This is a genomic window from Streptomyces sp. NPDC055287, assembly GCF_053646035.1.
The window spans coordinates 1-110,808 of record NZ_JBSHNE010000019.1; the positions used below are offsets into that span (position 1 = coordinate 1).

The 110,808-nt window shown below is 71.4% G+C and carries 84 protein-coding genes and 1 tRNA gene; 62 read left to right on the forward strand and 23 right to left on the reverse strand.

Translation table 11 applies throughout. The features are described 5' to 3' along the window. Nucleotides 1–286: 286 nt before the first annotated feature. Nucleotides 287–1,042, forward strand: a complete 756-nt coding sequence (locus tag ACWIHY_RS25810) for a helix-turn-helix domain-containing protein (protein WP_454378062.1) — start codon at nucleotides 287–289, stop codon at nucleotides 1,040–1,042. Nucleotides 1,043–1,511: 469 nt separating this feature from the next. Here the strand turns inward: ACWIHY_RS25810 and ACWIHY_RS25815 are convergent, their stop codons facing one another. Both ACWIHY_RS25815 and ACWIHY_RS25820 read right to left on the reverse strand, forming a co-directional pair. Then, complete coding sequence (locus tag ACWIHY_RS25815; RefSeq protein WP_454378063.1) at nucleotides 1,512–1,676, reverse strand: hypothetical protein; 165 nt, start codon at nucleotides 1,674–1,676, stop codon at nucleotides 1,512–1,514. Nucleotides 1,677–1,892: 216 nt separating this feature from the next. Next, nucleotides 1,893–4,877, reverse strand: coding sequence for an AfsR/SARP family transcriptional regulator (locus ACWIHY_RS25820; RefSeq protein WP_454378064.1), 2,985 nt, complete (start codon nucleotides 4,875–4,877; stop codon nucleotides 1,893–1,895). A gap of 171 nt (nucleotides 4,878–5,048) precedes the next feature. Between ACWIHY_RS25820 and ACWIHY_RS25825 the strand changes: the two genes are divergently transcribed. The 7 genes from ACWIHY_RS25825 to ACWIHY_RS25855 all read left to right on the forward strand — a co-directional run bounded on the left by ACWIHY_RS25825 (nucleotide 5,049) and on the right by ACWIHY_RS25855 (nucleotide 15,148). Beyond that, nucleotides 5,049–6,287 carry an amidohydrolase family protein gene (locus ACWIHY_RS25825; RefSeq protein WP_454378065.1) on the forward strand — a complete coding sequence of 413 codons (1,239 nt, stop codon included), beginning with the start codon at nucleotides 5,049–5,051 and terminating at the stop codon, nucleotides 6,285–6,287. A gap of 545 nt (nucleotides 6,288–6,832) precedes the next feature. Beyond that, nucleotides 6,833–7,780, forward strand: a complete 948-nt coding sequence (locus ACWIHY_RS25830; protein WP_454378066.1) for an LLM class F420-dependent oxidoreductase — start codon at nucleotides 6,833–6,835, stop codon at nucleotides 7,778–7,780. A gap of 39 nt (nucleotides 7,781–7,819) precedes the next feature. Beyond that, on the forward strand, nucleotides 7,820–8,605 hold the full coding sequence (locus ACWIHY_RS25835) for an SDR family NAD(P)-dependent oxidoreductase (RefSeq protein WP_454378067.1): 786 nt from the start codon (nucleotides 7,820–7,822) through the stop codon (nucleotides 8,603–8,605). Nucleotides 8,606–8,699: 94 nt separating this feature from the next. After that, nucleotides 8,700–9,830 carry an LLM class flavin-dependent oxidoreductase gene (locus ACWIHY_RS25840; protein WP_454378068.1) on the forward strand — a complete coding sequence of 377 codons (1,131 nt, stop codon included), beginning with the start codon at nucleotides 8,700–8,702 and terminating at the stop codon, nucleotides 9,828–9,830. A gap of 305 nt (nucleotides 9,831–10,135) precedes the next feature. Next, the gene (locus ACWIHY_RS25845; protein WP_454378069.1) at nucleotides 10,136–11,878 is read left to right on the forward strand and encodes an N-acyl-D-amino-acid deacylase family protein; all 1,743 of its coding nucleotides are present in this window, start codon (nucleotides 10,136–10,138) and stop codon (nucleotides 11,876–11,878) included. Continuing rightward, nucleotides 11,875–13,344 (forward strand): aldehyde dehydrogenase family protein, encoded by a 1,470-nt coding sequence (locus ACWIHY_RS25850; RefSeq protein ID WP_454378070.1) that lies wholly within the window; start codon nucleotides 11,875–11,877, stop codon nucleotides 13,342–13,344. Before ACWIHY_RS25845 ends, ACWIHY_RS25850 begins: the two co-directional genes overlap by 4 nt. Nucleotides 13,345–13,570: 226 nt before the next feature. Further along, the gene (locus ACWIHY_RS25855) at nucleotides 13,571–15,148 is read left to right on the forward strand and encodes an APC family permease (RefSeq protein WP_454378071.1); all 1,578 of its coding nucleotides are present in this window, start codon (nucleotides 13,571–13,573) and stop codon (nucleotides 15,146–15,148) included. A gap of 250 nt (nucleotides 15,149–15,398) precedes the next feature. Here the strand turns inward: ACWIHY_RS25855 and ACWIHY_RS25860 are convergent, their stop codons facing one another. Then, nucleotides 15,399–16,940, reverse strand: coding sequence for a CehA/McbA family metallohydrolase (locus tag ACWIHY_RS25860; RefSeq protein WP_454378142.1), 1,542 nt, complete (start codon nucleotides 16,938–16,940; stop codon nucleotides 15,399–15,401). Between the two features lie 267 nt (nucleotides 16,941–17,207). Here ACWIHY_RS25860 and ACWIHY_RS25865 point away from each other — a divergent pair, with 267 nt between their 5' ends. From ACWIHY_RS25865 to ACWIHY_RS25900, 8 genes are all read left to right on the forward strand, one after another. Then, entirely contained in the window at nucleotides 17,208–18,053 is an 846-nt protein-coding gene (locus ACWIHY_RS25865; RefSeq protein ID WP_454378072.1) for an LLM class F420-dependent oxidoreductase, read from the forward strand. A gap of 151 nt (nucleotides 18,054–18,204) precedes the next feature. After that, the gene (locus ACWIHY_RS25870; RefSeq protein WP_454378073.1) at nucleotides 18,205–18,381 is read left to right on the forward strand and encodes a hypothetical protein; all 177 of its coding nucleotides are present in this window, start codon (nucleotides 18,205–18,207) and stop codon (nucleotides 18,379–18,381) included. Between the two features lie 1,744 nt (nucleotides 18,382–20,125). Then, entirely contained in the window at nucleotides 20,126–20,917 is a 792-nt protein-coding gene (locus ACWIHY_RS25875) for an HAD family hydrolase (protein ID WP_454378074.1), read from the forward strand. Further along, entirely contained in the window at nucleotides 20,914–23,640 is a 2,727-nt protein-coding gene (locus ACWIHY_RS25880) for a bifunctional FO biosynthesis protein CofGH (protein WP_454378075.1), read from the forward strand. The genes ACWIHY_RS25875 and ACWIHY_RS25880 overlap by 4 nt, the downstream gene beginning before the upstream one ends. A gap of 688 nt (nucleotides 23,641–24,328) precedes the next feature. Continuing rightward, nucleotides 24,329–25,894, forward strand: coding sequence for a LamG-like jellyroll fold domain-containing protein (locus tag ACWIHY_RS25885; protein WP_454378143.1), 1,566 nt, complete (start codon nucleotides 24,329–24,331; stop codon nucleotides 25,892–25,894). 148 nt (nucleotides 25,895–26,042) lie between these two features. After that, nucleotides 26,043–26,552, forward strand: coding sequence for a hypothetical protein (locus ACWIHY_RS25890; protein WP_454378076.1), 510 nt, complete (start codon nucleotides 26,043–26,045; stop codon nucleotides 26,550–26,552). 157 nt (nucleotides 26,553–26,709) lie between these two features. Continuing rightward, on the forward strand, nucleotides 26,710–28,134 hold the full coding sequence (locus tag ACWIHY_RS25895) for a flotillin family protein (RefSeq protein WP_454378077.1): 1,425 nt from the start codon (nucleotides 26,710–26,712) through the stop codon (nucleotides 28,132–28,134). A gap of 195 nt (nucleotides 28,135–28,329) precedes the next feature. Beyond that, complete coding sequence (locus ACWIHY_RS25900) at nucleotides 28,330–29,445, forward strand: ADP-ribosylglycohydrolase family protein (protein WP_454378078.1); 1,116 nt, start codon at nucleotides 28,330–28,332, stop codon at nucleotides 29,443–29,445. 85 nt (nucleotides 29,446–29,530) lie between these two features. Here ACWIHY_RS25900 and ACWIHY_RS25905 read toward each other — a convergent pair whose 3' ends face one another. Then, nucleotides 29,531–31,123, reverse strand: a complete 1,593-nt coding sequence (locus tag ACWIHY_RS25905) for a sodium:solute symporter family protein (RefSeq protein ID WP_454378079.1) — start codon at nucleotides 31,121–31,123, stop codon at nucleotides 29,531–29,533. Between the two features lie 355 nt (nucleotides 31,124–31,478). Beyond that, on the reverse strand, nucleotides 31,479–32,261 hold the full coding sequence (locus ACWIHY_RS25910; protein WP_454378080.1) for an SDR family oxidoreductase: 783 nt from the start codon (nucleotides 32,259–32,261) through the stop codon (nucleotides 31,479–31,481). A gap of 100 nt (nucleotides 32,262–32,361) precedes the next feature. Here ACWIHY_RS25910 and ACWIHY_RS25915 point away from each other — a divergent pair, with 100 nt between their 5' ends. Further along, nucleotides 32,362–33,222: a hypothetical protein gene (locus tag ACWIHY_RS25915; RefSeq protein ID WP_454378081.1), complete on the forward strand. Its 861-nt coding sequence runs from the start codon at nucleotides 32,362–32,364 to the stop codon at nucleotides 33,220–33,222. Between the two features lie 172 nt (nucleotides 33,223–33,394). Here ACWIHY_RS25915 and ACWIHY_RS25920 read toward each other — a convergent pair whose 3' ends face one another. The 3 genes from ACWIHY_RS25920 to ACWIHY_RS25930 form a co-directional block, all read right to left on the reverse strand. Beyond that, a complete protein-coding gene (locus ACWIHY_RS25920) occupies nucleotides 33,395–33,604 on the reverse strand; it encodes a DUF397 domain-containing protein (protein ID WP_069928331.1) in 210 nt (69 codons plus the stop codon). A 187-nt stretch (nucleotides 33,605–33,791) separates the two neighbouring features. Further along, nucleotides 33,792–34,649: a helix-turn-helix domain-containing protein gene (locus ACWIHY_RS25925; protein WP_454378082.1), complete on the reverse strand. Its 858-nt coding sequence runs from the start codon at nucleotides 34,647–34,649 to the stop codon at nucleotides 33,792–33,794. A 253-nt stretch (nucleotides 34,650–34,902) separates the two neighbouring features. Beyond that, complete coding sequence (locus tag ACWIHY_RS25930; RefSeq protein WP_454378083.1) at nucleotides 34,903–35,646, reverse strand: GOLPH3/VPS74 family protein; 744 nt, start codon at nucleotides 35,644–35,646, stop codon at nucleotides 34,903–34,905. A gap of 207 nt (nucleotides 35,647–35,853) precedes the next feature. Between ACWIHY_RS25930 and ACWIHY_RS25935 the strand changes: the two genes are divergently transcribed. Then, nucleotides 35,854–38,655 carry a serine hydrolase gene (locus tag ACWIHY_RS25935; protein WP_454378084.1) on the forward strand — a complete coding sequence of 934 codons (2,802 nt, stop codon included), beginning with the start codon at nucleotides 35,854–35,856 and terminating at the stop codon, nucleotides 38,653–38,655. Nucleotides 38,656–38,813: 158 nt separating this feature from the next. Continuing rightward, on the forward strand, nucleotides 38,814–40,808 hold the full coding sequence (locus ACWIHY_RS25940; protein WP_454378085.1) for an MFS transporter: 1,995 nt from the start codon (nucleotides 38,814–38,816) through the stop codon (nucleotides 40,806–40,808). A gap of 33 nt (nucleotides 40,809–40,841) precedes the next feature. Here ACWIHY_RS25940 and ACWIHY_RS25945 read toward each other — a convergent pair whose 3' ends face one another. The 5 genes from ACWIHY_RS25945 to ACWIHY_RS25965 are packed head-to-tail and all read right to left on the reverse strand — an operon-like array spanning nucleotide 40,842 to nucleotide 48,829. After that, the gene (locus tag ACWIHY_RS25945; RefSeq protein WP_454378086.1) at nucleotides 40,842–42,149 is read right to left on the reverse strand and encodes an extracellular solute-binding protein; all 1,308 of its coding nucleotides are present in this window, start codon (nucleotides 42,147–42,149) and stop codon (nucleotides 40,842–40,844) included. Further along, nucleotides 42,146–43,183 (reverse strand): hypothetical protein, encoded by a 1,038-nt coding sequence (locus ACWIHY_RS25950; protein WP_454378087.1) that lies wholly within the window; start codon nucleotides 43,181–43,183, stop codon nucleotides 42,146–42,148. The genes ACWIHY_RS25945 and ACWIHY_RS25950 overlap by 4 nt, the downstream gene beginning before the upstream one ends. Further along, entirely contained in the window at nucleotides 43,180–44,547 is a 1,368-nt protein-coding gene (locus tag ACWIHY_RS25955; protein WP_454378088.1) for a VWA domain-containing protein, read from the reverse strand. The genes ACWIHY_RS25950 and ACWIHY_RS25955 overlap by 4 nt, the downstream gene beginning before the upstream one ends. Continuing rightward, complete coding sequence (locus tag ACWIHY_RS25960) at nucleotides 44,544–46,955, reverse strand: tetratricopeptide repeat protein (RefSeq protein WP_454378089.1); 2,412 nt, start codon at nucleotides 46,953–46,955, stop codon at nucleotides 44,544–44,546. Before ACWIHY_RS25960 ends, ACWIHY_RS25955 begins: the two co-directional genes overlap by 4 nt. Further along, nucleotides 46,952–48,829, reverse strand: coding sequence for a S1 family peptidase (locus ACWIHY_RS25965; protein WP_454378090.1), 1,878 nt, complete (start codon nucleotides 48,827–48,829; stop codon nucleotides 46,952–46,954). Before ACWIHY_RS25965 ends, ACWIHY_RS25960 begins: the two co-directional genes overlap by 4 nt. Before the next feature lie 57 nt (nucleotides 48,830–48,886). Between ACWIHY_RS25965 and ACWIHY_RS25970 the strand changes: the two genes are divergently transcribed. Both ACWIHY_RS25970 and ACWIHY_RS25975 read left to right on the forward strand, forming a co-directional pair. Continuing rightward, nucleotides 48,887–49,228 carry a trypco2 family protein gene (locus ACWIHY_RS25970; RefSeq protein WP_454378091.1) on the forward strand — a complete coding sequence of 114 codons (342 nt, stop codon included), beginning with the start codon at nucleotides 48,887–48,889 and terminating at the stop codon, nucleotides 49,226–49,228. Between the two features lie 169 nt (nucleotides 49,229–49,397). After that, nucleotides 49,398–50,312, forward strand: coding sequence for an adhesin (locus ACWIHY_RS25975; RefSeq protein WP_454378092.1), 915 nt, complete (start codon nucleotides 49,398–49,400; stop codon nucleotides 50,310–50,312). 6 nt (nucleotides 50,313–50,318) lie between these two features. Here ACWIHY_RS25975 and ACWIHY_RS25980 read toward each other — a convergent pair whose 3' ends face one another. Then, nucleotides 50,319–50,756, reverse strand: coding sequence for a VOC family protein (locus ACWIHY_RS25980; RefSeq protein ID WP_454378093.1), 438 nt, complete (start codon nucleotides 50,754–50,756; stop codon nucleotides 50,319–50,321). A gap of 2,484 nt (nucleotides 50,757–53,240) precedes the next feature. On the opposite strand from ACWIHY_RS25980, the gene ACWIHY_RS25985 reads away from it, so the two are divergent. Both ACWIHY_RS25985 and ACWIHY_RS25990 read left to right on the forward strand, forming a co-directional pair. After that, a complete protein-coding gene (locus ACWIHY_RS25985) occupies nucleotides 53,241–53,963 on the forward strand; it encodes a hypothetical protein (protein ID WP_454378094.1) in 723 nt (240 codons plus the stop codon). A gap of 616 nt (nucleotides 53,964–54,579) precedes the next feature. Further along, nucleotides 54,580–55,374, forward strand: a complete 795-nt coding sequence (locus ACWIHY_RS25990; RefSeq protein WP_454378095.1) for an NUDIX domain-containing protein — start codon at nucleotides 54,580–54,582, stop codon at nucleotides 55,372–55,374. On the opposite strand, the gene ACWIHY_RS25995 is transcribed toward ACWIHY_RS25990, so the two are convergent. Continuing rightward, entirely contained in the window at nucleotides 55,358–56,401 is a 1,044-nt protein-coding gene (locus ACWIHY_RS25995; RefSeq protein WP_454378144.1) for an XRE family transcriptional regulator, read from the reverse strand. The genes ACWIHY_RS25990 and ACWIHY_RS25995 overlap by 17 nt on opposite strands. 429 nt (nucleotides 56,402–56,830) lie before the next feature. Between ACWIHY_RS25995 and ACWIHY_RS26000 the strand changes: the two genes are divergently transcribed. The 13 genes from ACWIHY_RS26000 (at nucleotide 56,831) to ACWIHY_RS26060 (ending at nucleotide 63,677) form a co-directional block, all read left to right on the forward strand. After that, nucleotides 56,831–57,175, forward strand: a complete 345-nt coding sequence (locus ACWIHY_RS26000; RefSeq protein ID WP_454378096.1) for an SCO3933 family regulatory protein — start codon at nucleotides 56,831–56,833, stop codon at nucleotides 57,173–57,175. Nucleotides 57,176–57,177: 2 nt separating this feature from the next. Beyond that, nucleotides 57,178–58,533 carry an FtsK/SpoIIIE domain-containing protein gene (locus ACWIHY_RS26005; RefSeq protein ID WP_454378097.1) on the forward strand — a complete coding sequence of 452 codons (1,356 nt, stop codon included), beginning with the start codon at nucleotides 57,178–57,180 and terminating at the stop codon, nucleotides 58,531–58,533. Between the two features lie 85 nt (nucleotides 58,534–58,618). Then, a complete protein-coding gene (locus ACWIHY_RS26010) occupies nucleotides 58,619–58,804 on the forward strand; it encodes a hypothetical protein (RefSeq protein WP_454378098.1) in 186 nt (61 codons plus the stop codon). Nucleotides 58,805–58,874: 70 nt separating this feature from the next. Then, nucleotides 58,875–59,051, forward strand: coding sequence for a hypothetical protein (locus tag ACWIHY_RS26015; protein ID WP_454378099.1), 177 nt, complete (start codon nucleotides 58,875–58,877; stop codon nucleotides 59,049–59,051). A gap of 17 nt (nucleotides 59,052–59,068) precedes the next feature. Then, nucleotides 59,069–59,713 carry a DUF2637 domain-containing protein gene (locus ACWIHY_RS26020; protein WP_454378100.1) on the forward strand — a complete coding sequence of 215 codons (645 nt, stop codon included), beginning with the start codon at nucleotides 59,069–59,071 and terminating at the stop codon, nucleotides 59,711–59,713. A gap of 15 nt (nucleotides 59,714–59,728) precedes the next feature. Then, the gene (locus ACWIHY_RS26025; protein WP_454378101.1) at nucleotides 59,729–59,911 is read left to right on the forward strand and encodes a hypothetical protein; all 183 of its coding nucleotides are present in this window, start codon (nucleotides 59,729–59,731) and stop codon (nucleotides 59,909–59,911) included. A gap of 5 nt (nucleotides 59,912–59,916) precedes the next feature. Further along, the gene (locus ACWIHY_RS26030; RefSeq protein ID WP_454378102.1) at nucleotides 59,917–60,108 is read left to right on the forward strand and encodes a mobile element transfer protein; all 192 of its coding nucleotides are present in this window, start codon (nucleotides 59,917–59,919) and stop codon (nucleotides 60,106–60,108) included. Beyond that, nucleotides 60,108–60,263, forward strand: a complete 156-nt coding sequence (locus ACWIHY_RS26035) for a hypothetical protein (protein ID WP_454378103.1) — start codon at nucleotides 60,108–60,110, stop codon at nucleotides 60,261–60,263. Before ACWIHY_RS26030 ends, ACWIHY_RS26035 begins: the two co-directional genes overlap by 1 nt. Nucleotides 60,264–60,285: 22 nt before the next feature. Next, nucleotides 60,286–60,588 carry a SpdD protein gene (locus ACWIHY_RS26040; RefSeq protein WP_454378104.1) on the forward strand — a complete coding sequence of 101 codons (303 nt, stop codon included), beginning with the start codon at nucleotides 60,286–60,288 and terminating at the stop codon, nucleotides 60,586–60,588. A gap of 92 nt (nucleotides 60,589–60,680) precedes the next feature. After that, a complete protein-coding gene (locus ACWIHY_RS26045; RefSeq protein ID WP_454378105.1) occupies nucleotides 60,681–60,869 on the forward strand; it encodes a hypothetical protein in 189 nt (62 codons plus the stop codon). After that, complete coding sequence (locus ACWIHY_RS26050; RefSeq protein WP_454378106.1) at nucleotides 60,866–62,341, forward strand: replication initiator; 1,476 nt, start codon at nucleotides 60,866–60,868, stop codon at nucleotides 62,339–62,341. Before ACWIHY_RS26045 ends, ACWIHY_RS26050 begins: the two co-directional genes overlap by 4 nt. Beyond that, nucleotides 62,338–62,550, forward strand: coding sequence for an excisionase family DNA-binding protein (locus ACWIHY_RS26055; protein WP_454378107.1), 213 nt, complete (start codon nucleotides 62,338–62,340; stop codon nucleotides 62,548–62,550). Before ACWIHY_RS26050 ends, ACWIHY_RS26055 begins: the two co-directional genes overlap by 4 nt. Next, nucleotides 62,550–63,677, forward strand: coding sequence for a tyrosine-type recombinase/integrase (locus ACWIHY_RS26060; RefSeq protein WP_454378108.1), 1,128 nt, complete (start codon nucleotides 62,550–62,552; stop codon nucleotides 63,675–63,677). The genes ACWIHY_RS26055 and ACWIHY_RS26060 overlap by 1 nt, the downstream gene beginning before the upstream one ends. Nucleotides 63,678–63,767: 90 nt before the next feature. Here ACWIHY_RS26060 and ACWIHY_RS26065 read toward each other — a convergent pair. Then, nucleotides 63,768–63,840 (reverse strand) — tRNA-Arg (locus ACWIHY_RS26065). Between the two features lie 215 nt (nucleotides 63,841–64,055). On the opposite strand from ACWIHY_RS26065, the gene ACWIHY_RS26070 reads away from it, so the two are divergent. After that, on the forward strand, nucleotides 64,056–64,253 hold the full coding sequence (locus ACWIHY_RS26070; RefSeq protein WP_454378109.1) for an MbtH family protein: 198 nt from the start codon (nucleotides 64,056–64,058) through the stop codon (nucleotides 64,251–64,253). A 122-nt stretch (nucleotides 64,254–64,375) separates the two neighbouring features. Here the strand turns inward: ACWIHY_RS26070 and ACWIHY_RS26075 are convergent, their stop codons facing one another. Next, entirely contained in the window at nucleotides 64,376–65,371 is a 996-nt protein-coding gene (locus tag ACWIHY_RS26075) for a helix-turn-helix transcriptional regulator (RefSeq protein ID WP_454378110.1), read from the reverse strand. A 274-nt stretch (nucleotides 65,372–65,645) separates the two neighbouring features. Between ACWIHY_RS26075 and ACWIHY_RS26080 the strand changes: the two genes are divergently transcribed. Both ACWIHY_RS26080 and ACWIHY_RS26085 read left to right on the forward strand, forming a co-directional pair. Beyond that, nucleotides 65,646–65,822, forward strand: coding sequence for a hypothetical protein (locus tag ACWIHY_RS26080; protein WP_454378111.1), 177 nt, complete (start codon nucleotides 65,646–65,648; stop codon nucleotides 65,820–65,822). Between the two features lie 52 nt (nucleotides 65,823–65,874). After that, nucleotides 65,875–66,780: a LysR family transcriptional regulator gene (locus ACWIHY_RS26085; protein WP_454378112.1), complete on the forward strand. Its 906-nt coding sequence runs from the start codon at nucleotides 65,875–65,877 to the stop codon at nucleotides 66,778–66,780. Nucleotides 66,781–66,877: 97 nt separating this feature from the next. On the opposite strand, the gene ACWIHY_RS26090 is transcribed toward ACWIHY_RS26085, so the two are convergent. Next, nucleotides 66,878–67,921 carry an aspartate-semialdehyde dehydrogenase gene (locus ACWIHY_RS26090; RefSeq protein ID WP_454378113.1) on the reverse strand — a complete coding sequence of 348 codons (1,044 nt, stop codon included), beginning with the start codon at nucleotides 67,919–67,921 and terminating at the stop codon, nucleotides 66,878–66,880. Nucleotides 67,922–68,152: 231 nt separating this feature from the next. Between ACWIHY_RS26090 and ACWIHY_RS26095 the strand changes: the two genes are divergently transcribed. The 18 genes from ACWIHY_RS26095 (at nucleotide 68,153) to ACWIHY_RS26180 (ending at nucleotide 99,916) form a co-directional block, all read left to right on the forward strand. Next, nucleotides 68,153–68,812 (forward strand): NADPH-dependent FMN reductase, encoded by a 660-nt coding sequence (locus tag ACWIHY_RS26095; protein ID WP_454378114.1) that lies wholly within the window; start codon nucleotides 68,153–68,155, stop codon nucleotides 68,810–68,812. 2 nt (nucleotides 68,813–68,814) lie between these two features. Next, nucleotides 68,815–69,597, forward strand: a complete 783-nt coding sequence (locus ACWIHY_RS26100; protein WP_454378115.1) for a thioesterase II family protein — start codon at nucleotides 68,815–68,817, stop codon at nucleotides 69,595–69,597. Nucleotides 69,598–69,602: 5 nt separating this feature from the next. Next, nucleotides 69,603–71,306, forward strand: coding sequence for a condensation domain-containing protein (locus tag ACWIHY_RS26105; RefSeq protein WP_454378116.1), 1,704 nt, complete (start codon nucleotides 69,603–69,605; stop codon nucleotides 71,304–71,306). Between the two features lie 4 nt (nucleotides 71,307–71,310). Continuing rightward, entirely contained in the window at nucleotides 71,311–73,179 is a 1,869-nt protein-coding gene (locus tag ACWIHY_RS26110) for an amino acid adenylation domain-containing protein (RefSeq protein ID WP_454378117.1), read from the forward strand. After that, nucleotides 73,176–77,816 carry a type I polyketide synthase gene (locus tag ACWIHY_RS26115; RefSeq protein ID WP_454378118.1) on the forward strand — a complete coding sequence of 1,547 codons (4,641 nt, stop codon included), beginning with the start codon at nucleotides 73,176–73,178 and terminating at the stop codon, nucleotides 77,814–77,816. The genes ACWIHY_RS26110 and ACWIHY_RS26115 overlap by 4 nt, the downstream gene beginning before the upstream one ends. Next, a complete protein-coding gene (locus tag ACWIHY_RS26120; RefSeq protein WP_454378119.1) occupies nucleotides 77,809–79,089 on the forward strand; it encodes a MupA/Atu3671 family FMN-dependent luciferase-like monooxygenase in 1,281 nt (426 codons plus the stop codon). Before ACWIHY_RS26115 ends, ACWIHY_RS26120 begins: the two co-directional genes overlap by 8 nt. Next, entirely contained in the window at nucleotides 79,086–83,174 is a 4,089-nt protein-coding gene (locus ACWIHY_RS26125) for a non-ribosomal peptide synthetase (RefSeq protein ID WP_454378120.1), read from the forward strand. Before ACWIHY_RS26120 ends, ACWIHY_RS26125 begins: the two co-directional genes overlap by 4 nt. Further along, on the forward strand, nucleotides 83,167–84,423 hold the full coding sequence (locus tag ACWIHY_RS26130) for an MFS transporter (protein WP_454378121.1): 1,257 nt from the start codon (nucleotides 83,167–83,169) through the stop codon (nucleotides 84,421–84,423). Before ACWIHY_RS26125 ends, ACWIHY_RS26130 begins: the two co-directional genes overlap by 8 nt. Further along, a complete protein-coding gene (locus tag ACWIHY_RS26135; protein ID WP_454378122.1) occupies nucleotides 84,420–87,617 on the forward strand; it encodes a condensation domain-containing protein in 3,198 nt (1,065 codons plus the stop codon). The genes ACWIHY_RS26130 and ACWIHY_RS26135 overlap by 4 nt, the downstream gene beginning before the upstream one ends. Before the next feature lie 91 nt (nucleotides 87,618–87,708). Beyond that, entirely contained in the window at nucleotides 87,709–89,028 is a 1,320-nt protein-coding gene (locus tag ACWIHY_RS26140; RefSeq protein ID WP_454378123.1) for an enoyl-CoA hydratase/isomerase family protein, read from the forward strand. Next, nucleotides 89,007–90,617, forward strand: coding sequence for an amino acid adenylation domain-containing protein (locus ACWIHY_RS26145; protein ID WP_454378124.1), 1,611 nt, complete (start codon nucleotides 89,007–89,009; stop codon nucleotides 90,615–90,617). Before ACWIHY_RS26140 ends, ACWIHY_RS26145 begins: the two co-directional genes overlap by 22 nt. Next, entirely contained in the window at nucleotides 90,614–93,166 is a 2,553-nt protein-coding gene (locus ACWIHY_RS26150) for a non-ribosomal peptide synthetase (protein WP_454378125.1), read from the forward strand. The genes ACWIHY_RS26145 and ACWIHY_RS26150 overlap by 4 nt, the downstream gene beginning before the upstream one ends. Before the next feature lie 145 nt (nucleotides 93,167–93,311). Further along, the gene (locus ACWIHY_RS26155; RefSeq protein ID WP_454378126.1) at nucleotides 93,312–94,559 is read left to right on the forward strand and encodes an ATP-grasp domain-containing protein; all 1,248 of its coding nucleotides are present in this window, start codon (nucleotides 93,312–93,314) and stop codon (nucleotides 94,557–94,559) included. Continuing rightward, the gene (locus ACWIHY_RS26160) at nucleotides 94,552–95,253 is read left to right on the forward strand and encodes an HAD-IA family hydrolase (protein WP_454378127.1); all 702 of its coding nucleotides are present in this window, start codon (nucleotides 94,552–94,554) and stop codon (nucleotides 95,251–95,253) included. Before ACWIHY_RS26155 ends, ACWIHY_RS26160 begins: the two co-directional genes overlap by 8 nt. Next, nucleotides 95,250–96,383 (forward strand): hypothetical protein, encoded by a 1,134-nt coding sequence (locus ACWIHY_RS26165; RefSeq protein WP_454378128.1) that lies wholly within the window; start codon nucleotides 95,250–95,252, stop codon nucleotides 96,381–96,383. The genes ACWIHY_RS26160 and ACWIHY_RS26165 overlap by 4 nt, the downstream gene beginning before the upstream one ends. Continuing rightward, nucleotides 96,380–97,084 carry a 4'-phosphopantetheinyl transferase family protein gene (locus ACWIHY_RS26170; protein WP_454378129.1) on the forward strand — a complete coding sequence of 235 codons (705 nt, stop codon included), beginning with the start codon at nucleotides 96,380–96,382 and terminating at the stop codon, nucleotides 97,082–97,084. The genes ACWIHY_RS26165 and ACWIHY_RS26170 overlap by 4 nt, the downstream gene beginning before the upstream one ends. An 8-nt stretch (nucleotides 97,085–97,092) precedes the next feature. After that, entirely contained in the window at nucleotides 97,093–98,103 is a 1,011-nt protein-coding gene (locus ACWIHY_RS26175) for an NAD-dependent epimerase/dehydratase family protein (RefSeq protein WP_454378130.1), read from the forward strand. Nucleotides 98,104–98,230: 127 nt separating this feature from the next. After that, on the forward strand, nucleotides 98,231–99,916 hold the full coding sequence (locus ACWIHY_RS26180) for a class I adenylate-forming enzyme family protein (RefSeq protein ID WP_454378131.1): 1,686 nt from the start codon (nucleotides 98,231–98,233) through the stop codon (nucleotides 99,914–99,916). On the opposite strand, the gene ACWIHY_RS26185 is transcribed toward ACWIHY_RS26180, so the two are convergent. Further along, entirely contained in the window at nucleotides 99,903–101,210 is a 1,308-nt protein-coding gene (locus tag ACWIHY_RS26185) for a M6 family metalloprotease domain-containing protein (RefSeq protein ID WP_454378132.1), read from the reverse strand. The two genes, ACWIHY_RS26180 and ACWIHY_RS26185, sit on opposite strands and share 14 nt — an antisense overlap. Before the next feature lie 282 nt (nucleotides 101,211–101,492). Here ACWIHY_RS26185 and ACWIHY_RS26190 point away from each other — a divergent pair, with 282 nt between their 5' ends. Both ACWIHY_RS26190 and ACWIHY_RS26195 read left to right on the forward strand, forming a co-directional pair. Further along, nucleotides 101,493–102,149 carry a TetR/AcrR family transcriptional regulator gene (locus ACWIHY_RS26190; RefSeq protein WP_454378133.1) on the forward strand — a complete coding sequence of 219 codons (657 nt, stop codon included), beginning with the start codon at nucleotides 101,493–101,495 and terminating at the stop codon, nucleotides 102,147–102,149. Between the two features lie 81 nt (nucleotides 102,150–102,230). Then, on the forward strand, nucleotides 102,231–103,757 hold the full coding sequence (locus ACWIHY_RS26195) for an MFS transporter (RefSeq protein ID WP_454378134.1): 1,527 nt from the start codon (nucleotides 102,231–102,233) through the stop codon (nucleotides 103,755–103,757). An 81-nt stretch (nucleotides 103,758–103,838) separates the two neighbouring features. Here ACWIHY_RS26195 and ACWIHY_RS26200 read toward each other — a convergent pair whose 3' ends face one another. Further along, entirely contained in the window at nucleotides 103,839–104,330 is a 492-nt protein-coding gene (locus ACWIHY_RS26200; RefSeq protein ID WP_454378135.1) for a MarR family winged helix-turn-helix transcriptional regulator, read from the reverse strand. A gap of 92 nt (nucleotides 104,331–104,422) precedes the next feature. Here ACWIHY_RS26200 and ACWIHY_RS26205 point away from each other — a divergent pair, with 92 nt between their 5' ends. After that, a complete protein-coding gene (locus tag ACWIHY_RS26205) occupies nucleotides 104,423–105,193 on the forward strand; it encodes a dioxygenase family protein (RefSeq protein ID WP_454378136.1) in 771 nt (256 codons plus the stop codon). Between the two features lie 48 nt (nucleotides 105,194–105,241). Here the strand turns inward: ACWIHY_RS26205 and ACWIHY_RS26210 are convergent, their stop codons facing one another. Both ACWIHY_RS26210 and ACWIHY_RS26215 read right to left on the reverse strand, forming a co-directional pair. Continuing rightward, nucleotides 105,242–106,258 carry a questin oxidase family protein gene (locus tag ACWIHY_RS26210; RefSeq protein WP_454378137.1) on the reverse strand — a complete coding sequence of 339 codons (1,017 nt, stop codon included), beginning with the start codon at nucleotides 106,256–106,258 and terminating at the stop codon, nucleotides 105,242–105,244. Nucleotides 106,259–106,306: 48 nt separating this feature from the next. Beyond that, nucleotides 106,307–106,876 (reverse strand): N-acetyltransferase family protein, encoded by a 570-nt coding sequence (locus ACWIHY_RS26215; protein WP_454378138.1) that lies wholly within the window; start codon nucleotides 106,874–106,876, stop codon nucleotides 106,307–106,309. A 163-nt stretch (nucleotides 106,877–107,039) separates the two neighbouring features. Here ACWIHY_RS26215 and ACWIHY_RS26220 point away from each other — a divergent pair, with 163 nt between their 5' ends. Further along, entirely contained in the window at nucleotides 107,040–108,038 is a 999-nt protein-coding gene (locus tag ACWIHY_RS26220; protein WP_454378139.1) for a sigma-70 family RNA polymerase sigma factor, read from the forward strand. 109 nt (nucleotides 108,039–108,147) lie between these two features. Here ACWIHY_RS26220 and ACWIHY_RS26225 read toward each other — a convergent pair whose 3' ends face one another. Then, nucleotides 108,148–109,128, reverse strand: coding sequence for a helix-turn-helix transcriptional regulator (locus tag ACWIHY_RS26225; protein ID WP_454378140.1), 981 nt, complete (start codon nucleotides 109,126–109,128; stop codon nucleotides 108,148–108,150). 62 nt (nucleotides 109,129–109,190) lie between these two features. Between ACWIHY_RS26225 and ACWIHY_RS26230 the strand changes: the two genes are divergently transcribed. Then, complete coding sequence (locus tag ACWIHY_RS26230; RefSeq protein ID WP_454378141.1) at nucleotides 109,191–110,675, forward strand: MFS transporter; 1,485 nt, start codon at nucleotides 109,191–109,193, stop codon at nucleotides 110,673–110,675. Nucleotides 110,676–110,808: the final 133 nt, after the last annotated feature.

Genomic DNA, 110,808 nt, shown 5'->3' on the forward strand with positions numbered 1-110,808 from the left:
TGCACGCGCCCGGCGGGGATGTCGAGGACGGCGGAGATCGGGGCGGGGGTGTCGAACTTCTGCATCGTGTTCTCCTGCGACTCGTTGTTTCTGATGAAAGAAACGCTACGTTGCGTTCCCGTGTGCCGCAATGAGTTCGTTGCGCGGAATGCACATCACCGCAGGTGGAAGCCATAAGATCGTTGCAACGGTGTGGAGTTTAATGCAATGACAGACTCCTGTTTGTTGCAATGGATTGAAGGTGAACGCTATGCTGGAGGCACCAATGAGAACGAAGGAGGCCGCGATGCCGGGAGGCAGACTCACTCAGCAGGAACGCCGGCAGATCGCGCTGGGGCTGGCCGACAGCCTCGCCTACGCGGAGATCGCCAGACGTCTCGACCGCCCCACCTCGACGATCACCCGTGAGGTGATGCGGAACGGCGGCCCGACCGCCTACCGCGCCGACCTCGCCCACCGTGCCACCGAACGCCGCGCCCACCGGCGCAGGCAGGCCACGCCCCGGGGGACGGCGGCGCCGCCGCAGGCCCACGGACGCGACGCCGAGGCGGTGCGCGAGTACGAGGAGACGTTCACCACCGTCCTCATGGGTTCGGGCATGCCCACGATGATGTCCCGGGTGATGGCCTGCCTCACCCTCACCGACACCGGCAGCCTCACCGCGTCCGAACTGGTCCAGCGCCTTCAGGTCAGCCCGGCGTCCGTCTCCAAAGCGATCACGTTCCTCGAGAGTCAGGGCTTCGTCCGCCGGGAACGCGACGAACGCCGCCGCGAGCGCTACGTCGTCGACGACGACATCTGGTACCAGTCGATGATCGCCAGCGCCCGGTCCACCGCCCGGATCGTCGAGATCGCACGGCAGGGCGTCGGAGTCCTCGGCCCCGACACCCCGGCCGCCACGCGCCTGGAGAACGTCGCCCGCTTCCTCGACTTCGTCAGCGAGAGCATCTCCCGCGCCGCGGAGCAGGCCCGCGAGATCCTCCACACGAAGCCCGAAGCGGCCTCGGGCGGCATTGCCGAGCCACGCTCGGGTCGCGGGTAGACAGCCGTCCCGATGGCCACGGTCAGTGGTGCCGCGCCGGAACCTTCAACCCGAGCCGACCCCGTCACGCGCCCGCCGGGCGGCCTCGTTCGTGCAGGGGTCGGTGAGGCCGGCACGTTCTTCAGCGCAGTTCCGTGACTGATCGGGTGGCGGCATCCGCGGGGTACGGGAGCGGGGCACGGCCGGGGCCGCCCCCAGGTCGAGCCGGACTCCATGTCCAGACGGAAGGTGCCGCAGGGGTTCACGTTCGGCCATGAGAGTGCGGTCGGGCCACGCCGGTCCTCGGCCGTCAGCCGCGATGCCCACGCGGGCTCGGACGGGACCCTGCTGCAGCAGCGTGTTGACGTGCACGAGGCTGGACTGCAGGTGGTGCGGGCGTGCAGGGAGGTCTCGAGCCCGGGGCGGACATGCGGCGGCCGCGGTGGCTCCCCCTCCGCGCCACCGCGGCCGTTCCCCGTCGAATGCAGTCCTAGTTGACCGGCTCGCTCGACATGTGGTCGTCCAGCGGCTTCACGACGTCTTTCTCGGCCCCGGACATGTGGTCGTCCAGCGGCTTCACGATGTCCTTCTCGGTGCCGGACATGTGGTCGTCCAGCGGCTTGGGGCTGCCCGTCGGCTGCTTTGCGTCGCTCATCGTCGCTCCAAGGTGTGTCGGCGAAAACGGTGATGTGAGCCCGCCCGGCAACTCCCCCGAGGGTCGCCGGACGGGCTGGGGGCCGTTCAACTTATCCGTTCAACCTAGTTGTTCGGCCCTGCGCCGATCCGTCTGCCCCCCGACGCGACGGATCGATATGCATGAGAGTGGCGGGTCGCGATAAACGAACGATGAACGCCTGCCGCTGGGGCGCGGTCAGGCCGCGTTCACCGTGGTCAGGAGCGTGCGTACTTCGTCCGCTTCCGGGGACCCGAGCCCTTCGAAGATCGCCAGTGCTTCACCCCAGCAGGCCCGGCCCCGGTCCACCTGGCCCAGGCGGTCGAGCGCCTTGCCCAGTACGGTCAGCACCGTGCCACGGCGCCATTCGCCTCCGATGCCGCGCAGGGCGATCGCCTGCTCGGCGTGCGCCGCGGCCATGGTGGGGCGATGAGCCGCCAGGTGCAGCTCGGCGAGCCGGAAGTGGGTCACGCCCTCCCACAGGGGCTGACGGTTCTCGTGGAAAATGCCCAGCGCGTAGGTCAGTTGATCGAGCGCCTCGCCGAACTGCCCGGCCTGGGTGAGGGCGATGCCGAGCGCGTAGCGCCCGTTCGCCAGGCGCAGCGTGAGGCCCTGCTGGTCGTAGATCTCGACACCTTGCTTGGCCAGCGCGACCGCGCTGGTCGTGCGGCCCATGGCCAAGTGCGCTCGCGAGAGGTTGCAGAGGGCGCTGGCCTCACTCGGCCGGTTTCCGTCGGCCCGGAAATTCTCTATCGCCAGACCCAGGTACTTCTCCGCCTCGCTGTAACGCTTCTGGTAGATCGCGATGAATCCCCTGAGGTTGGGGGCGTAGCCGCTGGGAATCGGATCTCCGGCGGCCAGCGCCATCGCGCCCTCCGCCTCCGTCTCGGCCTCGTCGAATCGGCCCGCGATGTGGAACACGTTCGTCAGGACGGTGCGGGCGCGACCCTCCGCCCGATGGTTCTTCAAGCGCTGTGCCGCTCCGAGCACCGTGTGCGTCGCGTGCTCGTACCGCCGGAAGTTCGCCCCGGACTCCGACAGGTCCTTCGCGGCCAGCAGGAGGTCCACGGCCCGCTGGACCGAAGCGTGATCCGTGGACTGCTGGGCGCAGGCGAGAATGCATTCGGCCTCGGCGTGGAGCCAGTCGAGAGCTCGGTGGCGCTCGGTGAAGTGCACCCCCGCCCGACCCGTCGGCTCCAGGTGGTCCACCAGCCGGTCCCCGGGCCGCTCCAGCGCGTACACCGTCGCCGCCGTAGCCAGGTAGAAGTCCAGCAGGCGCGACAGCGCCAGTTCGCGCTCCACCGGGGGCTGTTCGTCGCGTTCGGCGCACGCACGCGCGTAGAGGCGGACCAGGTCGTGGTAGCGGTAGCGGCCGGGGGCCGCCGACTCCAGGAGGGACGTGTCGACCAGGGATTCCAGGAGGTCCTCCGTCTCCTGGAGAGGCTGGTCCAGTACGGCCGTCGCCGCGGCCAGGGAGATGTCCGGGCCGTCCGCCAGGCCCAGGAGGCGGAAGGCGCGGGCCTGCTGCGGCTCCAGCTGGCCGTAGCCGAGCTCGAAGGTGGCCTTCACGGCCAGGTCGCCGGCCTGGAGTTCGTCGAGGCGGCGGCGTTCGTCCGCCAGCTTCGCCGCCAGCACCGAGACCGTCCACGTCCGGCGGGCCGCCAGGCGCGAGGCCGCGATGCGGATGGCCAGGGGCAGGAAGCCGCACGCGCCCACGACGTCGAGCGCCGCCTCCCGCTCCGAGGCGACCCGCTCGGCTCCCACGATCCTCGTGAAGAGCTGCAACGCCTCCTCGGGGGACATGACGTCCAGGTCGACGAGGTGCGCCCCGGCCAGATCCAGCATCCGCGCCCGGCTCGTCACCAGCGCGGCGCAGCCCGTCGTGCCGGGGAGCAGGGGCCGGATCTGCGAGGCGTCGCGGGCGTTGTCCAGCAGGACCAGGATGCGCCGGCCGTCGAGGGTCGAGCGGTAGAGCGCCGCGCGTTCGTCCAGCGTGTCGGGGATGGCGGTGTCCGGGGTGCCCAGGGCGCGCAGGAACGAGCCCAGGACCGTCTCCGGCTCGGCCGCGCGCTGGCCGGCGCCCTGCAGGTCGACGTACAGCTGGCCGTCCGGGAAGTGGGAGCGGGCCGCGTGCGCCACGTGCACCGCGAGCGTCGTCTTGCCCACGCCGCCGATGCCCGCCAGCGCCGAGACCGCCATGACGCTCGTCTCGGCGGTGGCCAGGCGGTCCCCCAGCTCGCGTACGAACGACGCGCGCCCCGTGAAGTCGGGCACGGTCGCGGGGAGCTGGGCGGGGCGTACGACCGCCGGGGCCGCCGACGGCGCCGGTTCCACCGGCCGGGCCAGGTCCGCGTCGGCCTCCAGGATGCGCTGCTGGAGCTGGGCGAGCTCCGGGCGCGGGTCCACGCCCAGCTCGTCGGCGAGGAGGCGGCGCGTGTCGGCGTACACCGCGAGGGCTTCCGCCTGGCGCCCGCTGCGGTAGAGGGCGAGCATCAGAAGCTCGCGCAGGCGCTCGCGCAGCGGGTGCGCCGCCGTCAGCGCGGTCAGCTCCGAGATCGCCTCCGCGTGGCAGCCGACCTCCAGGTCCAGGTCGAGGCGGGTCTCGGTGAGCTGGAGCCGCCACTCCTCCAGGCGGGCCCGCTGGTTCTCGGCGTACGGTCCCGGGACCGACGCCAGCGGTTCGCCGTCCCACAGGCCGAGCGCCTTGTTGATCAGCGTGCGGGCCTGGCAGCGGTCGCCGGACGCGCGGGACTTCTCCGCGTCGGCGGCCAGCTCCTGCGCGACGGCCAGGTCGAGGGTGTCGGCGCCCGCCCTGATCGCGTACCCGCCCGACTCGCTGACCAGCGTCCCCGGGTCCAGCGCCTTGCGCAGCCGGGAGGCGTACGTCCGTACCGCCGCCAGGGCCTGCGACGGCGGATCCTCGCCCCAGATCGCGTCGATCAGCTCGGACGCGGTGGCGGTGCGGCCGTCGCGGAGCAGGAGCGCGGCGAGCAGGGCACGTTGCTGCGGCGAGCCGGTGTTGAGGGATTCGGCGCCCCGCCAGGCGCGGACGGGGCCGAGCACGCTGAAGCGCACCGCCTCGGGCTGCTGCCGCTGCTTCTCGTGCCGGGTGTCCCCGTCGGGCTGCGGACCCGGACCGGAAGCCGGAGCCCGCTGCTCCGGTACCCGAGGTACGCCGTCCATCGCACTCCCCCTACTGCCTCTGCTGCCGCCAGCGGTCTGCCCTACCGCTCAGTCGCAACAGTCAGTTTGCCTTGTCCATGGCGAATGCGTCAGCACCGGAAGGGGCCTACCCATTACCCACCCACCACCTACTAGCTGACGGATCGTCAGATCAGCGCTACCGTGGATCGCATGGAGACCTTCCCCAAGATCATCTCGGTGGACGACCACACGGTTGAGCCCCCCCACGTCTGGCGGGACCGGCTCCCGTCCAAATACCGGGACTCCGGTCCCCGCGTCGTCCGCGCCCCCCTGAGGGAAATGACCTTCCTGGGCGGCAAGTTCGCCCCCGTGATGGGCGCGAAGGGCGACGACGGTCCGGTCGGCGACTGGTGGGTGTACGAGGACCTGCACCGCCCACTGACCAGGCTGGACACGGCCGTCGGGTACGACAGGGACGAGATCAGGCTGGAAGTCATCACGTACGAGCAGATGCGCCCCGGGTCCTTCTCCGTCCCCGACCGACTCGCCGACATGGACGTCAACCACGTCCAGTCGGCCCTCTGCTTCCCCACCTTCCCGCGCTTCTGCGGTCAGACGTTCACCGAGGCCAAGGACCGCGAGCTGGGGCTGCTCGGCGTCCGGGCGTACAACGACTGGATGGTGGAGGAGTGGTGCGGCCCCGACGCCCGCGGCCGTCTCATACCCCTCACCCTCATCCCGCTCTGGGACGCCGAGCTCGCCGCCGCCGAGGTCCGCAGGAACGCGGCGCGCGGCGTCCGCGCCGTAGCGTTCTCCGAAATACCCCCGCACCTCGGCCTGCCGTCCGTCCACACCGACGCGTGGGACCCCTTCCTGCGCGCGTGCGACGAGACCGGAACGGTCGTCGCGATGCACATCGGATCGTCCAGCAGGATGCCGTCGACCTCGGCCGACGCCCCGCCGGCGGTCGGCTCGACGATCACCTTCGCCAACTGCTGCTTCTCGATGGTCGACTGGCTGATGAGCGGCAAGTTCGAGCGCTTCCCGAACCTGAAGGTGATGTACGCCGAGGGACAGATCGGCTGGATCCCGTACATCCTGGAGCGCGCCGATGTCGTCTGGGAAGAGAACCGGGGCTGGGGCGGCGTCGCCGACAAGGTGCTGCGCCCGCCCTCGGAGCTCTTCACCGAGCACGTCTACGGCTGCTTCTTCGACGACGCCTTCGGCCTGAGGAACCTCGACGCGATCGGAGTGGGGAACGTCCTGTACGAGACCGACTACCCGCACTCCGACTCCACCTGGCCCAAGTCCCGGGAGGTCGGCGAGCAGCAGATGGGCCACCTGGACCCGGACGTGGTGGACCGGATCGTACGGCGCAACGCGATCGACCTGCTGGGGCTGACGGAGGACGGGCTGTGGGCGGGCGCGGGCGCTCGCCCACAGCGCTGAGACGGCGGCCTGAATCTGTAGGCCCGCACCGTGTCCCGCAGCCGGGCCGCCTTGCCTCGTACGACCTCGGCGGGCAGCCCGTCCCCGGGCCGGTCGGGCGCGCGGGGCTCGCTCCGGCAGACGCGGCGCAGGTGGCCGGCCTCGGAGGGTCTGTTCAGGGCGGTCCCCACGGCCAACGAGGGTGGGCGGGTAGTTCCCCCCGGCCCATTCCCTGCAAAACAGACCCTCGTCCCCCGAAGCTCAAGTCACCGCCAGTGGGGAGGCAGAGCCCGCCGGGCACGGTTGATCGCGGCTTGCGCGTCGGAGCCGTACACGGCCGATTCGTGACGCGGCCTGCGCGTCGTGCGGGACCTCGGCGGGGAGATCACCTGGTTCCTCCGCCGGCACTGCGGCAAGACGGTCCGCGTGCGACTGGTGTCGCCTGACCGGCGCTGCCTCCGAAGCCGGGCGGGCCGCCCGTCCCGGCCTCTTGTCTGATGGGTCGTCAGGTATGACGATGGCCTTGCCGTCCGCCAGTGACGGGTCATCAGCTCCGAGGAGTCCTCATGGCGCGGGTCTTGCCCGAAGGGCGGCTGTCGTACGGGATGCAGCTCCCGGTTCAGTCGCAGAGCACCATTTACGCGGAGACGTGGGAGGCGGAGGCCGGGCCCGGGGAGCTCGTCGAGGTGGCCAGGGCCGCGGACAGGTCCGGCTTCGCCTACCTGGCGAGCTGCGACCACGTGGCGATCCCGCGGCGGCTTGCGGGGGCCATGAGCACCGTCTGGTACGACCCGGTGGCCACCCTCGCCTTCCTCGCCGCCGTCACCGAGCGCGTGCTGCTGCTGAGCCACGTGGCCGTCGTCGGGCTCCGGCATCCGCTGGCCACGGCCAAGCAGTACGCGACGCTCGACCACCTGAGCGGCGGCCGACTGGTCCTCGGGGTGGGAGCCGGGCATGTGCGGGAGGAGTTCGACGCGCTCGGGGCGGACTTCGCCGGGCGGGGCGGCGTGCTGGACGAGACGATCGACGCCCTGCGGGCGGCGCTGGGGGAGGAGGAGTACCCCGAGTTCGCCGGGGAGCGGTTCTCATTCAGCGGGCTGGGGCAGCGGCCCCGGCCCGCACAGCGGCAGGTGCCGCTGTGGGTCGGCGGGTCCTCGCCCGCGGCCGTGCGCCGGGCGGCGGTGAGGGGGGACGGGTGGCTGCCGCAGGGCGATCCGCGCGATCGTCTTCCGGCGCAGATCGCGAAGCTGAGGCGGACCAGGGCGGAAGCGGGTGTCGCCGACCCGATGGAGGTCGGTGCGATCACCGAGCCGTTGTACGTCGGCGACGCGTCCTGGGACGTCGGGCGGCGCACGCTGTCCGGGAAGCCGGCCCGCCTCGCCGAGTCGCTGCGTGCCTACCGGGCGATGGGCGTCGACCAGATCCAGGTGCGGTTCCGCAACAGGAGCCTGAGTGAACTGACCGATCAGATGGCGGCCTTCGGCGCCGAGGTCGCTCCACACCTCAACGACTGAAGCGGATGCCTGAGCAGCGGAGAAGGAGTGGGTGCTCCCATGGGAAAGCTGGACGGGCGCGTCGTCGTCATCACGGGCGCGGCGCGCGGGCAGGGCGAGCAGGAGGCGCGGCTCTTCGTGGCGGAGGGCGCGAAGGTGGTGCTCGCCGATGTGCTGGACGACCAGGGCGAGGCGCTCGCGAAGGAGCTGGGCGAGAGCGCCGCGACGTACGTCCATCTGGATGTGAGCCGGGAGGCGGACTGGATCGCTGCCGTGGCGGTCGCGAGAGAGACCTTCGGGAAGGTCGACGGCCTGGTCAACAACGCGGGGATCCTGCGCTTCAACGAGCTGGTGAACACCCCGCTGGAGGAGTTCCAGCAGGTGGTGCAGGTCAACCAGGTCGGCGCGTTCCTGGGGATCAGGACGGTGGCGCCGGAGATCGAGGCGGCGGGCGGCGGCACGATCGTCAACACGGCGTCGTACACGGCCCTGACGGGCATGGCCTTCGTCGGCGCGTACGCCGCCACCAAGCACGCCGTTCTCGGCCTGACGCGGGTCGCGGCCGTGGAGCTGGCGGCGAAGAAGATCCGGGTCAACGCCGTGTGCCCGGGAGCCGTGGACACCGCGATGACCAACCCGGCGGCGCTGGATCCGACGGCCGACCCGGTGGCGGCGAAGGCCGGCGTGGACGAGCTCTACAGGAAGCTCGTGCCGATGGGGCGGATCGGGCAGCCGGAGGAGGTGGCGGCGCTGGCGCTGTTCCTGACCGGGGACGACTCGTCGTACATCACGGGACAGCCGTTCGTCATCGACGGGGGATGGCTGGCAGGCGTCAGCCTTTTCTGACGATGTATCAGCTATTGACGGTCCGAAGGGGCAGTGGAACAGTCGTGCACATCCATAACTGACGGTGTGTCAGTTTCTCCGAAGGAGAAGTACCTTGGAATTCGGGCTCTTTGTACAGGGGTACGTGCCGGCCGCGCGTGCCAAGGCCGACCCCGAGGCGGAGCACAAGGCGCTGATCGAGGAGACCGAGTACGTCATCCAGGCGGACAAGTCCGGCTTCAAGTACGCCTGGGCCTCCGAGCACCACTTTCTGGAGGAGTACTCGCACCTCTCCGCGAACGACGTCTTCCTCGGATACCTCGCGCACGCCACGGACCGCATCCACCTCGGCTCGGGCATCTTCAACCCCCTGGCGCCGGTCAACCATCCGGTGAAGGTCGCGGAGAAGGTCGCGATGCTGGACCACCTCTCGGAGGGACGGTTCGAGTTCGGCTCGGGGCGCGGAGCCGGCAGCCACGAGATCCTCGGCTTCATGCCGGGCATCACCGACATGAACCACACCAAGGAGATCTGGGAAGAGACGATCTCCGAGTTCCCCAAGATGTGGCTCCAGGACGAGTACGTCGGCTTCCAGGGCAAGCACTGGTCGCTGCCCCCGCGGAAGATCCTTCCCAAGCCGTACGGGAAGTCCCACCCGGCGATGTGGTACGCCGCCGGGTCGCCCTCGTCGTACGCCATGGCGGGGAAGAAGGGGCTCGGCGTGCTGGGCTTCAGCGTCCAGAAGGTCTCCGACATGGAGTGGGTCGTCGAGTCGTACAAGAACGCGGTGAAGGAGGCGGAGCCGATCGGGGGCTTCGTCAACGACAACGTGATGGTGACATCGACGGCGATCTGCGCGGAGACGCACGAGAAGGCGGTCGAGATCGCGGTGAGCGGTGGGCTGAACTACCTGCAGTCGCTGCTCTTCCGCTACCACGACACGTTTCCGCGGCCGGAGGGGATTCCGGAGTGGCCGGAGCTGCTCCCGGAGTACTCGACGGAGATCATCGAGCTGCTCATCGCCGAGGAGCTGATGATCTGCGGGGACCCGGACGAGGTGTTCCGCCAGTGCAAGCGGTGGGAGCAGGCGGGGGCGGACCAGCTGTCGTTCGGGCTGCCGATCGGGGTGTCGCCCGAGGACACGAAGACGACGATCAAGCTGATCGGTGAGCACGTCATCCCGAAGATCGACACGGACCCGGTTCACCGCACGACCCGGTTCCGCGGGGCGGCGACGGCGTCCTGAACAACCGGTCCGGGGCGCCGCCTTGCACCCGGTCCTCGACCCGGTCGGACTGAAGTTGCCCGCTGAGCGGGCAAATGCAGCCCGACCGGCCTTTGAGGACACGCCCGCAGGGCGTCCGGGGCCTGAGGGATCACCGCAGTCCGGGAAGGGGCGGGCAGGGGAAGGCCGCCGCGCGGCGGACACACCCGCCGCCCACCCGCCCGTCACCCGTACCGCCCACCCGCCCGTCACCCGGACCGACCGGCCCCGCGCACGCGCCTCGCCGCGGACCGAATCACCCACTCCCCTCCCCCGAAGGGACCGCCATGCTCGACCACCTCATCCGCGGAGCCACCGTCGTGGACGGCACCGGCGCCCCCGCGTACGTCGCCGACGTTGGCATCCGCGAAGGCCGCATCGCCGTCGTCGCCGCGCCGGGCACCGTCGACGAGCCCGCCCGTACGTCCGAGAGCGCCGAAGGCTTCGTCCTCGCCCCCGGCTTCGTCGACCCCCACACCCACTACGACGCCCAGCTCTTCTGGGACCCGTACGCCACCCCGTCCCTCAACCACGGCGTCACGACCGTCGCCGGTGGCAACTGCGGCTTCACCCTCGCGCCCCTGCACCCCGACCGCCCCGAGGACGCCGACTACACGCGCCGCATGATGTCGAAGGTCGAGGGCATGTCCCTCGTCGCACTCGAAGAGGGCGCCCCCTGGAACTGGCACACCTTCGGCGAGTACCTCGACGCCCTCGAAGGCCGCATCGCCGTCAACGCCGGCTTCATGGTCGGCCACTGCGCGCTGCGCCGCCACGTCATGGGCGCCGAGGCCGTCAGCGGCGCGGCCCCGACCGAGGAGCAGCTGGCGCACATGATCCAGCTCCTCCACGACGCGATGGACGCCGGCGCGTGGGGGCTGTCCACCACCCAGTCGTCCACCCACTCCGACGGCGACGGCCGGCCCGTCGCCTCCCGCCACGCGGGCCCCGCCGAGCTCATCGCCCTCTCCCGCGCCGTCGGCGAGCACGAGGGCACGCAGCTGGAGGCGATCGTCGCCGGCTGCCTCGACCAGTTCACGGACGACGAGATCGACCTCTTCGTCGACATGACCACCGCCGCAGGCCGCCCCCTCAACTGGAACGTACTGACCATCGACGCGGCCGTCCCCGAACGCGTCCCGCGCCAGTTGCGCGCGAGCGAACGCGCCCGGCAGGCCGGTGGCCGGATCGTCGCGCTGACCATGCCGATTCTGACCCCCATGAACATGTCGCTCGGCACGTTCTGCGCCCTCAACCTGATACCCGGCTGGGGCGACATCCTCGGCCTCCCCGTGCCCGAGCGCATCGAGAAACTGCGCGACCCGGACGTACGGCGGGACATGCTCCGCCGAGCCGACAGCAAGGAGGCCGGGGTCTTCCGGCGGCTCGCCAACTTCGACCGGTACGTCATCGGCGACACCTACTCCGACGCCAACGAGGGCCTCGGCGGACGCGTCGTGGGCGACATCGCCGCCGAACGCGGCCAGGAACCCTTCCACTGCCTCGTGGAGATCTGCGCCAACGACCACCTGCGCACCGTCCTGTGGCCGATGCCCGCCGACAACGACCCCGCCAGCTGGGAACTGCGGCAGCGCACCTGGCGGAACGAGGACGTCCTGCTCGGGGGCTCCGACGCCGGGGCGCATCTGGACCGGATGTGCGGGGCGCCGTACACCACACGCTTCCTCGGCGACTGCCTGCGCGGGCGCAGGCTCGTGCCGCTTGAGCAGGCCGTGAAGATGCTGACGGACGACCCGGCCCAGCTCTTCGGGCTGCGTGAGCGCGGGCGTATAGAGGAGGGCTTCCACGCGGACCTCGTCCTCTTCGACCCGGAGCGGATCGCGGCGGGACCGGCCACGCTCGTGCACGACCTGCCCGGCGACAGCCCGCGGCTCGACTCGAAGGCGATCGGCGTCGTGTCCGTACGCGTCAACGGCGTCGAGGCGATACGGGACGATCAGGTCACGGGGGCGGTGCCGGGCACGGTGCTGCGCTCGGGCCGGGACACGAGGACGGTGGCGACGAAGTGAGGGACGGCGACCGGCCGCAGCGGCTGTTCATCGGCGGCGAGTGGACCGCGCCGGACGGCGGCCACTACGAGGTGATCAACCCGGCCACCGAGGAAGTGGTCGGGCTCGCCCCCGAGGCGAGCCGCGAGCAGGTGTACGCCGCCGCTTCCGCCGCCAGGGCCGCCTTCCCGGCCTGGTCCCGGACCGCCCCACAGGAGCGCGCCGCGATCCTCGACCGGGCGGCGGATCTGATCCAGCGCGACGCGGCGGCGCACGCCGACCTCGCCCGTGCCGAGTCCGGAGCCACGGCCGCGACCGCTCTCGGCATACAGGTCGGCGTCGCCGCCGCCCGTTTCCGGCGGTACGCGCGCGGGGCGCTGGAGCCCGTCGAGACGGGGCTGCCGCCGCAGGTGAATCCGGCGGGGGCGATGGGGAAGGCCGGGGTCTTCGGCGCGCTCGCCGTGCGCCAGCCGGTCGGCGTGGTCACGTGTGTCACCTCGTACAACAACCCCTGGGCCAACGCGGCCGGCAAGGTCGCGCCCGCGCTCGCCATGGGCAACACCGTCGTCGTGAAGCCCGCCCCGCAGGACCCCCTGTCCGTCTACCGCATGGCGGCGGCGCTGGCGGAGGCCGGAGTGCCGCCGGGCGTCGTGAACGTCGTCACCGGCTCTTCGCCCGCCGCCGGTGAGGCCGCCGTCGACTCGCCGGACGTCGACATGGTCAGTTTCACCGGGTCGACGGTTGTCGGGCAGCGCATCGCCGAGGTCTGCGGGCGCGGTATGAAGCGCCAGCTCATGGAGCTGGGCGGGAAGGGCGCGGCAGTCGTCTTCGACGACGCGGATCTCGACTCCGCCGTCATGGGCATCGGCACGACGTTCTCCTTCTACAGCGGGCAGATCTGTACGGCGCCGACGCGCGTGATCGCCCAGCGCGGGATCTACGACCGGCTCGTCGAGAAGCTGACCGGCTACCTCGGCTTCATGAGGGTCGGCGACCCGGCCGCCATGGACACGGTCGTCGGCCCGGTGATCTCCGCAGCCCATCGCGACCGTGTCGAGTCGTACATCGAGCTGGGCAGGAAGGAGGGCGCGAGGCTGGTCGCGGGTGGCGGCAGGCCCGCGTACGAGAAGGGCTTCTACGTGGCCCCGACGCTCTTCGCCGACTGTACGAACGACATGCGTGTCGTCCGCGAGGAGATCTTCGGGCCCGTCGTCGTGGTCGTGCCCTTCGAGGGGGACGAGGAGGAGGGCATCGCGCTCGCCAACGACAGCGACTACGGGCTCATCGACTACGTCTGGTCCGGCGATGTGGCCAGGGCGTTCCGGGTGGCGCGGCGCCTGCGCGCGGGCGGGGTCGGGGTGAACACCGTCGGGCGCAACATGGAGGCGCCGTTCGGCGGCTTCAAGAAGAGCGGTGTGGGGCGGGATGTCGGCTCGTACGCGCTGCACGCGTACAGCGAGACGCAGGCGATCGTCTGGACCGGATGAGCCCTCCCGAAAGACGTACGGGAAACTTTTGAAACGGGCATATCGGATGGTGTTGCGATTTCCGCACCTCGGAAGTATTGGTATGCCGCCTGGCAATGATCGCTCTCGATTCCGTGAGAACCTTCAATCCGCAACCAATTGGGTGCTCGGAACCGCCGAATTCAAGGATCTTTGAGCGGATCGTTTGCCTCCGGATGTGGAAAACGCACGGGCTAACGTCCCGCCTATGACTCAGGTGGATGCACGGCCCCAGGCCGGAGACACGGTAAGGGGCGTCGACGCCAAGGGCGGCGACGCCACAGGCGGCGTACGCAGGAAGGGCCTCGGAGGCAACTCCGTCGGCCTGACGGGCAGCGCCGTCATCGGCATCTCGACGGTCGCTCCCGTCTACTGCCTCACTTCGACCCTCGGCTCCACGGCGGGCGAGGTCGGCCTCCAGATGCCGGCCGTCTTCCTGGCCGGCTTCTTGCCGATGCTGCTGGTCGCCTTCGCGTACCGCGAGCTCAACAAGGTCATGCCGGACTGCGGCACCTCTTTCACCTGGACCGTGAAGGCGTTCGGCCCGCGCATCGGCTGGATGTGCGGCTGGGGCCTGGTGATCGCGACGATCATCGTCCTCTCCAACCTCGCGGGCGTCGCGACCTCGTACTTCTGGCTGCTCGCCGGTGAGGTCACGGGCAGCGAATCGGTGGCCGCCCTGGACGACGACAAGGCCGTCCACATCCTCACCTGTCTGACGCTGATCGCCGCCGCGACGGCGATCAGCTACCGCGGCATGACCGCCACCAAGGGCGTGCAGTACGCCCTGGTCGGCCTCCAGCTCCTGGTCCTCGCCATCTTCGTGGCGATGGCCTTCCAGAAGGCCGGCAGCGGCACCTTCGACACGGGCCTGGACTTCTCCTGGTCCTGGATGAACCCGTTCGCCGTCCAGTCCTTCGCGGCCTTCACGGCCGGCCTCTCCCTGTCGATCTTCATGTACTGGGGTTGGGACGCCTGCCTGACCGCGAACGAGGAGACCACCGGCAGCACGAAGACCCCCGGCCGCGCCGCCCTCGTCGCGATGGTCGTCCTGGTCGCGTCGTACCTGGCCACCGGCATCGCCGCCCAGATGGCCGTCGGCTCCGGCGACAAGGGCCTCGGCCTCGCCAACCCGGACACCTCCGACAACGTCTTCGCCGCCCTCGCGGGACCCGTCATGGGCCCGGCCCTCGGCATCCTGCTCTTCATCGCGGTCCTCGCCTCGGCGGCGGCCAGCCTGCAGACCACGTTCATCCCGGTCGCCCGCACGGTCCTGGCGATGTCCGCCTACGAGGCCCTGCCGGCGTCGTACGCCAAGGTCCACCAGCGCTTCAAGACTCCGGGCCGCGCCACGGTCGTCGCGGGCGTCGCGACCGGCGTCTTCTACACGGTGATGACCCTCGTCAGCGAGAACGTCCTGGTCGACACGATCTACGCCCTCGGTCTGATGATCTGCTTCTACTACTCGATCACGGCCTTCGCCTGCGCCTGGTACTTCCGCCGCGACCTGTTCCGCTCCGGCCGTGACTTCGTCTACAAGGGCCTGTGCCCGGTCCTCGGTGGCGTCCTGCTGACCGCGGTGTTCGGCAAGACGCTGTACGACATGTGGGACCCGGCGTACGGCAGCGGCTCCGCCGTCTTCGGTGTCGGCTCGGTCTTCGTCATCGGTGTCGGACTGCTGCTGCTCGGCGTGGTCCTGATGCTGATGATGCAGCGCCGCAGCCCGGCGTTCTTCCGCGGCGAGGTGCTGACGAAGGAGACCCCGGCGATGGTCGTCGAGGACTGAGCCGATGCATCGGTCCTGGCCGAGCCCGTCGGGTCCGCGAAGCCCGGACCGACCCATCTGAGTCGCAGGTCAGGGGGAGCCGAATCCGGCTCCCCCTGACCTCTTTGGGTGGTGCGTCGCGGGTTGCGGGGTGGCCGGGTGGCGGGGCAGCGGTCGCAGTTCCGGCGCCGGGCGGGCCGGCGCGCCGGTCCTGCGCCCCGTAGCCCTCCCGTGCCCCCCTACTGGCGCGGTCGGCAGAAACGGGAGCGAATCAGCGTACGGCTGCCCCCAGAAAGACGGGGTTGGTCAGCGCCGCCAGGGCTCCCGGCAGGCCGGGCACCTTCGGCGCGTGGCGGACTTCCGCGCGTACGTACGTCGCGTACTGCGGTGTCGTACGCCACTCCACAGCGCCCGCGCCTGACTCCGGCAGGGCGGCGGTGTGGAGCGTGCCCTGGTCGGTGACGAAGTGGGCCGTGCAACCGGGGGCGCCGGTGACCTCCAGGCGGACGGTGACGGGGGTGCCGGCGGTGACGTCCAGGCGGTCGCCGATGCCCGCGTGGCGGGCGCGGCCGCCCGAGGCGCCGAAGGTGAGCGACACGGCGGAGGACTCGGCGATGTACGAGTGGCCCGCGCGGATGCCGTCGAGAACGGCCTCGCGGGTCAGGTCGTCGGCCAGTACCACCGTCTGCGGCATGCCGACGAGCTGCGGCTCTCGGTGGGCGTCGCTGTTGCCCATGGCCGGAGTCCAGCCGCGGCCTCCGACGGCGGCGAGCGAGTTGTCCCAGGACGCGAGCGCGATTTCGTCGTCGGGGGTGTACGGGCCGTTCCAGACCTCCACCGCGTCGGCGTCCCCGAACCCGAACTTCCAGTTGCACCCGATGCAGGTGGCGTGCGGATGCGCCGGTACGACGAGCCCGCCCGCGCGGCGGATCTCGCGGGCGTAGTGCCCGAAGCGGTTGTCGCGGGCGCGGTAGCGCCAGTCGACGAAGGTGCCCGGGTCGGTGCCGACGGCGACGACGTGACCGTTGCGGGTGGTGACTTCCTCACCGGTGAGGATCAGCAGTTCGCCGTCGGGGTGGGGGCCCCACAGGCCGTCCCAGGCGGTGTGGGAGGAGTGGGTGTTGTGTTCGCTGGTGTTGATGAAGTCGAGCCCGGCGGCACGGGCGGCCGCGGCGATCTCGGCCGGGGTGCGCCTGCCGTCGGAGTGCACGGAGTGCAGATGGCAGTCGCCCCGGTACCAGGCGCGGCCCCGCCCCTTCGCGCGTTCGGGCGGGTGGACGGCGACGGGGGCGGTGCCCGGGGCGCCGTACCGGAGGGTGACGGTCACGGCGTACGGCAGCCCTTCGGGGGCGGTCGTGTACGGGCCCAGCGCGATGTTCCAGGTGCCCGCCCGGACGGGGCCGGGGATGTACCCGGGCGTCGCGGCGTCGGCGCGGACGAAGAACTCCGACCGCGCTCCGCCGGACCAGCCACGGAAGCCGCGGCCGCCCAGGTCGGTGCCACGCTCGTCGAAGATGCCGATGTCGAGGGCGTTGCCCTGGGTGCCGGGGGGCACGGGAGTCCTCTCGTACGTGTACGAGACGGCGATCTCCCGCACCCCGCGCGGGACTTCGACGGGAAGGTAGACGTAGTCGGGCGACCCGGGCGGGAGCGTGCCGCGTACGGTCCTGGTCTCCTCGCCGCCGGGGGGTGCGGCATTCGCGAAGCTCACGCCTCCCAAGGTAAGGGCGGCAGCGGCGCCGGTCGCGAACAGTCCGCGTCGCGTCGGTTTGGTGGTCGGTTTGGTGGTCGGTCCGGTCGTCGGACCCGTCATGTCGGTCATGCCGGCCTCTCCCAGGGGTGTATCCACGTGTACTGGGACCCTGGTATTGAGCCGTGAACTCCCCGGCAACGGAAGGGGCGCGGCAGCCGACGTCTCCGATGCCGTTTCGCCGTCCGGCCGGTGCGCGGACGGGCCGGCAGGACGTAGTTTGGCGCTCATCGGGGGATGTCGTTCGGCGCCCACCAGGGGACGCAGTCCGGCGCACACCAGTGGTCCTGGATCACCAGCACGACGACGATGACGACGAGGAGCTCCCGCATGCGCATCGCCACCACGATCTTTCTCACCGACGAGACGATCACGCCGGTACGGCTCGCCCGCGAGCTGGAGCAGCGCGGCTTCGCCGGCCTGTATCTGCCCGAGCACACCCACATCCCGGTGTCGCGCGAGTCGGCGTACCCGGCGGGCGGTGAACTCCCGCGCGAGTACGGCCGGACGCTCGACCCCTTCGTCGCCCTCGGCCAGGCCGCCGCAGTAACCGAACGGCTCGGTCTCGGCACCGGCATCACGCTGGTGGCCCAGCACGACCCGGTCGACCTGGCGAAGCAGGTCGCGACCCTGGACCATCTCTCCGGCGGCCGGTTCACGCTCGGTGTGGGCTACGGCTGGAACAAGGAGGAGGCGGCGGACCACGGCGTGGAGTGGACCACGCGTCGCGAGCGGACATGGGACCGCATGGCGCTGATGCGGGCGTTGTGGGCGGAGGAACCGACGGCGTACGAGGGGGAGTTCGGGTCGGTGCGGGCGTCGTACGCCCACCCGAAGCCGGCGCAGAAGCCGCGCGGCCCGGTGGCCGGGCCGCGCACGCTGGTGGGCGGGGCGGCGGGACCGAAACTGTTCGCGCACATCGCGGAGTACGCGGACGGGTGGCTGCCGATCGGTGGGCGGGGCCTGACGGAGGCGGTGCCGGTGCTGCGTACGGCGTGGGAGGAGGCGGGCCGGGACCCGGAGGCGCTGCAGGTGATTCCGTACGCGGTGAGGCCGAGTGCGGGCAAGATGGCGCACTACGCGGACCTGGGCATCACGGAGCTGGTGCTGCAACTACCGCCGGCGGGGGAGGCAGAGGTGCTTCGCGTACTTGATGAGTACGCGAGGTTTATCTGACGAGATCCGTCCGCCCCTCTGTGCCGGGCGCGCGGGCGCCGCTACCTTGGCCATCCGGCATGGTCAGCGCCCGGCCGCTGGGCCGGCACCTCGGGGGAGAGGAACGCACGTGCAGAAAAGTCCATTCAGTATCGTCGCGATCATTTTCGGCGTGGTAGCACTGTTTTTCTGTCCGCCGCTGTTCGGCATCCTGGGCCTGGTCTTCGGCGGGATCGCCAAGTCCAAGGACGAACCGCTCGCGGTCACGGGCCTGATCGTCGCGGGCGTCGGCCTGGCCCTCGGGATGGTGCTGGGATTCGTGGTCTTCAGCTCGATGTCGACACCGTGAGCGACTGACGAGGCCCGGCGGCCGGGCAGCCAACTGCTGGAGCTGGCTGCCCGGCTGCCGACTGCTGGCTGGCTGCGGGCTGCCGGGCGGGGTGGGGCTTGGCGGTGTCGGAACTACGCCGTGTCGGAAGTCGCGGTGTCGGATCGCTGCTGGGGGTTTCGGGCCGTCCCTGGGCGCTTGAGTGTCGGTGGGCCGGGGTGGCGCGTCAAGGGCGCTCCTGCGTCGCGTCGCTGCGCGATGGGCCTGCGGCCCACCCTTGACCCACCACCCCGGCCCACCGCTAACGCTTATACGGGGACGGCCCAAAGAAAAACGCCCTGCACGGCAGGTGGGGGAGCGGCTCGGGTGGGATTGGTGACTGTCGGGTGTGTGGGTGGGGCGCACTCTCCTTCGGGGGCGGCTCGGCCCCTGGCTCAGCGGGTGCGGGAACGGTTGTTGGTGCGGCATCCGCATTCCTCCGCACGCGCGCACCCTGGCCGGTGGGCGGCTGACTGGGCAGGCTGACCTGCGGACTCATGGCGATGCGGGTGGTGCGCGGCAGTTGCATGGGGGGACTCGTGCCGGTTCGGCGTCCGCCCCCGCCGGTGGCCGGTCGGGCCACAAGCACGTGGCCGGGCTTGGTGGGTGGAAGGGCGTCCGGGGGCTTTGTGGTCCTGCCGGTGGCTCGGACCGATGTGATCCGACCGGACGGCTTCCGGATGGTGGGGCTTTCGGCGGCCTCGGTGGGGCCGGTGGGGCCGGTGGGGTGGTTGGAGGTGCCCGGCCCCGGCGGATGCGACGAACCCGGCAGAAGACGAACAAGCACGCCCACTTTGCCCCTTTTTCGGCGCATCGGAAGGCTGCGAGGGCGCGTCACGTGCTGGGTTAGTCGCATAGCAACCACTCGGCGTGGGCTTGGGGTGAACCGGACCCGACATGTGATGCCTGCTGACACCACACCAGCCCCACCGGCCCCTCCGCGCTCGACAAGCTGGCGGGGAGGGCGAGTTGGTGGAGCTTGGCAGGGTCCACTTTCGGCGTTGGTGCGGTTCGGTCGCTCCCGCACCGGGCGCCGGAGGCCGGATTGCGATTAACCCGGCACTTGGTGATCGGTAACGTCTCTCCAGCCCCACCGGTCACAGCCGTGTCGCTTCCTGCCGTCACGGGAGTGTTTCCACCCACGGCGGCAGCGTGGCCCCTGTGCGGACGGTGCCTCACCACCCACCCACCCACCCACCCACCCACCCACTCACACCGGCAGCCAGCTTGCACTCAACCGATCACCGGTGGGGGTGGACGCCACACTCGCCCGAGTCGCCCCATTCAACTGTCGCGCCCCGCCCGCACACCCACTGGCCCGCAGGTCGTCCATCGCGATCGGCTGTCCACCGGCCCGGGTGCGCGTGTGCGGAGGAATGCGGGTGTCGCACCAACGACCGTTCCCGCACCCGCTGAGCCAGGGGCCGAGCGGCCCCCGAAACAGAGCGCGCCCCACTCACAGACCCGCCGTCCGGCAACGCACCACCAGCCACTTGCCGAGCTTGACCCGTGGGCTCCCCCGGGGCCGCCCCCCTTAAGCATTGCGGCGGAGGTTCGGCGGTCAAGGGTGGAGCGAAGCGCAATCGCCGCAGGCGACGCGACAAAGGAGCGCCCTTGAGGGCCGGGCCTCCGACGCCACCCTTAGCCAAGGCGGCCCCCACGCCAGAAGCAACCGCAGCCCCAGGGCGCGCCCGGCCCCCTTCCGTGACGCTGGCATGATCGTGATGTGACCGCCCCCACCGACCCCGCGACACCCACCTCAACCACCGTCTTCACGCCCACCTCGCTCTTCACGCCCACCTCGCCTACCGCTCCCACCCCTCCCGCTTCCCCCGCCACCCCCAACTGCACCAAGCGCTGCGTCCTCTTCGACGTCGACGGCACCGTGATCGACGCCCTCGACAACCAGCGCCGGGTGTGGGGCGACTGGGCCCGGCGGTACGGGGTGGACCCCGGCGAGGTGTATCGCGTCGCGCTGCGGACGCGGCCGATGGAGACCTTCGCTGTCGTCGCCCCCGCCGAGGACCCGCACGAGTGCCTGGCCGCATTGCACGCGCTGGAGGACGAGGACGTACGGTCCGGGGAGTACGCCGCGTACGACGGTGCCGCCGAGCTCCTGCGCGGGATGCCGGCCGGGGCCTGGGCTCTCGTGACCTCCAACTACGAGCACCGCGTGCGGGGGCGGTTCGCCCGTACCGGACTGCCCGTTCCCGAGGTCGTCGTGGACGCCGCCGGGGTCGCGGAGGGCAAACCGTCCCCCGCCCCCTACCTGCTGGCCGCAGCCCGTCTCGGCGCTCGGCCGGAGAACTGCCTCGTCGTCGAGGACGCCCCCTCCGGCGTACAGGCCGGGCTGCGGGCCGGCATGACCGTATGGGGAGTGAACACAGCCACCGCCGTGGACGGTGTGCACCGCCACTTCACGAGCCTCCGGGACGCGGCCCACGACATCGCCGCCTTTCTGTCGGCCCCTCCGCAAAGAGGACCATGCCGTTGTGCGCTCGTATGCTCGGACGCATGACGACGAGCGCGAGCGCACCGCAGGGGAACGCGAACGGGAACGCGAACGGGAACGGGAACGCGAACGAAAGCGGCAACGAGCGCGCGAACCGACGCGGCAACGAACGCGGCAGCGGAAGCGGCAGCGCCGCCCCCGCCCCTACCCCCGCACCCACCCCCAACAGCATGCGCCGCGCCCTCAAGCGGGCCCGGGACGGTGTCGCGCTCGATGCCGCCGAGGCCGCCGTGCTCCTCCAGGCGCGCGGTGACGACCTCCGGGACCTCGCCGGCTCCGCCGCGCGTGTGCGCGACGCCGGGCTGGACGCCGTGGGGCGGGCCGGCGTCATCACGTACTCGCGCAAGGTGTTCGTCCCGCTGACGCGCCTGTGCCGCGACAAGTGCCACTACTGCACCTTCGTCACCGTCCCCGGGAAGCTCCGCCGCGCCGGCCACGGCATGTTCCTCTCCCCGGACGAGGTCCTCGACATCGCCCGGCGCGGCGCCGGGATGGGCTGCAAGGAGGCCCTCTTCACGCTCGGCGACCGCCCCGAGGAACGCTGGCCCGAAGCGCGTGAGTGGCTGGAGGCCGAGGGGTACGACGACACCCTCGCGTACGTCCGCGCCATGGCCATCCGGGTCCTGGAGGAGACCGGGCTGCTGCCGCACCTCAACCCCGGCGTCATGTCCTGGACCGACCTCCAGCGGCTCAAGCCCGTCGCCCCCTCCATGGGCATGATGCTGGAGACGACCGCCACCCGCCTCTGGTCCGAGCCCGGCGGCCCGCACCACGGCTCCCCCGACAAGGAGCCCGCCGTACGGCTGCGGGTCCTTGAGGACGCCGGCCGTTCCAACGTGCCGTTCACCACCGGGCTCCTCATCGGCATCGGCGAGACGTACGAAGAGCGCGCCCACTCCCTCTTCGAGCTCCGCAAGACCGCCCGCGCCTACCACGGCATCCAGGAAGTCATCGTCCAGAACTTCCGCGCCAAGCCGGACACCGCCATGCGCGGCATGCCCGACGCCGAGCTGGAGGAGCTGGCCGCCGCCATCGCGGTGGCGCGCCACATCCTCGGGCCGAGCGCCCGCATTCAGGCGCCGCCCAACCTCGTCGATGAGGAGTACGCCCTCCTCATCGGCGCCGGCATCGACGACTGGGGCGGCGTCTCGCCCCTCACTCCCGACCACGTGAACCCCGAGCGTCCCTGGCCGCACATCGACGAGCTGGCAGCGAAGACCGCCGCCGCCGGCTTCGAGCTGCGCGAACGGCTCACTATCTACCCGGAGTTCATTCAGCGCGGCGAGCCCTGGCTGGACCCCCGGCTCGTCCCGCACGTACGGGCACTCGCCGATCCGGAGACCGGGCTGGCGCGGCAGGACGTACGGCCGACCGGGCTGCCCTGGCAGGAGCCCGACGAGGGCTTCAACCCGGCGGCGTCAGCGACCGGCACCGGCCGCACCGACCTCCACCGCACGATCGACACCACCGGCCGCACCGCCGACCGCCGTGACGACTTCGACGACGTGTACGGCGACTGGGACGCGCTGCGCGAGGCCGCCGTCCCCGGGATGGTGCCCCAGCGCATCGACACCGACGTACGCCAGGCCCTGAACCAGGCCGCAGACGACCCCACCGGGCTCACCGACGACGAGGCGCTCGCGCTCCTGCACGCGGACGGGCCCGCCCTGGACGCCCTCACCCGCATCGCCGACGAGCTGCGCCGTGACATGGTCGGCGACGACGTCACGTACATCGTCACGCGCAACATCAACTTCACCAACGTCTGCTACACCGGCTGCCGTTTCTGCGCCTTCGCCCAGCGGCGTACCGACGCCGACGCCTACACCCTCTCCCTCAGCCAGGTCGCCGACCGGGCCGAGCAGGCGTGGGAGGTCGGCGCGGTCGAGGTGTGCATGCAGGGCGGCATCCACCCCGATCTCCCCGGCACGGCGTACTTCGACATCGCGCGCGCCGTGAAGGAGCGCGTCCCTGGCATGCACGTCCACGCCTTCTCCCCGATGGAGGTCGTGAACGGCGCCACCCGCACGGGCATGTCGATCCGCGAGTGGCTGGCGGCGGCGAAGGAGGCCGGGCTGGACTCCATCCCCGGCACCGCCGCCGAGATCCTCGACGACGAAGTGCGCTGGGTCCTCACCAAGGGCAAGCTGCCGACCGCCACCTGGATCGAGGTCGTGAAGACCGCGCACGAGCTCGGCATCAGGTCCTCGTCGACCATGATGTACGGGCACGTCGACCAGCCGCGTCACTGGCTCGGCCACCTGCGCACCCTGGCCCGCATCCAGCAGGAGACCGGCGGCTTCACGGAGTTCGTCACCCTGCCCTTCATCCACACCAACGCGCCCGTCTACCTGGCCGGCATCGCACGCCCGGGCCCGACGGACCGCGACAACCGCGCCGTCACGGCCATGGCCCGCCTCCTTCTCCACCCGCACATCACCAACATCCAGACCAGCTGGGTCAAGCTGGGTGCGGAGGGCGCCGCCGAGATGCTGCGCTCCGGCGCGAACGACCTCGGAGGAACGCTGATGGAGGAGACCATCTCCCGAATGGCGGGCTCCAGTTACGGCTCGTACCGCTCCGTCCAGGACCTTGTCGCGATCGCGGACGCGGCGGGCCGCCCCTCGAAGCCGCGGACGACGCTCTACGGCGACGTACCGCAGGAGCGCCAACGGACGGCAGCCGCGTCGGACGGACACCTTCCGGAGCTGCTGCCGGTACTGGAGTGAACTCGACGGGCATGACGGCCGGTTGAGGGGGCCAATATTCGGACGTGTATGTCGGTTGTCGTTGCTACTCTCCTGCGACCCGCCAGACCAGCGGGCTCTACAGGAGAGGGAACCCTTGCCCAGACGCACCGGTCCGAGACTGTTCACGACGGGAGCGCTCGTCGTCGCTGCAGTCCTGACCGCCCCGGGGGCGGCGCTGGCGGCTGACAACCTGCCGCCGGCCACGCCGCTGACGAAGGACCTCCTCGTGGGTACGAAGCCGTGTGCGGCGGGTGCGGACCGCGCCTACGTCGCAGACGCGTCACCGACACTGAGCGCTGTGGTGCACGACCCGGCGGAGGACGACAGTCCCGGTGCGGCCAACCGCGTGCAGGCCGAGTTCGAGGCGTGGTGGACAGGGGAGGACGGTGCGGAGCAGCGCAGGTCCTTCACGTCGGCGACGACGCACCTGTCCGGTGCCACGGCCCGGTGGTGGCTCCCGTTCGACGTTCCGGCGAACACGGTGGTCTCCTGGCGGGTCCGCTCCGACGACGGCCAGGCGAAGTCGCCCTGGAGCTCTGACGGTGACGGCTCCGTCTGCGAGTTCGTGTACGACGACGCCAATCCGGAGAAGGCGACGGTCACCTCGTCCGAATACCCGGAGGAGGTGCTGTGGGTCGACGGCGTGGGCGTCTACGGCGGCTTCACCATGGACTCCGCGTCCGAGGACGTGGTGGCGTACCGGTACGGCTTCACCGGCGGCCCGTACGGGACGGTGAGGCCCGCTGACATGGGCGGGCCCGCCACAGTGCGCTACCTGCCACTCAACCCCGGGCCGAAGACCCTCGAGGTGCAGGCCGTCGACCGCGCCGGGCGCGCCAATGCCCCGACGCTCCACACCTTCTCCGTACGGGCGGGGCGCGCCCCCTCCGCGCACTGGAAGCTCACCGACGCCGCAGGCTCCAGGACGGCAGCGGCTGAGAGCGGCCCGGTGGCCCGGGCGGGCAGTGGCGTGACCTTCGGGGCGGCAGCCCCATCGGGCACGGGTCCGACCTCCACGGCCGAGCTCGACGGCACAGGGCACGGTTTCCTGACGCCCGGCACCCCGGTGGTGAACACCGCGAAGACCTTCGCGGTCGGCGCCTGGGTGCGCCCTGCCCGGCTCGACCGCGACATGACCACCGTGAGCCAGGACGGAAATGCCGGGCCGGCCTTCACGCTCGGTCTGAGCACCCAGGGCGGGGGCCCCGCCTGGTCCTTCGCCTTCGGAGGAGCCCGTGTACGCGGCGGAGCTCCGGAGGCCGGTGAATGGGCCCACGTGCTCGGCCTGTACGACGCCGAGACCGGAAAGACGACGCTGTACGTCAACGGCCGTGAGGCCGGAGAGTCCGAGAAGGCGGCCCCGGCGCAGTCCGCGGGCCATCTGCAGATCGGGCGGGCCCGAGGCAAGGCCGGCTACCGCGACCGCTGGCAGGGCGAGGTGGGCGACGTAAGGGTCCACGATCGGGTGGTGGTGCCGGGCGAGGCCGCCGAACTGGCCCGCCGCAAGCCGCAACTGAGTGGCCACTGGTCGCTGGAGACGGCAGGAGACGGCGCGAGCCCCGAACTGTACGGAGGCGAATCGCTGAAGCTGGGCGAAGGCGCCTCGGTCTACCGTCTGCCCGAAGACACCTGCGATCTCATCGACCCGGACTGTGCTCCTCCGTCCTACCCCCTCGTCGGTGACGGCCACTTGGAGCTGGACGGGCGAACGGGCTTCGCGGCCACGGACAAGCCGGTCGTGGACACGGACGACAGCTTCACGGTCGGTGTGGTGGTCCGGCTGGCGGACAGCGAGCCCGACCGTCCTATGACCGTGCTGTCCCAAGGAGGCGCGAACAGGGACGCCTTCAGAGTCCGCTACATGCCCGCGACGCACCGCTGGCAACTGGTGATGTCCCACGCGGACCAGCCGGGCGCCGCCGAGACGGTCGTGGCGCAGGTCGCGGCTGCCGACGGTGGGCAGGGGCAGGGGCAGCGTCTGGCGGTCGTGTACGACGACGCGACGGACCGGATCACGCTCTACCTCGACGGCAACATCGACGCCGAGGCGAGCGCCACCTTCAAGGACGCCTGGAAGAGCACCGGCGGGCTCCAGATCGGGCGTGCTCGTACCGCCGAGGGCTGGGGCGAGCATCTGCGAGGAGCCGTGGACGAGGTCCACGCGTTCTCCGGGGCACTCACCGAAGCGAACGTCGGGGGTCTCGGGTTCGGCACCGAACCCTGGCTCGGGTAAGCGGAGTCCGAGTTGCTGCCGGTGCTGGAGTGAAGCGGCATCAAGGGTGCGTAAAGATTGCCGGAACCCGGCAATGTTTTCTGTCAGTCCTGCATGAGACGATCCCTTTCGTTCAAGAGATCGGTGCACACGGGGGAGGGCGAGCGGGATGACTGTTTTTCTCGGTCTCGGCATTGCGGGGATCGTGCTGCTGGCGCTCTCCTTGATCTTCGACGGGATTCTGGAAGGGCTTTTCGGGGGAGTCCTCGACGGTCTTTTCGACGGGCTCCTCTCACTGCCCGTCATTGCCGGGTTCATATCGATGTTCGGCTTCGGCGGTGCCATCATGCTCGGCGCCACGGGGCTCGGAGCCGGAGCGGCCACGGGAGTCGGGGTGGCCGCGGGGGTTGTCGCGGGCTGGCTCGCGTGGCGGTTCAGCCGTGCGCTGATGCGTGACCAGACCGACGCGACCCCGCGCGGCACCGATCTCGTGGGCACCGCCGGGTCCGTCGTCACCGCGATCCCCGCCGACGGTTACGGCGAGGTGCTGCTGCGGCTCGGCGGCCAGCCGGTCAAGCTCGCGGCCAAGAGCGCCGTACCCGTCGCACGCGGTGCCGAGATCTGGGTGGAGGCGTCACTGTCGAGCACCTCGGTCGCAGTGCGCCCGGTCGAACGCTGACAGCGGGAACGCCGGCGTCTCGGACGCCAACACCGGCCGGAACCCTGGTCGCGTAAGACTCAGACTCGCATCAACTCGCATCAGCTCGCATCAAGTCGTATTCACTCGTACCACTCCAACTGCTGCCGTCCCCTGGGAAGGCAGGGGGGAACGCATCATGAGTCCAGTCATCGTCGCTGTCGTGGGAGTCGTCGTACTCCTCGTCCTGCTGGCGCTTGTCGTCATCACGCGCTACAAGGTCGCCGGGCCCAGCGAGGCCTTCATCATCACCGGCCGCCGCGGGAAGACGTCCGTCGACCCGGTCACCGGTCAGACGTCCACCGACAACAGCGGCCAGAAGGTCGTCGTCGGCGGCGGCGTCTTCGTCGTGCCGTTCGTCCAGCAGAAGTTCACCCTGGACCTCTCCAGCCGGCACATCCCGATCTCCGTCCGCGGCGCTGTCACCCTGCGCGGTGTGAAGGCCAACCTCGAAGGTGTCGCGATCGTCAAGGTCGGTGGCAGCGAGGACGCGATCAGGGCCGCGGCCCAGCGTTTCCTCCAGCAGCAGGACGGCATCGTCGGCTTCACCCAGGAAGTACTGTCCGGCGCGCTGCGCGCCATCGTCGGCCGGATGTCGGTCGAGGACATCATCCGTGACCGCGCCGCCTTCGCCGGGCAGGTCGCCGAGGAGGCCGAGGCGAGCCTGTCCGGGCAGGGCCTGATCCTCGACGCCTTCCAGATCCAGGACATCACCACCGAGGGCTCCTACCTGGAGGACCTGGGCCGCCCCGAGGCCGCCCGCGCCCGCCAGGAGGCCGACATCGCCGAGGCCATCGCCAAGCGGGCCTCGGAGCAGGCCCGGCTGAAGGCGGCCGAGGAGATCGCCATCGCCGAGCGGACCTTCTACCTCAAGCAGGCCGAGATCCGCGTCGAGACCGAGGCCGCGGCCGCCAAGGCCAACGCCGCCGGTCCGCTCGCCGACGCCGCCCGCCAGCAGGAAGTGCTCGCCGAGCAGGAGAAGGTCGCCGAGCGCCAGGCCGCGCTGACCGACCGCGAGCTCGACACGAAGGTCCGCAAGCCCGCCGACGCCGCCCGCTACCAGGCCGAGCAGGAGGCCGAGGCCCGTCGCATCGCGCAGGTCAAGGAGGCCGAGGCGGACGCCGAGCGCTCCCGCCTCACCGGTGAGGGCGAGAAGCTGCACCGCGCGGCGCTCGCCGAGGCCGTACGGATCGAGGGTGAGTCGGAAGCGGCCGCCATCGCCGCGAAGGGCTCCGCCGAGGCCGAGGCCATGCGCAAGAAGGCCGACGCGTTCGCGCAGTACGGCGACGCCGCCGTCCTCCAGATGCTCGTCGAGGTGCTGCCGCAGGTCGTCGCCAAGGCGGCCGAGCCGATGAGCGCGATCGACAAGATGACCGTGATCTCCACGGACGGCGCGAGCCAGCTCTCCCGCACGGTCACCGACAACGTCGCCCAGGGCATGGAACTCCTCAGCTCCACCACCGGTGTCGACCTGGCCGAGCTTCTCAAGGGCATCACGCAGCGCGGCGTGAAGCCGGCCCCGGAGCAGCCCGACGCCAACGGCAAGATCCAGATCACGGACTGAGCCGCGCCGGCCCGGCCCTCGGCCGGGCTCCCCGCCCTCGCCCCGCCCCCTCCCGCTCGATCCCGGGAAGGGGCGTGGCGGTGGCGGAGAAGCTTGCCGGAGCCCTCGCACACCCGTCCACTGAACGTCCCGTTCCCCTTCGATTACAGTGCTGCGCCAGACGTCGTACGCCGGCACACGCGAAGGGCAGAAGCGGTGAGCTCACCAGTCACACCCGTATGGGGCCGCGCGGAGCAGCAGGACTTCCGCAGCCGGGTCCGCGGCTGCCTGCTCGGCGGTGCGGTGGGTGACGCGCTCGGCGCCGGCGTGGCAGCCCTGAGCCTGGACGAGATACGAGCGGCCCACGGCATCGACGCCGTCACCGACCTCGTCCCCGCCTACGGCAGACGCGGCGCCGTCACAGCCGGCACCCAGCTGACGCTCTTCACCGTCGACGGGCTCATACGGGCCCAGGTACGCCGCGACACGGGCGCCTGGCACCCGCCCACCGACGTACACCGCGCCCACCTGAGGTGGGCCGTCACCCAGCGCGACTGGGGCCCCGACGAGCGCCGCAAGGACAACGGCTGGCTCGCGTGCGAGGAGTGGCTGTACGCTCGCCGCGACCCCTCCCGCGAATGCCTGACCGGCCTCGCCGACGACACCATGGGCACCCTCGACCGGCCCCGGAACCCCACCGCCCGTGACTCCGGCGCCGTCACCCGCTCCGCGCCCTTCGGGCTCCTCGTCGGCTGGGAGCCGCAGCTCGTCTTCCAGCTCGCCGTCGAATGCGCCGCCCAGACCCACGGCCACCCCACCGCCTACCTCTCGGCCGGGGCGTTCGCCGTGATCGTGCACGGCCTGGCGCGCGGCGAGACCGTCGACGCCTCCGTCCAGCGCGCCCTCGCCCAGCTCGCCGCCCGCCCCGGCCACCAGCCCGTCACCGACGCCCTCAAGGAGGCCCTCGGCGCCGTACGCCAGGGCATGCCGTCCCCGGCCCGGGTCGAGTCCCTCGGCGACGGCCGCACCGCAGAGGACGTGATCGCCGTCGCCGTCTACTGCGCCCTCGTGGGCGAGGACATCCGCCACGGCCTGCGCCTCGCCGTCAACCACGGCGGAGCCTCCGAGGCCACCGGCGCGCTCTGCGGCAGCCTGCTCGGCGCCCTGCACGGTGAGACCGCGCTGCCGCCGGGCTGGGTGGCGGAGCTCGAAGGGCGCGCCACGGTCCTCGAACTCGCCGACGACTTCGCGATGGAGATGACCCAGGGCCCCGCCCTCCACGGCCCCGCGATCAACGCCCCCGGCTGGCTGTCCCGCTACCCGAGAGCCTGACTCCGGGCCGGCTGACGACGGAGCGCCCGGCCATCGGGCCGCCCGGCCCGCGCACCCGCGGCGGCCCGCGTCACCCGGCCCGCGCTCAGTCCGCCACCCGTCCGCGCACCCCCGCACCGCCCGCCGCACCGCCCGCGCCGACGGGCGCCGGTACGGTCGCACCGGCCGCCGAGAGGCCGCCGTCGCCTTCGTCGTCCCCGTCACCGTCGGAGTTGATGCGCGCCAGCACCGCGTCGCGTTCCGGGGTGTCCTCCGGCTTGAGGAAGCCGATCAGGATGAACAGCACCAGCGAGACAGCCAGCGGCACCGACACCTGGTACTGCGTCGCGACGCCGTCCATCCCGTAGTTCACCACCCAGAAGGCGAACAGCCCGCTCGCCCACGACACCAGCGCGGCCGTCGGCCCGGACTTACGGAACCGGGGCAGCAGCCCGAGCATGAACGGGATCGCGATCGGTCCCATCAGACCGGCCACCCACTTGATGACGATCGTGATGATGTCCTTGAACGCCGGCGAGTTGACCTGGGTCGCGATCGCCATCGACAGCGCCAGGAACGCCACGGTCGACAGCCGCGCGGCCACCAGCCCGGCCCGCTGCGACCAGCCGCGCGCCTTCGCCGACAGGGCGGGCGCGATGTCTCGGGTGAAGACGGCTGCGATGGCGTTGGCGTCCGAGGAGCACATGGCCATGGTGTGCGAGAAGAAGCCCACGATGACCAGGCCCAGCAGGCCGTGCGGCAGGAGCTGTTCGGTCATCAGGGCGTACGAGTCCGAGGCGTCCGGCTTCTGCGCGTCGACCAGCAGCGGCGCGCACCACATCGGGAAGAAGAGCACCAGCGGCCACACCAGCCACAGGACCGCGGACAGCCGGGCCGAGCGCGTGGCCTCGCGGGCATTCGCCGTGGCCATGTAGCGCTGGGCCTGGTTCCACATGCCGCCGGAGTACTCGAAGGTCTTGATGAAGAGGTACGCCAACAGGAACATCATGGTGAAGTCGCCGGTCAGCGGGTCGTTGTGGCTCTCCGGGAGCTTGTCCCACACCGTCCACAGCGAGCTGAACCCGCCGAGCTCCCCCATCACGGCGATCAGCATCGCGAGACCGGCGAAGAGCTGGATGACGAACTGCCCCAGCTCCGTGAGGGCGTCGGCCCACAGGCCGCCGACCGTGCAGTAGATGCCGGTGATGACGCCGGTGATCAGGATGCCCTGGTTGAGCGAGATGCCGGTGAAGACGGTCAGCAACGTGGCGATCGCCGCCCACTTGGCCGCCACGTCCACGATCTTCAGCAGGACGCCTGACCAGGCGAGAGCCTGCTGGGTGGGCAGGTTGTAGCGGTTCTTGAGGTACTCCAGCGGCGAGGCGACATGGAGCTTGGACCTGAGCCGGTTGAGCCTCGGGGCGAACAGGCTCGACCCGATGGCGATGCCGATCGCGATGGGAAAGGACCACGTCACGAAGGAGGTGACGCCGTACTTGTACGCGATGCCCGCGTAGCCGGTGAACATGACCGCGCTGTAGCCGGACATGTGGTGGGAGATGCCGGAGAGCCACCACGGCATCTTTCCGCCGGCCGTGAAGAAGTCGCTGACGTTGTCCACGCGCTTGTGGGACCAGACGCCGATCGCGACCATGATTCCGAAGTAGCCGATGAGCACGGCCCAGTCGAGACTGTTCATGCCCCCTCCAGGGGTCCGCCTTGTGCTGCGTTCATCTGAATGAACCCGATCGCGCTTCGTCAGTACGTCCGGTTGGCGGCGCCCCCGTGCGGGAGCGGGGGACTTTGGGGATTGAACCGTCTGTCCGGGGGGCCGGTCAAGGCTTTCATAGGTCAAGGATGTGAACGCAGATCAGAAAGCAGAACCTCTTTGCCTGTTCTTGACCTGCCGGATCGTTGTCGTGAACGTGACGACGGCCACACGATGGGCGGGCACTTCGTCAGACGCCATACATGCCGTACACGCGAGAACGACCGCACGGGATGCGGGTCCCGTGCGGTCGGAAGCAGGAGGGAGGGGCAGAGGCCGTCCGTAACTAACGCATCAGCTCACCCGCGTTGACGAGCAGGGACTGGCCGGTGATCGCGCGGGCGCGGTCGGACGCCAGGAAGGTCACCGCCTCCGCCACGTCGCCGTCCGTGGCCAGTTCGGGCAGCGCCATGCGCGCGGTGAGCCGGCTCAGCACCTCCGGCTCCGGCACGCCCTCGGTGTGCGCGGTGAACCGCACGTACGCCTGGACCGGCGGGCCCCACATCCACCCCGGCAGCACGGTGTTGACCCTGATCCGGTGCGGCCCGAGTTCGCGCGCCATCGAGTACATCGCCGAGGTGAGCGCCCCCTTGGAGGCCGCGTACGCCGCCTGCTCCACCTGGGACGGCGCGGCGATCGCCGACTGCGTACCGATGATGACGACCGAGCCGCCCCGCTCCTTCAGTGCCGGCAGGCAGGCCCGGGTCATCCGCAGCGTGCCGAGCAGGTTGACGTCGAGCACGCTCTGCCAGGTCGCGAAGTCCGCGTTCTCGATGCCTCCGAAATAGCTGTCCCAGGCGGCGACATGGACGACCGCGTCGATCCGTCCGAAGCGCTCGACGGCGAGCGCGGCCAGTGCCTCGCACTGGTCCTCGTGCGTGATGTCCGTGGCGAGGTGGGCCGTGTGCCCCCCGCCCGGATCGATCTCGGCGACGCACTTGGCGAGATTCGCCTCCGTGCGGGCCCCGAGCGCCGCGTTGCCGCCGTCCCGCACGGCGGCCGCGGCGATCCGGTGGCCGAGCCCGGCACCGACGCCCGACACGACGACAGTCTTCCCCTGGAGCAGCATCCGGCCGCCTCCCGTTCCGGCTCCGACTCAACTCTGGCCATTTATCTGACGAAGCGTCAGAGTAGGTCCGTCCGGCGGCGGAAGGAAGGGATCGGCAGCCATGGGTGAGGACACGCGCAGTGAGGTGTACGCGGAACTGGCGGGCGTGGGGCCCTACGGGGTGCGGCCCGGGCACGCCCTGATCACCATGGTCGAGCCCCACCCGGGCCACGAGTACGCGTACAACCGCTGGTACGAGGACGACCACTACATCGCCGGTGCGATGGCCATGCCCTGGATGTACGCCGGGCGCCGCTGGGTCGCCACCCGCGACCTTCAGCTCCTGCGCTACCCGGAGAAGTCCGCCGTCGCGCAGCCCGTCACCGCCGGCTGCTACCTCTCGACGTACTGGGTGACGGAGGGGCGCTACGACGAGCACATGAAGTGGACCGTAGGCATTAACAAGCGGCTCAACCGTGACGGGCGCGTCCACCAGGACCGTACGCACGTCTTCACGGCCTTCCAGGATCACGAAGCGACCGTTTACCGCGACGGGGCGGCCGGGCCGCGCGACTTCCACGCGCTCGACCATCCGTACCGGGGGCTGGTGCTGGAGGTCGTCGACGCCGAGAGTCCCGAGGGGCGGGGGGAGCTGCTGGCGTGGCTGAGGAGCACGCATCTGCCGGAGCGGCTCGGCGCGGGGGCCGGTCCGGGTGCGGGCCCCTCGGCCGCGATCGTCACCCTCTTCCGGCCGACGCCGCTGCCGGGCGACCGGATGAGCTACGTGAAGCAGGTCGAGGGGGTCGACACCCGGCTGACCCTGCTCTGGTTCCTGGAGGCGGACCCGCGCGAGGCGTGGGAGGAGCGCTTCGGCGGGCTGGGCGAGGAGGTGGCGGCTTCGGGGCTCGGGCGGGTGGAGCTGGTGGCGCCGTTCGTCCCGACGGTGCCGGGGACGGACCGGTATGTCGACGAACTGCGCTGAGCGGGGGCCTGGTCGTCGGGTGGGGGCTTGGGGGTCGGGGCGGCCGTGCGGCGAACACGCCAGAGCCCCCTCGGCCAGGACGGCGGACCGGTCGAGAGGGCTCACTGCGGTGGTGCACTGGGGCGGGCTCGGCGCCTCGTGACTCAGCGCGTCGTGACTCGGCTCGGACCGGTCAGCCGAGGTCGAAAGTCCCCTGGCCGACCCCGCCCACGAATGCGCTCCAGGAACCGGGGGCGAAGGTGATCGAAGGACCCTCGGGCGCCTTCGAGTCCCGCACCGCGACAGCGTGCGTGACCGGGGACTTGACCTCTACACATGCGCCGTTGCCCCCGGAGTACGAGGATTTCGTCCAGGTGTCCGTAGCGCCCTGATGGATTGCCATGTTCGCTCCGATTTTGCTGGTCGTGGAGAGTGAGACGCCAACGTTCTTGCTGGCGTGAGCGACGCTACTCGCGAACTACCTCGCGTGAAGTGGTCGTTCACCCGACCGGATGGCATATTCCATGAGGGACTTCCGCTGCGGTGCGGCCACGGTGTACCGTTCCGGTTCCTTCGGCGGAAGCGCTGCTTCAGCGGGCGTATTCCTTCGCGATGTTCGCGATGAAGTGGCGCGAGGCCTCGACGTTCAACGCCTGGGCGCGCAGGTGTTCGTACATCACGCTGTACTTCTGTACGTCGTTCGCCTTCTCCAGATAGAGGTCGCTCGTGACGCCCTCGATGTAGACCACGCTGGAGTCGGCCGCGTCCGGGAACTCCAGGATCGCGTAGTGGCCGCTGATGCCGGGGTGGGCGCCCATGTCGAACGGAAGTATCTGGACCGTCACATGAGGCAGCTGGGACTGCTCCACCAGGTGCTCCAGCTGCTCCCGCATGAGCTGTCTGTCGCCGACCACACGGCGCAGCGAGGCCTCGTCGATGACGGCCCACAGACGCAACGGCTGATCGGCCGTGAGGATGCGTTCCTGCCGGCGCAGTCTGACGTTGACCCGTTTCTCGACGTCGGTGACCGCCGTCTCGGGCAGCGCGCCGGTGATGAGCGCCTCGGCGTACCGCGGGGTCTGGAGGAGCCCGGGGACGATCTGGGGGTCGTACACGCGCAGTGAGGCGGCGTCCGTCTCCAGGCCGATGTAGACGCTGTACGGGATGTCGCCGAAGGCGTGCCACCAGCCCTGCTGGCGGGAGTCCTTGGCCATCTGCATCAGCGAGTCGACGATACGGTGGTCCTCGACGTCGTACACGCCGCACAGGTCGCGCACGTCGCGCTGGCTGATGGAGCGGCGGCCGTTCTCGAGGCGGCTGATCTTCGACTGGGAGACCAGCAGGCGCTCCGCCACCTCCTCGGCCGTCATGCCCTTGAGCTCGCGCAGCCGGCGGAGCTCCTGGCCCAATCGGCGTCGCCTGACGGTGGGGTTGACGTTGGACGCCACGGGAACTGCACCTCCGGCTGACTGCGTTGTGCGTATGTACTGCAAGCACGCTCTACTGCTCAGCAGACTGCCACCAATGGTCATGTCCGCGCTGGGAAATGCCCACACACGGTGCTGACACGAGCGCGCGGGGTGGCGGCCCGGTCCGGTCCAGGGTGGCCTGGCCGACCGGTCCGCCACCCCGCGCGCTGCGGTGCGGCTCCCGAACCGGGTCTTGGGGGACGTCGGTGCGGCGTTGGTCGTACGGGTGTGCTCAGTGCGCTGCGACGCGCGCCATGCCGTCGCGGCGTGACTGTGATTGCTGGGATTGCGAATGCATCGGTACGGCCGACGGCGGCCGGCCACCGGATGCGGGTGCCCGGCGCGGCTGTGCGGCCACACCGTTCTGGACGTCCATCACGGCGTGTGCCACGAGTCCGCCCATGGGGTCGTGCCTGATCAGATCCCGTAGGCGGGAGCGTGATGAGCGCCCCTCGTTGCCGGGGTAGAGGTGCTTGCCGAGTCCCACTGCGTGAGCGAGCGCGGCGAGCGCCGCGGTCCGCGGGTCCGGCGGTACGCCGGTGCGGATCGCACTGTCCAGCCGGGACCTGATTTCCCGGCAGATCACCGATTCCGTCGCCTGGTAGCGAGTCGTCGGCAGCACTCCGCACATCTGACCCGCCACGGCATGCACCATGCCGCACCGTTCCAGATGCGAGAGATACGTCTGGCGGAGCCCCAGCCGGGGCCCGCCGATCCAGTGGACCGCCCGGACCGGGCTGCCGCGCCTGCGCAGCAGTTCCAGTGCGGAGTCCAATGTCGGATCTCCTGTCGGCCGTGCCATCACCACGGCGATACGATCCCCGTCTGGGGCTATCCGTCCTGCCAGAGCCAGCTCTACTAGCTGTGCCCCGGCCAGGCCGAGGTCGAGCGACTGCGGCTGCGCTGTGGTACCCGTTGTCGGGTCCAGAGCGAGCAGCAGAAGCTCCTCCGGAAGTGTTCTGCGGCTCCTGCCCATCCATGCCTCCCCGCGTGGATGAATGACAGGGTGACCCCTCTCACATTCATCTGTCGAGAGCGCCTGGGTGCTTCGTACGGGAACCGGCAGGTATGTCGTTCTCGTCTAGCGAGGAGGCCGGGGTCTCAGACAGGACACTGGTACATGGTTCGGACATCGGACTGCGGACAGCGGGCGTATGCGCGGGCGCGTATGAAGGAGGCATCGGTGGCGGGCGAGTCCCCCGACAGGTCGGAGCAGCGGAAGTCGTCGGGGGAGACGGCCCCGGGCGAACGCGATCCGCGGCTCGCCGTTTTCCGGGAGTCGGCCGCTACGGCCGAACCGGCCGCGCGGCGGCCGGAGCCGGAAAGCAGCGGCCGCGTCGTCGATCAGCCGACGGCGGTCTTCAAGCTGCCCCCGGAAGAGCCCCCCTCGGCCCCGGAGGCCGCTGAGGCCCCCGAGGCTGCCGAAGCCCCCGAGGGCGACGCGCGTCTGCGCGCGGCGGTGGCGGCGTGGGTCGCCACAGCCGACGACGCGGAGGCGTCGTCCGGCGAGGACGTGGATCCTGAGGCGCAGGGCGCCGGTGCGGGCCCTGGCGCCGCCCGGGCGGCCGCGGCGGCGGAGGCTGGGGCCGAGGTGGCCGGGACGGCCGGGAACGCCCCTGAGGCACCCACGGCGGCCCCCGGCGAGACCGGGACACCGGCTTCTGCGGTGACCGGGGCCGCGGACGCCGGCGCTGACGCGCCTGGTGAAGGCCGTGACGGTGGCCGGGCTGCCGCCGACGAGGCATCGGCGGACGAGGCTCCGGTGAAGCCGAAGGCTGGCGCAGACGGGTCCGACGGGTCCGACGGGTCCGACAATTCCGACGCGGGGACGGCGGCTGCCGTATCTGACGCGCCGGCCTCGGCCGAGCACACGGTGGACGTGTCCGGTACGGGCAAGGACGCCGGTGAGCCGTCGGCCGACAAAACCGCGGACGAGCCCGAGCCCGAGCCCGAGGGTGACGCTGACGCGTCCGACGGGGGCCGGGTGTCTGCTGTCGAGGCGGAGGAGCCTGCGTCCGTCGCGAATGCGAACGTCGAGGCACGCGGCGAGGCGGTCGCCGAGTCGCCGAGCGCCGGTCGGGACGACGTAGACGCGTCGGAGAAGCCGTCCGACGCGAGTGACCTTTCCGAGGCCGAGGCCGAGGTGCGGGCCGACGCGGACGGCCGCGTTGACGGTGACGAGGCTCGGCCCGACAGCGACAGCGACAGCGACAGCGACGCCGAGGATGAGGACGAGGACGACGCCGATCCGCGTTCCGGCTCCGACGGTTCCGGTGCGGGGTCTGCCAGTGGCTCCCGGGCCGGTAGCGACGGAGACGAGCCGGCCGCTGCTGCGGACGGGCCTGGGCCGGGGGCTCCGGCCGCCGGTCGCGGAGGTGAAGGCGCCGCCAGGGGCGGCGTCGACCAGGCCACCGCCGTGTTCAAGGCCGTGCGGCCGCGACAGGCCGTGGACCAGCCGACCACCGCGCTGAAGACCGTGGGCAAGCCGGAGTCCGCCGCAGAGCGCACCAGCAAATTCGTTCCGCTGAAGCGGGACGAGGTCAGGCCGCCGGCCGGCAAGCCGCGCAGCGCCCCTGCCGCGTCCGCCTCCGCACCTCCTGCTGCACCTCCTGCCGCACCCCCCGCCCCCGCACAGGCGTCCGCTCCCGCGGCCGACCCCGTGGCGGAGGCCGAGCGCACCCGGCAGCAGCCGCTGCCGCCCAGGCCGCCGCTCGACCTGCTCGCCGAGCTGACGAACACCCCGCCGCCGCCGGAGACCCCGGTCAGGACCGCCGTGCGGCGGGTGAAGATCTGGACGCCGCTGGTTCTGCTGTTGGTGATCGTCTTTGCGGTCGTACAGTTCGTGCGGCCTCTTCCCTCGCCCACGCTGGCGCTGACGGCGAAGCCGACGTACACCTTCGCCGGTGACGCGCTCAGCATGCCGTGGCCCGAGGAGGGCCAGTCGGCCGTCGAGGTGCAGGGCGTCGGCAGCATGGGCACGCACGGCGAGCAGAAGCCCTGGCCGATCGCCAGTGTCACCAAGGCGATGACGGCCTACGTGATCCTCAAGGAGCACCCGCTCAAGGGCGACGAGACGGGCCCGAAGATCACGGTCGACGCGCAGGCCGAGAAGGAGTCCAAGAACAAGGACGAGTCGACCGCCAGCATCAGGGAGGGGCAGCAGTTCACCGAGCGGCAGATGCTCCAGCTGCTGATGGTCCCGTCGGGCAACAACGCGGCGCGGCTGCTGGCGCGCTGGGACGCCAAGTCCGAGGAGGAGTTCGTCGGGAAGATGAACGACGCGGCCAAGGACCTCGGGATGAAGAACACGACGTACACCGACCCGAGCGGCCTCGAGGCCACCACGGTGAGCACCGCGACCGACCAGCTCAAGCTGGCGAAGGCGGTCATGGAGAACGACGTGTTCCGCGAGATCGTGAACCTGCCGGAGGTCGAGATCCCGGGCATCGACGGGAAGATCTACAACAACAACAAGATCCTGTTGAAGCCCGGCGTCAGTGGCATCAAGACCGGCTCGTCCACCCCCGCCGGCGGCAATCTGCTGTGGACGGCCAACACCGTCATCGACGGCAAGGAGCGCCGGATCGTCGGCGCGGTGATGGGCCAGGAGGACGCCACGACGCTCGACGGCAAGCTGCAGCTCGCGATCTCCAAGAGCCTCGAGCTGATCCAGGCCGCCCAGCGGGACGTCACGTCGGCGACCGTCGTGAAGAAGGGGCAGGTCGTCGGTTACGTCGACGACGGCCTCGGCGGGCAGACGCCGGTCGTGGCGACGAAGGACCTGAAGGCCGTCGGCTGGCCGGGTCTGAAGGTGGAGCTGGCGATCACCGACGCCGGGAAGCCGCTGCCGCACGCCGCGAAGGCGGGGGACGAGGTCGGTCAGGTGACCGTCGGCTCCGGACCCGGTCAGGTCAAGGCGCCGGTCGCGCTCCAGAAGGACCTGATCGAGCCGGGCTTCGGCGACAAGCTGACCCGCGTCGGCTGACGTTGGGCCGATGAGAGGAGGGCTGCCGCCGGGCGCGGGAACCGGCGGCAGCGCCCCGTGCACCGCGTGTTAGCGTCCGGGCAACTACGGGACGCGGGGACGGCGTCCTTGTGGACGCCGGGGGTTGTTGGTACCCGGGGGAGACGGGGAGAGCCGTAATGACCACCGCTGAGCCCATGCGCGCCGAGGGCGGGGACGGAAACGGGGACGGGAACGGGGACGGGGACGGCCGTAAGGGCCGTGACGGCCGGTCCGGTGTGCGGGGCGGTATACAGGACGGTATACGGCCCCGTGTGCAGCCCGGCTCCGCGCAGCGGGCGAAAGCCCCACGCATCCGCGTGAGCGTGCCCGCCGGCCTCGAGGCCGGAACCGACGCCGACCCAGACTCAGGACCCGACGCCGGAACCGACCCCGACCCCGCGCCCTCACCCTCCGCCCCGGACGACGTCGGCCCGCGCCGCGTCCTCCGGCACCCCGTGACGATCGCGTCGGCCGCCGCCGCGATCGTCCACGTCGTGTGGTTCTTCTGCTTCGCGAACAGTGGCGGTGACCTCGCCGCGCAGGACGCCTGGGCCGAGTTCGTCGGCCGTCACCCCGATTCGGCGTACAACCTCGCCTGGTACGGCGGGATGCACCCGGTGTCGTACAGCGTGGTCTCGCCGTACCTGATGTCCGTCCTCGGTGTCCGTACGACGATGATGATCGTCGGCACCGTCTCGGCCGCCCTGACCGCGCTGATCCTGGTCCGCGTCAAAGCGGTCCGCAACCCTCTGTGGTGCGCGCTGGCCGGCGTCTTCGCCTTCCTCTGCAACGCCCTGTCGGGCCGCGTCACCTTCGGCCTCGGCACGATGTTCGCGCTCGGCGCCGTCGCCGCGGTCTTCTGCTGGCCGCGCCGCTGGGCGGCCAACCGGTGGGCCAAGGCGGCCGTCGCCGCGCCGCTGGCCGGGCTCGCCACGGCGAGCAGCCCCGTCGCGGGCCTGTTCCTCGGTGTCGTCGCGGCCGCGCTGTTCCTCAACAAGCGCCGCCCCGGGGCCTACGCGCTGGGCGTCGCGCCGGTCCTCGTCGTAGCCCTGTCCTCCTGGCTGTTCCCCTTCTCCGGTACGCAGCCGATGTCGGTCGCGACGGCTTCGCTGCCCTTCCTGTTCGGCGTGCTCGTCCTCGTCCTCGTGCCGGGTGACTGGAAGACGGTCCGCACGGGAGCTGCCGTCTACTCCGTCGGGGTGCTGCTGACCTGGCTGATCGACTCCCAGATCGGCAGCAACGTCTCGCGGCTGGCGATGGTGTTCGCGGGCGTCACACTGCTGGCGGCACTGCCGTTCGTCGCGCCCCGGACCGTGAAGTGGTACGCCGTCGTGGTCGCCTTCGTCGGCCTCAACGTCTGGATCGGCTTCAAGGGCGTCGACGACGTCATCCGTACCGCGCCGACCGCGTCCTGGGCGCGTGAGCTGGCGCCGCTGGTGAACCAGTTGCAGCAGGTCGGCGCGGAGAAGGGCCGCGTCGAGGTGGTGCCGGCCAGCAGCCACCGGGAGGCGTCGGCGCTCGCCCCGTACGTCAATCTCGCGCGCGGCTGGAACCGGCAGGCCGACATGGAGCGCAACCCGGTCTTCTACGACGACACGCTGCACCCCGACACGTACCGCGAGTGGCTGGACCGCTGGGCCGTGCACTACGTCGTCCTGCCCACGGGCGCCCCCGACAAGAGCGGCGCCACGCAGGAGTACGACCTCGTACGCGACGGCCAGCCCTACCTGGAGCGCGTCTGGGCCGACGACAACTGGCAGCTCTTCCGCGTCGACGACCCCACGCCGCTCGCCGACCCGCCCGCGACGGTGGACCGCGCGGGCGCGGGCGAGCTGACGATCCGGGTGAAGAGCGCCGGCCGGGTGCTGATCCGTATCCCGTACTCGCCGTGGCTGGGCCTGGTCGACGCCGAGGGCGAGCGGGTCGAACCGCCCGCCGAGACACCGGAGTCGAAGCTGCGGGGCGGACCGACGCGGACGTTCACCAACCCGAACGGCTGCCTGATGAAGGCGGACGAGGACGCGGCCGGCGACGAGTGGACGCAGCTGCTCGCGCCGGCGCCCGGCGTGTACCGGCTGGCTGCGCCGTACGGCCTGACCCGCGGCACGGCCTGCCCGGAGGAACTGCGCTGAGCGCGTGACGGGCCTCGGCGGTGGAAGCGCGGCTCATGAGGGGGGTGCCCCGCCCGCCGGCGCTCCGCCCGGTGGCCCCCCGCCCGGTGGCGCCGCGCAGACCGACGGGACGCGGGGCGTGCCCAGTTCGTGGTGGCGTCGTGTCTCGTCGTCGAGCTGCTGGAGCAGACCGTCCAGCAGCTTCTCGTCCGCCGGAGCCGCGAGGAACTCCAGTACGGCGCGGTAGAAGGCGCCCCGCACCCCCGGCGGCATGACGTCCGACGCGTCCGCGCACAGCCGCTCGGCTCCCGTCAGCGTCTCGTTCACCGCCCGGTTCGACCAGGAGTCGCCGTACGCGCCGACGGAGACGGGGAAGAACGGCCGGTTGCGTTCCGGCACGGCCCGCGCCCAGGTGTCCCGCGCCTGGTCCCCGGTGAGGAACGTGATCAGCGCCCGCGCGCCGTCCGTGTCACTGAACAGCGCGGCCATGTCACCCGCCACCTCGTACGCGTCCCGGTTGTTGTCGAGCTCGGCGACGGCCTCCGTGGTCGGCACGTACGCGATGTCCTTGTCGTACAGCCGCCGGATGAAGCCTCCCTGGTGCTCGCGCCCGCACCCGCCGCCGGACCGTTTCAACAGCCCCTTGCCGTCGTTGCCGTCGAAGTCGTGGGTGAGGGCGGCGTTCGCCCGGGACCCCCTGCCGCCGCCGGGGGCGATCAGCCGGCCCCACGTCTCCCAGGCCTCGCGTACCTCGTCGCTGCTCCAGGGCAGTTCGCCGGTCGCCCATTGTTCGTACACCGCCGGGCCCGACTTCTGGAGCAGGATGTCCTCGATCCAGTCGCTGCCGGGCCACCCCGTCGTCGCGCCGGAACCCACGCCGACACACCAGTCGCCCCGCTGCGGCGAGCGGCCCGGATAGTGCCAGACCACGCTCTTGAGGTCGACCTTTATGGGCGTCCAGTACGTGTTCTTGCGGCCCCGGACGGTGAGTTCGGGCGCCCATGGTTCCGGGGAACGCTCGCGGACCTCCTCGGGAAGCGGTACGAGCACACCGTCGTGCGCGTACTCGGTGAGCTCACCGAGGCTGTTCAGTACGGCGATGTCGGGCGGCGATCCGGCCTGCACCTGGGCGAGCAGCGTCTCGCGCAACGACGTCGTGCCCTGGTAGTCGTACCTGATGCCGGACTTCTCCGTGAACTGGTCGAGCACCGTCTCGAAGCTCTCCTCCTCGTCACCGGTCCAGGGGCCGAGCACGCTCACGGCCGGACGGGGCTCCTCGGCGCACGCCGCCGAGGTCAGGGCGAGCCCGGCGAAGAGACAGAGGGCCAGCAGCGGACGCAGGGCCCGGCGGGGGCGGTTCACCGGTGGCCTCCCGTGCGGCGCCGGGGGACGGCGTACTCGACGAGGAGCGACTGGAGCGTCCACAGGATGACCCCCGCCATCAGTACGGTCGCGAGCGGAATGAACACGGTGCCCCGGACCCAGGCTTCGGTGTTGCCCTCCCGCACGGCCTCCTCCATGCCGGCTTCCGCGGTGGCGATGGCCCCTGCCTGAGTTCCGGGAGGGCCGGCCGGGGTCAGCAGGCCGGCCGCGTTCTGCATCAGCGTCTGGCTCGAATGCGCCTGCCACGTGCCGAACGCGAGTACGGGGACGGCCACCAGCAGCAGCGTCACCGCGGCCAGCGGAATGCTCATCCGCAGTCGGAAGCGCTGCCGCAGGAACACCTGGGTGCCCACCAGCCGCACGCCGAGCAGCACACAGGCCGTGACCGCCACCGGCCACGCCAGCAGCGGTGCGGCGCCCCAGTCCTCCTGGCGGTCCAGCGCGGCGCTCTGGCGGGCCTGGAGCGCGGCGATCCGGGCGAGGATGCCGGACTTGGCGGCGTACATCATCCGGTGTGCGTACGAGAGGTTGGCGCGGCTCAGCTGCGGCCGGTTCGACTGGGTCCACGCCCCGTCGATGCGCAGCGCGTAGCTGTCGACGAGCCCGGACGCGATGCGCAGGGTCTGCCGGTCCTCGCGGCTCAGGGCGCCCGTGGCGGCGGCCCGGGCGAGGCTGCTCTTCGCCTCGGCGATCTGGGTGCGGTACTCCTCGCCGCGCGCCAGGATGTCCGGCCACTTGTGGTTGCGGGCGCGGTACTCCAGGTGGTCCCCGGCGGTGACGTGGGCCCGCTCCAGGCCGGTGTGGGCCCTGGCCAGTTCGACGACGGCGGGGCCGGAGCGGTCCCGGATCGCCACGGAGTCGCGGTGGACCTCGTCGTACGCGCCGAACAGCGCCGCGCCGCCGACGGCGGTCAGCGCGAGCAGCCACACGAGCTGGCGGCGCAGATAGCCGACGGTGCCGACGCCGTCGGCTCCGGTGGCGGAACGCCAGAACTGGCGGGGCAGGCGCGTCATTCCCCGTCCTGCGGCTCTCGCTGCGGCTTCGCACTTCGCTGCGGCGGCAGCATCGTGCTGTGGGAGCGCAGCACCATCGCCGAGTTGATGTCGAGCGGCCGGATGTCCGGGCGGATCTCCACCTCACCGGCTGCCGCGTCGATGATCCGTACAACGTCGCCGAGGCGTTGCAGCATCGGCTCGTTGCCCATCGCGTGGGCGCGGCGCACGGCTTCTCCCCAGGCGGCGCGGGCCGCCGCCGCGTCGCCGGCGCGCTGGGCGGCGCGGCCCTCTTCGAGGCCGCGGACGAGGGCGTCGTGGTGGGCGTAGTGCGCCACCTTGGGGTCGTACGTGCTGTAGAGGTCACGATGACGTGTCCAGCGGACCAGCAGCGGCCGTGCCGGAGGAAGCTTCGGAGAGGGCGCTTCCTCGCCCTGCGGCTCCCTGACCACCTTCAGGTCGGCCAGCCACAGCGCCCGGTCGACGGGCTCGCGCGGCGTACGCGAGGCGGCGACGCACACCAGGTACTCGCGGGTCTCGTCGCCCCACGGCGGCGTACGGAACTCCAGGCACCGCTCCCCGGCGGTCACGCGCTCCGGCAGCAGGTCGCGGCGGGTGGGGTGGACCTGCTGGACGGTGAGCGGGGCGCTGCCCGGGCGGTGGGTGAGACGTAGCCGCAGGCCGGTGAGCCGGCGGCCCGCCGACTCGGTGGTGACGGCGCGGAACTCGCCGGGCAGCGCGTCGAGGTCCCGTACGGCGTCGGCCCTGCCGTCGAGGCTGTCGGTGACCAGCTGGAGCTCGTCGGGGTCCCAGTCCTCGCCGATGCCGATCGCGTCGCACGTGAACACACCTGCGCAGGAGGCGAGTTCAGAGCTCAGGGCTTCCGGTTGCTCGTGTTCGTTGCGGCCGTCGCTGAGCAGCAGCGCGTGCCGGACGGCGGCCTCGGGACGGCGTCCGAACAGCTCACGGGCGAGGGCGAGCCAGCTCCCGATGGCCGTGCCGCCGCTCGGCGCGAGGCGGCCGATGGCGTCCTGCGCCTCCTTGCGGGTGGTGGCGTCGGCCCGTACGAGCCCCGGCGCGGAAGGGGCGCTCCCGGTGGGATAGACCAGCTCCGCGGTGTGGCGTCCGGCGACGATGGCGAAGTAGGTGCCGTCGGGGAGTGCGCGTACCGCCTCGGCTGCCGCGTCCTGGGCGGCCCACAGCTTCTCGCGCGGGTAGCCCATGGAGGCGGAGCAGTCGAGGAGCAGCACCTCGGCCCTGACGGGTGAAGCCGAAGCCGCCCCTTCCCCGGCTGCTGCCAGGTCCGCGGTCACGGTCACCACGGCGCACATGCGCGTTCCGCCCTCGGCCCCGCGTTCCACCGAGACGTACGGCTGCTGGCTCACTTCGAGGGAGACGACTCCTGCGGCTGAGGCGTCTGGGCCGCCTTCCACGCTTCCCGTATCTTCCGCATCTGCTGTGCCGTCCTGAGCCATGCGTGCTCCTTGTGTGTCCAGCGCAGGGGCCGGATCCCGTTGGCCAGGTCGAGCAGCGCGTGCGCCCGCACGTCCCCGGCCTGCTGGGAGAGGCCCCGGTACGCCTCCTCCAGGCGTCTGCGCAGCCTGTTCTCGGTGAGGTCCTCGTCCTGGACGCGCTCGCGCAGCCGCGCCAGCCGCCCCGCCCTGCCGGCCTGCTCGCCCGGCGCCCCGCAGACCCAGTCGAGGACGACCTCCCTGATGTGCGTCTCCAGCCGCAGTACGGCGTGCCGGTCCGTCAGCCCCTCCTCCTCCCGCAACCGCGTGACCCGGGCGAGCGCGGTGACGAGGGACTCCAGGGGCGGCGGAGCGCCGTGCGGCGGCCGCCGGCCCGCGAGGATCCGTACGATCGCGGTCCGCGCGGCCGTACGGTGCCGTGAGTCCTTGGGTACGTGCTCCAGGATGTCCAGGGCCTTCTCCCGCTCCTCCCGGGCGAGGTGGATCCGCGCGAGACCGAAGGCCGCGCTGCCGAGGGAGTGGTTGCGGAGCCACACCGCCTCGTAGTAGTCCCTGGCGCGGTCCGGTTCGCCGAGCCGTTCGTGGCAGTAGCCCAGGGCGAGCTTCGGGGCGTACTCGCCGGGGAGCGAGTCGTAGACAAGGTCGAACTCCTCGCGGGCCTCGGCGATCCGGTCGTGACCGAGGTGCAGCAGTCCGGTGTGCCAGCGCAGTCGCCAGTCGTGGGGGGCCATGTCGCCCACCAGGGCCGCCGCCAGGCCGAGTTCGGCGAGGGCCTGCTCGTGGTGGTGGGCGCGCCGACGGGTGCGGCGGGCGGACCCCCGGCGGGCCAGGCCGAGATGAAGGCGGCAGCGCAGGAGGTGCAGTTCGGTGGACGGTGTCCAGTCCGCGAGCAGTTGCAGCAGGCCCGGCGCGTCGTACGAGATGCGGGCGAGGGAGGCCGCCTGCGGGTCGTCGGGGTCGGTCTTGGGCACGGGCAGGCCGGCCGCCACCTCGTCGGGGGAGGGCCGCGCGGCGTTCAGGGGGAGCTCGTGGATGCCGTACGCCCAGCGGTCGAGGGCGGGGGCCTCGCCGAGACCGCCGTCCAGCGCGGCCGACGCGGGTTCGAAGAGGCGGGAGGGCTCGAAGGTCTCCGTTCCGAGCCGTAGAGAACGCAGCTCGCGGATGACCCCGCGCAGCTGGAGCGACATCTCGGCGGCCGTGGCGAACCGATTGCGCGGCTCCTCTTCGGTGGCGCGGGCGAGCGCGCGGCGCAGGGACTCGGCGCCGAGTCCGGGGGCCGGGTGGTGCGCGGAGTCGGCGAGCTCCCGCAGGGTCACGCCGACGCTGTAGAGGTCGGACTGGGGGTGGGCCCGGCCGTCGTCCTCGACCTCGGGGCCCTTGTAGAGGTCGGTGTACGGACCGGGCGCGCCGAACTCCCTTACCCCGCCCACGTCGATGATCTTGATGCCGTCGCCGCAGTGCATGACGTTGTCCGGCTTCATGTCGCCGTACACCTTGCGCTCGTGCGTGTGCAGATATCCGAGCGCGTCGAGAATCCGGATGCCGTAGCTGACGATGAACTCGTGGACCCGCGGGCCGGCGAACGGCTCCTCGTCGCGCGCGATCCGCTCGGCGATCTGGTGCAGCGCCATGCCGCCCGCGAACTCCATCACGATGTAGTCGGTGCCGGTGGGGCGGTGCGTCGCGTAGTTGATGACGCGGATGATGTCCTTGTGGTTGAGGTCGGTGAGATGCCGCCGCTCGCGCAGCGCGACCTCGCGGGCCAGCGAACTGTGCGGGTTGCGCAGGCCCTTGAGGGCGACGGGCCGGTTGTAGAGCTGGGCGTCCTCGGCGAGGTAGACCCAGCCGAGCCCACCGTGGGCGATGGGCCCGACGACCTGGTACTGGTCGGCGAGTACGTCGTCGAGGGACAGCTGGGGCTGGAGGGCGTACGGCGTACCGCAACTGCACCGCCCCTCGGCCGTCACGACGCCGATGAGCTCCGTGCAGTCGGGGTTGCCGCAGCGCATGGCGTGGGAGGTGGGCTGGTCCTCGACGGGCTCGACGAGGAGGGCGGGGTCGGGGACCTCGACGAGCGGCAGGTCCATGAGGCGGTCGCCGGCGGGGGAGAGGACGAACTGGGAGACCGTCGACGAGTTCCCGGGAGCCGCTTTCGACGCCGCATCCTGTTGCGCGTTCCCCACCGTGCGCCCCCCGGCTTGCCCTGCCGGGTCACCCTCCGCGTTTCCCTCCGCCTCGCCGTCCACGGGCAGGCCGGTGAGATCGCAGAAGCCGGTTTCGGTGACCTGCCCGGTGCACCCCGAGTGCGGACACGCGCTCACTTCTCCCCCTCCTTCTCCGTGCGGTCCGCGAGCGCCTTGCGGGCTTCCTGTACGAACCGGTCGACCGCCGCCTCGGCCACCCGCAGCTCGCACGGTCCGCCGGTCAGCAGCCGGTGCGCCTCCTGGTGCGCGGAGGCCGCCGCCTCGGTGATGCCGTGGGCGGCGAGGCGCGCCTGATGGCCGTCGAGGAGGCCGCGCAGATCCTGGTGGCGGGCGAGCTGCCGGGCCAGCACCCGGTGGGCGGTCTCCGCCTCCAGCAGCGCGGTCTCCGCGGTCCTCTCGACGTACGACAGCTTGACGAGGAAGCCGGCCGTCCCCTGCCGCGGATCGGCTTCGAGGCGGGCCGCCTTGAGCTCCAGGTCCGGTGCGTACCGGGGCACGGACGGGAGGGGGGTCACGCAGGTCGCCGCGCGCCGGCGTAACTCCCGGGCGCCTTCTTCCGTACGGGCGAGAGCACCGATGCGGCGGCCGACGCGCTCCAGCCAGCGCCGGGGACGGTCCGGGCCCAGGAGGAGTTCGTACGTACGGTGCAGGGCGGGCGAGTCGAGCTGCCGGAACACGAGCAGGAGCCGGCCGCCGCGCCGCACCAGCGTGTGCAGCAGCTCGACGGTCTCCAGCGGCTGGAGGGCGTCGTCCACGCCACGGGCCACGGTGGTCAGCGGCAGGGCGTCGGCCGCGATGCGCGCCGGCAGGGACAGGGGGCCGGGGCCGTCGAGCGCCATGCCCTCGGCGATCTCCTCGGCGATCTGCGCGGGCGTCTTGCCGCCGACGTCGACGGCCAGGTCGAGGCTGCCGGCGCGGGGGCAGATGCCGGTGTGGTCGGGGCCGGCCGCGACGGAGGTGCGGGGGGACTGTTCGCGGTCGGCGAGGGCGAGGGTGGTGCGCAGGGCCAGGGCGGCGTCCTGGTCCTCGTCCCGGACGAATGTGATCTCGACGGCGGCCAGGTCGTCCTCGCCCCCGAGCCACCGGGTGAGCCAGCGGGCGAAGCCGCGGTCCGGGGTGGGACGGGGGGTTCCGTTGGCGGCGCTGGGGTGGGTGGGGACGGTGGTGACGGCGGTGGGGCTGATGGCTTCTGTGGGTTCGGTGGGACCGGTGGGACGGGCGGCCGGGGCGGCTGTCAGGCCGGCGGCTTCCGCGGCGAGGGTGGCAGCGTCCGCGGCGAGGGTGGCGGGGTTGGCGGTCAGGGTTGCGGGGACCGCGGGGCGGCCGCTCACGCAGCGCTCGCGCACGAGGTCGAGGTGCTTGACGATCGTGCCGGTCGGGATCATGTAACCGTGCCGGTAGTGCGCGCCCTCGCGCTCGGAGTCGAGCTTGCTGACGACGATGCCGATGACGCGGCCGGTGCGGTTGTCGACCACTCCGGCGCCGCTGAAGCGCCGCATGAGGGTGTCGGCCTCGGTGACCGGATCGATCTGCACCCACTCGTCGCCGGGGCCGCCCGGGCCCTTGATGAGCGCCTCGGCCCACTTGCCGCCGGTGATGCGGGAGGGGTAACCGGCGAAGTGGACACGGCGGTTCCAGATCGTCGGCAGCCGGTGGAGAGTGGCGTGCGAGGCGACGGGCGGCGGCCCCGCCAGCCGGAGAAGGGCGAGGTCGCCGCTGTGATCGTCGGCGCGGGGGACCCAGTGGCTCGGTACGACGGTGGCGCGAAGGCAGTGCGAATCGCCGCCGGAGCCGGGGAACTCGACGTTCACGGACGGCTGGTGATCGTCCGTACCGGCGATCCGGATGACATGGGCACAGGTCAGCACGAGCCCGTCACCGAGCAGCACACCGGCCCCGAGCACCTGGCCGCGCGGGCCGGCACTGCGCAGCCGTACCCGCCAAGTCTCTTGATCGGTACGGAAGTTCGTCTCACCGGTCGGCGCCCCCATGCTGTACCAGCATAGTCGCGGTAGGTGACAATGGGGCCTTCGCGGCAGTGGGGGGATGTGAGCACATTGAACGCTGGGGGCGAGATGCAGGGTGCCGAACTGGCGGATGTGATCAGCCAGGTACGGGCCGAGCTGGAGGAGGCCCAGCGCCGGGGCCGGGAGAGTGGCCTGCGTTTCCGGGTGGAGAAGGTGAGCCTGGAGTTCGCGGTGCAGGTCCGCCGCGAGACGGGCGGCAAGGGCGGCCTGCGCATCGGAGTGGTCACGGCGGACGTGGGCAGGACGACGGCGAACGACACGACTCACCGCATCCAGGTGGAACTCCAGCCGCGCGGCCGGGACGGCCGTGGCCCGGTGGATGTCGGCGGCGAGGCGGCCGACGCGCTGGAGGATGACGACTAGGAGGGGCGCCCAATCGTGCGCGGGCTCTGTTTCCCCGTCACGGCCTGATGCATAGTGGGGGCCCTTGGCTGCTGGCCAACTGGTCAGAATGGGTCACAGGCTCGGGTGCGAGAAGGTCCTCATGGTGTGCGAACGGTGCGGTGGCGGACGAAGGGGTTCACTGCCGGGCATGGCCTGCCCGGGCTGCGGAGCCGGTGCGGGCGACGGCCGGGTGGCGAGCGGGGCCTGGATCGCCCGCGAGACCGTGGCGGGCCGCGTGTCCACCCTGTCCCGCCCGCGAAAGGCGCTGCTGGCGACGGCGGTTGTCCTCGCCCTGGCCGTCCTCATCACGTCGGCCACCCTGCTGGCCGACGCTGACGACGACAGCGGCGGTACGGGCGGTCCCGTGGGCAACGCGGACGACCTGGCCCGTGGCGTACCGACCCGGATCGGCCCGACCGGACCGCCCGAGACTCCGGCCACCCCGTCGGCCGGCGCGAGCCGGACCCCCGCACCGAGCAGCCCCGCCGCCACTTCGCGGCCCCCGGCGGGCAAGCCGAAGCCCCCCAAGAAGCCGCCGGCGGCCCGCCACCCCTCGTTCACTGCGTGGGCGGGACCCGGCTGTTCCGCGGGCCACTACGAGGAGTTCGGCCGGTTCGAGAACGGCGACGCGGGCTGGTACACGGTCAATTCCGGTGGGCACGACGGGGATTCCTGCGACGGCCGCTTCACCGCCGTCCCGATGTCGGGAGCCCCGGACAAGGACCGAGGCAACACGGCGACCTGGTCCTGGCAGGTCGGCGACGGCTTCGACGAGTGCGCACTGGCCGTGTACGTACCGAAGAGCGACCGCGACCTCGACGTCGCCGGCGACCCCACCTTCTACCGGCTGCTCGCCGACCCCGACGACGAGGACTCGTCGTACGCCGCCTTCGCGGTCCGCCAGACCGTCCACCGGGGCAGCCTGGTGCCGGTCGGCAGCTACGAGGTCAAGGACGACAGCTTCGCGGTGCAGCTGATCGACCGGGGCCGCGACTGGGGCGACGAGGACCTGGTCGGCGCGCACCACGCGGCGGCGCAGATGAAAATCACCTGCCGCGTCTGACGGGAGCTACGCACTCCCGAAGTCGGGGACGGAGAGGGAGCCGTCCTCGGCGAGCCGGAATCCCGGATTGTGCGCGACTTCCCAGGCGTGGCCGTCGGGGTCGGTGAAGACGCCCGCGTATCCGCCGTAGAAGGTCGTCGCGGGTGCTTTGGTGACGGTCGCCCCCGCACGCTCGGCAGCCGCGACGAGGTCGTCGACCTCGGCGGCGGACCGCACGTTGTGCGCCAGGGCGATGCCGCCGAAGCCTTCACCCGTCTGCGGGTCCTCGATACCGCAGTCGAGCGCGAGCTTGTCGCGCCCCCAGAGGACCACGGCGAGACCTCCCGCCTGAAAGAAGACGGTCTCCTCGGCCTCCTGCCCCTGCCAGCCCAGGCGCTCGTAGAACGCCCGGGCCCGCTGCACGTCGGCGACACCGAGGGTGATGAGGCTGATGCGCTGTTCCATGGCCCGAAGCTATCCCGCGAGGCGGGCTGCCGCGCGCGATGCGGCACAACGGGAGGGTGTGGCGGGACGCCGGTCAGACCCCCTGCCGCACGCCGGGCCGCGCCTCCCCGGTCACGCTCTGAACGGCGTGACACCCAGCCGGTGAACATGGCATGCTCGCGACGAAGATCGTGGTCGACTCGGGGAAGCGGGCTGCTCCCCGAGGGCGACCGCCAACTGACCCCGGACCGTGATCGGTCCGGGGCCGTTCGGCTGCCGCTCCCCCGGCAGAATCCGTGGTGTCACTTGTGGTGCCTGCGTGCCTTCGCTTGGCGCTCCGCTTCCTTGCGCCTCGGGACGGTGTACGAGGACCAGTCGCCGCGGTGGAGATCGCACCTCGATGCGTCCACCATGGCCAGTCGCCGGCACCGGGTTCCCTTTTCCGTCAGCGCTCCACACTTGGACTGCGTACGAGCCACGATCCCCACCCCTGGTCTCGGCTGTCGTGCGGACCGTTCCAGCGTCGCGGGGCGCATGCCGTCGGCGGAAGGCGCACCGCTCAGCGAACGGGTGCACGGCGCCCCAAGGCGGTTGCTCGGGGGGCGCACGCTGGGCAGGGGGATCACCGGGGACGGATGACCGTTGAGGTCGAGTCCGGATGTCAAAGACCCCCAGCCATGATCGGCTGGGGGCCATTTCGCTGGTGCCCCCGGCAGGATTCGAACCTGCGACACCCGCTTTAGGAGCGAGGTGGGGCAACACGTGGGCTGAACTGCGAGAACGCTGCTACGGCTTGCTGCGACCTTCGTGGCTGCCAGGAACCCAGATTCCCCGTGGTTCCCCGCCCGTTCTGGCACGGCTGTGGCACGACCGACCCCCTCGATGCGAACTATGAGCAGGACGGCCACTGCGGTCTGCCGTGCTGGCTGATTGGCTCCTCAGGTGCGGTGAAGGGCGGCTACGGTCACCGTGGTTGCTGTACTTCGCTGCTGTACAGCAGCGACCACCCTTCGCCTTGGCATGCGGCCGGCGGCTGGGCCGGGCGAAAGCAGGTGCGCGGGCCGAGCTGTCGGGCCGCGCGCCACGGCGCGTGCGCGGCGGATGCGCCTTGATGAGGTACTTCGTCCAACCAAGCGTGGCGGCAGAGCCTCGACCCGCTTGAATCAGGTTCTGGTACCCGCGCCTCGGGGTACGGTCATCCTCTTCCAGGCTCGCTCCTCGTATTCGTCGCGCAGCATGACTTCAATGGTGGCACGCCCACCGTTAAGGCCCCTGGCACCGCGTCGGCGATTCCTTTTGATGGCCTCCTCGAACAATATCGCGCGCTGATGTGCACGCAATTTACCCCTTGCTCCTCTCGAGTTATTGGTATCATTCTTCAATTCTGCCAGTAGGCGCGTCGCCTGATCCTCTATCTCCTGCTCGCTCATTTCGGCGAGCCAGGTACGTAGCCGCTCGCGCGTTACGTCTCTTAGGGCCGACACCATAAAGAATGGAATGCGTCTGAGGATTCCCACAACCCACCCGCTGCCGGTAGTTGGCGGTGCGCCTTGGAAACGCGTAATTATATTGCCGCCCACTCCGCCAGCCGGAGCTGCTGCCATTGCCGGTAGCAGGGATACATAAAATACCTGCCACAAGGCAACGCTTAGCCCAGCAATAGCGACCAAATAAAGGCTGAGCCAAGTTGCCGTCGCCTTGACTCCCACCCAGTGGCCCCAGTACGTGGCGCGACGCCAAGGAACACTCAAGGCTGCGAGTGCTACTGCAACCACCACAGCAATGAATAGAGGCATTAGCGCCTCCTACGGTCGCCCTATAGTCAATATCATAGTAGAAATGAGGCATGTCGCAATTTGACGAGGTCGTGCGACGGTGGGCGGCCTCACAGCACAGCGGTCAGCCGGCAGACCTGAGCAGCCATGACTACTCTGTGATCCGACAGGGAGTGCTTGCGTTCCTGGCGACACGCGCCTCTGGCGCGTCCGCTTCGGAGCTCCAAGAGGTCGCGGATGAGGCAATCGCCCGCATGGCGCACGCCGTGGGCACGGGCCGCATCACCCTTCAGGGGTCACCGGCTGGCTACCTCCTCGTCACCGCGCGGCGTGCGCTCATCGACCGCCACCGTCAGTGGGCTAGAGCTTCGAACTCTCACTGGTCCGCCGCTAACGAGTCGGACGATGATGCGGTTGCCCAGATATTGGATCGACTAGCAACCGCGGACTTGGTCCGGGATGCACTTCGGTACACAGCGGAGCGCCGAGATTGGACAACAGTCAACGTCATTGCGGCTTGGCTGGACTCGGCCGCGCAAAGTGGGAGCAATCCGACGTCGCGTGAGGTCTCCGCTCAAGTGGGCGTCTCGAAGACCGCTGTCCGTGACTGCCTGGAACGTTTCCGTACTGATCTTGTTCGGGCGCGAGATCGGCGATGACGTTTGCTTGCCAGCAACTGCCTGGGCGCCGTACTTGAAGGTGTCAGAACTCTGGCTCACAGGAGGTCGCCATGATCGGACGCGCTGAACGACCCAACAAGGTCTCTAAGGAGATGATCGAGGATGCCTTGGACGCGCTCGGGGCAAGCATCCGGCCTGAGCTTGCCCGCCTGGGCGCGCTGCCCGACGGGTTGGCAGAAGCGGTTCTCCAGATGTTGCCTTTCGGAACTCGTACTGCGCTCGAGGTCCTGGGGCTTGTGGAGGCAGAGCCTAAGACGTCCCACGGCGTGCGTATTCTCCGGCTTCGCGCACTAGGTAAAGCTGTTCTGAAGCGCCTCGCGGCTGAGGAGTCGGATAGCGACCTTGCTTCGATTCCTATCAAAGACTTGCTAGAGGTGGAACCGGTGCAGTGGTCAGAAACATCTGAACAGGACTACCCTCCGGCAGGGGAATCGAGTGGCCTTATTCCGGTAAGCGTGCGTCTCGAAGGTTACGACGAGCAAGCGGAAAAGATGCCTAGTCCCGTCGTCGCGGCAGTCGAGGTGGGGCAAGGGGCCGCAACGGTGGCACACCTCGCCGTCGAGGTTGTTTCGTCAATGGTAAGAGTTTGGCAAACGTCGGGCCGCGTTGATGTTATCGATGCCCGGACTCGTCAGCCGCTACCACAAGAAGGAGAGCCACTCGAGATATCAGAAGTCGAAGAATCAGCTGATACGGCTGATGTGCTCGCCGCACGACTGGCCGTCGATTTGGGTGAAATTGTTGGATCGGGAGAGACGCCTGAACGTGTTTGAAAGCGAGCCGACTGAGATTATTCCGCACCTTCACCTGGGTGTAGCGTTTGGTTGCCAGCGATGCCCGTCGCGAACTTGTCGATGTAATCGGCGGCTTGCCGGGGCCGGAGGCGATAACCTCCGCCGACTTGGGCTGACTCCAGCCCGGACTCGTTCCTCGATTCACGACGTGCTCGGTATCGCGCGGTCGGTGGAGCGGCTTTGGGCTGGAGCTGCTTTGGGGCGAGTGATCATGGCCCCTTACGCTGGCCGCGATTCGGGCAGCACCCAGCCTGCCCGCAATAGCCCGAATCGGGGCCATGATCTTAGAGGCTCGCCCCAAAGTGGCTGCCTAAAGCCGTGGAGCCGACCGCCCCAGCCACAGAGGGTGTTTCTCCCACTCTGCCCGCTGCACGTAGCGCGCCGCCGGGCGCGGCCAGCCGGGGCGGAGACAGGAGGCAGGCCGCGCCGCAGAGGCGGCGCGCCCCGCGCCGTGCGCGGGGTCTTGATGAAGTAGGGAAACTCTTACCGCGTCCTTGGCGACCCGTGATGACAGCTGACCACCTACTGACTTTCGTAGGTGGTCGCTACGCTGGAGCCGACCAGCATCACAGAACGCAAGGAGTGTGCTCACCGGATGGGACCGAAGTCGGAGCGGGTCTACCTCACGATTCGCGAGTGGATCGAGACGGGCAAGTATCAGCCTGGCTCCAGGCTCCCCTCCGAGCGAACCCTGTCGGACGAGCTGAGCATCGGCCGCACGGCGCTTCGTCAGGTGCTGGCCAAGCTCATCGCCGAAGGCATCCTGGAAGTGCACGGCCGTAGCTCGTACCGGGTGCCGGACCGGTCCGTGAGTACAGAGACACCCACAGACGTGGAACCGTGGCAGATCCATGGTGAGCGAACGCTCTATGACAACCGCTGGGTGAAGCTTGGTCTGGTCGATGTTGAGCCGCCCGGCGTAGAACGTTTCGAGCATCACGTGGTGCGGCTTCACCACGTCGCGATCGCCGCAGTTCTCGACGACCAGGACCGCGTACTTATGCTGTGGCGATACCGCTTCGTGCCCGACTCCTTGGGTTGGGAGCTGCCCGGCGGGATCGTCGACGAGGGCGAAGACCCCGCACAGGCCGCGCTGAGGGAAGTCGAGGAAGAAACCGGTTGGCGCCCGGACGCGCTGGAGCACGTGGTCACCTATCAGCCCATGGTCGGCATGGTCGACTCACCGCACGAGATCTATGTAGGCCGTGGTGCCAGGTACGTCGGCGAACCTACGGATCTCGAGGAGGCCGGGCATGTTGCCTGGGTGCCGCTCGGGGACATCCCCGGGCTCATGGCGCGGGGTGACCTCATGGGCTCCGGAACGCTGGTTGCACTCCTTCACGTGCTCGCCTCCCGCGCTGCCGGGAAGTCACCTACAGCCGCTGCGTGAGTTGCTCGATACGACGACGCTGACGCACTGATCCGGTTCGGTTAGCCAACAGACGCGCCTGCCGAAGGTGATCGTGAGCCTGGTCGTACTCGCCGCGTGCAAGGTGGGCTTGCGCAAGGTCGCATCGGAGCCCTGCCGTAGCCCGGATAAATGTCGGGTCCACGCTGTCCAGTGCTGCGTACAGGCTGTCTACAGCCTCTTCTTCTCCGAGGAGAGCGAGCGCATTGCCGCGCCACCGGCTGAGATGCCCCTGGTTGAGGAAGATACTCAACATGTCGGGGTCCCGGACCTCCTCGCCGTCAGGCAGGTGCCGTACGGCGTTGTCGAGAGCCCGGCGGCAGTCGTCGGGCAGCCCGGCCCTGGCGCAGATCTCGGCTTCCGCCGCATACAGCCATGCTTGCAGCCGCGGGGACATCAGCCTCCCGCCGGCCCTTTGAGCATCACGCACTAGCTCGACCGCAATGGCGGGGCGTCCGGCGTCGCATAAAACGTATGCCTGCTCGGCCGTTGCGTGCGCGAGGTACATAGGCTCGTCGGCTTCGTTCGCCGCTCGCTTGCCTAACTCGTAGTGACGCCATGCCCGTTCGACAGCTCCTACATCAAGGGCCTGCCAAGCCGCCAAGGTCGCGGCTCCGGCCAGTGCGAGAGCGACAGGACGACGGGTCTCGGGGAGCACCGCGAAGGTCAGTGCGTCTTCCAACTTCGAGAGGTGGCCGGTCATCTGGTCGACAAGACTCGCTGCCCCCATCTGGCGATCGAAGGTCCGCAGAAGTTCGGTCTGCTCCATGAACGTCTTCACCATGGTCAGGCTGACGCTGCGCGACGCGTCTATCCGACTCACCAGTTCGTCATACCCGTCCGCTTCGGTCGTTGGTGCTGGGGCGGAGTGGTTGCCTTGAAGCTCGTCGTTAGTGACGCCGAGCAGTACCCGAAGGATCTTCGCGTAACGCTCGCTGATCGGGCGTCTACCGTTCTCCCACTCCGACACGTAGACGCGAAGGCTCGCCGTCGACGCGATGGTGAGCATGTGTTGCCGAGCGTGCTGTTCGATCTCGCGGATCAGCCGCTCTTGCGACCACTCGCGCGCGTTCCGTGCTGTTCGGAGTCCATTGGCCACGTGCACCGCCCCTGCATGTGAGTCCTCAGCTGTAACAGCAGCATGCCTCACATAGGCGCAGGTCGGCAGGGGTTAACCCACTTCGCGTTAACCCTTGTTGTCTACCGGGCTGTTGAGGCGTGCGGTTCTCTAGAAGCGTCGCAGGAAGGCGAGTTCAGAAGCCGGATCGCGATATCGCTTGACTTCTGGTGCGCACCAGATGCAACCTGTTGGTGCGCACCAGTTGAGAACTGGACGTCGGAAGGTGTCTTACCTCCCGACCAAACGCCAACGCACAGGAGCGGCGACCCACCGCCAAGCAAGTACGCCGCTCCCGCCCCTCTGAAAGGGAGTTCCATCATGCGTCAGATTCCTGTCGACACTTCCGCCGCCATGGTGATGGTGGCCCAGCCTCCGCAGCCCAAGGTCAAGGACCGTCGTACCGGTGAGCTCGCCCTGGACGTCGAGACCGGTGCCCAGTTGATGACGGTGGGCGTGCTGTTCGCCGCGAACGGTGAGGCTGAGGTCCTGGCCGTCACGGTTCCTCAGCCGGGCGTCACCGGTGAGTTGGTCATGGGTACCCCGGTTGCGCTGACCGGCCTGACCGCCCGCCCGTGGGAACGAGACGGTCGTCACGGGATTGCGTTCCGCGCAGTCGCCGTCACGTCGCTGGCCGAGGGCTCCTCGAAGCCGAAGGCCGCTTGATCATGTCGTGGCTGACCGCGTTACTGCTGCTGGTCGTCGTCGCTGCGGGTCTCCTGCGGTGGCAGCGCCCGGCCTGGTACTGGCTGACCTTCGGGGTCACCTTCGCCGCGCTGCGGGTCCTGGTCCGCTATGCCTCGGTCATGGACGCATGCGGGCTGACTGTCCCGCCCTCTCGCTGGCGTCTCCACCTGGCCCGGGCGGCCCACCGCCCGGCACCTGAATGTCGCCCGCCTCAGATCCTGCGGCTTCGGCCCACTCGCACGGGCCTGGTGCTGCGGATCAAGCTTCGCCCCGGGCAGGACGCGTTCGATGTGGCTGCGGCCACGGACCGGCTACGCCACTCGTTCGCCATGTACGGCGTCACCTCCCGCGAACTGCGCTCCAGCATCGTGGAGTTGCGGATGACCGGCTACGACGTCCTCAAGCGGGTGCAGATGCCCGTCAAGGTCGACCGTGCTCCGATGCGGGTCCCGGTGGCGCTGCGGGAGGACGGGGCCGTGCACTACCGCGACTACCGGCAGATGCCGCATGCCCTGACCCTGGGCGCGACCATGTCGGGCAAGTCGGTCTACCAACGCAACCTGGTCGCCGAACTCGCCGCGCAGGATGTGGCCCTGGTCGGCATCGACTGCAAGCAGGGTGTGGAGCTGTTCCCGCTGGCCCGCCGGTTCTCCGCGCTCGCCGACAACCCTGACACCGCCGCCGAACTCCTCGATGCTCTGGTGGCTCGCATGGAGAGCGTGTACCAGCTCATACGGGCCGAGCAGCGCATCACCTCGGACGTGCCGGATGCGGAGATCGCCGCCGGGATCTGGGACCTTCCCGACCACCTGCGCCCGACCCCGATCGTCGTTCTCGTTGATGAGGTCGCAGAGCTGGCTCTGTTCGCCTCCAAGGAGGAGGAGAAGCGCCGGGACCGGATTATCACCTCGCTCGTCCGCCTCGCCCAGCTCGGACGCGCTGCCGGCATCTATCTGGAGATCTGCGGACAGCGCTTCGGCTCCGAACTCGGCAAGGGCATCACCATGCTCCGCGCCCAGCTCACCGACCGCACCGCCCACCGCGTCAACGACGAGACCTCGGCCAACATGGCCTTCGGCGACATCTCCCCGGACGCCGTACTCGCCGCGATCCAGATCCCCACCGACGCACCCGGCCTCGCCGTCACCGGCGACTCCACCGGCGGATGGGCCCGCATCCGCGCACCGCACACCACGCTGCGCCAGGCCGTCAACGCCTGCAACCGGCACGCCGACCTCACCCCGGACGTGCCCGAACTCGCCGCCTTCCGGCCCGTGCTCCCGCACCTGGCCCCGGCCACCGCCCCGGCCATCGAGACAGCCCCGGCTACGGCCTGACCTTCCCCTGCTCCACCGGTCGGCGTGACCGCATCACGCCAGGTCCCTACCCCCGCCATGCCTCATCCCGGAAGGAGCACCACCCATGACCGCACGCAAGCCCGCCGCCGCCCGCAAGCGCCCGGCGAAGAAGTGCACGGACTGCAAGGGCACCGGCGAGATCACCGAAACCGTCCGCGTCGGCTCCGCCCGCAAGCACCGCGACACCGACGACCGACAGTCTGCCCTGTGCCTCGCCTGCTTCGGCACCGGCCACGCCACCACCAACTGATCACCGCCGGGACCGGGCGGCCGGACAACCCTTCCCCGCCCGGCCTCCGCCTCACGAAAGGTCACCCTCCATGCGAGCCGAGAGCGAAAGCACGGTCCGCGAAGTCCTCCAAGCCGTCAACGCAGGCGACCGCACCACGGCTCTCAGCGTCGCCCGCTCTGCCTACCAGGCGGCGGACGAAACGCAGCGCGCCGAACTGCTGCTCTACCTCGGCCCGCATGCCGCCAACGGCCCAGACGACCAGTGACCAGGAAGGAGGACTCGATGTTCCGTCCCTCGATTCGCCCCGACGCTGTCCTCGTACAAGCCGTGATCGCTGGGGCTCTGTCCTTCGCCCACTTGCACGACCTGGCCGCCGCCGCAGGGCAGACGGGCTGGAAGGCGTGGGCCTATCCGATCAGCGTGGACCTGCTCTTGGTCGCGGCCTGGCGCCGCCTTCGTGGTGGTGGCCGGTCCCGTCTGGCGTGGTGCTGGTTCCTGATCGCCCTGGTCGCCTCGCTCGGTGCGAACGTCGCCACCGCCGGATTCCTCGACCTGGCACACCCACCGGCCTGGCTGCGGTTCAGCGTCGCCGGATGGCCCGCCCTCGCCTTCCTCGGCGGCACCCTCCTCGCCCACACACCCACCCCAGCCCCGGCCGCGCCGGCCGAATCGGCAACGGCCGACGACCTCGGTCCCGAGCTGGTCGAACGCGATCAGCCTCCGGCCCCGGAACCGGCTCCGGCACTGCCCGCGCCCTTCGCACCGGCCCTGGTGCCTTCGGTGCCGCCCGCGCTGGTGGAGCACGCCCGCAAGGTCGCCGCCGACCACCGCACCCGCACCGGCTCCGAGATCGACCCCGACACCCTGCGCGCCCGCCTCGGTGTCCCCGCTCCGATGGCCGACGCCATCGCCGCCCAACTCGCCTGAAAGGACTGATCACCGATGCGTGGAAGCGACCCGACCCGAGACGAATACCTCGCCGCTGCCCGCGAGATGGCCGACACCGGCCACCCGACCCTGGCCCGCCTACTCGCTGAGGAAGCCGCCGACCGCACCGCCGACCCAGCAGAAGCGGCCCGCATCCTCAGCGACCACCCCGGCCCCAGCCTGCGAACGGAGAACTGATCCCCATGCCTGCCCGCGACTTCTTCCACTCCGTGATGCGGATCGGCCCCGTGCAGATCGGCACCCACCGCGACCGCCACGGCCGCACCAAACACGCCGCCGTCTGCACCTCGGACGACTGCGGCTGGTCCGCCGACTTCTCCAGCCAGTCCGCCGCCCAGCTCGCCGCCCGCACCCACCGCTGCCAGGTCCGCTGATGGACGTCCCGCTCTGGATCGCCCTGATCGCCGTCGGCTACCTCGGCATCAAACTCATCCGCCCACCCGCATGGCTCGTGATCGTGCTCCTGCTCGGCGGCTACCTCCTCTCCGACAGCCTGCTCGCCCCCGTCATCGACACCGCCATCAAGTAACCCGCCTGGAAGGAGCACCACCATGTTCAAGCCCAAGTACCCGGCCCCCGACACCTACACCGCGCCCCGTGCACCCGGCGCCCCGGCCTCGGCCCCGGTGCAGTACACGGTGCCCGCCCCGGCCCCGGCGCCCACCCGTCAGGCTCCGGCAGTACAGCTCACCCCCGGCGCGCTCGTCGCCCTCGTCGGCGGCGGCGTCACGGCCGTGCTCGTCGTCGGCGCGGTCCTGGTCTCCATGCTCCTCGCCGTCGCCGTCACCGGCGTCTCTGTCGCGGTGTGCGCCGTCGTCCTGCGCTCGCTCCTGAACTCCAACCTGTACCGCTGACCGGCCCCCGGGGCGGCCTCTACCGCCAAGTTTCGTCCGCCCCGGGAGCCGTGCCCCTACCCGAACCACTGATCCGGAAGGAACAACCCATCATGGCCCACCGCCCGACCACCACGGCCCGCATCTGCTCGGACTGCGACGGGTTCGCCTCCGCCGCCATCACCCTCGGCGGACGCGACCGCAACGGCCACCGGCGCACCCTCACCGCGCACTGCCCGGCGTGCCACGGCACCGGCACCCGGCCCGCCCGTACCGCCGCAACGGCCGGGAGCCGCGCATGACCGAGACCCTCACGGGTCTGGACCCGGCCACCCTGGGGGACATCCTCAAGGTGGCCGGGTCTTCGGACTTCGACCGCTGGCAAGACCAGATCCGCCGCACCGGCGGCTGCGCCAACCCCATCCACCTCACAGGCTGGACCCTCGCCAAGGACAAGACCACCGGCGAGACCCTCCGCCACTACACGACCGAGCACGAGCCCGGCGGACGGCTGCGGGTCGCCTGCGGCAACCGGCGCGCCTCACGCTGCCCGGCCTGCGCATGGACCTACGCCGGGGATACCTACCACCTGATCCGCGCCGGACTCGCCGGAGACGACACCAAGGACATTCCCGCGACCGTTCGGGAACACCCTCGGGTCTTCGCCACTCTCACCGCTCCCTCCTTCGGGCCCGTCCACAACCGGCCCTCCAACGGCCGCTGCCGCTGCGGCACCACCCACCCGGACGATGACCCGGCCCTTGGCACGGCCCTCGACCCGGCAACCTACGACTACGCGGGCACGGTGCTCTTCAACAACCACGCCGGGGAACTCTGGCAGCGCTTCACCACCCGGCTCCGACGTGAGATCGCCGCCCGCGCCGGACTCACCCAACGCGAGCTCACCGAAGCGGCTCGCGTCTCGTACGGCAAAGTCGCCGAATTCCAGAAGCGCGGAGCGATCCACTTTCATGCCGTGATCCGTCTCGACGGACCGGACGGACCCGAGAGTGCCCCGCCCTCGTGGGCTTCCGTGACCCTGCTGACCGACGCGATACGCGCTGCCGCCGCCCACGCGTACACCACGGTGAGCGTGCCCGCCGCCGATGGGCAGCCGCGCCGGCCGTTTCGCTGGGGCACCCAACTCGACGTTCGCCCGATCCGCGCCTTCGACGACGGAGCCGACATCACCGAGCAGGCCGTTGCCTCCTACGTCGCCAAGTACGCGACCAAGGCCGCTGAGAACACCGGGGCGACCGACACGGCCGTGCACTGCCGCAAATGCCGGGGAACTGGCCTCTCCGACCGCTACAACCGCCCCGGCTCCGCACTGAGCCGCTGCGCCCGCTGCCACGGCTCCGGCCTCGGCGAGGACCTCGCCCAGTTACCCATCACGGAGCACGCCCGCCGCCTCATGGGGGCCTGCGCCGCGTTGCAACCCCTCTACCCGGACCGCGCCCTCACCCGTTGGGCCCACATGCTCGGCTTTCGCGGCCACTTCTCGACCAAGTCCCGCCGCTACTCCACCACCCTCGGCGCCCTGCGCCAGATCCGCGCCGACTACCGCGCCGCCCAAGAACGCGAAGCACTCGGACTCGACGACCGCGAGCCGGGCACCGTGCTCGTCCTCGCCGACTGGCAGTACGCCGGACACGGCCACACCCCCGGCGAATCCGCCCTCGCCGCGACCATCGCCCGCGGCCTACAGCTCAACCGCGAAACCGCCCGCGAAGCCATGCACGACCAAGGCGCACTGGAGGGAGCACGCCCGTGAAGGAGCGCTATCTCAGCGTTAAGCAGGTTGCCGACATCCTCGGCACGACTGTGCGCTTCCCTAGGAGGCTGGTCGAGGAGCGCCGGATTACCTTCGTCAAGGCTGGCACGCACGTTCGTATCGCTGAAAGCGTGCTGGATGAGTACATCGCCGCCAACACCGTAGAGGCACTGCCGCTACGCCAGTCGGCTCTGCGGAGGGCCGCCTGATGCCCAACGACAAGGGGAACCGGCGCCGGTTCGGGGCGGTCCGCCAACTCAAGTCCGGTCGCTGGCAAGCGCGCTACCGTGATCCGGCGACGGGGCGGCTCCGCAGCCTGGGGCAGACGTACAACTCCAAGCGGGACGCTGAGATCGCCCTGTCCCGTGTCGAGGCGGACATCTCGCGTGGTGTGTGGACTGATCCAGACGCGGGCAACGTGCTCTTCGGCGACTTCATGGCTGCATGGCTCCGGGATCGGAAGCTGGCCGACCGTACGAGGGAGCGGCACGAGTCGGTCGTCCGGCTGCATATCCTGCCCGCCTTCGAGGCGCGTCCGCTCGCTTCGATCACTACGGCACGGGTGCGATCCTGGCGTACGGCCCTGCTTGCCGCCGGTGTGGGGGAGCCGACTGTCGTCAAGGCGTACCAGATCCTTCGCGCGGCCCTGAACACGGCCGTCGATGACGAGCTGATCCGGCGCAATCCGTGCCGGGTCAAGGGCGCGGACAGTTACGAGGTGCCGGAACGCCCCGTGCTGAGCGTCGCTGAGGTGTTCGCTGCGGCCGCTGCGATATCCCCGCGGTACCGGCTTCTCGTCTTGCTCGCCGCCTTCACCACGCTGCGCTTTGGTGAGCTGGCATCGTTGCGCCAGCGGGACATCGACACCGTGCACTGCGCGGTCAAGGTGCAGCGCGCCCAGGCGGAGATGCAGACCGGGGTCCTGTTCGACAAGGCTCCGAAGTCGGACGCCGGCGTCCGCGTGGTGGCCTTTCCGATCGAGCTGCTGCCGGATGTCGAGCGCCACATGGAGCGCTATGCCGGGGCCGGGCGTGACGGGCATGTCTTCCTCGGCCCCCAAGGCGGGAAGCTGCGGCGAAGCAACTTCCGTGACGACTGGATCAAGGCGCGCACCAAGGCGGGCATTACCGCAGACGTTCACTTTCACGATCTTCGGCACACGGGGAACACTCTTGCCGCTGCCGGAGCGAGCCTGCGGGAGCTGATGACCCGCATGGGCCACAGCACTCCTCGCGCCGCGCTGATCTATCAGCACATGGTCAACGGGCGGGACCGGGAGATCGCTGACAGGCTCGGCGTGATGATCCGCAAGACGCGGGGTGATGTGGACTCGTAGCGGACTTTGTGGCACGTGTGTGGCACGGCCGCGATCAAAGCGAAGGGCCAGTTCAAGAGGATCACGCCTCTGAACTGGCCCTTAGTGCTGTGCCCCCGGCAGGATTCGAACCTGCGACACCCGCTTTAGGAGAGCGGTGCTCTATCCCCTGAGCTACGGAGGCGAACGCGCGTGGTGCCCTGGAGGGCGCCGGTCCACAGGGTACCGGATGGGTGCTCGTGCGGGTGCAGCATTGGGGGGCGGGAAGATCAACGGGGTCGGGCGGCATCGGTTCCGCCGATGTGGGGGTTCGGGAGCTTGCATCAGCACGGTGTTGTTCCGCGGGGCGGGGCAGCCCAGTCTGGGCGGTGTAACCCGAGCAATCCGTGGAGGTGGGTCGTGGTCCAGGACGACCAAGAGGGCCGTTTCGCCGTTGTGATCAACGATGAGGAGCAGTACTCGATCTGGCCGGAGGGGCGCGACGTACCGGACGGCTGGCGGGGTACGGGCGTCAGCGGGTCCCGGGCGGAGTGCCTGGCGCATGTCGACGACGTCTGGACCGACCAGCGGCCGCTGAGCGTCCGCCGGGCCGGCTAGCCGGCCCGGCGGACGGGCGAGCGGTGGACCGGTTGGCCGGGCACGCAGGCAGGTGGGCCGGTCGGCCCGGCGGACGCGTGGTGGGCCGGTCTCCTGTCGGCCGGCCCACCGGCCGCCGCCGGTCAGAGGTTCCTGGGAAGCCAGCCGCGCTGGACCGCCCGGACACCCGCCTCGAATCTGCTGCGGGCGCCCAGCCGGTCCATGAGGCCCGTCGCGATCCGGCGGGCGGTGCGGTGCGAGACGCCCAGCCGTTTGGCTATGCCCTCGTCCGTGTGCCCCTCGGCGAGCAGCCGCAGGGCGGCGGCCTCCTGCCGGTCGAGTTCGCTGCCGTCCCGGCGGGGCTTCTCGCCCAGAGGGCTCGAACTCTCCCAGACGGTCTCGAAGAGGGTGCAGAGCGCGGTGAGCGTGCCTTTGCCCGTGATGACGACCGCGCCCTCGCTGCTGTCCTCGCTGTTCAGGGGGATGACGGCCGTCGCCCGGTCGATGAGCGTCATCCGGAGCGGGAGCTCGCCCGCCGTGCGGACCTGCCCGCCCATGGCGGTGAGCCAGTTGGCGTGGGCGACACTCGCCGCGCAGTTGCGGACGCTCTCCAGGTAGATCGTGCGCATCCGCACTCCCCGCCCGAGCAGCTTCTCGTTGAGGGGCCGCGCGGACGCCATGTTCTCCTCGGTCTGCGCACCCCCCGGTGCGAAGGCCATCACCTCCTGCTGCACGTTCTCCGTGAGTACGGCCAGCCGCGCACGGATCTGCGCCACGTCGGCCAGGTGCTCCATGCTGACCGGGCCCCCCGCGGGCCGGCGGTCGGCGTACTCGGAGATCAGCTGGGAGGCCGCGGTCCTGGCGGCGGCGATGCGCTGCCGGTGCAGGGCGAACTCGGCTTGTCTTCGGGCCAGCAGGTAATCGAGTCCGAGCTCGGGGCTGACGGCCCGGGGCGGTTGTGCGGAGCCGGCCGAAGGCTGGACCAGGGACAGTTCGGTCAGTCTGTCCCAGGCGGCCCTGACGGCGTCCTCGGCGAGGTCCAAGTGGCGTGCGAGTGCGGTGACATCGTCGTGAGGCCGCTCCAGCATGGCGCGGTACACAGCTTCTGTCGGCGTATCCAGTCCCAGTAATTCCAGCATCGCTCAGCTCCCCGTTCCGGCGGTGTCGCTCCAGGTCTTGCGTACGGCACAGGGGCGGCCCGCCACGGGCCGTTTCAGCGACACGGTGGCCACATTGGGTCATGACCCAATGTGGCCCGCCGATTTCCTTCCCCCAAGGTTCACCTGCGGTGATGCTACTTCCGAGGCGGACGAATCCGCCAGGAATCAGCCGGCCGAGGGACCGCCACGGTCTTCGGCCGCTGCTCCAGCCGTGTCTTTCTCCATGGATTCACGTCCCGAAAGGACGCCGTTCATGTTCTGTGCCCGTATCGCCAAGGCTGCCGCTGTCACCGCGCTCGCCGCCGCGGCGCTCCTCGCACCCGCCGTCGTTGCCGTGACCCCTGACGACCAGGTCGCCACCGCGTCCGCCACTGTCGAGCCGGAACCGAGGTCCGCCGAGGGGCCCCAGCCGGACATGGGCTGGCAGTGACAGCACCGGCCGCCGCCCACGGCGCCGGTGTCCCGGACGGTCAGGAGCCGGTGTGGACCTGAGACAGCTGACCACTTTCCACCGTGTCGCGACGCTGCTGAGCTTCACCCGGGCGGCGTCCGAGCTGAAGTACGCGCAGTCCAGCGTCACCGCCCAGGTCAAGGGGCTGGAAGTGGCGTTGGGTGTGGAGCTCTTCGAGAGGCTGAGGGGGCGGATCCGCCTCACCCCCGCCGGAGAGCGGCTCGTACCGTACGCCGAGCAGATCCTGTCCCTGGTCGACGAGGCCAGGGACAAGACCACCGGGTGGGCCGAGCCTTCGGGGGTGCTCACCATCGGTACGACGGAGAGCCTCACGTCGTACCGCATGCCGCCCGTGCTGGAGTTCTTCCACCACCGATACCCCCTGCTCCAGCTCGCCCTGCGGCCCAGCCAGTGCGCCCAGACGTGCGAGGCGCTGCGCCAGGGCGCCTTCGACATGGGGTTCCTCATGGAGGCGGAGACGGAGCATCCCGGTGTACGCACCGAGGTGCTGGGGCGCGAGCCGCTGGTCGCGGTCGCCGCGCCCGGTCATCCCCTCGCGTCGGTGCGTCACGTGAACACCGAGGACCTGCGCGGGGCGCGGGTGCTGGCGCCCGAGGCGGGCTGCGCCTACCGGGGGCTGTTCGAGGCCGAGCTCAACGCCGGCGCATCCCGGCCGGTGCGGCTGCTGGAGTTCGGGAACATCGAGTCGGTCAAGCGCGGGCTCGCGGCCGGTCTCGGCGTCAGCGTGCTGCCCACGATGGCGGTGTCCGACGCGGTGGCGGCCGGGACGCTGACGGTCCTGGACTGGGAGCCGCCGTTCGAGGTGTACACGCAGATCGCGTGGCGCCGGGGCCGGCAGCTCACCCGCGAGATGCGGGTGTTCATCGACCGCACGGTTCAGTTCATGGCGCAGGACCAGCTCCAACTGGTGGGCTGAGACCTGGTCTCGTTCCTCCCTGGTCACCGGTACGCCGTCCTTGGCGTGCCGGTGACCGACTGCTGCCCGGGGTGCGGGGTGCGGTGCGCGTGGCTCCTCACAAGTACCCCTTGGCCACCACTTCCTCCATGATCTGGAGGGCGTTGAGCGCGGCGCCGACCCGGAGGTTGTCGGTGACCAGCCACAGCAGGAAGCTGTTCGGGTTGGTGGCGGAGACCCTGATCCGGCCCACGTGGATGTGGTTCGGGTTGCCGAGGGTGGCGGGCGTCAGGACGTCCCCGTGCATGCCGTCGTCATGGACGGTCACGTCGGCCAGCGTGCCCAGCAGCATGCTCAGTTCGGTACGGTCCACCGGCGACAGGCACTCGACCCACACCGCAGCGGAATGGCCGTTGACCACCGGGACCCGGACGCACGTCGCCGTCACGTCGAGGTCCGGCAGGCCGAGGATCTTGCGTGACTCCTGGAGCAGCTTCTGCTCCTGGAGGGTGAAGCCGTTGTCCAGCACCTGGCCTATCTGGGGCACCACGTTGAACGCCAGCGCGGGCGTGAACTCCTTGGCCGGCATCTCCGCCTGCGGGTCCTGCAGCGCGAGCCTGGACGCCTCCTGGAGCTCCTCGATGCCGGAGTGGCCGCTGCCGGACGCGGCCTGGTACGTACTCACGACGATCTGCCGCACTCCCCAGCGGCGCTCCACGTCCCGGACGACGCGGACCAGCGGGATCGTCACCGAGTTGGGGTTGGCGATCACCCCGGCCGCCGGGCGGCGGTCCAGCTCGGCGGCGTTGACCTGCGGCACGACCAGCGGGATGTCGGCGTTCATCCGGAACGCGAAGGTGTTGTCGATCACCAGGCTGCCGTGGGCGACCGCGACCGGTACCCAGGCCCGGCTGACGGCGTGACCGGCGGAGAAGAAGACCACGTCGGCGTCGCCGAAGTGGAAGCCGGTCAGGTCCGAGACCCGGTAGTCCCTGTCGCCGACGCGGATTTCGAGGCCGGCCGAGCGTGCGGAGGCCACCAGGTGCAGTTCCCGGTAGCGCATTCCCCGGTCCTCGATGAGTTCGAGCAGGGTGCCGCCCACGGCGCCGGTCGCGCCGACGATGGCGATGCGCGGGGCGAGCGGGTCGTCGACCAGGGGCATGGGTATCGCCGATCGAATAGAGCCGGGGCGTGGTCGTCCGTCGACCGGTGTCGAAAGCAGCGGTCAGATTATCGCCGTACCCGATCTGACCAGCAATCAGAGGCGTACGCGGATCGCCGATGGCTCCCATCGGCCGGGCCGATCGGCCGGGCCGATCGGCCGGGCCGATCGGAATCACCGAAGCCGACGATCGGATCTGCCCGTCGGGAGAACGTTGATTCGACGTTTCGGGTGACGAAGGGTTGGGGCGGAACGGTCCTGGTCGACCGGGAGTTCGCCAATCGGATGGGTGGGTTCATGCAGCAGGCCGTCAAGGTCGTCGGAATCGGGGGGTCCTCCCGGCCGGGCTCCACCGCGGAGCAGGGGCTTCGTGTGGTGCTGGCCGAAGCGGCCCGGCTGGGCGCGGACGTCACCCTGATCGGCGGCGCCGAACTGGTGATGCCCCTCTACGACCCGCGTGCCGTGTCGCTGTCGCCCGAGGCGCACCGGATGCTGGCCGCGATCGCCGCCGCCGACGGGGTCGTCCTCGCGAGCCCGGCGTACCACGGGACGCTGTCCGGCCTGCTGAAGAACGCCCTCGACTACACCGAGCAGTTGCGGGACGACGACCGGCCGTACCTGACCGGACGCGCCGTCGGATGCCTGTCCGTGGGGCAGGGCTGGCAGGGCGCGGTGACAACCCTGGGCGCCCTGCGCGACGTGGTGCACGCCCTGCGGGGATGGAGCACACCGCTGGGTGTCGCGATGAACAGCGCGACCGCGGGCTTCACCGCGGGCGGGGAGTGCGACGACCCGCACATCCAGCAGCAGCTGACCGCGATGGCCGGCCAGGTCGTCGAGTTCGGCGAGGCGCACCGGGCCCTGCGGGCCACCGCGCTCCAGGCGCGGTGACCATGGACGCCGAAACGAGCTGTTGGATCCGGTGCTTCCACCCGAAACCGCAGGCCGCGCACACCCTGGTCTGCTTTCCGCACGCGGGTGGTTCGGCCAGCTACTACCACGGGCTTTCCGCGGCGCTGGACGCGGACATCGAGATGCTGGTGATCCAGTACCCGGGCCGGGAGAACCGGCTGTTCGAGGAGCCCGTCGCCTCCGTCGAGGCGCTGGCCGACTCGGTGGCCGACGTACTGCTCACCAGGCTCGGCGCACGGCCGGTCCTGTTCGGACACAGCATGGGCGCGATCGTCGCCTTCGAGGTCGCGAGACGGCTGGAGCGGGTGGGCCGCGCGGCGCCCACGGGCCTGGTCGCTTCGGCCTGTTCGGCGCCCTCGAACCGGGCGGACCGTACGGAGCGCCTGGGACCGGTCGACGAGGAGCACGACAGCGAGGTGTTCGCCCGGATCATGGGTCTCGGTGGCACCGCCCAGGGCGTGGGCGAGCACGCGGAACTGATCGAGCTGGTCCTCCCCGCGATACGGGCCGACCTGTCCGCCCTGGGGTCCTATCGGGCGGCCGACGGCGCCGTGGTGGGCTGCCCGGTCACGGTGTTCGTCGCGGACGGCGACTTCGAGGTGCCGGTGGCCGGGGCCGGGCTGTGGGGCACGCACACCACCGCGGGCGCCGAAGTACACGTCTTCGAAGGCGATCACTTCTATCTGAGCAAGCAGCCGGAAGACTTTCTCGACCTGCTCCAGGAAACTGTGCGCACTTCTCGCCCGGAGATCTCACTCGCATGAAAACCATGGGATTCGTGGAAGAAGAGCTCGCCCAGATGTGGGCCGAGCTGCTGGATGCCGCCGGTGCGCCGGTGGGGATGGAGTCCGGGTTCGCCGCTCTCGGCGGCGGCGCGGACGAGGCGCGGCTGCTGGCCACCCGTATCGACGAGGAACTCGGCGCGCGCGTCGCGGCGGCCGAGCTGGTCGGCGCGGACACCCTGGAGGCGATGGCCCGCCTGGTGCGGGGAGCCATGGAACGGGCCACGGCGGACCGGCCCACGGCCTCCGCTCCCGGGGCCGCGACGGGCCCGCGGGCGGGCGCCCGGCAGGAGCGGCCCGAGCTGTCGTTCGCCCAGCAACGGCTGTGGTTCATGCAGCAGATCGACCCCGACACCACCCTCTACAACGTGCCGACCGTGCTGCGCCTGCGCGGCGCCCTGGACCGGGCGGCCCTCGGCCGGGCCCTCGGCGCCCTCGTCGCCCGGCACGAGGTGCTGCGGACGACGTACGCCGCCCCGTCCGGCCGCCCGCACCAGGTCATCGGCGACCCGGCACCGCTGGATCTGCCGTACACGGACCTGACCGGCGCCGACGACCCGGCGGGCGAAGCGGAGCGTGTCGCGGCCGAGGAGGCCGCGGGCGTGTTCGACCTCGCCGCCGGGCCGCCGCTGCGGGCGCGGCTCGTGCGGGTCGGGGCGGACGAGTACCGGCTGGTCGTGACCTTCCACCACATCGCTGTGGACGGCTGGTCGGTGGAGATCTTCTTCCGCGAGCTGGGGCAGCTGTACGGGGCCTCGACGGGCGCCGCCCAGGACCCCCTGGCCGATGTGACGCTGCACTACGCCGACTACGCGGCCTGGCAGCGCGAGCGGCTCCGGGGCGCGACCCTGGACGCGCTCGTCGCGCACTGGCGCGGTGCGCTCGGCGACGACCCGAAGGCTCTCGCCGTGCCGACCGACCGGGTGCGCGGCACGACGCGCAGTTTCCGAGGCGCCGTCGTCACCCGTGAGCTGGATCCGGAACTCGCCTCCGGGCTACGGGAGTTCAGCCGCCGGGAGCGCGTCACTCCGTACATGACCCTGTTCGCCGGTCTGCACACGCTGCTCGCGGGCTGGTCGGGCGAGACCGACATCACGGTCGGCACACCGGTCGCGGGCCGGGACCGGCCGGAGCTCCAGGACCTGGTCGGCTGCCTGATCAACATGGTGCCGGTACGGGTCCGGCTGGACGGCGGCCCCGGTTTCCGGGAGCTTCTGGCCCGGGTCCGCACGGCGGTGCTCGACGCCTCCGCGCACCAGGAGCTGCCCTTCGACAAGCTGGTCGAGGCCCTGGTGTCCCGGCGCAGCCGCGACTTCATGCCGGTCTTCCGGGTGATGTTCAGTTTCCTCAAGGAGCGGCCGGAACCGTTCTTCGCCGGGCTGGACGCGTGCTCCCTGGACCTGACCGGCCCGCAGGACACCGCGAAGTACGACCTCAGCCTGTACGCGCAGGAACGCGGCGCGGGTCTCGCACTGACCCTCGAGTACGACACCGATCTGTTCGGGCCGGACACCCCGGCCGCGCTGCTGGCCGCCTACGAGCGGACGTTGCGTGAGGCGACGGCCCGTCCGCGGACGCCGGTACTGGAGCTCGCGGCGGCGACGTCAGCCGGCCTCCGCACCGCGACCGGCCGGCAGAACACCACCGGCACCGAGTCCGGCACTGAGAGGAACACCCACCGTGACCGTTGAGCAAATGGCCACACGCGCACCGGGGACCATCGACGCGTGGTTCGCACGGCAGGCGGCCGAGCGCGGCGACGCCGTCGCCGTGACCGGCCGCGACGGCCGGCTGAGCTACCGCGAGCTGGAGCGTGACGCCAACCGGCTCGCCCACCACCTGCGGACCCTCGGCGTCGGCCCCGAAGTGCCGGTCGCCGTCTGCATGGAGCGGACCACCGCCCTGGTGACCGCGCTGCTCGCGGTGCTCAAGGCCGGCGGGGCCTACGTCCCGCTGGACCCGTCCGCACCGGACGAGCGGCTGAGCTTCACGCTCGCCGACGCCGACGCCGCCGTCCTGCTGACGGACACGGCCGGGCGTGGCCTGCGCGCCACGCACACCGTGCTGACCGGACCCGGCGGCGCCGACCTGACGGCGTACCCGCAGACCGCGCCCGAGGACCCGGGCACCGGCCCGGCGAGTCTCGCCTACGTCATCTACACCAGCGGTTCGACGGGCACGCCCAAGGGCGTCATGATCGAGCACCGCAACGTGACCGGCCTGCTGACCGGCGTGCGCGACCGGTTCGGTTTCGGTCCCGGCGACGTGTGGTCGATGTGCGCGTCCGCCGCGTTCGACGTCTCCGTGTGGGAGATGTGGGGCGCCCTGCTGCACGGGGGCCGGCTGGTCGTCGTACCGGACGACGTACGGCGCTCCCCGGCTGACCTCCACGCACTGCTGCACCGCGAGGGCGTCACCGTCCTCAACCAGACCCCGGCCGCCTTCCGCCAGCTCGTCCGCTACGAGGAGGAGTACGCGGGCCCCGGCTCCCCGGCCGCGCTCGCGCTGCGGCTGGTGGTCTTCGCCGGGGAGGCGCTGCCGCCCGAAATGCTGCGGCCGTGGATCGCGCGCCACGGCGACGAGGTGCCGGCCCTGGTGAACATGTACGGGATCACCGAGACCACCGTGCACTCCACGTACCGGCGGATGGCCTCGTCCGACCTCGAAGGCGCGACCGGCAGCATGATCGGCGGCGCCATCGGCGGCTGGGCGATGGACGTCCTCGGCGCGGACGGCGAGCGGGTGGCGGACGGCGAGGCCGGCGAACTGTACGTCGGCGGCGCGGGCGTGGCCCGAGGCTATCTGGGCCGCCCCGCCCTGACCGCCGAGCGCTTCCTGCCCGCCCCGGACGCGGCCGTGCCCGGAGCCCGCCGTTACCGCTCGGGCGACAGCGCCCGGCGCGCGGCCGACGGTGACCACGAGTACGTGGGCCGCCTGGACCACCAGGTGAAGATCCGCGGCTACCGCATCGAGCTCGGCGAGATCGAGAACGCGCTCACCCGCCACCCCGCCGTCCGCGACACCGTCGTGGTCGTCGACCAGGACGCGTCGGGAGACCCCCGCCTGGTCGCGTACTGGGTGGCGGCGGCCGGGGCGCCGGCCGGTCCTTCCGAGCTGCGCGAGCACCTGGGCCTGAGGCTGCCGGAGTACATGCTGCCGAACGTGTACGTGGCCCTCGACCGGCTGCCGCTGACCCACAACGGCAAGGTCGACCGGCGCGCGCTGCCCGCCCCGGAGGCGGTACGTCCCGACCTCGACGCGGAGTTCGCGGCGCCCGCGACCCCTGTCGAGAAGACCCTCGCCGACATCTGGGCCGACGTGCTCTCGGTCGACCGGGTGGGACTGGACGACGACTTCTTCGAACTGGGCGGCCACTCGATGCTCGCCACCCAGGCCGTGGCCCTCACCAAGGAACGGCTCGGCGTCGGCGCCACGCTGCGGCTGTTCTTCGACCGGCCGACGGTACGCGAACTCGCGAGCGCCCTGGAAGAGCTGCTCGCCGCACAGCACGACACCGGCGACGACAGCCGGTCCGCATCCCACCCGCACGGGGAGAACGCATGACGTACGAGACGGATCTGCCACTGCCCGAGCAGGCCGTGGCCATCATCGGAATGAGCGGCCGCTTCCCGGGCGCCGCGGATGTCGACGAACTGTGGCGCACGGTTGCGGCGGGAGGGGAGGGGCGTACCTCCTACTCCGACGAGGAGCTGGCCGCCGCCGGGGTCCCCGAGCAGCTGCTGAGCGACCCGGCCTATGTGAAGTCCGGCTTCCCGGTGGACGGGTTCGACCGGTTCGACGCCGACTTCTTCGGCGTCACCAGGTCCGAGGCCGAACTCATGGACCCGCAGCACCGGTTGCTGCTGGAGACCGCCTGGCAGGCGCTGGAGCGGGCCGGCTATCCGCCGAAGGCGTTCGAGGGACGGACCGGTGTGTTCGCCGGCACCTCGGGCAGCGGCTACCTCCAGGAACGGATCGCGCGCGGCGGCTCCGACGGCCGGATCTCGGACGAGATCCAGGTGGCGATCGGCAACGACCCCGGCATGCTGGCCCTGCGGGTCTCGTACAAGCTCGGCCTGACCGGGCCCAGCTTCACCGTGCAGAGCGCCTGCTCCTCTTCGCTGGTGACGGTCCACCTCGCCGTGCAGTCCCTGCTCAGCCGCGAGTCCGACCTGGCGCTGGCGGGCGGAGTCGCCGTGCGCGAGTTCGAGCCGCGCGGCTACCGGTACGAGGAGGGCGCGATCCTCTCGACCGACGGCCACTGTCGCCCGTTCGACGCCGACGCCTCCGGCACCGTCTCCGGTGACGGTGTGGCCCTCGTGGTCCTCAAGCGACTGGAGGACGCGGTCGCCGACGGCGACCACATCCACGCCGTGATCCGCGGCAGCGCGGTCAACAACGACGGCTCCGCCAAGATCGGCTTCACCGCGCCTTCGCCGCACGGCCAGGCCGAGGTGATCGCCGAGGCGCTCGCCGTCGCCGGGATCGAGCCCAGCACGGTCCAGTTCGTCGAGGCGCACGGCACCGCCACCCCGCTCGGCGACCCGATCGAGGTCCAGGCGCTCACCGAGGCGTTCGGCCCCGACGCCGCCGCCGGGTCGGTCCACCTGGGCTCCGTGAAGTCCAACGTCGGCCACCTCGACGCGGCGGCCGGTGTCACCGGCCTGATCAAGGCGACCCTGGCGCTGGAGCACCGCTTCATCCCGCCGACGGCCCACTTCCGCGGCCCCAACCCGCGCCTCCACCTCGACAAGGGCCCCTTCCACGTCAACGCCGACGGCGTGCCCTGGCCCGCGACGGAGCTGCCGCCGCGCGCCGGGGTGAGCGCCTTCGGCATCGGCGGCACCAACGCCCACGTGATCCTCGAAGCGGCACCCGTGGTCACGCCGGTCACCGAGCCCGCCGAGGACGACTGGCACGTGCTGCCCCTTTCGGCCCGTACGCCCGAAGCCCTCGACGCGGCCGCCGCGCGCCTCGCGAGGGCCCTCGGGGACGACGCGACCGCGCAGGACGGCGGACTCGCCGACGCCGCGTACACCCTGCAGCTCGGACGCGCCGCCTTCCCGTACCGCCGTACGGTCGTCGCGAACGGCCGCGCCGACGCCGCCGCCGCGCTGGAGCGCCCCGCCACCGGCGGGTCCGCCGCTCGGGACGAGGCACCGGACGTGGTGTTCGTCTTCCCCGGCCAGGGGGCCCAGTACGCAGGCATGGGCGCGGAGCTGTACGCCACCGAGCCGGTGTTCCGCGAGGCGCTCGACCGCTGCGCCGAGATCCTGCTGCCCCACCTCGGCTGGGACGTGCGCGAGGTGGCCTTCGCCACCGACGGTGACGAGGCGAAGGAGCGGCTGCGCCAGACCCTCTACACCCAGCCGACCGTCTTCAGCATCGACTACGCCGTCGCGCAGCTGCTCATGGCGTGGGGCGTGCGCCCCGCCGCGATGACCGGGCACAGCCTCGGCGAGCTCGTCTCGGCATGCCTGTCCGGGGTGTTCAGCCTGGAGGACGCGTTGCGCGTCGTCGCCCGCCGCGCCGCCCTCATGCAGGACCTGGCCCCCGGCCGGATGCTGTCCGTCCTGCTGGACGAGGCGTCCCTGACCACGGCGCTGGACGGCCTGACCGCGACGATCGCCGCGGTCAACGCGCCGGCCTCCTGCGTGGTCGCCGGTACGCCCGACGAGGTCGCCGAGGCCCGCCGGGTGCTCGAGGCCCAGGGCGCGTCCGTACGGGAGCTGGAGACCTCGCACGCCTTCCACACCGCGCTGGTCGAGCCGGCCCTGCCCGGTCTCGCCGAAGTGCTGCGCTCGGTGCGGCTGAACACGCCGCAGATCCCCTTCCTGTCCAATGTGACCGGCACCTGGATCACCGACGAGCAGGCCACCGACCCCGAGTACTGGGTTTCCCACACCCGCGCCCCGGTCCGTTTCTCCGACGGGATCACCGCCCTCACGGAGCGCGGGGACGGCGTGGTCCTCGTCGAGGCCGGCCCCGGCAGCCAGCTCAGCGGACTGGTCCGGATCCACCCCGAGCCGTCGCCCGTCGTCACCCTGCTGCGCAGGCCGCGCGGCGAGGAGCACGCCGCCGAGCCCCGCACCGTGCGCGAGGGGCTTGCCGAGCTGTGGCGTCACGGTGCCGACGTCGACTGGGCCGCCCTGCACGGCGACCGGGCCCGGCGCCGCGTGCCGCTGCCCGCCTACCCCTTCGAGGGCCGCAGCTACCTGCTGCCCAAGCCGGAGGCCGCCGCAGGCGCCGGGAACGTACGCACCGACCCCAAGCGGTGGACGTACGCACCGGTCTGGCACCGCGCGCCGCTCCCGCAGGCCGAGGAAACCCCCGTGGAGGGCCCGCTCAGCTGGCTGGTCCTCGCGGACGACGCCGGTCTCACCGACGGGCTGAGCGCCGCCCTGCGCGAGCGGGGCCACGTCGTCACCACCGTGCGCAAGGCAGCGGCGTACGCCCGCACTTCCGAGCACGGCTTCGACGCGGACCCCGCGGAAGCCGGACACCTCGGCCAGGTCGTCAAGGAGCTGCGGCAGACGGGCGCCGCCCCGGACCGCGTCGTGCACGCCTGGGCCGTGACGGGCCGGTCCGAGGACAGCGGTGACGCGGTACGCCGCTACGCCACCGGCCTGGACACCGGTTTCCACAGCCTCGTCGCCCTCGCCCAGGCTCTGGGCGAGACCGGTGAGGACCGCCCGGTGCGGATCGACGTCGTCACCGACAGCCTCCAGGACGCGCACGGTTCGGCCGTGGTCCGGCCCGAGCGCGCCACCCTGTACGGCGCGGTCACCGTACTGCCGCAGGAGTACGCGTGGCTCAGCTGCCGCAGCGTCGACGTCGTCCTCCCCGGCGACGAGGCGGCCCGCACCCGCCTCACCGCGCAGCTCGGCGCCGAACTCGCCGGCGCGGGGCGCGACAACCTCGTCGCCTACCGGGGTGCCCAGCGCCTCCTGCGCGCCTTCGCGCCGGTCGAGCTGGACGCCGTGCCCACCGGGCTGGCCTGGCGCGAGGGCGCCGGGTACCTCGTCACCGGCGCCTCCGGCGAGACCGGGCTGGCCTTCGCCGAGCAGATCGTCGCGAGCGGGGCCAGGGTCGTGCTCGTCGGCGACCCGGACTTCCCCGCCGAGAGCGAGTGGGACGCCTGGCAGCGCGGTGCCGCCGGTGACGACGACCGCGTACGCGACCGGGTCGCCCGGCTCGCCGCGCTGCGCGCCGCCCACCCCGAGTCCGTCGTCTACCGCACCGCCGACCTGGCCGACCCCGGCCAGGCGCGTACCGCCGTCGAGGAGGCCCGGACCGTGCTGGGCGCCGTCAACGGCGTACTGCACCTCGCCGACGCGCGGGGCTCCGGCCTCACGGCGCTCAAGACGCGGGACGACTTCGACGCCGTCCTCGCGGCCAGGGTGAGGTCGACCCTGCTGCTGGACGAGCTGCTGGCCGGTGACGGGCTGGACTTCCTCCTGACCGCTTCGGCCACCACCGGCATCGTCGGCGGCTTCGGCCAGGCCGAGAACTGCGCGGCCTCGGTCTTCCTCGACGCCTTCGCCCAGGCGGGCACCGCCGCGGGCCGGCCCACCGTCACCGTCGACTGGTCGCAGTGGGACTGGGACGACTGGTTCGAGCAGCAGATGGCGGGCCTGCCGGAGGTGCGGGAGCTCTACGAGCGGCTGCGCCTGTCCCAGGGCATCCCGGCCGCCGACGGCCTGGCCCTCGCCCGGGCGGCCCTGTCCGGCGGGCTCCCGCAGGTCGTGGTCTCCAGGGCCGACTTCCAGGACGTACTGGCCGACCAGTCCGGGCTGACCGCGACGTCGTTCACCGACTCGCTCGGCGGCGGCCGCGGCCGCGGCGACGACGACTGGGACCCGGCCACCGTGTGGCCGGACGACGAACTCGCCCAGTCCGTCGCCCGGGTGTGGCACGAGATGCTCGGCGTCTCCCCGATCGGACCCGACGACGACTTCTACGACCTGGGCGGCAACTCGCTGTTCGCCATCCAGATCGTCGGGCGGCTGCGGCAGGCCCACGGCGACTTCCCCATGAGCGCCGTCTTCGAGGCGCCGACCGTCCCGGGACTCGCCGCCGCGATCCGCTCCCACCAGGCCGAATCGATCGGTCTGGACGAGTTCGAGGCACTGCTGCGCGAGGTCGAGAGCCTCTCCGCCGGCGAGGCCGAGGCAAAGCTGAAGGGTGACGACCATGTCTGACGAGCAGTCGCAGACGATGTCCGACGAGGCCGAGGTCGCGCGCAGGCTCAAGGAGCGGCTGTCCTCGCTCTCCCCCGAGCAGCGCGCCGTACTGGAGCGGTCCATGCGCGAGCGCAACGTCAAGGCGCCGTCCGCCGTGGACTCCGGTGCCAAGGCGGCGGCGAAGACCGAGACTCCGCGCCGCAGCCGGCGGCCCGGCAGCACCATGGACTTCAGCCTGTTCTTCTTCTCCGGCGACGGTACGGCGAAGGGCCCGGGCAAGTACCAGCTGCTGCTGGACAGCGCCCGCCATGCCGACGCCAACGGCTTCGACGGCATCTGGGTCCCCGAGCGCCACTTCGTGGACTTCGGCGGGCTCTACCCGAACCCGTCGCTGCTGGCCTCCGCCATCGCCGTGCTGACCGAGAACATCCAGATCCGCGCGGGCAGCTGCGTCCTGCCCCTGCACCACCCGGTGCGGGTCGCCGAGGAGTGGGCGGTCGTCGACAACCTCTCCGGCGGGCGGGCCGCGATCTCGGCGGCGTCCGGCTGGCACCCGGACGACTTCCTCCTCGCGCCGGGCGACGGGCAGGAGCGCTACGCCCGCCGCAAGGACGAGATGTTCGAGTCGATCGACACCATCCAGCGGCTGTGGGCGGGCGAGAGCGTCGAACTTCCCCGCGCGGACGGCTCGTTGCAGTCCGTACGCACTCTGCCGCGCCCGCTCCAGCCGAAGCTCCCGGTGTGGGTGTCGGCGCAGGGCAGCGTCGAGACGTTCGTACGGGCCGGGGAGACCGGCGCGTATGTGCTGACCGGTCTGGTCGCCCAGCGCCCCGCCGACCTGAAGGACAAGATCGCGGCCTACCGCGAGGCGCTCGCCCAGGCCGGGTACGACCCGGCCGAGGGCCGGGTCACCGCGATGGTGCACACCTTCGTGGGCTCCGACAACGACGAGGCCAGGGAAACCGTACGGGGGCCGCTGACCGCGTACCTGAAGACGTTCCTGGAGCAGCAGGACAGCTTCGGCAGCGAGTTCTCCAAGCTGAACGACGCCGAGCGCGACGTCATGCTCAACGCCACCTTCGAGCGCTACTTCGACACGCTGGCGCTGCTCGGCACGCCCGACAAGTGCGAGTCCCTCATCGAGGACCTGGTGGACATCGGCGTCGACGAGGTCGCCTGCCTCGTCGACTTCGGGCTCGACCCGGGCCAGGTCCTCAAGGGCCTGGACCACCTCACCGAACTCAAGAACCGCTACCGGCACCGGGGCGAGACCGAAGGAGAGCAGTCGTGACCGGACTCGCAGACCGGCTGGCCGGCCTCACCCCCGCCCAGCGCGCCCTTCTCGACCGGCGCATGCGCGAGCGCAGCACCAGCACCGTGACCAACGCGCCGATTCCGCGGCGGCAGCGGGAGAACCGCGTACCGCTCACCGTGGACCAGGAGCGCATCTGGCTCATCCACCAATTCGACCCCGAAGACCCGGTCTACAACGTGTACTTCGCCTCGCGGCTGCACGGCGAGCTGGACACGGACGCGCTCCAGCGCGCCGTGAACGGTTTCGTGCAGCGCCACGAGGCCATGCGCACCACGTTCGAGCAGGACGGCCACGCCCCCGTCCAGGTGATCCACGCGTCCATGGAGGTGCCGCTGGACCACCAGGACCTGCGGTCCGTGCCGGACGAGCGGCGCGAGGACGAGATGATGCGGCTCGCCACCGAGGAGCTGCGCAAGCCGTTCGACCTGGTGAAGGGCCCGCTCCTGCGGGTGGCCCTGCTGCGCCTGGGCGAGCGGGAGCACGTCCTCGTCGGCACGGTCGACCACCTGGTCTGGGACCGCGGCTCGATGGGCATCTTCAACGCCGAGATCGCCGAGCTCTACACGGCGTTCGCCACCGGCCGCGAGCCGCAGCTGCCCCCGGTCCAGGTGCACTACCCGGACTACTCCGAGTGGCAGCCGCAGTGGCTGCGCGAGGAGGTGCAGCACAAGCACCTGCCGTACTGGAAGAAGCAGCTCGAAGGCGCCGACCTGGTGTTGGAGCTGCCCACCGACCGGCCCCGCCCGCCGCTCCAGACCGCCAACGGCGCCCGCTACCAGTTCCCGCTCACCCCGGAGCTGACCCAGGCCGTCCGCGACCTCGCCAAGCGCGAGGACGTCACCGTCAACATCGCCCTGCTCGCGGCGTGGCAGCTGATCCTGCACCGGCTCACCGGGCAGCAGGACATCGTGGTCGGCACCACCTCGTCGACCCGCAGCAGGCCCGAGACCGAGCCGATGATCGGCTACTTCCTGACCATGCTGCCGCTGCGCACCACGGTCCGGCCGGCGATGACCGTACGGGAACTGCTCCAGGCGACCCGTACGACGATGATGGGCGCCTTCGACCACCACGACATCCCGTTCGGGACGCTGCTGGACGAGCTCGACCTCGACCGCGACCCGAGCCGTACGCCGATCTACCAGACGTCGTTCATCCTCGTGGACTTCCTCCACGAGGAGGAGACCCCCATGGCCGGGCTGACCGTCGAGGAGCTGATGCTCGACAACGCCACCGCCAAGGACGACGTGATGCTGGGCTTCTTCGACGACCCGGCGCTGGCGGACGACCACTTCCACGGCGTGCTGGAGTACAACACCGACCTGTTCGACGAGAGCACGATGGCCCGCATGGCCCGGCAGATCGTGCGGCTCCTGGAGCAGATGTCCGAGGACGCGGGCCGCGCTGTGCGCGACCTGTCGCTGCTCGGCCCCGACGAGGCGCGGACCCTCCTGGTCGAGTGGAACCGTACCGACGCCGACCGCGAGCCCGGCGCGTCCCTGGATGTGCTGATACGCCGTCAGGCGGAGGCCACGCCCGACGCGGTCGCCGTCTCCTGCGGCGACGAGCGGCTCACGTACGCCGAGCTGCTGGACCGGTCGGGCCGGCTGGCCTCGCACCTCCAGCAGCGGGGCGTGGCCCCCGAGACCGTCGTCGGGGTCTGCCTGGAGCGCTCCGTCGACCTGGTGGTCGCCCTGCTCGGAGTCGCCCTGTCCGGCGGCGCGTACCTGCCGCTGGACGCGGGGTACCCGGCGGAGCGCCTGGCCACCATGACCGGCGACGCGGACGCCAAGTTTCTGCTGACCCGCTCCGAGCTGCTCGACAGCCTCGCGGGCTGCCCCGGCGAGCGGATCTGTCTGGACATCGAAGCCGAGGCCGTCGCCGCCGCCCCGGCCGTCCCGGCGACGCCCGCCGCCGGCGAGGACCGGCTCGCGTACGTCATCTACACCTCCGGGTCCACCGGCCGGCCCAAGGGCGTCGAGGTCACGCACCGCAACCTCGCCAACCTGCTGCTGGCGATGGCCGCCGAGGTCGGCCTCGGCGCCGACGACACCCTCACCGCCGTCACCCCCGTCACCTTCGACATCGCGGGCCTGGAGCTGTACGCCCCGCTGATCAGCGGGGCCCGGGTGCACGTCGTGCGCAAGGAGGAGGCGGTCGACGGCCGCCGCCTGGCAGCGCTGCTCGCCGAGACCGGCGCCACCGTCATGCAGGCCACCCCGGCCACCTGGCACCTCCTGACGGAGGCGGGCTGGAGCAACGACGGCTCGCTGCGGGTCCTGGTCGGCGGCGAGGCACTGCCCCCGGCCCTGGCCGAGCAGCTCGTCCGTGAGCCCGGCCGCACCTGGAACGTCTACGGCCCGACCGAGACGACCATCTGGTCCACCGCGCACCGCCTCGAAAGCGGCACCGACCAGGTCTCCATCGGCCGCCCGCTCGACAACACCCAGGTGTACGTCCTCGACGAGCGCCTGGCGCCGGTCCCGGTCGGCATGCCCGGCGACCTGTACCTGGGCGGCACCGGCGTGGCCCGCGGCTACCGCGGCCGCCCCGCCCTCACCGCGGAGCGGTTCGTGCCCGACCCGTTCGGGGGCAGGCCCGGCGCGCGGCTGTACGCGACCGGCGACAAGGCCCGGCTGCGCGAGGACGGCACGCTCGTCTTCCTCGGCCGCGACGACGGCCAGGTCAAGCTGCGCGGCTTCCGCATCGAACTCGGCGAGATCGAGGCCCGGCTGGAGGAGCACCCGGCGGTGAGCCGCGCGGTCGCCCTCGTCCGCGAGGACCGGCCCGGCGACAAGCGGCTGACCGGATACGTCGTGGCGGCGGACAGAGACGGCGAGCCCGGCGAGGCCCTGGTCACCGAAGAGCTGCGCGAGCACCTGCGCCGCTTCCTGCCCGACTACATGGTCCCGTCCGCGATCGTCCGCCTCGACGCCTTCCCGCTGAACACCAGCGGCAAGATCGACCGCCGGGCCCTGCCGGAGCCCGTGATCGAGCGCGACGCGGCGAGCTACGTGCCGCCGCGCGACGCGATCGAGCTGGAGGTCGCGCACATCTGGGAGGAGGTTCTCGGGGTCAGACCGATCGGCCTGCACGACCGGTTCTTCGACCTGGGCGGCCACTCCCTGCTCGTCCTGCGCCTGATGGCCGAGATCGAGAAGCGGTTCGGACAGCAGCTGCCGATGGCGGCGATCTTCCGGGGCGCCACCGTCGAGCGGTTCGCCCGCATGCTGCGCGAGGGCTATCAGGAGGAGGCGGACGTCCACCTCGTGGAGATCGGCTCCGGCACCACCGGAAACCCCGTCTTCTTCGCCCACCCGGCCGGCAGCGAGGTCGTCTGCTACATGCCGTTCGCCGGTCTCATGGAGGGCGGCGACCGGCCGCTGTACGCCCTGGCCTCACCGCCGCCCGTCGACGGCGCCCTGCCGTACGCCGACTTCGGGGCGCGCGCGGCGGCGTACGCGGCGCTGATCCGCGAAGTGCAGCCGCAGGGCCCGTACACGGTCGCCGGCTGGTGCTACGGCGGCACCAACGCCTTCGCCGTCGCCGGTGAGCTGGAGAAGACCGGCGCGGAGGTGTCGGTCGTCATGATGGACTCGCACCCGCCGGCCGAGGTCGCGGAAGGCTCCGAGCCCGACCCCGCCGACATCGTCGAGGCCATCGCCGCGAACCTCCAGTGGGACTACGGCAACGCGCTGAAGTCCGTGGAGGAGCTGCGGGGGATGACCCCCGACGAGCACCTCGACTACCTCCTCGCCATCGCCCGCGCCTCCGACTACCTGCCGCCGGACGCCGGACGCGAACAGGTCCGCGACATTCTCGACCTCTGGGTCGCCAACCTGCGGCTCGTCTGGAACTTCCGCCCCCTGCACGTCAAGGGCAAGGTCACGCTGATCCGCGCGGCCGAGGAGACGTACGACTCGACCGAGGCGTGGCGCGAGCTGACCGCCGGCGGCAGCCTCGACGTCCGGGTGGTCGAGGGCAACCACTACACGATGATGCGCCACCCGTACATCGAGGGCGTCGCCACAATTCTGAACGAGGTGGTCGACAGTGCTTGAACTGCTCAAGGACCGGACGTACATCCGCTATTGGCTGGCCGTCGTCGCGTCCTTCCTCGGTGACGCCATCACCAAGATCACCCTGATCTACGTGGTGGCCACCGAGACCTCGAATCCGGTCCTGTACGTGTCCCTCGTGGTCATCGCACAGCTGCTGCCCTCCGGCGTGCTGGGCGCCTTCGTCGGCCCGCTGGCCGACCGGTTCCCGGCGCGCGGGCTGATGGTCGGCTCCGACCTGGTCCGGGTGGCGCTGGTCCTCGCGATGATCCCGGTCCGTGATTCGCCGCTGCTCCTGCTCGTACTGATCCTGCTCACCGGAATCGCCAAGGCGTTCTTCGAGACGGCCCGGATCACCGCGATCCCGCTGATCGTGCGGGGTCACAGCATCCCGACGGCGGTGGCCCTCTTCCAGTCCACGAACCACACACTGAACCTCGTGGGCCCCGCCCTGGGCGGTCTGCTCCTCGCGTTCGGCAGCGTCAGCGCCGTCTTCGTCATCGACGCGGCCACCTTCGTGGTCTCGGCCGTGCTGCTGGGCAGCATGGCGGTACTGCGTGAGGTCCCGGTCCCCGGGCCGGACAGCGGCCGGGAGTCGTACTGGAAGTCGCTCGGCACCGGCATCAAGGGTGTCCTGGCCGTTCCCTCGCTGCGCTTCCTCGCGGTCATCCTGGTGCCGGTGATGCTCGTCCTCGGGCTGTTCACCACCAACCTCAACTCCCAGCTCCTCAGCGTCTTCGACCTGTCCGCCTTCAACTTCGGCCTGGCACAGGCCGCCTTCGGCGCGGGCTGCGTGATCGGGGCCCTGACCGGTCCTCCGCTGGTACGCCGGTTCTCCGACCGGGGGCTGCTCATCGGCTCGATCGTGCTGTTCGGGGTGTCGCTGCTGCTGCTCGCCCCGACCGGCTGGCTGCGGGACTCGCTCGGCCTGGGCGTCGTACTGGCCTGGTGCCTGGTGGCGGGGATCGGCTCCGGCCTCTTCCAGGTGCCGGTGGCCAACACCCTGATCAGCGACCTGCCCGAGGAGCTGCGCGGGCGCGGGGTCGGGCTGCTCAACGCCCTGATGGTCAACTTCACCATCATCGGCGTGGTCCTCGGCGGCCTGGCGGCGGACCTCATGGGCATCGCCGCGTCGATCATCGTGGCCGGCGGGCTGCTGCTGCCGGCCGCCGCCGTACTCACCGCCGCCTCGGTGCGCAACAGGAACAAGGGGAACGACAGGAACAACGCCGGGGCGGAGGTGGCCTCATGACGGCCGCCGAGCGGCACCTGCCGCTCACCCCCGCCCAGCGGCGACTGTGGGCACTGGCCCAAGTGCGCCCGGACGACCCCTTCTTCAGCGTCCCGTTCGCCGTCGGCATCGACGGACCGCTGGACCCAGCGGCTCTCGGACGCGCCCTGGACGAGCTGGTACGCCGCCACCCCGCCCTGCGCACCAGGATCGTCCGCGGCGCCGACGGGGAGCCCGCGCAGTGTGTCGGAGCGCCCGAGCCGGTGGTCCTGCCCACCGTCGACGCGCGGGACGGCTCGGCCGCGGTGGCCGAGGCGTTCGCCCGCGAGCCGTTCACCGTGGACGGCGGCCCGCTGCTGCGGGCCCGGCTGCTGCGACTGGACGACACCACGCACCGGCTGCTCGTCGGCGTCCACCACATCGTCTTCGACGGGGCGTCGCTGGAGGTCTTCGCCTCCGAACTGACGGAGCTGTACGACGCGTTCACCCAGGGCCGGCCGTCACCGCTCGCGGAGCCCGCCGTCGAGTACGGCGCGTTCCTCGCCCGGCGTACCGAAGAGGACGAACGGGCCGCGGCGGCGAACCTGGCCTACTGGACCCAGCGGCTCGCCGGCTCCCCCGAGGTGCTGGAGCTGCCCCTCGCCGGGCCGCGCCCCGCGCGCGGCGGGCACGACGGGGAGCGGCGTACGGCCGTGATCCCGCACGAGGTGGTGGAGCCGCTGCGGCGGCTCGCCCGCACCAAGCGGTGCAGCCTGTACATGGTGCTCAAGGCCGCGTGCGACGTGGTGCTCAGCCAGTACGGCGGCACGGACGTACTCACCGGCATGGCCGTCTCCGGCCGGGACACCACCGAGAGCGCCGGGCTCATCGGCTATCTCACCCGGCCCGTGGTGCTGCGCGGCGACCTGTCCGGCGACCCGGAGTTCGGCGAGCTGCTGCACCGGGTGCGTGGCGACCTGCTGGACGCACTGGACCACTCCGACCTGCCGGTCGACGAGGTCATGGACCGGCTCGGGGCCGCCCGTGACCCGAGCTACCACCCGCTCTACCAGGTCATGTTCACGCACCAGCCCGCAGCTCCCGTGCGGCGGGTGGCGGACGCGGTGTTCACGGTGGGGGAGCTGCGGCTGCCCACGATGAAGACCGACCTGGCCATCGACACCATCGAGACCGACGAGGGCCTGCTCGCCCTGGTCGACTACCGCACCGCCCTCTTCGAGGACACGGCCGCGGAACAGCTGCTGATCCGGCTGCGCACCGTACTGGAACGCATAGGCGCCGACCCGGCCGCCCGGGTCTCCGCGCTGCTGCGGCCCACCGCCGCCGAGCGGCGGCAGCTGGTCGAGGAGTGGAACCCGGCGCGCGAGCAGGGCGCCGACGGTGACACGGACGGCGACGTGCTGCACGCGATGGTGGCCGAACAGGCCGCCCGTACGCCCGACGCGGTCGCCTTCGTGGACGGGCCCCGCACCTGGACTTACCGCGAACTCGACGACGCGGCAACGGGGTTGGCGCTGCGGCTCCTGGAGCACGGCCTCACGCCGGAGACCCCGGTGGGCGTCTGCGCGCCCAAGTCCTTCGCGCTGGCGGCCGCCCAGCTCGGCGTGCTCAGGGCCGGCGGGGTGTGTGTCCCGCTGGACCCGGAGCTGCCGGCCTTCCTGCTGCGGCTGGCCGTGGACGACGCCGGTCTCTCGACGGTACTCGCCGACCCGTACGCCTCCTCGCTGTTCGACCACACGCGGGTGCGGGTGGTCGGTCTGGAGGAGTCCGCGGAGGCGGGGGAGCCGCTGCCCACCGCGCCGCTGCCCGCCGTCGCGCCCGCCGGCGCCGCCTGGGTCCTGCGGACGTCCGGCGCCACGGGTGAGCCGAAGGCCGTACTCGCCGAGCACCGGAACCTGGCTTCCCGGCTGCGCTGGGCCCACCGGGAGCTGCCCGCCGGGGCGCTCGACGCGGTGGCGCAGCTCAGCCCGCCGGACTCGCCGGGAGCGGTGTTCGAGCTCTTCGCCCCGCTCACCCGGGGCGGCCGAGCGGTCGTACCGGACGGCGCGCCCACGGGCACGGTGCACGCCGCGCCGTCCGCCCTCGCCGGACTGCTGGGCGAGGGCCGGGACGCCGTACCGGCGACGGTCCTCGCCGGGGGCGAACCGCTCGCGCCGGCCACCCTTCGTGCGGCGTACGCCGCCGGGGCCGCCCGGGTCCACCAGCTCTACTCCACCGCCGAGACGGCGGGCCCCGCCCTCGGCGGGCCGGCCACCCCGGACGAGACCGGCCGTCCGGTTCCGCTCGGCCTCCCGGCGGGTGCCACGGCGTACGTCCTCGACCGGCGCGGGAACCTGGTCCCGCCGGGCGTCGTCGGCGAACTCCACATCGGCGGCGCGGCCGTCACCCGGGGCTACCTGAACGACCCGCGCCGCACGGCGGAGCGCTTCCTGCCCGACCCGTACGGGAAGCGGCCGGGCGGGCGCCTGTTCTCCACCGGCGACCTGGCACGGCACACGCCCGACGGGCGGCTGGTGTTCGCCGGGCGGGCCGCCGAGCAGGTCCGGGTACGCGGGGTGCGGGTGGCCGTGGCCGACATCGAGGCCGCGCTGCTCGCGCACCCCGGCGTGGCCCGCGCCCACGTACTGACCGGGGAGAGCGACGGCATCGACGCCGCCGTCGCCGCCCGGCCGGGGGCGGCCCCGACCGCCGACGAGCTGCGCGCGCACCTGCGCGAGCTGCTGCCCGGCTACATGCTGCCCGCCCGGATCGGCGTCCTGGAGCGGCTGCCGCTGCTGCCCGCCGGCCGGCCGGACGGCGCGGCCGTCGCCAAGGCGCTGGAGCAGGCACTCGCCGAGGAGGCGATGGCGGAGCGGCGCGAAGAACAGCCGCCGGTGAGCGGCACCGAACAGCTCGTCGCCACCGCCTGGCAGCAGGTGCTCGGCCGCACGGTCGGCCCCGGCGAGAGCTTCTTCGACGCGGGCGGCAACTCGCTGCTGCTGATCCGGCTGCGCGACCGGCTGCGGACCGCACTGGAGTGCGAGGTCGACGTGGTCGACCTGTTCCGGCACTCCACCGTCCGCGCCATGGCGGCCTTCCTCGGGAAGGGCGCCGGGGACGGCGCCGGGTCCCCGGCCGCCGCGCAAGCAGCCTCCGGCGCGGAGGAGCGCGGCCAGGCCCGGCTGCGGGCCATGCGCGCCCGGACCAGGGAGCGCGCGCCGGGGCGGTCGCGATGACGGCTCGGGCAACGCGAACAGCCGTGATGAAGGCGGCGGTTCGGCGAACGACGACGGAAACGGTACGGACCACGGTGGAAGCGGGGGCGGCATGACGACGGACACGACGACGAGCGCACCCGCGTCGGCCCCCGCCCTCGGGCAGGGTTACGCCGACGACCGCTCGGCCACCGTCGCCTTCCTCCTCCGCACCGAGGACGCGCTGCGCACCACCGGTGCGGACCGCGCTGCGGCGGGCCTCCTGCACACGGCGGCCCGCCGGGCCCGGCGGCGCTTCATGGAGCAGCACGCCGACAGCCTGTACGCCGAACTGACCGACGGGCAGCGCGAGTTCCTGCGCCTGGACGACCTCGCCGCCCGTGCGGCGGAGCTGATGCCCGGACTCGTACCGACGAAGGAGCAGACCGAGGAGGAGCGGCGCAGGCCGCAGCGCGACAAGGAGGGCCGGGAGACCGACCACGGCATCTTCTTCTGGGGCCTGCTGCGTTCCGCCACGGCCGGCCGGCACCTCATGGAGGCCATGCGCAGGCCGACGCAGAAGGCGCTGGCCGCGTTGCCCGGATTCCGGTCGACCGGCCACGCCGACTTCGGCCTCGTCTCGGTGCGGCGCCGGGGCGACACGGGTGAGGTGACCGTACACAACACACGATTCCTCAACGCGGAGGACGACCTGCTGGTCGCGGCGCTGGAGGCGGCGGTCGACCTGGTGCTCCTGGACGACTCGGTGCGCGTGGGCGTGATGCGCGGCGCGGCGATGACCCACCCGCGCTATGCCGGGCGCCGGGTGTTCAGCGCGGGCATCAACCTGACCCGCCTGTACGAGGGCGAGATCTCGCTCATCGACTTCTTCCTGGGACGCGAACTCGGCTACATCAACAAAATCTTCCGGGGGCTGAGCGTCCCGGACGACGGCACCGGCTGGCTGCCGGAGCCGGTCGAGAAGCCGTGGATCGCGGCGGTGGACACCTTCGCGATCGGCGGCGGCGCGCAGATCCTGCTCGTCTTCGACCGCGTGATCGCGGCGGACGACGCCTACTTCACCCTCCCCGCGCTGCGCGAGGGCATCATCCCGGGCGCCGCCAACCTGCGGCTGCCCCGGGTGGCCGGAAACCGGCTGGCCCGGCAGTCGATCTTCGCCGACCGGCGGATCGACGCCGCCTCGCCCGAGGGCCGGCTGCTGTGCGACGAGGCGGTCCCGGCAGACCGGCTGGAGAGGGCGGTACGGGCCGCCGCGGCCGAACTGGCCAACCCGGCCGTCGTCAACAACCGGCGCGTCCTGCACGCCCACGAGGAACCCGAAGACGTGTTCCGGCACTACATGGCGACGTACGCCGTGGAGCAGTGCAGACGCCTGACCAGCAGCGACCTGGTGGAGAACTTGGAACGCACATGGATATCGAGGAACCGATGACCCCCGACACCCTCCCCCACCGCACGATGTACCAGTGGTTCGAGGAATCGGCCCTGCGCCTGCCGGACCACTCCGCCCTGGAGATCGGCGACGAGGTCCTGAGCTACGCCGAGCTGCGCGGTCTGGCCCTCACCCTGGCCGCCCGCATCGTGCACAAGCACGGCGGGCTGCCCGACCGGGTCGCGCTGGCCGCCTCCCGTTCGGTGGGCGCGTACGCCGGGTACCTGGCGATCCAGCGGCTCGGCGCGGCCGTGGTGCCGCTGAACCCGGACTACCCGCAGCAGCGCAACCTCGACATCGCCCAGCGCGCCGGCGTCACCGTCGCCCTCGTGGACGACCGGTCGGCCGGCCTGTTCGGGCTCCTGCCCGAACGCCACCGGCCGACCGTGCTGGAGCTGGACGAGGACGAGCGCGCCGACCCGGACCTGCTGGAGGGGGTGCTGGAGGAGACGCTGCCGCCGGTCCCGAGCGACCTCGGACGCGAGGCGTACATCCTGTTCACCTCGGGGTCGACCGGCCAGCCCAAGGGCGTGCCGATCCTGCACCGCCAGTTCTCCCCGTACCTCGAACACAACATCCCGCGCTACGAGATCGCCCCGGGCAGCCGTCTCACCCAGGTCTTCGGCCTGACCTTCGACGCGCACGCCTTCGACCTCTTCGCGACCTGGGGCGGCGGCGGCACCCTGGTCGTGCCGACAGCGGCCGACCTGTACACGCCGGTCGACTTCACCGTGGAGCGGAAGCTGACCCACTGGTTCTCGGTGCCGTCGGTGGTGCGCGAGGCCCAGCGGCTCGGCAACCTCCCGCTGGGACGCTGCGTCACGCTGAAGCACAGCATGTTCGGCGCCGAGCCGGTCACCGCCGAGCATGTCGCGCTCTGGCGCGAGGTGGCACCGCACTCGCAGATCCACAATGTGTACGGCCCGACCGAGTTGGTCATCTGCTGCTCCAACCACCGCTTGACCGGGCCGAGTTCGGATTGGCCCGAATTCGCCGGCGGCACGGTCCCGATCGGCACGATGTACCCGGGCATGGAGGGCGTGCTGCTCGACGAGGACGGACGCGCGGCGGACGAGGGCGAACTGTGCGTGCGCGGCCCGCAGCGGTTCGACGGCTACCTCGATCCGCGCGAGAACGCCGGCCGGTTCCTCTCGTACGAAGAGGGCGGCCGGGCCACCGTCTACGACGGCACGACTCCCCTCACCGAGCAGCACTGGTACCGCACCGGTGACCGGGTCCGTCGCGACGGCGACGTCATGGTGCACTGCGGCCGGCTCGACCAGCAGGTCAAGATCCGCGGCCACCGCGTGGAGATCGGCGAGGTGGAGGCGGTACTGCGCCGCCACCCCGCGGTCGTCGACGTCGCGGTGATCGCGCTCCCGACGGCGGACGGCGAGACCGAGCTGGTTGCCGCCTACGCGGGCCGGGAGACCGACGCGGCGCGGTTCGACGCGTGGCTGCGCGAGCAGGTCCCGCTGCACATGGTGCCCGCGCGGATCACCCGGCTGGACGGCCTGCCGCTCAACGACAACGGAAAGACGGACCGCAAAGCACTGGCGCGGATCCTCGGCACCCCGGAGGGGTCATGACAGACGCGACCGAGCTGCACCTGGACCACTGGCGCGGCGCACTGGCCGGCCTCGAACCCCTGGAGCTGCCCGCCGACCGCCCGCGCACCTCGGTGCGCGAGCCCGGCACGGCCCGGTGTACCGCGGCCGTCCCGGCCGGTACGGCGGACGCCCTGCGCAAGGCAGCGGCCGGATACGGCGCGCCGCTCCCGGTCGTGCTGCTCGCGGCGTACCAGCTCCTGCTGGGCCGCTGGAGCCGTGCCCACGACGTGGCTGTCGGCACGCCGCTGGCCGGCGAACTCGCGGTCGTACGGACCGACCTGGCGGCGGCGACCTTCGGGGACCTGGTGCAGCGGGCCGGTGCCGCGGTGCGGGAGGCCCAGGCCCGCCAGGAGGTGCCGTTCGAGGCGCTCGTCGCGGCCCTCGTGCCCGAGCCGGACACCAGCCACCACCCGCTCGTCCAGGCGCTGTTCGCCGCGTCCGACGCCGCGACCGCCGCGACCGCCGCGACCGCCGGGAGCTGCCCGCCCGACCTCGCGCTGGTCTTCACGGACCGGGAGGGGGCGGAGATCGAGGTCCACGTCGACTTCAGCACCGCGCTGTTCGACGCCGCGACCGCCGAGCGGTTCGCCGGGAACTACCTGACTCTGCTCGCCTCCGTCGCGGAGCACCCCGACGCCGCGCTGGACGCCCTCGACATCCTCGACGAGGCCGGGCGGCACCTGCTGCTCACCGAGTGGAGCGTGCGCCCCGCCGGGTTCCCGGCGGGACGCGGTGTCGCAGAGCTGGTGGCCGAGCGGGCCGGGCGGGCGCCCGACTCGGTCGCCGTGGTGTTCGGCGACGAGGAAGTGACGTACGCCGGGCTCAATGTCCGCGCCAACCGGCTGGCCCACCACCTGCGGTCCCTCGGCGTCGCGCCGGACGTCCCGGTCGGCGTCTGCCTGGAGCGCGGTCCCGAGCTGATCGTCGCGCTGCTCGCCGTACTGAAGGCGGGCGGGGCGTACGTACCGCTCGATCCCGAACACCCGGTCGACCGACTCGACTTCGTCCTGCGCGACACCGCGGCGCCCGTCGTCGTCACGCAGGAGTCCCTGCGCGGGCGGCTCGCGGGCGAGGGACGCGTGCTCGTCGCCGTCGACACCGACCGCGAGCGCGTCGCCGCCGGCAGCGGCACGGATCCCGCGCCGGCCGCCGGGCCGGACCACCTCGCGTACGTCCTCTACACCTCCGGGTCCACCGGCACCCCCAAGGGCGTCGCCATCGCCCTCGGTTCGCTGGTCAACCTGCTCCTCGCGATGCGGGAGATCTTCCCGGCGCCCGCGAGCGACCGGGTCCTGTTCACCACGTCGGCGACCTTCGACATCGCGAACGTCGAGGTGTTCCTGCCCCTGATCACCGGCGGCCGGATCATCGGCGCCGACCGGGAACAGGTCCACACCCCGCGCGCGCTCGCCGGCCTCGTCGACCGGCACGACGTCACCCTCGTCCAGGCCACCCCGTCGGCCTGGCGGCCGCTGCTCGACGCCCTCGGCGAGCGGCCCGAGCCGCGCGACCTGAGCATCTTCACCGCCGGCGAGGCGCTGCCGGCCGACCTGGCGGCGAAGATGCTGCGCGCGGGCCGCCGCGTCGTCAACGGCTACGGCCCGACGGAGACCACCGTCTACGCCACCGTCGCCGAGATCCGCGACGCGGCCGGCCCCGTTCCGATCGGCCGCCCCACCCCGAACACCGAGGTGTACGTGGTGGACGAGGCCGACCGGCCGGTACCCGTCGGCGTACCCGGTGAACTGCTCATCGGCGGCAAGGGCGTGGCCCGTGGCTACCTCGGCCGCGCGGATCTGACCCGGGAGCGGTTCACCGCGCACCCTTTCCCGGCACACGCCGCCGAAGGGCCGCAGGCCCGCGTGTACCGCACCGGGGACCTGGTGCGGTGGCTGCCGGACGGGAACCTGGAGTTCCTGGGGCGCCTGGACCACCAGGTGAAGGTACGCGGCTTCCGCATCGAGCTCGGCGAGATCGAGTCGGCGCTCCTCGCCCACGAGGACGTGGCCTCCTGCGTCGTGACCGTCCGGGAGGACGTGCCCGGCGGCGTACCCGGCGAGAAGGCGCTCGTCGCGTACTGCGTACCGGCCCACGGCCGCGCGCTGAACGTCGGCACCCTGCGCGACTGGTGCGGGCGTGGCCTGCCCGGCTACATGGTGCCCGGCGCCTTCGTCTTCCTCGACGGGCTGCCGCTCACCACCAGTGGCAAGACGGACCGCACCGCGCTGCCCGCCCCGGACGGCGAACGGACCGGCCTGGACGCCGAGTTCGTAGCGCCGCGCACCCCCGCCGAGCGCGCCGTCGCCCGCATCTGGGCCGAGGCGCTGTGGGCCGACGAGGTCGGCGCCCACGACGACTTCTTCGAGCTCGGCGGCGACTCGCTGACCGCGACCCGGGTTGCCCTGCGGCTCCAGGCGGAGTTCGGCCTGGAGATCCCGGTGCGGGTGCTGTTCACCTCCTCGACCGTCGAGACGCTCGCGAAGGCCCTGACCACGGCGCGCCGCGCCGGCGGATTCCCCGCGGCCTGATCCGGCGCCGTACCCCCTGCGGACTGTCACCCGACGACAGTCCGCAGGACCGGCACGCCCCTTTTCCCGACATCCGCCCGTACGTCCACGCGCCTCGGCGCAGGCCCCTGCCCCGCACGGGCCCCCGGAACACAGAGGTTGACCCATGAGTGACAAGCCGGTGCTTCTCGTCGTCTACGACACGGGGAGCCTCGCACCGACCCGGCTGGCGGAGGCCGCCCGGGACAACGGCTGCTCGCTGGTCTTCGTGACGGCCGGCACCGACCACGCGCGGGAGATGATCCCCACGCTGGAGACGGTCGGCTCCGTGGTGGACACCGCGGGCCGCACCGAGGCGGAGCTCGTGGACGCGCTGCGCGCGCTCGCCCCGGCGGGCATCATCACCTTCAGCGAGTTCCAGATCGCGCTCACCGTCCGGCTCGCCGAGGCGCTCGGACTGCGCTACCACCGGCCCGTCGACGTCGACGCGATCACGCACAAGGACCTCCAGCGGCAGCGCTTCGCCGAGGCGGGCGTCGACAGTGTCCGCTTCCGCACGATCACCGGGGCCGAGCAGGCGGACGAGGCACTCGCGTACGTCGGACTGCCCGCCATCATCAAGCCGGTGATCGGCGCGTCCAGCCGCAACACCCAGGCCGTCACGACGTCCGAGGAGTGCCACGCCGCCCTGGGGGAGATGTTCTCCGGCGACGGCGAGGGGCCCACCGAGACCGCCGTGATGCTGGAGGAGCTGCTGGTCGGCCGGGACACCCCGGCGCCCTGGGGCGACTACATCGCGGTCGACTGCGTCGCGGACGGCGACGACGTCCGTCCGGTCTTCGTGACCAGCAAGTTCGCGCTGGCCGAGCCGTTCCGCGAGCGCGGAGGCTACGGCGGCTTCTCCGTCGTCCCCGAGGACGAGGAGCGCGCCGTACGCGACCTGGCGTGCCGCGCGGTGCGCGCCCTGCACATCCACGGCGTCGCCGACGTCGAGATCAAGCTGACCGCCGAAGGTCCCCGGGTCATCGAGGTCAACGGCCGCCTCGGTGCCTGGGTCGACGATCTCGCGGTCCGTTCGGGCACGTCGGACCCCGCGTACGTGGCGGTCGCGGCCGCGCTCGGCCGGCCGTACGAGACGCCCGAGGTCATGAAGGACGGGCCGATCGCCTTCCACTACCTGATCGTGCCGCCCGCCGGCGCCCGCAGGGTGAAGTCGATCCGCAACGTCTCCGCCCTGCGCCGGCTGCCGAACGTGGACCGCGTCACTGTGCTGGCCGAGCCGGGCGTCTCCGCGGACTGGCGCATCGGCGCGCGCGGCAACACGGCGGCCGTCATCGGCTCCGCCGCGAACCACCGGGAACTGGCCGCGACCGTCGCCGCCATCGAGAACGTGGACTGGATCACTTATGAGTGAGTTCGTCATCTTCGACCTGGACGGCGTCCTGGTCGACACCCAGGACGCCGAGAACGGCGGGCTCGCGTACATCGGCGAGCTGATGGGTCTTCACCTGACCAAGGAGCGGCGGGACGAGCTCTTCTCCGGAAAGAAGATGCAGGAGTGCATCGACCTGATGGAGGAGATCTCCGGCACCGCACCGCCGGCCGACGCCATGGCGCTCGCCCGCGCCAAGTGCGATGAGCTCATCGGCTCCTGGCTGGAGCCCATCGAGGGTGTCGCGTACGCCCTGGAGCAGCTGAGCTCCGTCCTCGGCGTCGGCATGTGCGTCGCCTCGAACAGCCCGCCGGACATCATGGCGAGCCGCCTCGGCAAGTCGGGCATCCTGCACCACTTCGAGGGCCGGCTCTTCTCGGCGTACGACATCAACGCCTGGAAGCCGGACCCGAAGCTGTTCCTGTGGGCGGCGGCCGAGTGCGGCGCCGACGTGGACGACTGCGTCGTGGTCGAGGACAGCCCGGTCGGCGTGGACGCCGCACTCGGCGCCGGGATGCGGGTGCTGCAGTACACCGCCGATCCCGCCGTCGGCCCGCACCGCGACGGCGCCCTCGCCTTCCCTTCCATGCGGGAACTGCCCCGCCTCGTCCGCGACGCGCACCGGCTCGCGGCCCCCTCCTCGCTCGCCACCGCTCACCTCGGAGGTACCTCATGAACAGCCCCCGCAAGATCATGGTCCTCGGCGCCGGCGACATCGGCCGCCGCGCCTTCCACGAGCTCGCCCACAGCACGGCCGACCGGCATGTGCAGCTCGTCGGCCGTGACGAGGAAGTGGTGCTGCGCGCCGCCAACCTGACCCGCTTCTGCGCTGTGCAGCGCGGTCACGCGCCCACCGTCAGCCACGCCGTCACGGACCTGACCGACGTGGCGCGCACCGCCGAACGCATCGCGGCCTTCGCACCCGACGTCATCTTCCTCGCAGCCAGCTACCAGTCGTGGTGGGTCATCTCCACCCTGGAGGCGTCCGCCTTCCAGCGCGTGTACGCCGCCAACTACGGCCCGTGGCTGCCGATGCACCTCGTCCCGGTGATGAAGGCCATGGAGGCCGTCAAGCTCTCCGGTACCGAGGCCGTCGTCGTCAACGCGGCCTACCCCGACGCCGTGCACCCGGCGCTCACCGCGATCGGCATGTCCCCCGACATCGGCATCGGCAACGTCGCCAACAACGTCCCGGGCATCACCGCCGCCGCCGCCGACGAGCTCGGCCGCAGCACCGCGGACGTCGAGGTGCGGCTCGTCGCCCACCACTACGTCTCGCACCGCCTGTCGCGCCACGGCAACAGCGGCCCGGCCGCCATGGGCCTCGGCATCCGCGTCGACGGCCGCGACATCACCGCGGAGCTGGACATCGAGGCGCTGCTGAACCGGCTTCCCGGGCAGTACCGCCGCACCGGCGGCATGCCGGGACAGACCATGACGGCGGCCTCGGCGCTCAGCGTCCTGGAGCCGCTGGCCGACGGCCGCGACGCCGTCGTGCACGCGCCCGGTGCGGACGGCGCGCTGGGCGGCTTCCCGGTGGCGATCGAGTCGGGCAAGTTCCGGCCGCTGCTGCCGGACGGCATGACGGAGGAGCAGGCCCACGCCATCAACCTCTCGGGCCAGGTGCAGGACGGCATCAGCGAGATACGCCCGGACGGCACCGTCGTCTTCGAGCCCTCCTCCATGGCCATCATGACCGAGGAACTCGGGTACGACTGCGCCGAGATGAAGCTCTCGGAGGCGGAGGGCCGCGCCCAGGAGATCGCCGAGCGGTTCGCCGCCTACCGCGACCGGACGGCCAAGTGACGGCAGCCGCCGACGAGCGCGCGCCGGCCGGCGGCACACCGCCCGGCCCGGAGCTGGTCTGGCAGCGCAGGGTTTCCGCGTACGCCGACGAGGCGGCCCGTCACGAACGGATCCTGGACCCGGACGAGCGGGCCCGCCTGTCGGGGTTCCGCCTCGGTGCCGACCGGGACCGCTACCGGGTGGCCCATGTCGCGCTGCGGCGCCTGCTCGGCGAGCGGCTCGGCACGGACCCGGCGGCCGTTCCGATCGGCCGACTGCCGTGCACCGGGTGCGGCGGGCCGCACGGGCGGCCCGTCGTACCCGGCGCCCCCGTGCACTTCTCCCTGTCGCACGCGGGGGACGTCGTGATCGTCGCCCTGGCGTCGGCGCCGGTGGGCGTGGACGTCGAGGAGGTGCCGCGGCCGGACCTGGCGGCGGCCACCGCGACGACCGCCCTGCACCCGGCCGAGCTGCGCGAGCTCGCGGCGCTGGCGCCGGGCGCGCGCGGCGCGGCGTTCGCGCGGTGCTGGACCCGCAAAGAGGCGTACCTGAAGGCCACCGGTACGGGGCTGAACGTGGCTCCGTCCACCGTCCTGTCGGGTACGGGGCAAGAACCGGCGCCGGCCGCCGGCCGGCGGGTCGCGGACCTGCCCACCTTCCCCGGATACGCGGCGGCCGTCGCGACCCGGGACGAAACCACCACCACCACAGAGAAGGCGTAGGGGAAGCTGTGAAGCTGTTGCTGCTCGGCGGTACCGACTTCGGAGGCCGCGCGGTCGCCGAGGCCGCGCGCGACCGTGGCTGGGAGGTCACCGTCTTCCACCGGGGCGAGCACCCGGCGCCGGTCGGCGTGCGGGTCCTGCACGGGGACCGCACCGCGCCCGACGGTCTCGCCGCCCTCGCCGACGGCGAGTGGGACGCGGTCGTCGACACCTGGTCCTCCGGCCCGTCCGCCGTGCGCGACGCGGCCCGGCTGCTGTCCGGCCGTGTGGGCCGCTACGCCTTCGTCTCCAGCCGCTCGGTGTACGCCTGGCCCGCCCCGGCCGGCCTGGACGAGGACGGCCCGCTGGCCGAGGGGGACCCCGACGCCGACGCGACGGAGTACCCGGCGGACAAGCGCGGCGGAGAGCTGGCCGCGCTCCGGGAGTTCGGCGAGGAGCGCACCCTGATCGTCCGGGCGGGGCTCATCCTCGGCCCGCGTGAGACCCCCGGCCGACTGACCTGGTGGCTGGAGCGCATCGCCAGGGGCGGCCCGGTGCTCGCCCCCGGCCCGCGCGACACCCCGCTGCAGTACGTCGACGCCCGTGACCTCGCGGCCTGGGTGCTCGACGCCCTGGACGCCGGTCTGCACGGTCCGTACAACATGGTGGGTCCGCGCGACCACACCACCATGGGCGAACTGCTGGACTCCTGCGTGCGGGTCACCGGGTCGGACGCCGAGCTGCGCTGGGCCTCCCCGGAGGCCGTCGAGGCGGCGGGCGTCGAGGGCTGGAGCGATCTGCCGATCTGGGCTCCGCCGGGCAGCGAGCTCCACGCGGCGGTGCACGCGGGCGACGTCTCGCGGGTCCTCGCCACGGGTCTGCGCTGCCGTCCGGTTCTGGACACGGTGCGGGACACCTGGGCCTGGCGTCTGGCGCTGCCCGTGGACACGGCACCGCCTCTGGCGGACGGCCTGTCCGCCGAGAAGGAGGTGGAGGCCCTCGCCGCCGTGGCCGCGAAAACCGGCCCGTCCGGCGTGTGAGGGACCACCGCCCGGAGGGCGTCCTGGGGCCCGGAGGCAGGAAGATGGCTGGTGCACGTATCTTGACGCGAGGCGGCGCTCGGCATAGCGTCCGGGGAGCTGAGCAAGCGCTTGGAGAGGTTCGTCCGTGTCGAACAATGATCCGCTGCGCGCCGCCGAAGCCGCGCTGACCGCCCCCGGGGCGCCCTTCGAGATCGTGCGCGCGGAAGACGGGAGTCCGCTGTACGCCGGCGGGCCCCGGACTCTGCGGGAGTTCGTCGAGGTGACCTGGGCACACGGGGACCGGCCGTTCCTGGTGGCGGACAGCGGGACGTACACGTACGGCGAGTTCTTCGCCGCCGCCTGCGCGCTGGCCCGGCGGTTCACCGGGGAGTACGGGCTCGCGCCCGGGGACCGCGCCGTCATCGCCATGCGCAACCACCCCGAGTGGCAGGTCTCCTTCTGGGCGGCCCAGTTGGCCGGACTCGTCGCCGTGCCGCTCAACGCCTGGTGGACCGGGGAGGAGTTCGCGTACGCACTGGACGACTGCGCGCCGCGCGTGCTGCTCGTCGACGGCGAGCGGCTGCCGCGCGTGGAGCCCTGGCTCGCGGGGCGCGAGGAGCGGCCCCGGGTGATCGTGTTCCACGGGGACCCGGGGGAGTGGGGCGAGCCGTACGAGGGGATTCGCGCTGCCGATCCGCTGCTCGGGCCGCCCGACGTCGACGTACGGGCCGAGGACGACGCCACCATCATCTACACGTCCGGCACCACCGGGCGGCCCAAGGGCGCCGTCGCCACCCACCTCGCCCAGGCCGGCGCCGCCACGCACCCCCGCTTCCACGCCGCGCTCTCCGCGCTCGGGCGCGGGCGGATCCCGGGGCAGGGGCCCGCCCCCGTGTCCCTCATGACGTTCCCGTTCTTCCATGTCGCGGCCTTCACCGCCCTGTACTCCGTCATGGCGGCCGGCGGGACCCTCGTCCTCATGCACAAGTGGGACGCCGGGCGGGCGCTCGAGCTGATCCGCGAGCACCGGGTCACGCACTACGCCGGTGTGCCGGCCACCGCCCTCCAGCTGCTGGACGCCGCAGAAGCCGCCGGGGACGGGCTGGAGAGCCTCGCCATGCTCAACACCGGCGGGGCCGCCGCCCCGGCGGGCCTCGTCGGGCGGCTCACCGCCCGGTACGGCGAGCGCGTCGAGCCGCGCAACGGCTACGGGCTCACGGAGACCAGCGGCGGAGTGATGGCCAACTTCGGCGCGGCGTACCGCGCGTACCCCGGCAGCGTCGGCCGGCCCGCCCCGGGCACCGAGGTGCGGATCGCGGGTCCCGGCGGGCAGGCGCTGGCCGACGGCGAGGTCGGTGAACTGTGGCTGCGCGGGCAGTCGGTCGTCAGGGGGTACTGGAACGATCCCGGTGCGACCGCGCAGGCGTTCGCCGACGGCGGATGGTTCAGGACAGGGGACCTCGCGGTCGTGCGGGACGGCCGGGTCAGCATCGTCGACCGCATCAAGGACATGGTCGTCCGGGGCGGCGAGAACGTGTACTGCGTCGAGGTCGAGAGCGTGCTGCACGGTCACCCGGACGTCCTCGACGCGGCCGTGCTCGGCATCCCGCACCCCGTCCTCGGTGAGGAGGTCGCCGCCGTCGTGCAGCTGCGGCCCGGTGCCACGGCCGGCGCGGACGAGCTCCGCGCGCACGTCGGCAAGCACCTCGCCGCGTTCAAGGTGCCCGCCCATGTGCGCGTCCGGGACGAACCGCTGCCCCGCAACGCCACCGGGAAGATCCTCAAGCGGGAACTGCGCACCACCGCAGGTCTGTTCGTCAGGGGCGGGTGACGCGGACCCGGAAGTTGCCGCTGTCGTCCTCGTCGTCCACCGAGATCCGGACCCCGTGCTGACGGTCCCTGAACGTATCGCCCTCCTCGAACGGCGCGTCCGACAGCTCCGCGTGCACATTGGGCCGTCGTGTGCAGCCCCCGCTGTCGCGCTCGCTGTCGGCGACGGTCACCGGGCCGTTGCCGGTGTCGACGTCGGCGTCGACGCGGTAGATGAGGACGCCCGGCTTGCAGACGGCGTCGTCGTTGCCCGCCCGGGTGCGGACCTCCACGGCGTAACCCGTCCTCTCCGTCAGGGGTACGAACACGAGCTTCGCCCGGTCGCCGTCGTCGCGGGACGCGAGCGGAGCCAGGAGGTGCTCGCTGGTGCCGCGCGCGGACGCGCAGCGGATCTGCGTGCTGTCGAGCCAGCCGAGCTTCCACTTGTGCCAGCCCAGCAGGTCGTTGTTGGCACCCCAGTCCTCCGACATGATGTCCCAGTGCCCGACGGCCCCGCCGCCGTCCACGGTGTAGAGGTCCGGCAGCCCGAAGACGTGGCCGTTCTCGTGCGGCAGCACCCGGAAGCCGGTCTCGCCGTACGATCCCGAGCCGTCGTCCTGGCGGCTGTAGACGAACGACGTGTTGGCGAGCGGGACGCCGTCGGCGCGCGGCGCGTCGTCGTTGCCGGAGAAGGTGACGGACAGGACGGTGTCCAGGGCCGAGGGCCCGGCATTGGGTGTGACCAGGATGTTGACGAGGTCGTACGCGCGGAAGTTCACCCGGTCGTCGGTCTCCGTGATGATGTCCTCGACGAGGCCGCGGTAGCCGGGTTCGTACGGTGAGCCGCGGTCGATGCCGTACTCCGCGAAGGGCAGCGGCATCCGTACCCACTCGGTGAACGGCGCGACGGGCCGGTAGCGCATGCGCCCGTACGAGCTCGTCGTGAACCACTTCGTCGTCTGCGGGAAGAACTCCTCGAACCGGTCGCGCGCCGGGCCCTCCCCCGGCGCGTCCGAGAAGTCGATCATGAGGGTGAGGGCGAGCACATCGCCTGTGGAGCGGGCGAAGCCGGGCGGCGTCGGGAGTCCTTCCGACATCTGCACGCCCATGGTGCCCGCGATCCGGCACGGCTTGAGGGCGGCTTCGTCGGGCACCGAAGCCGTACGGTCGGCTGCGGCCACCGGGCCGGCCGAGGCCTTCGAGCCGTTGGCGAGCAGGGATTCGGCGGAGGTGACGGAGGTGAGGGCGAGGCCGGTCAGGGCAGCGACGCTGACGATGTGGCGGGGCTTGCGTATCCGGGGGCGGGTCTGCTGCATAGATTCGCCTTCGGGGTCCGCGGCAGCCGGCCGTCCCTGACTGCTCTCGTGCGATCACCCTGTGCCTGGGGCCGTCCGGGCGCCCGCTGGGTGGCCCGATCGTGGGAACTTCCGGCTTCACTTGTGATCCGGGTCACATGTTCGACTTCGGGAAATAACCGGGGACACTCTCCCCGTTTGCATCTGTGTCCGCCGAAGCGGGGACTCGATCCCCGGTTGTGTACGCGAGATCACGAGACGGCCTCGCGCGACGCACGAAACACCCGCCCGAAAGGAAGCGCCGTGGCCACCGTCACCCGCACCGAAACCGCTCAGCGCCGTGCCCCGCGCCCGCGGGCCGACGCCCTGCGCAACCGGGAGCGGATCGTCGCGGCCGCGCGCGAGATGTTCGTCGAGTTCGGCCCCGAGGTCCCGCTCGACGAGATCGCCCGCCGCGCGGGCGTCGGCAACGCGACGCTGTACCGGCACTTCCCCGACCGAGGGGACCTGATCCACCACGTGGTCGTCTCCGTCATGTCCCGCACCACCGACCAGGCGGCGGCCGCGACCGCCGAGGAGGGCGACGCGTTCGACGCGCTGCGCCGCTTCGTCCACGCGGCCGCCGACGAGCGCATCGGCGCGCTGTGCCCGATGCTCTCCGGCGGCTTTGACAAGGACCACCCGGAACTGCTCGCCGAGCGCAAGCGCCTCGAAGAGGCCGTCGACGGCCTCATGGCGCGCGCGCGGCAGGCCGGCCGGCTCCGCGACGACGTGGCCGTCGGCGACCTGCTGGTCGCTCTCTCCCAGCTCACCCGGCCGCTGCCGGGCAGTGCCTGCATGGACTTCGACCAGTTCGTGCACCGGCACCTGCAACTCTTCCTCGACGGCCTGGAGGCACCGGCCCGCTCCGTTCTCCCCGGCTCTCCCGCGACCTTGGAGGACCTGCGCCGGGAATCGTGACTCCCGCCCGACTTCGCCCCGACCCCGCCCCCCTTACTTACGTACCTTTTCGCCTCTTCGCACCCTTAGGTGGATACCTCCATGCCAAAAACAGCCGACACCGTCCTCCCTGATCCGAACCGCTGGAAAGCGCTGGTCTTCATCGCCCTCGCCCAGCTGATGGTGGTGCTCGACGCGACGATCGTGAACATCGCGCTGCCGTCGGCCCAGCGGGACCTCGGGATCTCCGACGCCAACCGCCAGTGGGTCATCACGGCGTACGCCCTGGCCTTCGGTGGACTGCTGCTCTTCGGCGGCCGCATCGCCGACCTGTGGGGCCGCAAGCGCACCTTCACCGTCGGCCTGCTCGGCTTCGCCGCCGCCTCCGCACTCGGCGGCGCGGCCACCAACGAGGCGATGATGCTGGGCTCGCGCGCCCTCCAGGGCGCCTTCGGCGCGCTGCTCGCGCCGGCCGCGCTCTCGCTGCTCGCGGTCACGTTCACCGACGTGAAGGAGCGGGCCAAGGCCTTCGGCATCTTCGGCGCCATAGCGGGCGGCGGCGGCGCGGTCGGCCTGATCCTGGGCGGCTTCCTCACCGAGTACCTGGACTGGCGCTGGACCTTCTTCGTCAACATCCCGTTCGCGATCGTCGCGGCGGCCGGTGCCTACTTCGTGATTCGTGAGCCGGCCGGCGGCCGCAACCGCTCGCCGCTCGACATCCCGGGCGTGGTGCTCTCCACGCTGGGTCTGGTCGCGCTGGTGTACGGCTTCACGCGCGCCGAGTCGGACGGCTGGGCGGCGGGTGCGACCGTCGGCCTGTTCATCGCCTCGGCCGTGCTGCTCGCCGCCTTCGTGTTCGTCGAGTCGAAGGTCAAGTCGCCGCTGCTGCCGCTGCGCGTGCTCATGGAGCGCAACCGCGGCGGTGTCTACCTGTCGCTGGGTCTCGCCGTCATCGCGATGTTCGGGCTCTTCCTCTTCCTCACGTACTACCTCCAGATCGTGAAGGGCTACTCGCCCGTCATGACCGGCTTCGCCTTCCTGCCGATGATCGCGGGCATGATCACGGGCTCGACCCAGGTCGGTGCCCGCCTCATGACACGGGTGGCGCCCCGCTACCTGATGGGCCCCGGCTTCCTGGTCGCGGCGCTCGGCATGCTGCTGCTGACGCAGCTGGAGATCGGTTCGTCGTACGCCGGACTGATCCTGCCGGCGCAGTTGCTGCTGGGTCTGGGCATGGGTACGGCGTTCATGCCGGCCATGTCACTGGCGACGCACGGCATCGAGCCGCGCGACGCGGGCGTGGCCTCGGCCATGGTCAACACCTCGCAGCAGGTGGGCGGCGCGATCGGTACGGCGCTGCTCAACACCATCGCGGCCAGCGCCACCACGGCGTACGTCGCCTCGCACGCCGCCGGCGCCACGAACGCGCAGCTGCTCCAGGCACAGGCGATGGTGCACGGGTACGCCAGTGCCATCTGGTGGGCGGTCGGCATCCTGGCCATCTCCGCGACCATCGCGCTGACGCTGATCAACACCGGCCGTCCGGGTACGACGACGGTCGCGGGCGCGGGTGACGGCGACGCCGCGCACGCCGAGGACGAGATGAAGATCCCCGTCATCGCGCACTGACACCCCGGTCTCCGTACCGGCCCCTGCCTGCCCTGGCTCCTTCCCCAAGCTCTCGGCTTCGCTCGAGCAGGGGAGACCGCACTAGCGGAGCCAGGGCAGGTCCGCGTCCGTGTCCTTGGGCTGGAGCCCCTCGGCCATCACGCGCATGATCTCGCCGAGCTGGCGCACCTGCTCCGGCGTGAGGCGGTCGAACATCGCCTGGCGGACGGTGGCGACATGGCCGGGCGCCGTCTGCTTCAGGACCGCGTACCCCTCGTCCGTCAGCACGGCGTTCTGCCCGCGCCGGTCGGACGGGCAGTCCTCGCGGCGCACCCAGCCGTTGCGCTCCAGACGGGCGACGGCGTGCGAGAGCCGGGAGCGGGTGATCTTGGCGATGCGGGCCAGCTCGGTCATCCTCAGTTGCCGCTGCGGCGCCTGGGCGAGCTGGACGAGCAGGCCGTAGTAGACGTGCGGCATTCCGGCGTCGCGCTGGAGCTGGCGGTCGAGGTGGTCCTCCAGGAGCGTGGTTGCCTGGAGGTAGGCGCGCCAGGTGCGCTGTTCCTGTTCGCTGAGCCAGCGAGGTGCCGTCGTCATGTCACCACTCTACGACTCACTTCTTGAAAGTTAAACTAGATGGAGCTAGGGTCGTACCGACAAGAGCTTGAAACTTCAAGGAAGGTTCGGCCATGGAGCGTGTGCCCGCCCTCTACCTGAGCCACGGCGCCCCGCCGCTGGCCGACGACCCCGTCTGGCCCGGCCAGCTCGCGGCCTGGTCCGCGGAGCTGCCCCGGCCGCGCGCGATCCTGATGGTCTCCGCCCACTGGGAGGAGACCCCGCTCGCCCTCGGCGCCACTGGGACCGTCCCGCTCGTCTACGACTTCTGGGGCTTCCCCGAGCACTACTACCGCGTGGAGTACGCCGCGCCCGGCGCCCCCGGACTCGCCGAATCCGTACGGAAGCTGCTGCGCGGCGCCGGTACTCCCGTCCAGGACATTCCGGACCGCGGGCTCGACCACGGGGCGTACGTCCCGCTGGTCGAGATGTTCCCGGCGGCCGACATTCCCGTACTGCAGATCTCCATGCCCTCGCTCGACCCGCAGCGGCTGATGGACATCGGGCGCAAGCTGGCGCCGCTGCGCGACGAGGGCGTACTGATCGTCGGCAGCGGATTCTTCACCCACAACCTCGCCGCGCTGCGGCACCCGGGCGGGGGAGTGCCCGGCTGGTCGGCGGAGTTCGACGCGTGGGGGCGCGAGGCGCTCGCGGCGGCGGACGTGGACGCGCTGCTCGACTTCGAGCACAAGTCCCCGGCCGGCCGGCTCGCCCACCCGCGCACCGAGCACTTCGCGCCGCTGTTCGTGACGCTGGGCGCCTCGATGGGCGACCTGGGGAGTCAGCGCCATGTGATCGACGGCTTCTGGATGGGGCTGGCGAAGCGGTCGTTGCAGTTCGGGTGACGGGCGACGGGCGACGGGCGACGGGCGACGGGTGGCGGGTGACGGCGATCAGGCCAGCGGCTCGCTGAGCTCGATCGCGCGCAGGGCGGCCGCCAGCGCCCGCTCGTCGCCCACGTCGAGCGCGGTGTCGGTGAGCTTGACGACGTGCTCGTCGCCGTGTGCCGCCGCCCGCTCGAAGACCTCTCCGGGCGTGACGGAGCCCGGTGCGGCGTACGGCACGGGCGCGTCCGGGGCGTACATCGAGGTGACCGCGGCCGACGCGGTCCAGGCGGCGTGCAGGCTCGGCGCCCACAGGGCGCGGGGGAGGGCGGGGAGCGCGCGAAGGACGGCGTTCGGGGCCGTCGCCGCGTGGACCAGCATCGTCTCGTCGCCGTGGCCGTGCGTGGCGTACCGGTGGGTGGCCGCGCGCACCAGCTCCGCCAGCTTCCGCCGGGCCTCGTCCGGGTCCGCCGGGGCGAGCGCCCCCTCCCACACCGGGAGCCGCGTGACCCGTTGGAGGCGGTCCGGGAAGCCCCCTCGCCGTAGGCCGATCGGCGGTACGGCGTCCAGCGCTCCGGCGGCGGTGCGTGCGCCGGGCAGCGGGGCGGGCGGCCGGACGGGCAGGTGGCGGGCGGCCCAGTAGCCGAGGCCGTGGGCGAGCTCGGTGCGGCGGGGGGCGTTCTCGCCGCCCGCCAGCAGGGTGCGGATCGCATGGCCCACCCGGATCACCGGGTGCGAGGAGCTGCCGTACATGCCCGGCAGCAGCCGCGGCCACCAGAGGGCGAGCACGTCCTGCCACGGCTGCTCCGCCACATGCCGCATGAAGTACGCGATCCAGTCGGCGGCCCGGCGGGGATCGCCCAGCGCCGCATGCCAGTTGCCGTCCGTCACCGGGGCGACGGGGGAGGGGAAGTCCTCCAGCCTCGCGGCGTACAGATCCAGCCAGCGGTGCACGGATCCGGCCTGCCCGTTCGAGGCGAGCGCTTCCACGGACATGGGGGCGTGATTGGTGAGCCGGCCGAGGCGCTCGGGGCCATGGGTGTGGAGGCGCTCCAGTGCTTCGTCGAGTGTGCCCGTGGTGTCCATGCGCCGGAGACTAGGGGCGGGGGCCGGCGGGCGTAACGGGCGCCGGACCTAGGCCGGGCCGTGCTCGGCCCGGGCCGGGTCCTGGTCCGCGGGACCCGGTCCCAGGGGCCGTTGGTACCAGGCAACGTCCCAGTAGCGGCCGAACTTAAGGCCGACTTCGCGGTACGTACCGACATGGCGGAAGCCGAAGCGGGTATGGAGCCGTGCGGATGCTTCGTTGGGCTGGGCTATGCCGGCGTAGGCGCGGTGGAGGTTCTCGCCCTCCAGGGCCTCGAACAGCGCCTTGTACAGCAGGGTGCCGATGCCGCGGCCGCCGGTGTCCGGGGCGCAGTACACGCTCACCTCGACGGAGGTGGAGTAGGCGGCCTTCGTCCGGAAGGGGCTGCTCGTCGCGTAACCCAGAATGCGGCCGGAGCGGACCTCGCGAGCAACCAGGAGGCGGTGCGGGCCGTCTTCAGGGTGGGAGCGCAGCCACGGGCGGCGCTGCTCGGGGGTGAAAACGGCGGTGTCGAACGTGATCGCCGTCGCGCGGACGTAATGGTTGTACAGGTCGGTGAGGGCGCCGAGATCGGCCTCCGTGCCCGCGCTGACCTGCACCTCTGAGTGTTCCTGCGGCATGCGTCTCCCCTCGGGGGCCGACAGGGTACTGCAAGATCACGAAAATGAATGCACGCCAGGGGAATTCTGTCCGGATTCCAGTCGTTGTTTCCATCGGAAGCAGGGCACCCGAAGGGAGTCCGGCAGCCAACCAATCGCGACCTACTTACGCAAGGGAGCACGCATGGCAACCCGTGCCGTCGCCCGTCGTCAGACCGCCAGCAGCGGGTCCGGCGGGGTACGCAGCGTTCGCGCCGCAGGCGGGGAGATCGCCGACCGTGACCTGGTCGGCATGTACCTCGACGAAATCGCACGGACGCCGCTGCTCGACGCCGCAAAGGAAGTCGACCTCTCACAGACCATCGAGGCGGGCGTGTACGCCCAGCAGATCCTCGACAAGGAGGTGGAGAGCGAGGCGGACGGCGCCTCCCGCGAGGAGCTGGAAGCGCTGGTCGCCCAGGGCGAGCGCGCGAAGGACCTCTTCATCCGCTCCAACCTCCGCCTCGTCGTGGCTGTCGCGCGGCGCTACCCGCGCAGCGGCCTGCCCCTGCTGGACCTGATCCAGGAGGGGAACGCGGGCCTGGTGCGCGCCGTCGAGAAGTTCGACTACGCGAAGGGCTTCAAGTTCTCGACGTACGCGACCTGGTGGATCCGGCAGGCCATCACCCGGTCCATAGCCGACCAGTCCCGCACCATCCGGCTCCCCGTCCACCTCGTGGAGGAACTGGGCCGCATCCGGCGCGTGCAGCGCGAGTTCAACCGCATGCACGGGCGCGACCCGGAGCACGAGGAGATCGCCGCCGAACTGGAGGCCAAGCCCCAGCGCGTGAGCGACGTCCTGGACTGGGCGCGCGACCCGGTCTCGCTCAACATGCCGGTCGACGACGCCGGTGAGACACAGTTCGGCGACCTGCTCGAGGACACCTCGGCGGTCTCGCCGGAGCAGTCGGTGCTCTCGCTGCTGCGCAGCGAGGAGCTGGAGGGCCTCATAGGCCACCTCGACGAGCGCACGGCCTCCATCATCCGCATGCGGTACGGCATCGAGGACGGCCGCGAGCGGACCCTGACCGAGGTCGGCAAGCAGCACGGACTGACGCGCGAGCGCATCCGGCAGATCGAGAAGCACGCTCTGCTGGAGCTGAAGCGCCTGGCCCACGACACGGGCTTCGAATCGGCCGCGTAAGCGGTCCGAGCGGAGTACGTGTCCTTCCCGGGACCGAGCCCCGGTGCCCTCCCCCCGGCGCCGGGGCTCACCCGGGTCTGCTGCTCCCGGCCGTTGTTCCCAGCCGTGTCTACTGTTCCCGGCCGCCGGTCGCACGGCTGATCCGGCCGCCGAGCCCGGCCAGGTAGTCCACGAGTTCCGGCGGCTCGGACACCGTGAACTCGCAGTCCACCAGGGCGAGTCGGATCCCCAGCCACTCCATCGAGTCGGTGGACGTGACATCGAGCCGGCAGCGGCTGTCGTCGCCCTCCACCGGCTCCGGCGTGCCGAGCGAGGCCGGCAGCCGGGCCGCCACGAACTCCGCGGGCGCGTCGAACGTCGCCACCACCCGGTACCGCGACTGGGACCGGTTGAGGGACTGCCGGATGAACTCGGCGGCGTTCCCGCTCGGCAGCCCCCTGGGCGAGAAGCGCGCCCCCGTGGCGAACGGTTCGCTGACCCGGTCGACGCGGAACGTACGCCAGGCGTCCCGGTCCAGGTCGAACGCGACGAGATACCAGCGCCGCCCCGTACTGACCAGCCGGTGCGGCTCGACGAGACGCCTGGTCTCGGACCCGTCCCCCGCCCGGTAGCCGAACCGCAGCCGCTCCTGGCCGGTCGCCGCGCCCGCCATCACGGTCAGCGTGCGGGGGTCGATCGTCGCCCCGTCGCCGCTGGTCAGCGGAATGGTGGCGGCCTGAAGCGTCGACACCTGCCGGCGCAGCCTGGACGGCAGGACCTGCTCCAGCTTCGCCAGCGCCCGTACGGACGCCTCCTCGATCCCCTCGACCGCGTGCCCCGCCCCGGCCCGCAGCCCCACCGCGATGGCCACGGCCTCCTCGTCGTCGAGCACCAGCGGCGGCATGGCCTTGCCCGCGACGAGCCGGTAGCCACCGTCCGCGCCCATCGTCGCCTGTACGGGATAGCCGAGTTCACGCAGCCGGTCGACGTCGCGCCGTACGGTGCGACGGCTGACGCGCAGCCGTTCGGCGAGCTCGCTGCCCGGCCATTCACGGGGCGTCTGGAGCAGCGAGAGCAGTTGCAGCAGCCGGGCCGGTGTGTCGGTCGTCATGTTCCCAGGATGCCGTCCATGTGGGACATGATCTGTCCTACATGCGCTCTAGTCTCGCTCGTATGACTTCAACAGCCCCGCCCGACCGCCGCCGGTGGTTCGCGCTCGCCATCGTGATGACCGCCGCCTTCATGGACCTGGTCGACGTGACGATCGTCAACATAGCGATCCCCAGCATCCAGAAGGACCTGGGCGCCACGTTCGGCGCGATCCAGTGGATCACCGCGGGATACGCCCTGGCCTTCGCCGCCGGGCTGATCACGGGCGGCAGGCTCGGTGACATCTACGGCCGCAAGCGGCTCTTCCTGGTCGGCATCGGCGGCTTCACGCTCGCCTCCGCGCTCTGCGGATTCGCCGGCGACTCGGACATCCTCGTCGCGTCCCGCATCCTCCAGGGCGCGATGGCGGCCCTGATGGTGCCGCAGGTCCTGTCGATCGTCCACGCCACCTTCCCCGCACACGAGCGCGGCAAGGTCTTCGGCCTCTTCGGCGCGATCGTCGGCCTCGGCGCCGTGTCGGGACCGATGCTGGGCGCGCTGCTCACCGAGTGGAACCTGTTCGGCCTGGAATGGCGGCCGATCTTCCTCATCAACCTCCCGGTGGGCATCGCCGGCCTGATTCTCGGCGCGCGCTTCATCACCGAGTCGAAGGCGCCCAAGGCCCTGCGCCTGGACCTCCTCGGGGTGGCGCTCGCGACGCTCGGCCTCCTCATGCTGATCTACCCGCTGACCCGCGGCGAGGAGCTGGACTGGCCGCTGTGGGGTCACCTCTCGATGGTCGGCAGCCTGCCGGTCTTCGCGCTCTTCGTCGCGTACGAGCGCTACAAGACCCGCAAGGACGGCTCACCCCTCGTCGAGCTGTCCCTGTTCAAGGTGAAGAGCTTCGCGGCGGGCGTCGCGGTGCAGCTGACCTTCGGTGTGGCGCTGGGCATCTTCTTCCTCGTCTGGACGCTGTACATGCAGATCGGCCTCGGCTGGAGCGCGCTGCGAGCGGGCACGACGGGCATCCCGTTCTCCATCGCGGTGTCGCTGGCGGCCGGCATTTCCGTACAGAAGCTCGTCCCGCGTTTCGGGCGGAAGGTCCTCCAGGCGGGCGCGCTGACGATGGCGGCCGGACTGCTGATCTACATCTGGGAGGCCGACCGGTACGGCACGGCCATCCACTCCTGGCAGATGGCGCTGCCGCTCGTGGTGATGGGGCTCGGCATGGGCCTGATCGTGGCGCCGCTGACGGACGCGGTGCTGTCCGACGTCCCGCGCGAGCACGCGGGCTCGGCGTCCGGCCTGATCAACACGATGCAGCAGATGGGCAACGCGCTGGGCCTCGGCCTGGTCTCGGTCGTCTTCTTCGGCGTGATCGACGACGGCCTCGCGCCCGGGGCGGTGGGCATGGCCTTCGTGGACGCGTTCCAGAACGCGCTGTGGTGGGCGACGGCGGTGCTCGTGGTCATCTTCTGCCTGATGTTCGCCCTGCCGAGGCGGCCCCACGTGGGCACGGAAGCGGCCGTGGAGGCCTCACCGGCGAAGGAGCCGGCCCTCACCTCCTGACCCGCGACTCCTGTACGGCGCCCGTGTCCCTCGGACACGGGCGCCGTCGCCGTACGGGCCCGGATGTGCCCACTCGTGCCCGAATCTGTTTACATGCGCGCAACCTGGCCGTACTCTGCGAGATAAACCACAG

Coding starts and splice junctions, on each gene's coding strand:
- ACWIHY_RS26205 (WP_454378136.1), top strand. CDS start 104,423: ATGGAGCGTGTGCCCGCCCTCTACCTGAGCCACGGCGCCCCGCCGCTG.
- ACWIHY_RS26010 (WP_454378098.1), top strand. CDS start 58,619: ATGACCGCACGCAAGCCCGCCGCCGCCCGCAAGCGCCCGGCGAAGAAG.
- ACWIHY_RS25885 (WP_454378143.1), top strand. CDS start 24,329: ATGGACTCCGCGTCCGAGGACGTGGTGGCGTACCGGTACGGCTTCACC.
- ACWIHY_RS25990 (WP_454378095.1), top strand. CDS start 54,580: ATGGGACCGAAGTCGGAGCGGGTCTACCTCACGATTCGCGAGTGGATC.
- ACWIHY_RS26090 (WP_454378113.1), bottom strand. CDS start 67,921: ATGCCCCTGGTCGACGACCCGCTCGCCCCGCGCATCGCCATCGTCGGC.
- ACWIHY_RS26225 (WP_454378140.1), bottom strand. CDS start 109,128: ATGACGACCGACACACCGGCCCGGCTGCTGCAACTGCTCTCGCTGCTC.
- ACWIHY_RS25905 (WP_454378079.1), bottom strand. CDS start 31,123: ATGAACAGTCTCGACTGGGCCGTGCTCATCGGCTACTTCGGAATCATG.
- ACWIHY_RS26035 (WP_454378103.1), top strand. CDS start 60,108: ATGGACGTCCCGCTCTGGATCGCCCTGATCGCCGTCGGCTACCTCGGC.
- ACWIHY_RS25890 (WP_454378076.1), top strand. CDS start 26,043: ATGACTGTTTTTCTCGGTCTCGGCATTGCGGGGATCGTGCTGCTGGCG.
- ACWIHY_RS25940 (WP_454378085.1), top strand. CDS start 38,814: ATGACCACCGCTGAGCCCATGCGCGCCGAGGGCGGGGACGGAAACGGG.
- ACWIHY_RS25835 (WP_454378067.1), top strand. CDS start 7,820: ATGGGAAAGCTGGACGGGCGCGTCGTCGTCATCACGGGCGCGGCGCGC.
- ACWIHY_RS25920 (WP_069928331.1), bottom strand. CDS start 33,604: ATGGCAATCCATCAGGGCGCTACGGACACCTGGACGAAATCCTCGTAC.
- ACWIHY_RS26100 (WP_454378115.1), top strand. CDS start 68,815: ATGGACGCCGAAACGAGCTGTTGGATCCGGTGCTTCCACCCGAAACCG.
- ACWIHY_RS25880 (WP_454378075.1), top strand. CDS start 20,914: ATGACGACGAGCGCGAGCGCACCGCAGGGGAACGCGAACGGGAACGCG.
- ACWIHY_RS26210 (WP_454378137.1), bottom strand. CDS start 106,258: ATGGACACCACGGGCACACTCGACGAAGCACTGGAGCGCCTCCACACC.
- ACWIHY_RS25910 (WP_454378080.1), bottom strand. CDS start 32,261: ATGCTGCTCCAGGGGAAGACTGTCGTCGTGTCGGGCGTCGGTGCCGGG.
- ACWIHY_RS26230 (WP_454378141.1), top strand. CDS start 109,191: ATGACTTCAACAGCCCCGCCCGACCGCCGCCGGTGGTTCGCGCTCGCC.
- ACWIHY_RS25830 (WP_454378066.1), top strand. CDS start 6,833: ATGGCGCGGGTCTTGCCCGAAGGGCGGCTGTCGTACGGGATGCAGCTC.
- ACWIHY_RS26030 (WP_454378102.1), top strand. CDS start 59,917: ATGCCTGCCCGCGACTTCTTCCACTCCGTGATGCGGATCGGCCCCGTG.
- ACWIHY_RS25950 (WP_454378087.1), bottom strand. CDS start 43,183: ATGACGCGCCTGCCCCGCCAGTTCTGGCGTTCCGCCACCGGAGCCGAC.
- ACWIHY_RS26060 (WP_454378108.1), top strand. CDS start 62,550: ATGCCCAACGACAAGGGGAACCGGCGCCGGTTCGGGGCGGTCCGCCAA.
- ACWIHY_RS26140 (WP_454378123.1), top strand. CDS start 87,709: ATGACGACGGACACGACGACGAGCGCACCCGCGTCGGCCCCCGCCCTC.
- ACWIHY_RS25975 (WP_454378092.1), top strand. CDS start 49,398: ATGGCCTGCCCGGGCTGCGGAGCCGGTGCGGGCGACGGCCGGGTGGCG.
- ACWIHY_RS25980 (WP_454378093.1), bottom strand. CDS start 50,756: ATGGAACAGCGCATCAGCCTCATCACCCTCGGTGTCGCCGACGTGCAG.
- ACWIHY_RS26105 (WP_454378116.1), top strand. CDS start 69,603: ATGGGATTCGTGGAAGAAGAGCTCGCCCAGATGTGGGCCGAGCTGCTG.
- ACWIHY_RS26160 (WP_454378127.1), top strand. CDS start 94,552: ATGAGTGAGTTCGTCATCTTCGACCTGGACGGCGTCCTGGTCGACACC.
- ACWIHY_RS25820 (WP_454378064.1), bottom strand. CDS start 4,877: ATGGACGGCGTACCTCGGGTACCGGAGCAGCGGGCTCCGGCTTCCGGT.
- ACWIHY_RS25825 (WP_454378065.1), top strand. CDS start 5,049: ATGGAGACCTTCCCCAAGATCATCTCGGTGGACGACCACACGGTTGAG.
- ACWIHY_RS25815 (WP_454378063.1), bottom strand. CDS start 1,676: ATGAGCGACGCAAAGCAGCCGACGGGCAGCCCCAAGCCGCTGGACGAC.
- ACWIHY_RS26005 (WP_454378097.1), top strand. CDS start 57,178: ATGTCGTGGCTGACCGCGTTACTGCTGCTGGTCGTCGTCGCTGCGGGT.
- ACWIHY_RS26080 (WP_454378111.1), top strand. CDS start 65,646: ATGTTCTGTGCCCGTATCGCCAAGGCTGCCGCTGTCACCGCGCTCGCC.
- ACWIHY_RS26215 (WP_454378138.1), bottom strand. CDS start 106,876: ATGCCGCAGGAACACTCAGAGGTGCAGGTCAGCGCGGGCACGGAGGCC.
- ACWIHY_RS26155 (WP_454378126.1), top strand. CDS start 93,312: ATGAGTGACAAGCCGGTGCTTCTCGTCGTCTACGACACGGGGAGCCTC.
- ACWIHY_RS26195 (WP_454378134.1), top strand. CDS start 102,231: ATGCCAAAAACAGCCGACACCGTCCTCCCTGATCCGAACCGCTGGAAA.
- ACWIHY_RS26110 (WP_454378117.1), top strand. CDS start 71,311: ATGGCCACACGCGCACCGGGGACCATCGACGCGTGGTTCGCACGGCAG.
- ACWIHY_RS26220 (WP_454378139.1), top strand. CDS start 107,040: ATGGCAACCCGTGCCGTCGCCCGTCGTCAGACCGCCAGCAGCGGGTCC.
- ACWIHY_RS25915 (WP_454378081.1), top strand. CDS start 32,362: ATGGGTGAGGACACGCGCAGTGAGGTGTACGCGGAACTGGCGGGCGTG.
- ACWIHY_RS26000 (WP_454378096.1), top strand. CDS start 56,831: ATGCGTCAGATTCCTGTCGACACTTCCGCCGCCATGGTGATGGTGGCC.
- ACWIHY_RS26115 (WP_454378118.1), top strand. CDS start 73,176: ATGACGTACGAGACGGATCTGCCACTGCCCGAGCAGGCCGTGGCCATC.
- ACWIHY_RS25930 (WP_454378083.1), bottom strand. CDS start 35,646: ATGGGCAGGAGCCGCAGAACACTTCCGGAGGAGCTTCTGCTGCTCGCT.
- ACWIHY_RS26200 (WP_454378135.1), bottom strand. CDS start 104,330: ATGACGACGGCACCTCGCTGGCTCAGCGAACAGGAACAGCGCACCTGG.
- ACWIHY_RS26145 (WP_454378124.1), top strand. CDS start 89,007: ATGGATATCGAGGAACCGATGACCCCCGACACCCTCCCCCACCGCACG.
- ACWIHY_RS26020 (WP_454378100.1), top strand. CDS start 59,069: ATGTTCCGTCCCTCGATTCGCCCCGACGCTGTCCTCGTACAAGCCGTG.
- ACWIHY_RS25810 (WP_454378062.1), top strand. CDS start 287: ATGCCGGGAGGCAGACTCACTCAGCAGGAACGCCGGCAGATCGCGCTG.
- ACWIHY_RS26185 (WP_454378132.1), bottom strand. CDS start 101,210: ATGCAGCAGACCCGCCCCCGGATACGCAAGCCCCGCCACATCGTCAGC.
- ACWIHY_RS25995 (WP_454378144.1), bottom strand. CDS start 56,401: ATGCTCACCATCGCGTCGACGGCGAGCCTTCGCGTCTACGTGTCGGAG.
- ACWIHY_RS26040 (WP_454378104.1), top strand. CDS start 60,286: ATGTTCAAGCCCAAGTACCCGGCCCCCGACACCTACACCGCGCCCCGT.
- ACWIHY_RS26025 (WP_454378101.1), top strand. CDS start 59,729: ATGCGTGGAAGCGACCCGACCCGAGACGAATACCTCGCCGCTGCCCGC.
- ACWIHY_RS25865 (WP_454378072.1), top strand. CDS start 17,208: ATGCGCATCGCCACCACGATCTTTCTCACCGACGAGACGATCACGCCG.
- ACWIHY_RS26015 (WP_454378099.1), top strand. CDS start 58,875: ATGCGAGCCGAGAGCGAAAGCACGGTCCGCGAAGTCCTCCAAGCCGTC.
- ACWIHY_RS26075 (WP_454378110.1), bottom strand. CDS start 65,371: ATGCTGGAATTACTGGGACTGGATACGCCGACAGAAGCTGTGTACCGC.
- ACWIHY_RS25855 (WP_454378071.1), top strand. CDS start 13,571: ATGACTCAGGTGGATGCACGGCCCCAGGCCGGAGACACGGTAAGGGGC.
- ACWIHY_RS25985 (WP_454378094.1), top strand. CDS start 53,241: ATGATCGGACGCGCTGAACGACCCAACAAGGTCTCTAAGGAGATGATC.
- ACWIHY_RS25860 (WP_454378142.1), bottom strand. CDS start 16,940: ATGACGGGTCCGACGACCGGACCGACCACCAAACCGACCACCAAACCG.
- ACWIHY_RS25895 (WP_454378077.1), top strand. CDS start 26,710: ATGAGTCCAGTCATCGTCGCTGTCGTGGGAGTCGTCGTACTCCTCGTC.
- ACWIHY_RS26045 (WP_454378105.1), top strand. CDS start 60,681: ATGGCCCACCGCCCGACCACCACGGCCCGCATCTGCTCGGACTGCGAC.
- ACWIHY_RS25965 (WP_454378090.1), bottom strand. CDS start 48,829: ATGGGGGCGCCGACCGGTGAGACGAACTTCCGTACCGATCAAGAGACT.
- ACWIHY_RS25845 (WP_454378069.1), top strand. CDS start 10,136: ATGCTCGACCACCTCATCCGCGGAGCCACCGTCGTGGACGGCACCGGC.
- ACWIHY_RS26050 (WP_454378106.1), top strand. CDS start 60,866: ATGACCGAGACCCTCACGGGTCTGGACCCGGCCACCCTGGGGGACATC.
- ACWIHY_RS26165 (WP_454378128.1), top strand. CDS start 95,250: ATGAACAGCCCCCGCAAGATCATGGTCCTCGGCGCCGGCGACATCGGC.
- ACWIHY_RS26150 (WP_454378125.1), top strand. CDS start 90,614: ATGACAGACGCGACCGAGCTGCACCTGGACCACTGGCGCGGCGCACTG.
- ACWIHY_RS26120 (WP_454378119.1), top strand. CDS start 77,809: ATGTCTGACGAGCAGTCGCAGACGATGTCCGACGAGGCCGAGGTCGCG.
- ACWIHY_RS26135 (WP_454378122.1), top strand. CDS start 84,420: ATGACGGCCGCCGAGCGGCACCTGCCGCTCACCCCCGCCCAGCGGCGA.